Raw genomic sequence first — 114043 nt, 5'->3', positions numbered from 1 at the left:
GACCGGAAGCTGACCGAGTTGGCCAGCCCGCACGTCCTGCTCGCGGCCACCGCCGTGGTGGTTGCCGGGGCGGTGGCCGTGCTGGCCGTCGGTGACGACCGGTACCCACTCTTCTTCGCCGCGATCGGCCTGGGCGCGGCGACCGGCGTGGGCGCGCTGCTCTGCCTGCTCCTCGGCATCGACGCCGCGGCCGGTGCCGCGGTGGTGGCAGCCGTCGCCTTCGGCATGGTGCCGGCGCTGCCGATGGTGGCCTACCGGCTGGCCCGCCTGCCGGTGCCGTCGATCCCCACCGGTCCGGAAGATCTGAAGACCGACAGCGAGACGGTGGACGGGCGGCGGGTGCTCGAACGCAGCGACCGCGCCGACGCGTTCCTCGCGGCTCTGCTGTGGACGGTGTCGCTGCTCGTACTCGGCGCGGAGCTGGTGCTGGCCCTGGACGGCAGGCTGGCAGCCGTGCTGCTGTGCCTGGTGCTGGCCCTGTTGTCGCTGCTGCGGGCGCGGCCGCTGCTGGGCCGGGCGCAGCGTGTCCCGGTGCTGCTCACCGGCACCGTCGGGCTGGGCCTGGCGGCCGCCGCGACGTTCGCGGGCGGCGCGCTGGCGACCCGGCTCGGCCTGATCCTCGGCGGGCTGCTGCTGGCGGCCGTGGTCAGCCTGATCTACGGCCTGTCCGTCGCCGGCAAGCGGATCTCCCCGGTGTGGGGTCGACTGCTCGACATCGTCGAGATCCTGCTGATCATCGCGTTGGTGCCGCTCGCCGTCTGGGTCTGCGGCATGTACGACTGGATCGTCAACCTGCGTCCCTGACGGGACCGTCAGCGGGGCTGCCGGCGGCCGACCCCGCCGAGCGCCGAGGCGACCGGCGCACTCGCGTAGACACCCGGCCCGTGCTCGCCGTCCATCGGCCGGGCCGGCGTGCCGGCCCGTTGCGCCATGTCCCGGACGACCTTGACCAGCGCCTCGACGTGGTTGTCCATGGCCGCGACCCGCAGCAGCGGGGGCGCCACGCGTCCGTCGGGCGACACCGCCGCCGCCACCGTGTGCGAGGGCGCGGACGTGGCGGTGATCGCGTCCACCAGCGGGCCGAGGGGCGCGCCCGGTCGACCCCGCAGGGTCAGGCAGCGGTGCGTCCAGCCGCCGCCGCGCAACCCCGACCAGGTCTCCGTCGGTGGCTCCGGCACCAGGTCCAGTCCGGCGGCCGAGACCACCGCGGCACGCAGCTCGTCGCGGCCCAGCGGCCGGTGGGACAGGCCGGCCGCCGTCAACGCCTTGCCCAACCGGCCGATCCCGGCGGCCAGCGTGCGGTGGACACCCGGCAGGCCGCCGCCCCGGCTCACCGTCTCGACCCGTGCGTCGCGGACCGTGAGCCGCAGCGCCACCCAGACGCTACGGTGTGCCGCCGGTGGCGCGCCCGCAGCCGGGTACCAGACCAGGGTGTGCGCGACCACCTGGGCTCGGGAGACCGGCGCCGAGAAGTCGGCGAGCACCCGCAGCGCGCGGTCGACGGTCGACGCCTCCACCGAGCCGACCGCGGCGCCGCCGGCCGGCTGCAACGCGACCGCCGCGAACCAACCCTGGTCGTCCTGCCCGATGCCGAGCCGGGTGCCCCGGTCGGTCAGCTCGATCACGCCCAGCTCGGGCGCCAGCGCGGCCAGCCGCGGGTCCGGAGCCGTACCGCCGGCCAGGGCCGTGGCGGCCCGTTCGCCGCGCCGACGCATCCGGCGGCGCAGCAACACGTCCTCGAACCACCAGCGACCACCCCGCCGGGCGAACGCGGACAGCACGACCACCGCCGCCACGACGGCCACCGCCGCGAGCAGCCAGCCCGGACCGGCCGTCGCGGCCCAGACGGCGAGGGCGCAGACCTCGAGTACGACGAGCTGGCCGACCAGCACCGGACCGATGCGACCTCGACCCGGCCGGTCGGCCGCAGGAGTGACCCGCGCCGGAGCACCGGACGGCGTGGTGACGGCATCCGCGGGTGGCGCCTGAACCTGCGTCATCGCTGACTGTCCCTCCTGGACGATACGGCCCTGTGCCGAGGTGGTCCGGCGGTGGCCCCGAGGACCGGCCGTCGGCCCCTTATCGTAGGGAAGCCCGCGACGGCACCCCGAGGACATCGTCGCGGATCCACCCCGCCGGAGGTAAGTCATGCGGACCCGCCGCGATCAGGTGCAGGCGTACCGCTTCGTCACCCGCCGGATCGTCTCCGCGCTGCTGTCGGGTGACCCGGAGACCACCAACCTGCCGATGCGACGGCTGGGCATGGCGGTCTTCGGCAGCGTGATCGCCGCCGCCGTGGTCCTCGGTGGCGTGGGCGCGTACGGCCAGTTGACCGGGAACACCGCCCCGCTGGACGAGAACACGCTGGTCATCGAGCGCGAGACCGGCGCCACCTACGTGTTCGCCCAGGGGCAACTGCACCCGACCCTCAACTACGCCTCCGCCCGGCTGATCCTGAACGAGCCGGACCCCACGGTGCGCACCATGTCGCAGGCGTCGCTGCGGGACCGGCCACGGGGCCGTACCGTCGGCATCGTCGGCGCACCCGACGCGCTGCCGGACCGCAAGTCGTTGACGGGCCTGCCGTGGTCGGTCTGCGACGTGCCCGACCCGGTCGACCCGCGTCACTCCACCACGCGGGTCGTGATCGATCGGGCGCTGCCGGGCGGCACACCGCTCGGCGACCGCGCGGTGCTGGTCACGGTGGACGGTCAGCGGCATCTGCTCGCCGGCGACTCCCGGCTCGAGGTGCGCGGCGGCGACCAGGCCGTCGCGGCGCTGCGGATGACGGGTACGGCTCCGTTGCCGGTCGGGCAGCAACTCCTCAACGCCGTACCGGCCGGGCCGCCGCTGCGCAAGCCGTCGCTGCCCGACATGGGTGAGCGCAGCGGGTTGAGCGTGGCCGGCCGGCCCGCCACCATCGGCCAGGTCTTCCAGGCGGCCGGGCAACACTACGTGCTGGCGCGCGAGGGTCTCGTCTCGATCAGTGAGATCACCGCGCTGCTGCTCCTCAGTGGCGGCGGTCGGATCACCGACATCACACCCGATCAGGCCGGGCGTCTCCTGACCGAGCAGCGGCTGGACGCGGACGGGATGCCGCGGACACTGCCGTCCCTGTATCCGGCCCGGGCCGGACAGACGCTGCTCTGCGCGACGTACCGGGAGGGCAACGCCGGTGGCCCGCCGACCACCACGTTGGAGGTCTTCGACCGGGTGCCGGCAGAGCTGGCGGGCACCGAGCCGGGGTCGGTACCGGTACGCCAGGGCGCCCGGGACGCGGTGCGTACGGCCGAGTCGGTGTTGCTGCCCGGCGGCAAGGGCGTGCTGGCCCAGGCGGCACCGGGCGCCGGCAGCAGCGGATCCGGCGCCGCCGGCGCGACGGTCTACCTGATCAGCCCGCAGGGCGTCCGGTATCCCATCGGTTCGCCCGAGGCGCGGTCCGCCCTCGGCTACGACGGGGTCACCCCGCTGGCGGTGCCCGGCTCGCTGCTCGCGTTGATCCCGACCGGGCCGACCCTGGACCAGGAGTCCGCGCTCGCGCAGTTCGCGCCCGGTGACGCGGAGGCGGTCACGCCGTCCTCGCAGTCGACTCCGCAGTCGACCTCGCCGACACCCGGCACGAGCGCCCCGGCGAGTGACGGCACTGGTGGCGGAGCCCTCGAGGGATCGACCGGCGCCGACGACTGAGCCGTTCGGACGGGTCGCCCCGGCTCGCGGAGGTGGACTAACCTGGGTCCGCTGACGGTTGTCAACCAGAACGACGGGGATGTTGCCATGACCGGGCGTACGGAAGTCGACCTGCTGTCCCTTGAGGACTTCCACCAGCACCTCGCCTTGCGGCTCAGTCAGGCCGAGTCGGTGCTGCGCAAGCTCAACACCGAGATGCAGTGCAGTCCGCCGGCCCTGGGCTCGTTCGACGACGCGACACAGAATTCACGCCGCTACAGCGAGGTCCACCAGTCGTACGTGGAGCAGGCCGAGCGGCTCCGGCAGGCGGTGCAGGCGGCGCAGCAGGCGACCGGCACCATCCTCGCCAACTACCGCACCGCCGAGGCGCGGAACGCGGCCAACGCCACCGACATCACCGCGGCGCTGACCGGGGTCGACCGGGCGTTGCAGCCGAAGGGGGACGGGCGTGTCTGAGTACACCCAGCGTTACCAGGGTCGGAGCCACCAGGAGCTGTACGACGCGGTGATGGCCGGCAAGCCGGAGCAGATCGAAGGGATCGCCGCCCAGTGGGCCGCCCTCAAGGGCATCCTGGACGGTCTCGGGCGTGAGCTGAGCGGCGACCTCGACAAGCTCGGCAACACCTGGACGGGCCCGGCGGGGCGGGAGTTCCAGCGGCGGCTGGCGCTGATCGTCGACCACTCCGACGCCCTGGGCGAGGGCATGTCCGGCGTCAAGCAGGGGCTCACCATGATGGCCGGCCAACTGCGCGCCGCGCACAAGAAGGCGGAGAGCCCCGAGGAGACCGACGACAACGACCAGGCCATCTCGGGCGCGCTCAAGGGCGCGGCCTTCGGCCTGCCCGGAGCGGTGGTCGGCGGCATCATGGGCCACCAGCAGGACAAGGAGGAGCAGGAGAAGGCGCACCAGCGGATGGTGAACCTCGTGGCCGAGCTCTCCGCCGGTTACGACCTCTCCGCCTACGAGCGGGTGGTGGACCCGCCTCCGCCGGATGTGGAGACGCCGCGCACGGTCAACGACGACCGGCCGACGCCGCGCAGCGGTCCGGCCAGCACGACGCCGTCGGCCGCTCCGACCGCCACCGGTCTCGACGCGCACCGGGGCGACGCGACCATCGGGACGCCCGACGGCGTGGCTCCTCCGCCGACCGCCGGGGGCGACTCTGTTCCCGGCCACGACGGCGGCACGTCGGTCGTCGTCATCGGGGCGGAGGGCCCCGCCGGCGACGAGGAGGGCACCACGTCCCTCGCCGGCGCGGACCCGCTGGTCAGCGGTGCTCTGCTCGCCGGCGGGGCGGCCGGGCTGGCCGGCCTGTCCGGGCCGACCACCATGCCGGCGAGCGCCGGTGGTGGCCCGAGCCTGCTCTTCGGGGCACCGGGCGGCGCACCGGCCGGCGGGGTGCTGCGCACCTCCGCGCTCGCCGGCTCCAGCAGCACACCCACCACGTCGGCCCGGCCGACCGGCGGCGCCGCCGGGGCCGAGAGCCGTTCGGCCAGCGGCGTCGGGCGGAGCATCGACGGCCGGCGCGGTGAGCCCGCTCGGGCCGCCGCAGCCGGCCGGCAGGGCCTGACGGGCAACGGCCGGGCCGCCGGCCGTCCCGGCGTGCTCGGCGGTCAGGGCCGCCCCGAGGACGACGAGTCCGACGACCGGCTGACCTGGCTGACCGAGGACGAGATGGTGTGGCGGGACGGCGGGGATGCCGCGCCACCGGTGCTCGGCACCGGCGGCTGACCGCCGGCCACCGCACACGATCCCCGGGTGACCCCCGCCGGAACCACTCTGGCGGGGGTCACCGCGTTTCGGCGGTCGTGCCCCGTACGGCTCGACACCGTCCACTGTGTCGGCGGTGGTCGTGGTCACTCCCGTTGTGCCCACCGTCGTGCTGCGCCGCGCCCCGCCGGGCGATAGGTTGGTCGGGTGTCGTCCGTAGCTCTGATCCGCCCGGCCCGCTGGGCCGTGCTGCGGTCGCTACGGGAGCTGACCCGGCTGGCGGTCACCGCGCTGGTGCTCGCGGTCGGTCTCGGCGGCGCTCTCGCCGCCACCCCGCCGCCTGCGGAGGCGCACCTGCGCCCGACCGCCGTGAGCAGCCGGGTGGACACCGTCCGGCCCGAAGCCGCACCGACCGTCGAGCGTACGAGCCGGCCGGTCCCCGCCCCACCGGCCGACCGGGACGCCGTCGCACCGGCCGGCCCGATCCTCGTGGTTGCGGAGCAGGCGCCGGCCGGCGTGCCCGTCCACGGCACGCCGCCCCGACGCGGCCCGCCCGCCCGCTGACCCCGGCCCGCCGGGTCACCCACCGCTTCGTCCGACCCGCCTCCGGGTCGTCATCCGGGTGACCGACGCGCAGCCCACCCGCTCGGCGTCAGCCCAGCGACGGTTCTGCGCCGCGGCCCGCCATCGGAACAGAGCTCACCCCGACCACGCAGCCCGACGCGTCGAAGCGCCGGCCGGGCCCGGTCGGGACCCATCCCTCGACATCGTCTTCAGACCGCGAGGTACTGATCATGCAGACCGTCCTCTCCGCCGTCCTGCCCGACGTACCCCGGGCCGCCGCCATCTGGCTGAGCCTGCTCGGGGTGGTCGTGTTCGCCGTCGCCGCGCTCCTGGTACGGCCCGGCCGCCTCCGCCTCGACCCGACCGCCCGCATCCGCGACGCGGCCATGCCCAGCCACCTCGAACAGGTGCAGGAGCAGCGGGAGCAGAGCCGCTACGCGCAGGAGATCGCGGTGGCCGCCGAACGGGCCGCCGCCACCGCCCAGCGCCGACGGGCCGAGTGGGTGGCCGCGCAGGAGACCGTCGAGGCCGCCTGGCAGGCGTTGGAGGCGGCCGAGGCGGGCGTACGACGGCTCGGCGCGGCAGCCTCGATGCCGTTGCCGCAGACCGCCCGGACTCCCGCCGAGTACGCCGACCGCGAGCGCTACCTGCATCGGGCCGCGCTGGACGCGTACTGGCGGCGGGAACTGTCCGTGGAGCAGCTCAGTGACGTGTTCGCGCACCGGGACGGCTGGGATCCGCGGCTGCACCCCGTCGAGCAGGAGCTCGTGCTGCAACGGGCCGTTCGCGACAACCTGGCGGCCAGGCACGCCGCCGCCGTGGAGATCGAGCAGGCCGCCTGGCGGGCCGCGGAGCTGGCCGTGGCGGCGGCGCGCAGTCTGCGTACGGAGGTCCACGCGGCCACCGGACGGCGCCTGGCGGAGTCGGCCTCGGTGCTGCCGCTCAGCGAGGTTCTCCGCCCTGCCGTCGAGCAGACCCGGGAGAACGCGGTGGTCGCCCGCGGTCGGGCGGCGGTCCCGGCGTTCTGACCCGGCAGCGCGGCTCGCGCTGTTCACCCGGGACGGGCGTTCCGGGCCGGTTCGGCGTCGGTGGGTTAGCGTGACGGCATGTCCCGACAGTCGTGGGTCCTCGTGGTGGTCGCCGGCATCCTGGCGCTCGCCACCCTGGTCGGCGCGGTGGTGCTGGCGGTGCGTGTGGTGCGGACGAGGCGGCTGCTCAGCGGGCTCGGCGCGGGCGGCAAGGTGGCCTTCTACGGGGCGTTGATCTACACGATCTTCCCGGTGGACATCCTTCCGGACCCGATCTATCTGGACGACATGGGCGTCCTGGCCGGCGCGTTGATCTACCTCACGCGGCTCGTGCACAAGCGCCGGGCGGCGGCCGGTCGCCTGCCCGGGCAGCCGGATGGTCCGCCCACCTCGGACCGCACCCGCTCCGTACGATGATCAGGTTTGGCACTTAGGACGGGGACGCACGTGGCCGGTGATCATCGACTGGACATCCACGACGACCGGGTGGCTGCCTTCTGCGCCGAGCGGCACCTCGCGACGCTGACCACCCTGCGCGCCGACGGCACCCCGCACGTGGTGCCCGTCGGAGTCACCCTCGACCCGGCGGCCGGGCTGGCCCGCGTGATCACCTCCGGCACGTCCCGCAAGGCTCGACGGGTGGCCGCCGCCGGCGCGGAAGGCACTCCGGTGGCCGTCTGCCATGTGGACGGCCGGCGCTGGTTGACGATCGAGGGCCGGGCGGTGCTCCGATCGGACCGGGCCGCCGTGGCGGAGGCGGAGCGCCGGTACGCCGAGCGCTATCGAACCCCGCGCCCGAATCCGGAGCGGGTGGTCATCGAGATCACCGTGACGGGACTGCTCGGCAGTCTCTGACGTCCGTTAAGTCGCTTATGTCTGGTTGAGCGGGGCGCAGGCTGCACGCGGAATCTCCCACCGTCGGCGGTCGTTACGCCAGGTCACGCCGCCCGCAACGGCAGCCGGCGGCGGAATGCCGCCCGGAACAGGGCCGTTACGTCCCCGGTAACCACGGCCGAGACCGCCACGGAGGCGGCTGTACCCCCGAACGGAGACTCGACCATGAACCCGATCGTGCAGAAGAGCGGCCTGTCCGTCGTCGGCCTGCTGGTCGCCGGCGGTTGCGCGCTCGGCCCCGCCGTCGCCGCGCAGGCGGCTCCCGCCCCGGCGGCCCCGTCCTCGTCGAACCAGACCGGCCGCAGCGCCGAGCGGATCCTCGACGTCGACTACCAGGCGCAGCCGAACTTCTTCTACTGCGGCCCGGCCGCGACCCGCATCGCGCTGTCGGCCCAGGGCAAGGCCCTCTCCCAGGACGAGGTGGCCAAGCGGCTCGGCACCACCGAGGCGGGTACGCCATCGGCCCTGGACACCACCCGCGTGCTCAACGAGCTGACCGGCGGTCGCTACCGCACCACCGAGATCCGGGACTCGGTTGCCCGGCCCGACCAGGTGGAGCAGCTGCGCCGGGACGTGTTGGCGGCGATCGACGCCGGCCGACCGGTGGTGGCCAACATCAAGGGCACCACCGTGGACACCGACGGCAACCCGCACTCGTACGAGGGTGGCCACTACCTGACGCTGGTGGGCTACCGCGACGGTGGGGACCTCATCCGGGTCGCCGACCCGGCCGACCCGGCGTTGGGCGAGTACTGGATGAGCCTGCCGAAGGTCGCCAACTGGATCGCCGAGCGCGGCTACTCCTCCTGATCCGACAGCTCACCGGGCCGGCCTCTCCCACGCGGAGGGGCCGGCTCTGCTGTCGCGTCTGCGGTTGGCCAGAAGCGCCCGGCGACGCGCGCGGACGGCCCGTGTCGGCCGGGCGCGGTGCAGCTCGCGCCGGACCGGCGGAGCGATGGCCGACTCGCCGGCGCCGGCCGCCCGGCGCACGATCCGGTTGGCGTCGTCCGGTTCGTAGCCGGCGGCCCGGAGCAGGTCGCTCGACGCGGTACGCAGGCCGGTGATGATCGCGTCGCCGAACGACCTGACTCCACTCGCCGCGGCCCGGCCGGCCAACTCGGCGCACTCCTCGACCAGCTTCCGGGTGCATCGCGGATCGTCGCCGGTCCGGCACTCCACCCGCATCTTCGTCACCGCCTGCCCCAGCCGGTCGATGGCATCCGGCAGCTCCGCCGGGATCGGCTCGTCGTACTGGAGGGCGGTCGTCGACCAGCGGGCGAGGGCGTGGCTGTCCAGCAGTAACCGTTCGAGGTGCTCCGCGCTGCGCGCGTACCTGTGGAACTGCTGGCGGCGATGCCAGCGGACCGGCGCGATCGTCACCACCTCCTCCGCGCCGCTCAGCGCGTCGTGCAGTCGGCTCACGTCCCCCTCGGTGCCGCGCAGCGTATCCAGGACGTGTCTCGTCCCATCGCTGTCGCGCTGCCGGAGCGCCTGCCCCAGCTGGTCGAGTTGTTCAGACAGAATCTTGAAGATCGGCGTGGCGGCCCGGTCCAGCACCCGCATGGGGTTGACCGGCAGCAACAGCGCGACCACCACCAGACCGACGACCCCACCGACGAGCGCGTCGAAGATCCGGGGCACCTCCAGGCCCCGGTCCATCGGGGCGAGCGTGGCGATCAGTACGGCGGTACCGCCGGCCTGACCGACCAGCGGGCCACCCTTCCCGGCCACCAGCAGGGCACTGGCGATGGCCAGGCCGACGACCACCCCCGTCTGCCACGGTCCCGAACCGAGGAAGAAGCGCAGCGTGTCGCCGATGACGATGCCCAGCCCGACGCCGAACAGCAGCTCGAAGGTGCGCCGCGCGCGCTGCCCGATGGCGGTGGCGATCGTACCGACGGCGGCGGCGGGAGCGAAGACGTGCGACCCTGGCCCGAGGAAGTGCTTCGCGATCAGGGCCGCGAGCGCCGCCGCCAGCCCGGCCTGGGCGGCGATCACCAGGGTGACCTCCCACTGCCGGGCGCGGACCCGGCCGGCCTGGCCGCTGCGGTGCCGTACCCGTTCGACCGCCTGACCGCTGCGCTCGGCGGCCTCGTCGAGCCGCGACTGGTCGCGGCCGGCTGCTGGACGGTCGTCGGGCATGGCGGCGGTTACCCCCGGGAGGCGCGGTCATTCGTGCCGCCCCGCCCCACGCTTCTCAGGGGCACCGGCGGCACCAGCCGTCACCGGAGCACGAATCCATCCACGTTCGTAGGTTTGCCCGACCGCTGCGGGGTACCAGGGGCCGCACACCCACCGATCCGCAACCGGTAAGGGGCCCAGATGAGCAGTCCACAGAGCACCGGGGAGCAGGATGTCATCGACATCCTCGTCACCGACCACCGTGAGGTCGAAACCCTCTTCGTCGAGTTGGAGACGCGGCAGGGTACGCCCGAGTACCGTCGCCAGCTCGCCGACGTCGTGATCGCCGAGCTGGTCCGGCACGCCGTCGCCGAGGAGGCGTACGTCTATCCGACGGCCCGCAAGGCGCTGCCGGACGGCGACCAGATCGCCGACCACGAGATCACCGAGCACGCCGACGCCGAGCGCACGATGAAGGACCTGGAGGCGGTCGACCCGTCCGACCCCCGCTTCGACGAGTTGCTGGCCCACCTGACCAGCACCATCCGCCACCACGTGCAGGACGAGGAGAGCGACCTCTTCCCCCGGCTGCGCGCCGCCACCGCCCGCGAGGAGATGGTCGAGCTGGCCGGCAAGGTGACAGCGTTCAAGAAGATCGCGCCGACCCGCCCGCACCCGAGCGCGCCGGACCACCCGCCGGCGAACAAGCTGCTCGCTCCCGGCACGGGAATGATCGACCGGATGCGTGACGCGCTCAGTGACCGACCGACCTCGATGGACGAGCTACGCGAGCGGCAGCAACGCTGATCGACGTACGGTCCGGACACGACGGTCCCGGGCCGCCCGGTTTCGGCGGCCCGGGTCTCGTCCGGCAGGTCAGCGGACCTGGTCACCCTCACCGGTACGCGCCTGGGCCTGGTCGACGCCCTTGTCGATCTGGTCGTCGTACCTGCCGCCGGTGCGCTTGTCGGCCATGTCACCGGCCTTCTCCATGCCCTGATCGACCTGCTTGTCGTGCTTGTCGGCGAAGTCCTTGGCCTTGTCCATGAAGTCACCCACGGCGCTCCTCCTCCTCGGGTAGTTCCCCCTTCGCGTTCCCTGGTCCCGACAGCGCAAACGCCTGCCGTTCGGGTGTGGACCGCGAAGGCCCGACCAGCGGCCCCGTGGCGGCGTACGATCCGCGCGGTCGACCGGGTGTCGGCGCACCGCCGGCCGGGTACCGACCTCGCCGAGATCGAGGAGGGCCGACATGACGGCAGACGAGCCCGGCACGGACGCAGCGCCGACAACCGGCGGTACGCGGGAAAGCGGCAGCACGGCGGCTGGCGGCAGCACGGCGACGGGCGGTGACACCGGGCCGCGGCACGCGTGGGCCGCGCTGCCCTGGCTGGTACGGACCGCGGTGCTGTGGAGCGCCTGCCTGGTGGTGATCGTCGCCGGGCTCTACCTGCTGGGCCGGATCGCCGTCCTGCTCGCCCCGCTGGCCATCGCCCTGGCCGCCACCATCTTCCTCACCGCGCTGTTGGACCCGGTGCTGATCCGGCTACGTCGCCTGCGCCTACCCGCGGCGCTGGCCGCGCTGCTCACCGTCCTTCTGCTGCTCGGCATCCTCGTGGGCGTCGGAGCGCTGGTGTGGAACCTGACCGCCAGCCAGTTCGACCAGCTCAGTCAGCAACTCACCCAGGGGCTCGACCGAAGCCGGGACTTCGTCACGTCCACCCTGCCGGTCAGCGAGGCCCAACTCGACAAACTGATCGACCAGGCCCGGGAAGGGCTCAGCGGCAGCTCCCCCGACCCGGTTTCCGGCGCCCGCACGGCCAGCGAGGTCGTCGGTTCCGCGCTGCTCGCCCTGGTGCTGCTCTTCTTCCTGCTCAAGGACGGCCGGTCGATGTGGCAGTGGACGCTGTCCCGGATGGCCGGCCCGAACCGGCCCGTGGTGGCCGAGGCCGGCCGGAACGGCTGGCAGACCCTCGGCGCGTACAGCCGGGGGACCATGATCATCGCAGCCATCGACGCGATCGGCATCGGCCTGGCCCTGGTGGTGCTGCGGGTCCCGCTGGCACTGCCCCTGGCGCTGATCACGTTCCTCGGCGGCTTCGTGCCGATCATCGGGGCGACGGTCGCGGGCGCGGTCGCGGTGCTGGTGGCCCTGGCAGCCAACGGGCCGACGACCGCTCTGCTCACCCTGGCGGCCGTGGTCGCGGTGCAGCAGATCGAGGGCAACCTGCTGGAACCGCTGGTCATGAAGCGCCAGGTACGCCTGCACCCCGCCGTGATCCTGGTGGCGGTCACCGCCGGCACCCTGCTCGCCGGAATCGCCGGCGCGTTCGTCAGCGTCCCGATCACCGCCGTCCTGTGGCGCGTCGTCGACACCGTCCAACGCCGCCGCGCCGCCTCGGACGCCTCGGACGCCCCGGCGGCGCGGTAGAGCCGCGACCGGGCCGGCACGCTCACGTGCGGCGAGGCGCGCTCGCCGTCCGGACCAGGTGGGTGGTGAACCAGGCACCGGCGTGCTCGGCGACCTGGTCGAGCGTGCCCGGCTCCTCGAAGAGGTGGGTGGCGCCCGGCACCACCCACAGCTCGCCCACGTCCCCCAGCTCGGCGAGCGCCCGCTCGTTGAGCGTGAGCACCTCCTCGTCCAGACCACCGACCAGCAGCAACGTGGGAGACCGCACGTGGCCCAGCGCGGTGCCCGCCAGGTCGGGCCGGCCACCCCGGGAGACCACCGCGCTCACCCGTTCGGCGCGGGACGCGGCTGCCACCAGCGCGGCGGCGGCACCCGTGCTGGCACCGAAGAGACCGATCGGCACGTCACCCGCCGGTCGTTCGGTCGCCAACCAGTCGACGATCCCGGCCAGCCGGCTGGCCAGCATCCCGATGTCGAACCGGAGCTCGGCCGTCCGCGTGTCCAGCGCCTCCTCGCCCGGAGTGAGCAGGTCGACCAGGACGCACGCGAGGCCGCGAGAGTTCAGCGTCCGAGCCACCGCGACGTTGCGCGGACTGTGCCGCGAGCTGCCACTGCCGTGCGCGAACAGCACCACGCCCACCGGCTGTGCGGGTAGCAGCAGGTCGGCGGGGAGCTGGGCGTCCCGAACCGCGATGGTCACCGTGTCGCGCTGCTCGTCCATGCCCCACCTCCGTGCTCGCCTGGGGTCCGGTTACCCCGCCCGGCGCGCCGCACGCGGCCGGTGGGCGGCGTTTGCCGGGTGAGCCGTCGGGTACGCGGCGCGGAGACCGCAGACCGCGTAGGCGCAACCGCGCCCCGACGGATCGCGAGGATCACGATGGCCAAGCAGCAGATTTCCCAGCAGCAGCGGATGACCGAACGCGCCCAGCGTGAACAGGACGCCGAGCGCAACCAGGACTTCGGGGACCAGGACTTCGGTGACCAGGACTTCGGTGACCAGGCCGCTTCGGCCCGCCTCCCCGACGATCCCAAGGCGGCTGCGCCGCGGGACGCGATCGGACGCCCGTCGACCGGTGAGCCGGTCTGAGGTACGCGCGCGACGGCCGGGGCGGGGACATCCCCGCCCCGGCCGTCACTGCTGCTTGTCCTCGGGTAGCCGGAGCAGGGGCGACCGGCCCGGCGGCTGCTCCGGCGGCGGTCCCGAGGGCTCGGCCGGCGGCACCGGCACCGTCACCGGTTCGTCGCAGGTGACCCGCAGCATCTGGTCGTGATGGCGCAGCTCGATGACGTCGTCCGGACCACCGTGGCGCAGCGAGTACGTCGTCTGGTGCGGACGGACGTCGACCCGCAGCGCCAACCCACGCCACTGGAGGGAGAACTCCAGGCGGTTGAGCCGGCTGGAGAGGCGGGGCGCGAACGACAGTTCGCCGTCGTGGTCGCGCAGCCCACCCAGCCCGCTCACCAGGGCGAGCCACGCGCCGGCCAGCGAGGCCATGTGTACGCCGTCGCGGGTGTTCTCGTTGAGGTCGTGCAGGTCCATCAGCGCGGCCTCGCGCAGATAGATGTGCGCCAGGTCGGGATGGCCCACCTCGGCGGCGAGCACCGACTGGGTGCAGGCCGACAGCGACGAGTCCCGCACCGTCCGACGCTCGTAGTAGAGGAAGTTGCGGACCTTCTGCTCGGGGGTGAACGCGTCCCCCCGCCAGTGCATCGCCAGGACCAGGTCGGCCTGCTTGACGACCTGTTTGCGGTACAGGTCGAAGTACGGGTAGTGCAGCAGCAGCGGGTACTTCTCGGCGGGCGTGTGCGCGAAGTCCCACTCCTGCAACCGGGTGAATCCCTCCACCTGCTGGTGCACGTCCAGCTCGTCGTCGTACGGCACGTGCATCGACGTGGCGGCGTCCCGCCAGCTCGCCGCCTCCTCGTCGGTGACCCCGAGGTGGAACGCCTCGTCCCGGTAGCGCATGACGGCGTCGGCGGCGGTGAGCAGGTTCCGCTGGGCCATCAGGTTGGTGTAGATGTTGTCGTTCTTCACCGCCGTGTACTCGTCGGGGCCGGTCACCCCGTCGATGTGGAAACGGCCGTGCCGGTCGTGGTGCCCGATCGAGCGCCACAGCCGGGCGGTCTCCACCAGCAGCTCCAGCCCGATCTCCCGCTCGGTGGCGGTGTCCCCGGTGACCAGCACGTAGCGTCGTACCGCGTCGGCGATGTCGGCGGCGATGTGGAACGCCGCCGTACCCGCCGGCCAGTACCCGGACGACTCCGGCCCCTCGATGGTCCGCCACGGGAAGGCGGCGCCCTTGAAGTTGAGCGTCGCCGCCCGTTCCCGGGCCTGGTCCAGGGTGCTGTGCCGCCACTGCAGGGCGCTGCGCACCGCGCTGGGCTGGGTGTACGTGAGCACCGGCAGGACGAACATCTCGGTGTCCCAGAAGGCGTGCCCGTCGTAGCCGGGACCGGTCAGCCCCTTCGCCGAGATCGGCCGCTGCTCGGCACGGGCACCGGCCTGGAGCACGTGGAACAGTCCGAAGCGCACGGCCTGCTGGATCTCCGGATCACCCTCGACCAGCACGTCGGCCGCGTCCCAGAACTCGTCCAGGTACGCGCGCTGCTCCCGGTGCAGCCCGTCCCAGCCGTCCAGGCGGGCACCGGCCAGCGCCGCGCCGACCTGGTCGCGCAGCGCCGGCAACGAGCGCCGACTCGACCAGCCGTACGTCAGATACTTGATCACCCGCAGCTTCTCGCCCGGCCGCAGCACACAACCGATGGTGGTGCGCACCCAGTCCTCGTACCCCTCGGACTCGATGGTGGTGTGGTCCGGGCCGTGCACCTCGTGCTCCATGGCGGCGGCGACCCGCAGCCCGGACACCTTCGTACGGTGAATGAGCTGGCCGCCGTCCGGGGTGGTCAGCTCCTCCTCGGCCAGCAACGGCGATTCCAGCACCGCCGCGACCCGGGGGTCCTTGCTCTGCGCGGGCAGCGACTCGTTGGCCACCAGCTCGGACTGCACGATCAACCGCAGCGGACCGTCGACGGCCTCCACCTCGTAGCTGATCGCGGCGACCGACCGCTGGGTGAACGACACGAGCCGGGTGCTGCGGACCTTGACCTCGCGGCCGGCCGGTGAGCGCCAGTGCAGCTCCCGGTGCAGGGTGCCGGCCCGCAGGTCGAGGATCCGCTCGTGGGACAGCAGCTCGCCGTAGCGCACGTCGAGCGGTTCGTCGTCGACGAGCAGGCGGATCAGCTTGCCGTTGGTGACGTTGACGATGGTCTGCCCGGACTCGGGAAAGCCGTAGCCCGCCTCCGCGTACGGCAGCGGGCGCAGCTCGTAAAACGAGTTGAGGTAGGTGCCGGGCAGCCCGTGCGGCTCGCCCTCGTCGAGGTTGCCGCGCAGGCCGACGTGCCCGTTGGAGAGCGCGAAGACCGATTCCGACTGGGCCAGCACGTCCATGTCCAGGCGGGTCTCCCGGATGTGCCACGGCTCGACGGGGTAGGCCCGCTCCCGGATCATGTGAGACCCCGCTCGCCGGTGGCACGTGGTGGCGGCGGGGCGGCGTCGCCCGCGTCGAGCAGGTCCGCGAGGTCCTTCACCACGATGTCGGCGCCGTGCGCCAGCAGTTCGTCGGCCTGCCCCACCCGGTCGACACCGATCACGTACCCGAAGCCGCCGGCCCGGCCGGCGGCCACCCCGGAGAGCGCGTCCTCGAAGACGGCGGCCCGCGCCGGATCCACGCCCAGGATCCTGGCGCCGGCCAGGAAGGTGTCCGGGTGGGGTTTGCCACGCAGCTTCTGTTCCCGGGCCACGAGCCCGTCCACCCGCGCTTCCAGCAGTTCTTCCAGCCCGGCGGCGGCGACCACCTCGCGCCCGTTGGCGCTCGCGGTGACCACCGCCCGGCGCAGCCCGGCGTCGGTCGCCGCCCGCAGATACCGCACCGAGCCCGGATACACCTCGACGCCGGCGGTGCGCAGACGGTCCAGCAGGAGGACGTTCTTGCGGTTGCCGACGCCGTTGACCGTGTCGGCGTCCGGCGGGTCGTCCGGGGTGCCCTCGGGGAGCACGATGCCCCGGGACGCGAGGAACGACCGGACGCCGTCGGCACGGGGCCGGCCGTCGACGTAGCGGTTGTAGTCGGGGCCGGGGTCGAACGGTTGGAAGGGTTGCCCGGTCGCCGTGGCGCGCTGACGCAGGAACTCGTCGAACGTCTCGGTCCAGGCGGCGTTGTGCACCCGGGCGGTCTGCGTCAGCACACCGTCCAGGTCGAAGAGACAGGCGGTCACATGAGCAGGTAGGCCCAGCACGGTACGAATCTAACCACCCGGCCGGGTACGCAAACCCGTTTTGAACCGCCGCCGGGCCGGCTCAGTTCGACCGCAGGGTCCAGATCACCGTCATGGCCGACGTGGGCGTGCCGTCCTCCGTGGCGATCTCCACCTCGACTCCGAACTCGGGCCGCTGACCGGACTCCAGCTCCGCGATCACCTCCGACGCCGGACGCCCGAGCCGCGCGGTCGCCAGCACCGATCCCAGGGCCAGCTTGCGGTAGGCGATCTCGGCTCGGACGGCGAGCGGCACGGCCCGGTCGAGCAGCTGCCCGAACGCGGCGAACACGACCGCGCCGGAGGCCGTCTCGCCGAGCGTGAACATCGCCCCGGCGTGCGGGCCCCCGACGTGGTTGTGGGTGGCCGGCGTGTCGGGGAGCCGGACGACGGCCCGCACCCCGCCGTCCGCCTCGGGCGCCACCTCGACGAATTCGATGCCGAGCGTGCGGGCGAACGGCACCGCTTGCAGGATGCCGGCCGCCACCTGGCGGGAGTCGATGGTCATGAACCGACGTTACTTCTCGGTAACCAAGCCGGCAACCAGGGTTTTCCCGGACTACGACAGGGTCAGAGGTTGGCGATCGTGCGCAGGATCTCCGCGTAGAAGTTTCCGTCGATGCTGCGGAACAGGGAGAAATCCTGACCCGGGTCGCCGAAGAACGGGCGCAGCGTCCACGCCAACTGGGTGCCGACGAAGCCGAAGAGCAGGATCCAGATGTAGAGCAGCGTCATGCTGGCCGGGCGCTGCGTGGGCTCGCCGCGCCGCACCGGTGGGGTGGCCCACGGGCGCTGCTGCGCGGGGTAACCCGGCGGCAACATGCCGGGCGGCAACGCGACGCCGGGCTGCTGCCCACCCCACTGAGCCGGAACCGCCGCCGGGGTCGGCGCGGTGGTCGTGGCGGCCGCGCCGTCGGGCGCGGCACCGTTCGCCGCCGATGCGACAGCCGCGCCGGCCGGAACCGCGACCGGCTCGGCAGCACCCGCCGCCGCAGTGGTCGTAGTGCCGCCGGCGGGCACGGCGACCGGAGCGTTGACCTGAGCCGGAGCGGCGGCTGCCGCCGGGGTGGTGACCTGGGCCGGGGCGTTGGCCGGGGCCGTCGCCGGTGCGAGCAGGCCGTGGTCGTTGAGCACCTGCATACCGCCGGTCAGGAAACGTAGCCCGACCAGCGCCGACAGCGTCAGGATCGCGACGTTCAGCAGCTTGAAGAAGCCGTAGTCGGGCGCGGTGATCAGGAAGAAGAGACTGATCGGCGCGAACGCCACCGCGAGCATCGAGGTGACGGTGATCGCCACCATCACCAGCGCCAACGACTGACGCACCGAGAGCCGGGCGCCGAACACCAGGTTGAACAGGTAGAGCGTGGGCAGGCAGATGGCCAGCGTCACCAGGAACAGCAGGGGCAGCTTCAGCGCGGACGTCAACGCCATCAACGGGCTGTGGAAGGCGCCGAGCACCGCTCCGTAACAGGCCAGGGCGATGGCGGAGCTGGCCAGCATCCGCCCGGTCAGGGCGTTGAGGTCACCCTCGGCCACGATCTGCTGCCAGATGCCCTGGCGGTCCCGCAGGATGCGCTCGATGACGAGCGGACTGGGACGGTCACCCGACACGGGCGCACCCCTCTCGGTCAGGCACGAAAAGGACTAGGTGGGCAGACGGTAGGGCACCGGACGGACGGCCCGCCACCCCGCTCCGGCGTGGCGTCAGCGCCACCCGACGTCGATACGTGCGCCACGCTCGTCGAAGAAGTGCAGCGCGTCCATCCGGACCGACACGGCGAGCGGGTGCCCGGCCGTGACGGCCGGGTACGGCGCGAGTCGTACCGCCAGCTCCGCCGGGCGACGGTGGTGCCGCCCCGGGTCGGGCAGGACGCTCGTCGTCCGCGACGTGCCGTTCGGCGTCTCCTCGGGCTCCACCGGCTTGCCGGTGAGCCGCTGCATCACGGCGCCGAACCGGCGCAGGCCACGCTGGCCCACCGGCGGCGGGTCGAGCGGCGCGCCCATCTCGTCGACCATGATCGCGGTCGCCCCGATGTCGAGGAACGCCAGCGACTCGTGACCGTGGTGCTCCAGGTAACGGATCCGGCCGCGCAGTACGTCGCCAGGGCTGTCCGGGGCGACCGGGGTGAGCGCCTCGGCCCGCATGCCGACCACGATCCGCTCGCCGTGGTAGTGCGCCACGGCCCGGCTGCGGATGTCGTTCCACGGCAGGTAGAGCGACTGCTCGCCGAGGTTGAGCGCGATGTACCGGTCGAGGTGGACGTAGACCGACGCCTCCAGCAGGTTCATCCGGGGGCTGCCCAGGAAGGCGGCCACGTAGAGCGTCGCCGGCCGGCCGTACACCTGGGTCGGCGTGCCCACGTCCTGGAGCACGCCGCGACGCATGATGGCCACCCGGTCGGCCATGGTCAGCGCCTCGGCCTGGTCGTGGGTCACGTAGACCGTGGTGACGCCCAGCTCCCGGGTCAGCCCGGAGATCTCCGCCCGCAGCTCGGCGCGGAGGCCGCTGTCCAGGTTCGACAGCGGCTCGTCCATCAGGAACAGTCCGGGCCGCCGGACGATCGCGCGGCCCATGGCGACCCGCTGGCGTTGGCCGCCGGAGAGCTGGCCGGGCTTGCGGCCCAGCACGTCGCTGATGCCGAGCGCGCTCGCCACGTCGGTGACCCGCTCGCCGCGCGGCTCCGGCTCCACCCCCGCCAGCCGCAACGGAAAGGCGATGTTGTCGCCGACGGTCATGTGTGGATAAAGCGCGAAATCCTGGAATACCATGGCGATCTTGCGGTCGCGTGGCGGCAGGTCGTTCGCGAGCTCCCCGTCGAGCAGCACCGCCCCCTGCGTCGGGTCCTCCAGGCCGGCGATCATGCGCAGCACTGTGGACTTGCCGCAGCCCGACGGCCCGAGCAACACCATGAACTCGCCGTCGTTCACATCGAGATTTATGCTGTCGACGGCGAGTGTGCCGTCTTTGAAAACCTTTGTCACATCTTTGAGTGCGACGGTGCTCACCGTCTGTCCCCCACGTCTCTCGGCCGAACCCCTGATGACTGTGACCAGGATCATTCGTCGAGCACATCGGGTAAACGTCTCATGTTCAGCTTATGACGCCACCATTACGCGGCGTACAGGAGGCGGAGCTGTCAGCAGCGCGTCGGCTGGTCAGGCGGCTCGCCGAGGAAAACGTGGCGCACCACCCGCTCGGCCGCCCGCCCGTCGTCGAGCGCGCAGAACCGGCTGCGGAAGCGTTCGCGGGCCTTGGCGGCAGCGTCCGAACGCACCGCGTCGGTGCGGAAAAGGTCGAGCAGGTCGGCGAAGGTGGCGGCCACCGCGCCCGGCGGCTCCGCCGTGACATCGAAGTAGACACCCCGGGCCAGGCGGTACGCCTCCCAGTCCGGTGTGTAGAGCACGATGGGCCGGTCCAGCACCGCATAGTCGAACATCGCCGAGGAGTAGTCGGTGACCAACACGTCGGCGACCAGGTAGAGGTCCTCCACCCGCTGGTGGCCACTGACGTCGCGTACCCGGTGGAACTCCGCCGGACGACCGGGCCGGCGCTCCCGGTCGTGGAAGTAGTGGCTGCGCATCAGCAGCCGACCCGAGTCACCCAGCGCGTCGACGAACCGGTCCGGGTCGAACGGCGGCCGGTAACCGGGCAGGTGTTCGCGGTGCGTCGGGGCGTACAGCACCACCTGCTCGTCGGGGGCGAGGCCGAACTCGGCGCGCAGCCGGCGCACCTCGTCGGGACCGGCGGTGACCAGCCGATCGTTGCGTGGGTAACCCACCTCCAGCGTGGTGTACGTGGCCGGGTAGGCCCGATCCCACATCTGCGTGGAGAAGCTGTTGGAGCTGATGCTGTAGTCCCAGCGGTCCACCCGGCGCAGCAGGCCGGCGAAGTCCATCCGACCCGCGCCGATCGGATAGCGCTGCTGGTCCAACCCCATCACCTTGACCGGCGTGCCGTGATGCGTCTGCACGTGCACCTGCTCCGGCCGCTTACGGACGAAGTCCGGGTAGTTCACGTTGTTGACCAGCCAGCGGGCACGGGCCAGCACCCGGTGGTAGGCCGGCGTGCCGGCGACCACGTACTCCACCCCGTCCGGCACGGTGTCCACCCGGTCGCGGCGCACGATCCACACTCCGCGCACCTCGGGGGCCAGCCGGCGGGCGGCCTCGTAGATCGCCGCCGGGTTGCAGGAGTATCCCCGGAACCAGTAGGCGGCGTACACCGCGAGCGTCGGGTCCACCGGTCGGCGCAGCTCCGCGCGGTAGTACTCGCGGAGCAGGCCGTCGCGGGTCAGCCGGGCACCCCGCCGGGCCACGGGCACGACCCGACGCCGCGCGGTACGCGCCTGCCGGCGGGCCGTGTCGCGGGCCCGGCTGGCGGCCCGCAGGGCGCTGAACGTCCGCCACCGGCCACTCGCGACCAGCCGGTGCTTCAGCCCTTCGACGCCCTCCGGCACGGGATACCCCCCGACCGGCAGCCACCGCGCGTAGTCCGAGGTGATCTGCGCGAAGAACACCGGCCGCAGCTCGGGCGCGATGCGCTGACCGTTGCCGAGCACGGTGAGGTAGTGCCAGATCATCCGCTCGAAGACCGCCGGCCGCAGCGCGTCGACGGTCGGTGACCAGGCATCCATCAGGAGGAAGACCCGGTGCCACTGGGCGAAGACCTCGAAGTGCCGGTCCCCCCGGGTCTTGGTGATCGCGCCGGCGCGGCGCTGCCGGTAGTTCACGCACACCCGATCGAGTACGCCGATCCGATGCGCCGCCATCAGCACCGGGTAGCTGAACGAGACGTCCTCGTACCAACCGGCCGCGAAGCGCAGACCCAGGTTGACCAGGAACTCCCGGCGGACCAGCCGGTTCCAGGCGGTGTGCAGCAGCCGCATGGCCTCGGGCCGTTCCCGCAGCCCGAACGTCTCGGGGCCGGGCGACTCCGGGAACACCTCGGCCATCGCGCTGCGGGTGGCGGTGTTGTTCCAGTGTGTCCGGACGTGGTCCACCAGCAGCACGTCCGGTCGGGTCGCCCGCAGGCGTTCGGCCACCTCCGACAGGCAGTCCGGCGCCAGCCAGTCGTCCCCGTCGAGGAACCACACGTACTCGCCGACGGCCCGGTCCAGCCCGAGGTTGCGGGCTGGACCGAGACCGACGTTCTCCGACAGTCGAACCGCACGGACCCGGTGATCACGGGCCGCGTACTCGTCGATGATCTCGCCGCTCGCGTCGGGCGAGCAGTCGTCGACCGCGATCAGCTCGATGTCGGTCTCCGGCTGGCCCAGGATCGAGTCCAGGCACTCGCGCAGATAACCCTGCACTCGGAAGGCCGGCACCACGAAACTGATCAGGGTCATCCGGCCGTCCCTTTCGTCAGCGCGGCGCGACACCTCCCGCGCCCACCGGCGCGGCCGACGCCCGCGCCCCACGGGCCGGCCGGACGAACCAGGCCAGGACGACGCTCACCACGAAAACCACGAGAAGGTACGCACCGAGTGTAGCCATGCCGATACTCACGACGCCGGCAATCGCCAGGAGGGCGAGCAGCACCGATCGTCCGTCCCAGCCCAGCGTGGCGGCGTGCAGCGGAGGCGCCGCCTGCCGCTTCTCCAGCCGGGCGGTCAGGTCGTAGTGGTGCACGGTGAGCACGAAGACGTACCCGAAGATCAGCCATCCCGGCGCGCCACCGACCACACCGACCGCGATCGCGAACAGGTACTCGGCGGCCCGCAACGCGGCCGGTACCAGCCAGTCCAGCGGCCCGTTGTGCGCGGCCCCGGCACCGAGACCGCCGGCCAGCAGCACCAGCAACGCCACCGGCACCGCCCAGCGCAGCCCGTCCGGCGCATCGCCCAGTCCGGCGGCGACCAGCAGCGCCGCCGGGCCGAGCGCGGCGATCACCGCCAGGGTCAGCGGCCCCATCGGGCGGACCACCGGCAGCCGACGGGCCAACGGACCGTCGTCGCGGTGCAGCGTGGCGTCGACCGTGTCCAGCACCGGCACCCACATCCAACGGGCGCGCAGCGTCCGCAGGGCGCCGGTGTACGCGAACGCCAGCCCACCCCACACCAGCACCGCGATCAGGCTGACCAGCGGGTTGAACAGCGCCACGGTCAGCGCGATCAGCGCCCACCGCTCCCCGATCGGGAAGACGACGGTCCGCTTCAGCCAGTACGACACCGACCCGGTGTCCGCCTGCACCCGGGTGGACGCGGCGTTCAGCCGGTCACCGATCCCGCCGCTGACGCCCGTCGTCGTCCGCGGTCGGCGGGCCGCCTCGTCGTGCAGCACCCCGTACCAGGTGTCGGTCATGTGCCGGACGGTCTGCAACGTCATCGCGGCGATGGCGAGGGCCCAGCCGTTGCCGAGCCCCGCGTGGCTCACCCCGAAGCCCAGCCCGGCGTAGACCAGGTACTCCTTCGCCCGGTCGGCCATCGTGTCCAGCCAGCCGCCCCACGCGCTGAAGTGCCGGGTGTAGCGGGCCAACTGGCCGTCCACGCAGTCCAACACGAAGCCGAGGTAGAGCAGCACCGCGCCGCTGACGAGCGCGAGCCGCCCACCGACCCCGAACAGCACCGCGGCGGCCAGCGCGAAGAGCACCGAGATCACCGTCACCCCGGTCGGGGTGAGCCGCAGCCGGGCCGCCAACCGCACCACGTACGGCGACCAGGTGCTGACGAAGTACGTCGAGAAGAAGTCGTCCCTCTCCTTCACCGACAGCCGCAACTCGGCCCGGTCCTCGTCGACCGAGGTCACCGCCGCCTCGGCGGCGATGAGGCCGGCCTCGTCCTCGACCCGGTGCGCCACGAGCAGACGTACCCGCTGGGCGAAGATCAGGGTGCCGAGGGCCGCGAGACCCGCGACGACCCGGTCCACGGCGGACCCGGGGTCGTCGTGGCCGACGCCCGCGGTCGCCGGCAGCGGCGACACGTCGCCGACCGGGCCGACCGGGGCGGTGACCGGACGCGCGCCGACGGCGGCGGCCCGGGCGGCGGCGGCGAGGGTCGGCAGGTCGTCCACGCCGACCCGGAGCGCGCCACCGAACACGCCGGTGGCGTCGCCGTCGAGAGCGTCCAGCGGGCCGGCGTCGACGACCTGGCCGCGCTCCTCGCGCACGGCCGTCCGGCCCGGCAGCGGCGGGTCGCCCAGCACCAGCGCCACGGTCGGTCCCACCGGGCTGGTGGCGAGGTGCCGCAGCACGGCGGTGTGCGCCACCAGGTCGGTACCGGTGACGAGCAGCGGACCGTCGGCGGCGTCGGCCAGCGTGGCCAGCTCGTCCAGGGTGGCGGCGAAGCGCACCTCGGCCGCTCCGGCCCGACGGAGCTGGTCGGCGAGCCGGTCGGCCAGCGGCTCGCCGGTGGAGGTGGTGAGGCCCGCCGCGGACGTACCGGCGGCGAGCACGATCGCGAGCGTCACCGCGGAACCGCGGCGTGGTACGCGTCGAGCGCCTCGGCGATGGTGCCGTCGAGCGTCAACCGGCCCGCGTCGAGGTACAACCCCCGACGGCAGAACCGGGTCAGGTCCTTTTCGTTGTGTGACACCAGCACGAGCGTGCGCCCCTCCCCGAGCAGACGGTCAATCGTCGCGTAACACTTCTTGCGGAACTCCGCGTCCCCGACCGCGGTCACCTCGTCCATCAGCAGGATCGGGTGGGGCAGGTGCGAGATGATCGCGAAGCCCAGCCGCACCTTCATCCCCGACGAGTAGTGCCGCACCGACGTGTCGATGGCCCGGTCCACCTGCTCGCCGGCGAACTCGACGATCTCGTCGAAGTGCCGCTTCAGGTAGCTCGTCGACAGTCCGTGCAGCCCACCGACCAGGTGCAGGTTCTCCCGGCCGGTCAGGTCGTTGGAGAAACCGGCCGACAGCTCCAGCAGCGGCGCCACCGCGCCACGCACCCGGATGTCGCCCTCGTCCGGGATGAGCACCCCGGCGATCAGGCGCAGCAGGGTGCTCTTGCCGGTGCCGTTACGGCCGATCACGCCGACGGTCTCGCCCGGCTCGACGGTGAACGACACGTCGCGCAGCGGCCAGAACTGGCCGGGCAGGGCGCCGCGCCCACCTCGGTGGATGAACAGCTCCCGTAGGCGTAGCTGGCGGCGACGGTTGCGGACGAACCGGATGCCCAGACCGTCCGCCTCGATGATCGGCGCGGCCACGTCACAGCTCCTTGAGCACGGCGGGCTCCAACCGGCGGAACGACCACCAGCCGGCGGCCAGCACCAGCAGGCTGCCGACGATCGTCGTGGCGAGCAGCCGGGCGTCCGGGAACTCGTCCGGGTACCAGATCGCGTGGTGGAGCTGGAAGATCCCGACCAGCGGGTTCAGCTCGTACACCACCTTCAACCAGTGCGGCAGGCCGGACTCCCGGACCAGGCTGAGCGGATAGATGATCGGCGTGGCGTAGAAGAGCACCCGGATGATCAGCCGCATCAGCCGTTCCACGTCGCGCATCAGCACGTTCCAGGCCGACAGCAACAGGGCCAACCCGATCAACAGCACGGCCTGCACGGCCACCGCCAGCGGCAGGGCGAGCAGCGACCAGCCGGGGTGGATCCGCCCGTGCGCCGCGTAGATCACCGCAATGGCGGCCAGGATCGGCAGGCCGGCCGCGTACTCGGCGAACCGCCCGCTGACCCGGCCGATCGGGAAGACCTGCCGGGGCACGTTCATCGTGGTGATCAGCCGGGACTGGCCGGTCAACGCGTTGGTCGCCTCGCTCAGCGCCGAGCTGGTCCACATCCAGGCGAAGATGCCGGTGATCAGGAACAGCGGGTACGACCCGGCCGCCTCGCCGAGGTGCCGACCGGTGTCGCGGGAGTAGAGCACCCCGAAGACGAACCAGTAGATCGCGCCCATGCCGAGCGGCTCGATCAGCGACCAGAAGTAGCCCAGCACCGACTGCTGGTACTTCACCGCCAGGTCCCGCCGGACCAGGATGCGCAGCGAGTTGCGGTGCGACCACAGGGCCGCGACGCCAGAGGTCACCGCCGCCTCCCGCCTCCTGCAAACGGACGCCAGGTTAGCAGTCGGTGAACGAATGCCCCGAATCGACCGGCTTCAGCACTCGATCACGTTGACGGCCAGACCGCCACGCGCCGTCTCCTTGTACTTGACCTTCATGTCGGCGCCCGTCTCCCGCATGGTCTTGATGACCTTGTCCAGCGACACCTTGTGCACACCGTCGCCGCGCAGCGCCAGCCGGGCGGCCGTGATCGCCTTGATGCTAGCCACGGCGTTGCGCTCGATGCAGGGGATCTGCACCAGGCCACCCACCGGGTCACAGGTCAACCCGAGGTTGTGCTCCATTCCGATCTCGGCCGCGTTCTCCACCTGCTCCGGGGTGCCGCCGAGCGCCTCGGCCAGCCCCGCCGCCGCCATCGAACACGCCGAGCCGACCTCACCCTGGCAGCCGACCTCCGCGCCGGAGATCGACGCGTTCTCCTTGAACAGCACCCCGATCGCGCCCGCTGCCAGCAGGAACCGCACCACGCCGTCGTCGTCGGCGCCCTCGACGAACCGGCTGTAGTAGTGCAGCACCGCCGGGATGATCCCCGCCGCGCCGTTCGTCGGCGCGGTCACCACCCGACCCCCGGCCGCGTTCTCCTCGTTCACCGCCAGGGCGAACAGCGTCACCCAGTCCATGGCGTGCAACGGGTCGGTCGTCCCCGCGTCCGCCTCCAGGCCGCGCCGCAGCTCCGCCGCGCGCCGCCGGACCTTCAAACCCCCCGGGAGTACGCCGTCCCGCTCGCAACCCCGCTGCACGCACTCCCGCATCACCCGCCAGATCTCCAGCAGGCCCGCCCGGATCTCCGCCTCGCTGCGCCACGAGCGCTCGTTGGCCAGCATCACCTCGCTGATCGACAGTCCGGTGGCGGTGGTGACGTCGAGAAGCTGCGCACCGGTCAGGAACGGGTACCGCACGCGGGTGCTGTCCGGCTTGATCCGGTCCGCGCCCGCCGCCGCCTCGTCCACCACGAAACCGCCGCCCACCGAGTAGTAGGTGCGCGCCCTGACCTGCTCCCCGGCGGCGTCGAAGGCCGCGAACGTCATCCCGTTCGGGTGGTACGGCAACGACCGGCGGCGGTGCAGCGTCAGGTCCCGATCGGGGTCGAAGTCGACCTCGTGCGCGCCGAGCAGGCTGATCCGCCGCTCGGCACGGATGCGCTCGACGCGAGGACCGACGGTATCGGTGTCGACCGTCTCCGGGGACTCGCCGGCCAGCCCCAGCAGCACCGCCGGCCCGCTGCCGTGCCCGTGCCCGGTGGCGCCCAGCGACCCGAACAGCTCCGCCTGCACCCGCGCGGTGTCGGCGAGCAGCCCGTCGGCCTTGAGCCCGGCGACGAACGTACGCGCCGCCCGCATCGGCCCCACCGTGTGCGAGCTGGACGGCCCGATGCCGACGCTGAAGAGGTCGAAAACACTGATCATGGCTGCGCTTCCTCGGCGTCTCCCGCGGTACGGGGTGTCGCCCGGTCGTGGCCACCGGTCGGCGGCCCCGCTCGTGGCCGCCCGGTCGGATGGCCGCCGGTCACCCGGGGTGTGGGTGCCCGACCCGCGAGCCTACCCGCCCTGCTCACCCCTTACCCGAGCCCCGCCCAGGCCCGCGCGCCCCGAGCCCCGCCCAGGCCCGCGCGCCCCGAGGCTCGCGCCGATCTTGCAGTTTCTGTTGACGAGATGAGTGGGATGCACCTTATGTGACCACAGAAAGTGCAAGATCGCGGAGCGTGGTGGGCGGTGTGGGAGGAGTTGGGGAGGGTTGGCCCGGGTAATGCACCTACGGGTCCACGGGTCGCCGATCCTCCTCGGGACCGAGGGCAGGGCGGCCGCCCCTTTCTACCGTGGATTGCAGACGCGGCGTACCGCCGCAGAGTGGGAGTACGACGATGAGTCGCAAACTGGTTCGACCCCGCCAGGGGCGCATGCTCGCCGGTGTCTGCGCCGGCCTCGGTCAGCGGTTCGGCATGTCCGCCGGGATGGTCCGGCTGCTGTTCCTGCTGTCCCTGCTGCTGCCCGGCACCCAGGTGGTCGTCTACCTGATCCTCTGGATCCTGATGCCCAACGAGGACCGCTACCTGGCCTCCACCGGCCACTGACCCCACCCCCGCCGGCCCCGGCGCAGGCCGGCCGCAGCCGGTCACAACATCGGGGATACTGCTGCCTCCCGAGCGCCGGAGGCAGCAGGATCCCCGAAGTTGTGCAGATCTTGGCAGTCAACTCGTCCGGCATCGCCCACCCCTGCCGTTGATCCACTCCACATCGCCGATGCGGCGCTTTCCGGACGCGGTGATACCCCGACATCGCCGATGTGGAGTGGATCATCCCGTTCAGCCACGCGGCAGGCCAGTGGACGCGGCAGTGCTGCACACAAGGCAGCGTAGGCAGACGGGGCAGCCCAGGCAGACGCAGCCCAGGCAGACAGGGCAGCCCAGGCAGACGGGGCAGCGCCGGCAGACACGGCAGCCCGGCAGCCGGTCAGGCGCGGCAGACAGGGCCGTCGGCAACGCCGGCAGACAGGGCCGTCGGCCTACGGGGCAGCGCCCGTCCCGACGATGGTCGGGGCGGGCGCTGTCGCACGGTCAGAGCGCCGAGGCGCCGGGGTCAGGGGGCCGTGTAGGTGACGGTGACCTGCTGGTAGCCCAGCGAGCGCAGCAGCCCCTCCAGCATCTTGCGGGTGTTCGCCTCGGCACGGGCGGAGAGACCGCTGTCCCGGGCGGCGGCGGTGATCCGCTCCTCGGCCAGCTGGTAGATCTGCTGCTGCCGGTTGGGGTCGTTGCCGACCAGGTCACCGAGTCGGTTGAGCAGGCCACGCTGCTCGGCGAAGACGTAACTCTTCTCCATGTCGAGGTTGGTCTCGCCGAGCTGCGGGGCGGGCAACTTGATCTCGACGGACTTGCCGTCGGCGGACTGCACGATGGCGCCCTCACCGATCTTGGTGAAGTCGACGTACGCCTCGACGCTGCCGGCCCCGACGAACAGCGTGCGCTCGTTGAGCAGGAAGTCCGGGACGTTGCGCCGGTCGTTCTGGGTGTCGACCACGACCTGGAAGTTGCCCTCGGCCGCCACGTAGCGGCTCAGATCCTGGATCGACTTCAGCAGCGGCGGCTGGCTGCGGTCGGTCTGCTCCTTGGCGAACGGGTTACGGAAGTCCGGCAGGAAGCCGGTCGCCTGCACGCCGAGCAGCACCACCACGGCCAGGGCGGCGGCGCCGAGCAGCAGGAGCAGCCCGCGGGCCGCACCCCCACCCGCGCCTCCGCCAACTCCAGGACCATCGGTGCCACCCGACCCGTCCGGAGTCGCGTCGGGTGTCGCGGCCGAGCGCTCCCTGAGGTCGTCGCCGGTCGGGTAACCGGGGAACTCCCTCGTGGGCTCGTTGATGTCAGCGTCGCGAGCCATCACACTCACCGTCCTCGTCAGACACGTCGTCTGTCAATGACGGTACGGCCCCCGTACGACAGCCGCGCGGCGAGCGGCCGGAATGCGTAAACGGGCAGGTCAGGCGAAGGCGGAGAGCCCGGTGAGCCGCTGACCGATGATCAGTTGGTGGATCTCCGACGTGCCCTCGTACGTCAGCACGCTCTCCAGGTTGTTCGCGTGCCGCAGCACCGGGTACTCGCCGGAGACACCGTTGGCGCCGAGGATGGTGCGGCACTGCCGGGCGATGGCCAGGGCCTCCCGCACGTTGTTCAGCTTGCCCACGCTCACCTGCTCGGGGCGGAGCCGGCCCGCGTCGGCCAGCCGGCCGAGGTGCAGCGCGAGCAGTTGCGCCTTCACCAGCTCGACGGCCATGTCGGCGAGCTTGGCCTGGGTGAGCTGGAACCCGGCGAGCGGTCGACCGAACTGGGTGCGCGTCGTGGCGTACGCCAGGGTGGTTTCCAGGCAGTCGCGCGCCGCGCCGACGGCACCCCAGACGATGCCGTGGCGGGCCTCGGTCAGGCAGCTCAGCGGCGCCTTGAGCCCGACGGCCTCGGGCAGTTGGGCGTCGGCGGGAAGCCGGACGTCGTCGAGCACGATCTCGCCGGTCAGCGATGCGCGCAGCGACATCTTGCGGCGGATCTCGCGCGCCGTGACTCCGGGCGTGTCCATGGGTACGGCGAAACCGCGCACCCCGTCGTCGGTACGCGCCCAGATCACGGCCACGTCGGCGATCGGCGCGTTGGTGATCCACATCTTGCCGCCGGTGAGCACCCAGTCGTCGCCGTCGCGGCGGGCCCGGGTGGCCATGGACGCCGGGTCGGAGCCGTGGTCGGGCTCGGTGAGGCCGAAGCAGCCGATCGCCTCGCCGGTCGCCATCGGGGGCAGCCAGCGCTGCTTCTGCTCCTCGCTGCCGAAGCGCCAGATGGCGTACATCGCCAGCGAGCCCTGCACCGAGACCAGCGAGCGGACGCCGGAGTCGGCGGCCTCCAGCTCCTGGCAGGCCAGCCCGTACGCGACGGCGGACGCGCCCGCGCAGCCGTACCCGCTCAGGTGCATGCCGAGCAGCCCGAGCTTGCCGAATTCCCGGGCCAGCTCGCGGGCCGGCACGCGGCCCTCCTCGTACCAGTCGGCGACGTGCGGGCGGACCCGGTCGTCGACGAGTCGGCGGACGACATCGCGGATCTGCCGCTCCTCCTCGGTGAGCGACGGGTCCAGGTCGAGCAGATCGAGGGCAGTCATGCCGTCACCTTAATGAAGCCTCAGGCCGCGCCCCAGTCTCAGGCCACGCCCCAGTCTCAGGCCACGCCCCAGTCTCAGGCCGCGCCACAGCCTCAGGCCGCGCCGCTCACTCGATGCTCAGTCGATGGGCTCGGAGAGCACCAGCACCCGGGCGTGGATCTGGTTGCGCTGTTGCAGGGCGGCGCGCAGCGCGCGGTGCAACCCGTCCTCCAGGTAGAGGCCACCGCTCCACTGCACGACGTGCGGGAAGAGGTCGCCGTAGAAGGTCGAGTCCTCGGCGAGGAGCTTGTCGAGCGCCAACTCGCGCTTGGTGGTGATCAACTGATCCAGACGCAGCGGACGGGGCGGAATCTCCGCCCACTGCTTGAGCGTCAGGTTGTGCTCCGGGTAGGGACGCCCGTCCCGGACCGCTCTGAAGATCACGACGGCACGCTCCCCTCCCCGAGACCGGACGGACCGACGGCGCCGAGCCGGGCCGCGGCGGACACCGCGCGGCGCGGCACCGATGACCGTGCCAGCCTAGCGGCCCCGTGCACGCGGCGTTCTGCTCCCTGATGTCAGTTTCGCCATCGCTCGTCCGATCCTCAACCCGACGAACGGGACGCCGCACTCAGCTCCACCGGCCGCGCCGCACAACTTCATCCATCCCGCGACGACCACGACGCAACGATGGTGACCGATGGTCCGCTGCTCGGTAACCGATTGTGACGGCACCGATGGGCTGGTACTCCTCCGGCACGCCGAAGCTCTCCCGGTACGCGGCGAGCCGCTGGGGCGGGATTCCGAAGAAACACGCGCCCAGCCCCTCGTCCACGGCGGTCAGCAGCATGAGCAGCGCGGCGAAGCCGGTGTCGACGTACCAGTAGGGCACCGGCCAGCGGTCCTTCGACCGGTCGGTCCAGCCCTTGTCGGGCTCCGCGTACCGCGTCAGGTACGCCGACTCGTTGGCGTGCGGCACCACGATGAGCGGCGCGCGGCGCATCCCCGCGAGCCAGCGCTCCCGGCCCCCGCCCTCCGGCGTGGTGGCCGCCCAGAACCGCTCCCGGTCGGCCTCCTCCTCGAGCACCAGGAAGCCCCAGCCCTGGGCGAAGCCGGCCGACGGGGCGCGTACGGCGTGGTCGAGCAGCCGGTCCACCACGTCGGGCGGGACCGGACGGTCCGGGTCGTAGTTGCGGACCATCCGTCGGCGGCGGACGACCTCGGCGAACTCCATCAGGCCCCGGGACGGATGCCCCAGGCACCCCGCCAGGTCGTGCCGGGCTTGAGCGCGAGCACGTCCCTGCCCGACCGGAACGCGTCCGGCGGGCAGGTCATCGGCTCGATCGCCACCGACCGACGGTGTCGCTCGCCGGTGAGCGCGTCGCCGGTGAAGACCTGCCACCAGCCGAACTCCGCGTCCGCCCAGATGCTCACCCCGGACGAGGAGTCCGGGGCCGCCAGGCTCACCGAAGAGCCGCCGTCGGCGTCGCGGACGACCTCGCCGAAGCACAGGTCCAGCTCGGCGTCGCCGATCCGGCGCGGGCTGGTCCAGTCGTACTCGGTGCCGGCGACCGGCGTCGCGCCGACCGGGAGCAACCGGCCGTCCACCATGATCCGGGTACGCGCCGGCAGCCGCATGACCAGGTCGTCCACGGCGACGCCCGGCAGTTGCAGGTACGGGTGCACCGAGAAACCGAACGGAGCCACCTCGGTGCCGACGTTTGTCACCTCGTGCTCGGCCCGCAGGCCCTCCGCGCTCACGCTCCACCGGCTGACCAGCCGCAGCGGCCACTCGTAGCCGGGCTGCGGCGGCAGGTCGTAGCCGAGGGTCACCGCGTCCGTGGACTGCTCCAACAGCCGCCACGGCACCCAGTTGACCAGCCCGTGGATGGCGACGTGCCGCCCCGGCTCGGTCAGCGCGAGCTGGTGCGTCCGGTCGCCGTACGCGTAGCGCCCGTCCCGGATCCGGTTCGGCCAGGGAGCGAGCACCTGGCCGGCGCAGCCCGGGCAGACCTCGTCGACGCCGTACCCGTCGACCAGGTCGACGCCGTCGTGCCGGTACGTCCGCAGCCCGCCGCCCACCTCGACGATGACGGCCTCGTGGCCCGCGGCGGCGATGGTCCACTGTGCGCCGGAGAAGGGGCGCTGGTCGGGGCTTTCCATGCCGGCGACCCTAACCGGTCACGGCCGGTCGCCGCTCGACGCCGTCGTGGCCCGGTAGCGCAGCAGCGCCGGGAAGGCGACCGCGAGCACCACCACGAGCACGGCCGAGGCGAGTCCGCCGGCGACCCAGGCCACTCCGCCGCCGAACCCGGCCGCCATGGTGCCGGCCCGCAGGTCACCGAGGCGCGGCCCACCGGCCACCACCACCGTGTTGACGCCCTGGAGTCGGCCGCGCATGCGGTCCGGCGCGTACACCAGCAGCATGGACTGGCGGAGCACGGCACTGACCAGGTCGGCGGCGCCGGCCACGGCGAGCAGCAGGACCATCAGCCAGAGCTGGTGCGCCAACCCGGCCGCGGCGATCGCGAGGCCCCAGCCGACCACCGCGACGACCAGGCCGACGCCCTGCCGGCGCAGCCGACCGATCCAGCCGGAGGTCAGCCCGCCGATCATCGAACCGATCGCGATGGCGCTGTAGAGCAGGCCGACCGAGCCGCCCCCACCGAACCGCTCGTTGGCGATCTCCGGGAACAGGGCCCTCGGCATGGCCAGGATCATCGCGATCAGGTCCACGCCGAAGGAGAGCAGCAGGACGGGTGTGGTGGCCAGGTAGCGGAAGCCGTCGATCACGCTGGCCAGGCCGGCACGGCGGACCTGACCGTCGGCGCTCGGCTCGGGCGGCAGCGACGGCAGGCGCAGCGCCGCCCAGAGCATCGCCGTGAACAGCACCGCGTCCAGCCCGTACGCGATGGGCAGCGCCACCCGGGTGTCCGACGAGGTGGAGAGGATGAGGCCGGCGGCGAGCGGGCCGGCGACCGACGCGGCCGTGAAGGTCGTGTAGTTCAGGGTGGTGGCGGCCGGGACGAGGTCGTCGGGGACCAGCCGGGGCAGCATTGCGCTGCGGGCCGGCGAGGTGATCGCGAACGCCACCGACTGCACGGCCATCAACACCAGCAGCAGCACCGGGCTGCCCACGTTCAGCAGCGCCTGCACCAGCAGGCCGAGGGTGGATGCCCAGAGCAACAATGAGCCGCCGAGCAGCACGGCACGGCGGTCGCGAGCGTCGGCGACCGCGCCACCCCAGAGCCCGAAGATCAGCAGGGGTACGAAGGCGGCCACGCCCAGCAGGCCGACCCAGAACGAGTCCCGGGTGAGGGCGTACATCTCCACCGGCACCGCGACGGCGGTGAACTGGAAGCCGAACATCGCGACGGTGTTGCCGAGCCACAACCGCCGGTACGCCGGAACGCGCAGCGGGCGGACGTCGATCGCCCAGCGGCGCGCTCCGCGCGGCCGGGCCTCCTGCACACCGGTCACGGCGCCAGCCGCTCGACGATCCAGTCGCTCTCGTCGACGCGACGGAAGCGCAGGCGGTCGTGCAGCCGGCCGGCCCGGCCCTGCCAGAACTCCACCGAGTCCGGCCGGACGCGCAGCCCGCCCCAGTGCGGCGGCGGTGGGATGTCGCTGTCGTCGGCGTACCGCTCGGCCACCTCCCGGTAGCGCTCCTCGAGCGTGGCCCGGTCCGGCACCACGGACGACTGCGGGCTGGCCCACGCGCCCACCTGCGAACCGCGCGGCCGGCTGGCGAAGTACGACTCGGTCACCGCCGGCTCGACCGGGGCGATCGACCCGGAGACCACCACCTGCCGCTGCATCGGAAACCACGGAAAGACCAGGCTGGCGTACGGGTTGCCCGCCGCCTCGACGCCCTTGCGGGACAGGTGGTTGGTGAAGAAGACGAAGCCGTCCGGGTCGTACCCCTTGAGCAGCACCGTCCGCCCACTCGGCCGGCCGGCGGCGTCGGCCGTGCCCACCACCATGGCGTTGGGTTCGGGCAGCCCGTGAGCCACCGCGTCGGCGAACCACCTGTCGAACTGGGTGTACCAGTCGGCGGCCAGGTCAGCCTCGGTCAGGCCCAGGTCCGCGGCGTACTCGTTACGCATCGCGGCCGGGGTCGGTGTGTCGCCCGTCACGTCCCCACTCCTTCTCGGCGCGCCGACCGGCGCCCTCCCGCGCTGGCCAGACCGCTTCGCCCAGTCTCACCGACCGGCGCGGAGAATGCGCGCCCTGAGATGTCGCGTGCAGCACAGTCGCACTGGGTCGCGTATCCGGTTACACAGCAGGCAAGATGTTCCGAACACATCCCTGAGGGTCGCCTAAGGCGCTCGGCCGACCGGGCCGGATCAGCTGATCGGGCGTACCGACCAGATCCAGGAGAGCGACATGGCCGACTTCAAACCCGGTCTGGAGGGCGTCGTCGCCTTCGAGACCGAGATCGCCGAACCAGACCGCGAGGGTGGCGCGCTGCGCTATCGCGGGGTCGACATCGAGGATCTGATCGGCCAGGTCTCGTTCGGCAACGTCTGGGCGCTCCTGGTCGACGGTCGGTTCGGGCCGGGCCTGCCGCCGGCGGAGCCGTTCCCGGTGCCGGTGCACTCCGGCGACATCCGGGTCGACGTGCAGTCGGCGGTCGCCATGCTGGCTCCGTACTGGGGTCTCAGCCAACTGCTGGACATCTCCGACGAGCAGGCCCGCGAGGACCTGGCCCGCGTGTCGGTCACCGCGCTCTCCTTCGTCGCCCAGTCCGCTCGCGGTCTCGGCCTGCCGGCGGTGCCGCAGAAGGAGATCGACAAGGCGCAGACCATCGTCGAGCGGTTCATGAAGCGCTGGCGGGGCGAGCCGGACCCGCGGCACGTCAAGGCCGTCGACGCGTACTTCATCTCGGCCGCCGAGCACGGCCTGAACGCCTCGACCTTCACCGCGCGCATCGTCGCCTCCACCGGCGCCGACGCGGCGGCCTGCATCTCGTCGGGCATCGGCGCCCTCTCCGGCCCGCTGCACGGCGGCGCGCCGTCACGCGTGCTCACCATGCTGGAGGCGGTGGAGCGCAGCGGCGACGCCGAGGGGTATGTCAAGGGCGTCCTCGACCGCGGCGAGCGGCTGATGGGCTTCGGCCACCGCGTCTACCGTGCCGAGGACCCGCGCGCCCGGGTGCTCCGGCGCACGGCCAAGGAGCTGGGCGCGCCTCGGTTCGAGATCGCCGAGGCGCTGGAGAAGGCGGCGCTCGCCGAGCTTCAGGCCCGCCGTCCGGACCGGGTGCTCGCCACGAACGTCGAGTTCTGGTCGGCCGTGGTGCTGGACTTCGCCGAGGTGCCGGCGCACATGTTCACGTCGATGTTCACCTGCGCGCGGATGGGCGGCTGGAGCGCGCACATCCTGGAGCAGAAGCGCCTCCAACGGCTGGTCCGGCCGTCCGCCCGTTACGTGGGTCCGGAGACCCGCAAGCCGTCCGACGTCGAGGGCTGGGGCGCCGTCCCGCACGGCGTCTGAGCTGCTCACCGGGGCCCCGGTCCGACGTACGACGTCGGACCGGGGCCCTTGTGCGTGGTAGCCCTCCCCGGCGCGGCGGTGTGGCGAAGGACTCAGACCGCCCGTCGGGACCCCGGCCGTCGCCGCCGACCCAGGGTGCGAGGATGAGGGCCGGCAGTGTCGCCGGGCCCGCCCTCGCCCTTGCGGAAGGATCTTCAGAACCGTGGCTGACGCACCGATCATCCGGATTCCCGACGAGATCAAGCCCGCCGACGGCCGTTTCGGCTGCGGCCCGTCCAAGGTCCGTCCGGCGGCCGTGTCCGCGCTGGCCGAGGTGGCGACCAGCTACCTGGGTACGTCGCACCGGCAGAAGACGGTCCGCGACCAGGTGGCCCGGCTGCGCTCCGGCATCGCCGAGTTCTTCTCCCTGCCTGAGGGCTACGAGGTCGTGATCGGCAACGGCGGCACCACGGCATTCTGGGAGGTCGCCACCTTCGGCCTCGTGCGCGACCGGGCCCAGTTCGCCAGCTTCGGCGAGTTCGGCGCTAAGTTCGCCAAGTCGGTCGCCGACGCGCCGTTCCTGGGCGAGCCCACCGTCCGCAAGGCCGCCGCCGGCAGCGCGCCGAGCCTGGTCGCCGAGGCCGGCGTGGACGTGTACGCGACGCCGCAGAACGAGACCTCGACCGGCGTGGCCGTGCCGATCAGCCGGGTGGCCGACGCCGACGAGGGGTCGCTGCTGCTGGTCGACGCCACCTCCGGCGCGGGGGGCCTGGAGGTCAACGTCGGCGAGACCGACGTCTACTACTTCGCGCCGCAGAAGTGCTTCGGCTCCGACGGAGGCCTCTGGCTGGCCCTGATGTCGCCGGCCGCGCTGGACCGGGCTGCCGAGATCAAGGCGTCCGGCCGGTACATCCCGGCCTTCCTGGACCTGGTGACCGCGATCGACAACTCGCGGCTCGAGCAGACGTACAACACCCCGGCGCTGGCCACCATCTTCCTGGCCGCCGAGCAGACCGACTGGATGAACGCGCAGGGCGGCCTGGCCTGGGCGGCGAAGCGGACGGCGGAGAGCGCCGCCACGGTGTACGGCTGGGCCGAGCGGTCCACGGTGGCCACTCCGTTCGTCACCGACCCGTCCCTGCGGTCCAACGTGGTCGCGACCATCGACTTCGCCGACGGTGTGGACGCCACCGCGATCGCCAAGGCGCTGCGCGCCAACGGCATCGTCGACACCGAGCCGTACCGCAAGCTCGGCCGCAACCAGTTGCGGGTGGCGCTGTTCCCGGCCGTCGAGCCGGCCGATGTCGAGGCGCTGACCGCGTCCATCGACTACGTGGTCGAGCGCCTCTGAGCTTCGTCACGGTGGGTGTCCGTCGACGCCTCGATGGACACCCACCGTGATCATTGCCGCAGCTCAGTCACGACATGCGGGGTGTCGCTTCCCCCACCCTGAGACAGATGCGCGTACGGTGGTCCGAGACGCCTGGGTGGCCGACTCGTGGCGTGCGGCCAGCGAAGCGGGACGGAGGCAACGTTATGCGCCCAGTACGCTTCGTCGCCCTCTCCGAGGACGGCCATGCTCTGGTTCTCGCCGACGAGGTCGGGCGGCTGCTCGCCCTGCCCATCGACGAGCGGATCGCGGGTGCGCTGCACGCGGAGCCCGGCGCGCCGCCGCTCGCGGTGGCACCGGCCGCCGTCGACCCCGTTCCCTCCCTGTCCCCTCGGGACATCCAGGCCCGCATCCGTTCCGGTGAGTCGGCCGAGGACGTCGCCCGGATCGCCGGGGTGCCGGTCGACCGGGTTCTGCGCTACGCCGGGCCGGTGCTCCAGGAGCGGGCCATGCTCGCCCAGCACGCCCGTCGCACCCGGCTCAAGGGCGCGGAGAAGCCCACCCCGCTCGCCGAGGTGGTCAACGGTCGACTGAGCCAGCACGGCATCGACACCGAAAAGATCTCCTGGGACGCGTACCGGCGCGACGACGGCACCTGGCGGATCATCGCCACCTGGCCGTCGGGCAAGGCCACCGCCCAGGCCATCTGGGATCTCGACAAGACCCGGCAGGCGGTCACCCCGCACGACGACATGGCGCAATATTTGTGCGCCGAGCGGCCCACGCCGATCCTCGGCCAGGAGCCGGCGCCGGAGCGGAGCGGGCACGGCCTGCCCGGTCCGTCGCGTGGTGAGCCGAGTCGGGGTGGGCACGGGCTGCCGGCGGCGTCCGAGCACCCGCGCCCGGGCCGCGATCCGATCCGGGCCGGCCGGGACGCCCTGCTCGCCTCGCTGGACCGTCCACTCGGGGCCTCGTCGGGGCGTGGGCTCGAACCGCGTACCCCCGCTGCTCTTGGCGGATCGGACGCGCCCCGGCAGCGGCCGGTCGGTGGCGGCGCTGCCGCCCTGCTCGGCGGCGGCCAGGGGTCGGCCTTCGACGACGACTCGGACGCGCCCAAGGAGGTCCCGGCCGTGCCGTCGCTGGCGGTGCTGCGGCCCCGGCGGACCGGTACGGCCGCGGCGGCAGCCGGCGGCGAGACCGCCGAGGCCGGCGGCAAGCCGCGCAAGCGCCTGCCGAGCTGGGACGATGTGCTCTTCGGCAGCGGCCCGGCCGCCCGCGAGTCCTCCTGACGCTCCGCGTCCACCGCGGTCCAGTCCCGAGATCGCCGATGTCGCGCTATCCCCTGCGCTTGATACCCCGACATCGGCGATCCGGAGTGGATCACGCCTCCGGCTGGAGGCGGCTCGACGAATCAGAGCGGCCAGGCGGCAAGCCGCTCGTAACGCGGGCGTCCGGCCCCGAGGTGGCTACGCACCAGCAGCAGCTCGGTCGCCGGCCACTCCGGGCCCGCGTAGTCGTCCAGGGTCACCACGTCGGCCTCGACATCAGCCAGCTCCATCCGGTCGCCGGGGCGGGCGACGGTCAGGTGCGGACGGAACGGCTTCTCGTCGTACGGCAGTCCGGCCTCGTGTAGCCGCTCCCGGACGAGCCGGCCCAACTCGTGCAGCGCCTCGACGTCGCCGCGCACGTCCACCCAGAGCACCGTGCGCCGTCCCTGGCCGAACAGACCACCACCGCCGAGGCTCAGCCGGGGCGCGGCGGACCGACCGTCTCGGAAATGTTCAGCGGCGAGCCCGAGCGCACTCTCCACGTCGACCAGCCGGCCGGCCTCGACGTCACCGAGGAACGCCAGGGTGAGGTGCAGGTCCGCCGGGTCGGCGAGCCGCACCTGGGCACCAGCGGCCGCCGCCGCGCCGACGCGCAGCCGCACGATCTGCGCGCCGAGATGGCTGACCGCCTCGGCGGACGGACAGACCGCGACGAAGAGCCGCATTCAGGGCCGTTCAGCGGTGCCGTTGCCGGTGCCCGGCTCGGGCGGCCGGCAGGGCCAGGCCCGCGGCGTGCAGCACGCCCTCGACACGTACCCGCTCGATCTCCTGGTCGACGCCGGCCAGCTCGGCCAGGTGCTCGGTGATCCCGAGAGCGCGACAGGCCAGCCGGAGCCGGTCGTCGTACGCCTGCACCACCGCACCGTGCCAGACCATCGGCCGGCCGGTGCCGCCGAGCCGCTGACCGCCGAGTCGGCGCAGGTCGGCCGCGAGCTGTTCCAGGGGACGACGGTCGGTGCGGTCGAACTCGCTGAGGTCGATGTCCCGGGTCAGCGCGTCGGCTTCGATGGCTCGGTCGAGGCGGGCGATCGTGCGTTGCTCCCGCCGGCGCTCACGCCACTCGGACCAGCCGCAGACCACCCGGTCGACAATCTCGTCGTAGCAGAAGAGCAGGGCGAACACCGCCGGGATGCTGGCCACGGCGAGGAACGCCAGGGCCAGCATCAGCGCGCGTCCGACTCCCACATATCGACGCTAAGCCCCGTCGTGCCACCTCGCCAGCGATTTGGCCGCATCCGCGCTATCCGTCGATCGGGACTCGCGCCCGGCCCCCGACCCGGATCGGCGGGGGCCCGAGCGCGCGGGTCAGCAGTCGGTGGAGGTGACGTAGAAGCGGGGCATGGGCAGCACCCGGAAGCGCAGTCGCGCACCGGAGCGGCGCAGTTGCCAGGTGAGCGCGATCAGCGCGGTGGCCAGCGAGATCAGCCCGCCCATCCAGATGCTCGCGCCGGCGCCGAAGTGCTCGGCCACCCAGCCGATCAGCGGTGCGCCGACCGGGTTGGTACCCAGGAACACCAACACCCACAGGGCCATCACCCGTCCCCGGAACGCGGCGTCCACGCCGAGCTGGACACGCTGGTTGGCGGCCTGCGCGAAGAAGACCATGAAGAAGCCGGTGGGCACCAGCAGCGCCACGACCAGCCAGTACGTCGACGCGAAGCCGACCAGGGTGCCGAAGCTCGCACAGCCGATCGCGGCGCCGAGCACCAGCCACACCGACGGGCGGCTACGCCGGCCGGTGCCGCTGAGCGCGCCGCCCAGCGCGCCCACGGCGAGGGCGGTGCTGAACAGGCCGAACGAGGCGGCACCGGTGTTGAACACCGTCTTGGCCAGCGCGGCCAGGGTGAGCTGGAAGTTGAACAGCGACATGCCGATCACCGACATCACCGCCATCGGCAGCAGCAGGTCCGGCCGCCGCCACACGTACCGCAGCCCGTCGACGACCTTGGCGGACGCCCGCTCGTCGCGCGGTGGGAGCGCGTCGCGGTGCAGGTCGGCGGTCCGCATCCGGACGACGTTCACCAGGGGCGCGATCGAGCTGACGGCGGTGAACAGGAAGACCGGGCCCACGTCGAAGGCGGCGATCGCCAGACCGGCGACCGCCGGGCCGACGATCCGGGCGGAGTTGAACACGGCGGCGTTCAGCGACAGCGCGTTGGGCAGCAGCGGTGTGCCGACCAGTTCGGAGACGAACGCCTGGCGGACCGGGGTCTCCACGGCGTTGGCCACACCGAGCAGCGCCGCGAACGCGAAGACGTGCCAGAGTCGCACCAGGTCGGTGAGGACCAGCAGCGACATGCCGAGCGCCAGCACGGTCCAGAAGGCGTTGGCGGCGAACAGCAGGATCCGCTTGTCGTACCGGTCGGCGAGCCGGCCGGAGAACAGGGTGAGCAGCAGCACCGGCGTGAACTGACAGGCGGTGACCACGCCGAGCGCGGTGGCCGAGTTGTCGGAGAGCTCGAGGACGAGCCAGTCCTGGGCGATGAACATCATCCAGACGCCGATCAGTTTGATCAGCTGCCCGGATGCGAAAAGGCGGTAGTTACGGACCTGTAGGGACTGGAACATCGTGCTCAGCTTGGCCTGCACTCTCGGTGCGCCTCCTCAAGGACGTACGCGTCATCGTCAGGTGACGGCACGGGCCCGGTGGCGCGGGCACGAGCTCAGGCGCGAGCGAGCTGCTGGAGAATCTCGGCGGCCCTGTGCAGGGTCGCCCGTTCGTCCTCGTCGAGCGCGGCCAGCCGGTGGGCCAGCCATTCGTCGCGGGCCCGCTCGAACTGGTCGAGCACGGCCTGCCCTCCTTCGGTCGCCGCGAGGATGACCTGCCGGCCGTCGGTCGGGTGGGGGGTCCGCCGCACGAGGCCACGGTCCTCCAACTTCGCGACGATCTTGGTCATCGTCGGCGGCTGCACCCGTTCGATCTCGGCCAGTTCCCGGGGTGTCATCGCGCCCGCCAGCCGCAGGCTGGTGAGCGCGGAGACCTGGGTGACCGTGAGGTCGCCGACCGGCCGGGCCTGTCGGACCCGCCGGTTGAGTCGGGTGATCGCATCTCGCAACTGGGGAGCCAGCTGCGCCGGTGGCACGCGTTCCGCCGTCACCGTCCGCTCCGTCACGTTAGTTAGCTTAACTAATGAGCCTGGCTAACGACATCCGTTATGACCAGGCTCACGGGGATGTTTGGGCTGTTCCGGGCGGGGAATCACGCTCGACCCCCGCCCGGACGACGCCGATCAGAGCACCAACGACTCGATGGGCCCACGCAGGAAGTACAGCACGAAGAGGGCGGCCACCCCGTACAGCAGCGGGTGGACCTCCCGGGCCTTGCCCCGGGCCAGTTTGACCACCACGAAGGTGATCAGACCGGCGCCGATGCCGTTCGAGATCGAGTAGGTGAACGGCATCAGCACGATGGTGAGGAACGCGGGAATGGCGATTTCGTAGTCCGACCAGTCGATCGTCCGTACCGCGGTCATCATCAGGAAACCGACCACCACCAGCGCCGTGGAGGCCGCCTCGAACGGCACGATCACCACCAGCGGCGCGAGGAACATCGCCAGCAGGAAGAGGGCGCCGGTGACCAGGTTGGCCACGCCGGTCCGGGCACCCTCCGCGACACCTGCGGCGCTCTCGATGTACGACGTGTTGCTCGACGTGCTGGCCGCACCGCCGGCCGCCGCGGCGATCGAGTCGACCAGCAGGATCTCCTTGGCCCTCGGCGGGGTCCCCTTCTCGTCGAGAAGGCCACCCTCCTGGCCGACCGCGACCATCGTGCCCATCGTGTCGAAGAAGTCCGTGATGAGCAGCGTGAAGATGAACATCAGGACGACGACCCAGCCGGCCCGACCCCACGAGTCGAGCACGTTGAACTTGCCGAGCAGCGACAGGTCCGGCACGTCGACCACCGTCTTCGGCAGCTCCGGCACGTTCAGCGCCCAGCCCTTCGGGTTGGGCTTGCCGTCGACGAACGACGGGCCGATGTTGCCGATCGCCTCCACGATCACCGCCAACACGGTGGACGCGAGGATGCCGATCAGGATCGCGCCCCGGACCCGGCGCACCACCAGCACCAGCGTGAGCAGCAGGCCCACCACGAAGACCAGCAGCGGCCAGCTCACCAGCTTGCCACCGACACCCAGGCCGACCGGGACGGTGGTGTTGGCGGCGTCCGGGAGCCGCCGGACGAAGCCGGCGTCCACCAGGCCGATGATGGTCAGGAACAGGCCGATGCCGACGCCGATGGCCGTCTTCATCTGCGTGGGCACCGACCGGAACACCGCGGTACGCAGACCGGTCAGCACCAGTACCGCGATGATCACACCTTCGATCACCACGAGGCCCATCGCGTCGGCCCAGGTCATCTCTGGAGCGATCTCGTACGCCACCAGGGCGTTGACGCCCAGACCGGCGGCGAGCGCCAGCGGGAACCGGCCGACGACGCCCATCAGGATGGTCATCAGGCCCGCGACCAGCGCGGTCGCGGCGGCCAGTGCCGGAATCGGGAGAGTCTTGTTGTCACCGTCGACCGCGCCGCCGAGGATCAGCGGGTTGAGAACGACGATGTACGCCATCGTGAAGAAGGTCGCAAGACCGCCGCGTACCTCACGGCTCAACGTTGAGCCGCGGGCGGAGATCTCGAAGAACCGGTCGAAGCCGTTACGCGGTTGAGCGGGGTTGGGAGGTGTGTCGTTCTCGGGCGGCGCTACTGCCATGAGGACCTCACAGGTGATCTTCCGGTTGACGCGCGCATCGTCCCAGATCGTTGGCGGCCAGGGAAGGTGGATCGCGTACGCTTGCCCGATGCCGAACGACCAGCCACCGCGGCCCGCGCCGCTGGACCCGCCGATGGTGCCGTTCGCCGTCGCCGGCCTGATCGCGTGGGCGGTCGTCGGACTGGTGCTACTGGTGTTCTTTCGCGGCTGGCTGACCGAGCACCACCACGAGAACTGGCTCTGGACCTGCCTGGCCGGTTTCCTGTGGGGCTTTCCCGGCCTCGCCGTCATGCTGCGTCACGACGCCAACCGACGTCGTCGCCGGGCGAGCTGAGCGCACCGGCCCACGCCGGAGCCCGGCTCAGGGGTGCCCGTACGGCTCCGCCGGCTCCCCCGCCTCGACCGAACCCGGCGCACGGCTGACCGACATGGCCTCCACCGCGCTGTCGTCGTACACGGTCGGAAGATCCTCGACCGCGGTCTCGGCGGCCTCGATCAGCGTCTCGGAGTGCGCGCCGCAGCCATGGTCGGCGCTGACCACCCGGCCGTCGTCGGGTGCGTAGAAGTTGCCGCACGCGCCGAACGCCTGCCGCATCGCCCCGGCCAACGGCAGGTAGAAGCCGCACGTGCCGCAGCGGGCGGCGGCCGGGGCAGCGGTGGAGATGGCCGCGTCCGGGCCGTGGTCACCGTCGTACCAGCGCTGCGCCGCGTCGGTCCGACCCTCCCGGGAGAGCACCCGGGCCCGGCCGAGACCCAGCTCCCAGGCCGTCTCCTCGACCGCCGGGTCGTCGGAGAGCAGGTAGCCGGGGGCCAGCCGCTCGTCCTCCGGAGCGGTCGGCAGCAGGTCACCCGGGCCGAGGTCACCGGGCTTGAGCCGTTCCTGCCAGGGCAGCCAGCCGGGCGCGAGCAGCGCGTCCGGGCCGGGCAGCAGCACCGTCTCGCAGATGGTCACCGTACGGCTGCGCGGAACGCGGGTGACGGTGACCGCCCACCGCCAACCGCGGTAGCCGGCGAGGCGGCACTCGAAGTAGTGGGTGACGAGGCGTTCACCCTCGGACACGACCTGCAGGTGGTCGCCGACGTCGTCGGCGTCCACCTCGGTGATGCCGGCGCGGGCCACCTCGACGGCGGCGGCGCAGACCTGGTCGAGACGGGCGGCACGGGCGGAGGCGGGCCTGGTCACCTGACCATTGTTCCCCATGCTCCCCGCAGGGGTGACAGGGACTCCCGGGGAACCTTTCGCCGCGACTGATGCGGCACACCTGGGTCGGATGGGCGAGGATGGTGCACATGCCGCCGTACTCCCACTCCGGGCGATCCCTCCTCGGGCGGACCGTCGGCACCGGCATTCGGGCCATCCGTCTGCTCCTGCGTGGTTCGGTGGGCAGCGGCCGCTGGGTGACCCGCCGGGCCGGTCACGCCCGGGCGCGGGGCGCCGGCGGCGAGGTCGGCATGGTCCGGCTGTTCGATCTGCACGCCGTCTCCTGTGCCGGCGACACCCTGATCGCCATCGGCCTGGCCGGGACGATCTTCTTCAACGTGCCGCTGGGCGAGGCCCGCAGCAAGGTCGCGCTCTACCTGCTGGTGACCATGGTCCCGTTCGCGATGCTCGCACCCGTGGTGGGGCCGCTGCTGGACCACTTCCGGCACGGCCGGCGGTACGCGCTGGCCGCCACCATGCTCGGGCGGGCGTTCCTGGCCTGGCTGATCTCCGACTACATCCACGGCTTCGGGCTCTATCCGGCCGCGTTCGGTGTGCTCGCCCTGTCGCGCGCCTACGGCGTGGCCCGCTCGGCGGCGGTACCGCGCCTGTTGCCGGAAGGGCTGGGCCTCTCCCAGGTCGGTGCCCGGGCCAGCGTGTACGGCACGGTGGCGGGCGCGCTCGTGGCCCCGATCGGGCTGGCCGCCTTCTGGTTCGGGCCGCAGTGGCCGCTGCGCGTCGCGTCGGTGATCTTCCTGATCGGCATGGTGATCTCGCTGCGGCTGCCCCCGAAGGCGGACTCGGAGCCACCCGAGCGCGTCCCCCGCGCGCTGCGCGCCCTGAGCCGCCGGAAGGACCGGCCGCTGGGCCGGGGCCGGCCCGCCGGGCGGCTGGTGATCGCCACCCTGATCGGCGCCGCGACGCTGCGTGCCGTGTACGGCTTCCTGCTGCTCTTCCTCGCCTTCGCCATCAAGAAGGGCGATCTGACCACCGACGTGTTCGGGCGTGACCTGGGCGCGGAGTGGGCGCTGGGGTTGGTCGGCGGCGCCCTGGCCGTGGGCAGCTTCCTGGCGACCGCCGTCGGCACCCGGTTGCGCATCCATCGGCCGACCGCCATCCAGTCCAGCAGCATGATCATCGTGGCGGGGGTGGCGGTGCTCGCCGTCATCCAGTTCTCGCTGCTGATGGTGGCCCTGCTCTGCCTGGTCACCGCGTTGGTGAGCGGGGTGGCCAAACTCGCCGTGGACGCCTCGATCCAGGAGCGCATCCCGGAGCGGCTGCGTGCCAGCTCCTTCGCCCACTCAGAGACGGTGCTCATGCTCGCCTTCGTCGCCGGCGGCGGGCTCGGGCTGGTGCCGTTCGCCGGCCGGACCGGCATCGCGGTCGCCGCCGGGGTGGGCATCGTGGCGGCCGTCCGGGGAGTGCTGGTTGCCGCTCGGCTACGCGCCGAGAAGCTGGTCGGCCGGCCGCTGGGTGACGACGAGCTGACCGAGGACGAACCGACGGTCGAGCCCGCGAACGTCGAGCCCGAGAACGTCGCGCCCACCTCGCCGGCGCCACCTCAGGCCACCTCGCGGCGGCACGACGAGGCGGGGCTGGCCCCGCCGGGCTACCACATCTACCGGCCCTCGTCGTCGGTCGGCGGCCCGGGCGGGGGCGCGGACGACGACACCCGCCGCGAGTCCCCCGGCTCGCTCTCGTGACCGGTCTGCTGGTGGTGACCGCGGTTCCGGCCGAGGCGGACGCGGTCCGCGCCGGACTGACCGCCGAGGCTGTCGCGATCGCCCCGGTCGGGGTGGGCCCGGCCGTCGCAGGGGCCGCCACCGCACGCCTGCTGGCCCTGGCCGAGGCGGCCGGTCGCCCGTACCGTGCGGTGGTCAGCGCCGGCGTGGCCGGCGGCTTCACCGGGCGCGCAGCCGTGGGCGACACCGTGCTCGCCACCGCGAGCATCGCCGCCGACCTGGGCGCCGACTCACCGGACGGCTTTCTCGGCATCGAGGAGTTGGGCATGCCGCCCGCGCTGCTCGGCGGAGGCAGTGTCGTCCCAGCGGACCCAACCTTGCTGGCCACGCTGCGGGCCGCCCTGCCCACGGCCACGATCGGGCCGGTGCTCACGGTGAGCACCGTCACGGGCACCGCCGCCGGCACCGAGGAGCTACGCCGGCGGCATCCGGAGGCGGTGGCCGAGGCCATGGAGGGGTACGGGGTAGCCGTCGCCGCCGCACAGGCCGGAGTGCCCTTCGCCGAGCTGCGCACCATCTCCAACCCGATCGGCCCGCGCGACCGCGACGCCTGGCGGCTGCGCGAGGCCCTCACCGCCCTGACGAAGGCCGCTCCGGCGCTGGGCTGACCGGCCTTCCGGGCTGCGACGCTGCGCTCCTCCGGGCAAGGTCAGCGGGCAGGCCGCTGCGGGGGACTCAGACGGAGTGCGAACGGCCGGCGGGCCTCGATCTCGAAACCGCACGCCAGCAGCAGATCGATGCCGAAGCCCTCGGCCACCGCGACAGCGTCGTCGATCCCCACCGCCCGCATATCGGCCAGCAGCGTGGTAACCAGGCGACGCCCGAGCCCCAACCGCCGATGTCGCGCCTCGACGAGAACGCCGTCGAGCACCACCTCCCGCTCCGGCATGCCGGAGTGCCGCTCTCCGTACTCAAGCTGCGGGCTCCGTTCGTGCGCGCGCAGCTCGCCGACCAGGGTGTGATCGGGAAGCTCTGCCACGTAGCGCCAGCAGGTGGCTGGCACATCGCCGCCGACGATCCGCCGAACCTGGACCGTCCGTTGAACCTCGGCGCCCCGCCGACGGTTGTCGCGGTAACGACGGTTCAGCTCGTACGCGGCCGGCGGCAGCGGCAGTGGACACCGTTTGGGCGGCAACCGATACCACTCCGCCCACCACGCGCCGGGCCAGTCTCGGGGCTCGTGGACCGGCCACACGTCCAGATGCGCCGGGTACCGACGTCCCGCCTCGTCCCGCATGTCGTCGTGTGGCACCGACGCCGGCTCGATGAGCTCCGCCCCGGGTATGCCGAGGGCCACCTCTCCGCCCGCCGCTCGAACGAGGCGCTCCACCGTCCGGAACCGGGGGTCGAGCGCCCGCCCGGACTCGATCCGCGCCAGCGTCGGCTGGGGTACTCCCGACCTCTCGGCGAGCTGCCGCTGACTCAGGTCGGCCCGACGCCGCAGGGCACGAAGGGCGCGGCCCAGATTCGCCGCTCCGTCGATGCCGTCGACGTCGACCGCGGCTCCGGCAGGGTCACTTGCATCGGTCACCAGCCGATAGTCCCGAGTGCGTGGCGAGCTATCAACACCCTGCCGGCGGCTGTGGACAACCCTGTGGAAAACCCCCTCGGGCGGTGGACGACGAGCTGTGCGCGAGTCCTTTGGAGCTGAATCGTCTGCGACATCGACGCTGAATCAGCCACCCACTCGGCCGCCCGGCCAACCAGCGACCCCAGCCAGCCAGCGACCCCACCCAGCCAACCCAGCCCCGCCAGCGACCCCACCCAGCCAGCCACCCACCCCCGCCAGCGACCCCAGCCAGCCAACCCAGCCCCGCCAGCGACCCCACCCAGCCAGCCACCCACCCCCGCCAGCGACCCCAGCCAGCCAACCCAGCCCGCCAGCGACCCCACCCAGCCAGCCACCCACCCCGGGTCCGGTTGCGAGGTCAACTCAGGCGATTCGTTCACGACATCAGCTCCAAAGGATGTCCGGAGTAGGTGCCCGGTCGGCCCGCCGGCCTCCCCGGCCGCCGCCGAAGTGGACATCGGCCCCCAACGAGGACCGCGCGGACCCGGCCCGGGACGTCGGCCCTGCACGTCGGTCCGGGACTTCGGCCCGGGACGTCGCGGATCACAGTGGGCGGGGTGGGCACAGGCCACGGGGTGGAGACGGGGCTAACGTGAGGGGCGTGGCGCTCTCCCTGGCTATCTCGCCCTGCCCCAACGACACGTTCGTGTTCGACGCTCTGGTGCACGGGCGGGTGCCCGGCGCGCCGCCGGTCGAGGTGACGTACGCCGACGTGGACGTCACCAACACGGCGGCCGAGCGGGGTGCGTTCGACCTGGTGAAGGTGAGCTACGCGGCGCTGCCCTGGCTGCTCGACGACTACCACCTGCTGCCCTGCGGTGGCGCGCTCGGTCGCGGGTGCGGGCCGCTGGTGCTCACCCGGGGCGACCACGACGGCGACCCGGACCGCGCCGACCTGACCGGCGCCACGGTGGCGGTGCCGGGCGACCGGACCACGGCGTACCTGCTGTTCCGGCTCTGGTCGGCCGGACGGCCGCCGGCCCGGATCGAGGTGGTGCCGTTCCACGAAATCATGCCGGGCGTCGCGGCCGGCCGCTACGACGCCGGGCTGGTCATCCACGAGGCCCGGTTCACGTACCACCGGCACGGCCTGACCGCGCTCGTCGACCTCGGCGAGTGGTGGGAGGCCGACACGGGCCTGCCCATTCCCCTCGGCGCGATCCTGGCCCGTCGCGGCGCCGTCGACCCGGAGGCCGCGGCCGGCTGGATCCGCGAGTCGGTCCGGCAGGCCTGGGCGGACCCGACGGTCAGCCGGGAGTACGTCCTCGCACACGCGCAGGAGATGGAGCTCGACGTGGTGGACCGGCACATCGGTCTCTACGTCAACGATTTCACGGCCGACCTGGGCGAGGCCGGCTTCGCCGCGGTGACGGCGCTCCTCGACCGCGCCGCCACCGCCGGGCTGGTACCTCAGACCTCCAGCTCGCGCGCGACCGCGTGGACCAGCTGAGCGATCTTCTGCGCGGTCTTCTTGTCCGGGTACCGGCCCCGGCGCAGGTCCGGCTGGACCTTCGCCTCCAGCACCTTGATCATGTCTTCGACGAGGCCGTGCAACTCCTCGGCCGGCCGGCGACGCAGCTCGGCCATCGACGGCGGCGCGTCCAGCAGCTTGACGCCCATGGCCTGCGCGCCTCGACGGCTGTCCACCACGCTGAAGTCGACCCGCTGACCACCCTTGAGGTCGGTGACGCCCGCCGGCAACGCGCCCTTGGGCAGGAACACGTCACCGCCCTCGTCGCTGGTGACGAAGCCGTATCCCTTGGCCGTGTCGTACCACTTCACTCGACCCGTAGGCACCTGAAAACCCCTGCTTCACTTGAGCCGCTACTGCTCCAAGGCTAGCTGGATCATGCCGTCCAGCGCCGCTGGGAATCCGGTGAGATCGTCCAGCACGACGCTCGCCCCCGCCGCGCGCAGCTCATCCGGGGAGCACGGGCCGGTCGCCACGGCGATTCCGGGCACCCCGGCGACCCCCGCCGCCACCATGTCCGCCACATGATCACCGATGTAGTGGGTCGCGCCGTGCTCCCGCAGGGCGGTCGCCTTCTGCTCGGCGAACAGATCACCGGCCAGCTCGTCCACCACCAGGCCGAGATGGTCCAGGTGCAACCGGGCCAACCGGGCGATCTTGGAGGTGACGACCAACACCCTCCCGCCCCGGGCCCGGATCGCGTCGATGGCCTCCCGGGCGCCGGGCATCGGGACCGTCGGGGTGATCGCGTACGCCGGGTACAGCTCGCGGTAAATCAGGACGGCCGATTCGACCTGCTCCGGCGGGAACCAGTGGGCGATCTCGGTGCGCAGTGGCGGGCCGAGGCGGGACACCGCCAGGTCGGCGTCCACCGGAACGCCCGTCCGCGCGGTCAGCGCCCGGTAGGCCGCGGCGATGCCGGGGCGGGAGTCCACCAGGGTCATGTCGAGGTCGAATCCGACGGTCAGTGCGGGCATGTCGAGAAACGTACCCGGCGACCACGGACCGGCCGTACGTCCGAGGGGCGCGACCGGCCCACCCCGGGCTAGCGTGGAAAGACGATGACCACCTCACTCGCCGACCATCTGCGGTCGCTGCCCGACGAGTCACTGGCCGCACTCCTGCAACTGCGGCCGGACCTCGTCGTGCCCGTGCCGGCCGACATCTCCGCCCTGGCCATCCGCGCCCAGTCCCGGGTCTCGGTGGCCCGCGCCCTGGACGGGCTGGACCAGTTCACGCTGCTCATCCTGGACGCCGGCCGGCTCACGCGGCACCCGGACGAGGGCACGACCACCACCGACGCGATTCTCGCCATGGCGACCGCCGGGCCGCACCCGCCGGCGCCGACCGCGGTCCGGGCCGCCGTGGACCGGCTGAGGGCGCTTTTCCTGCTGTACGGCCCCGAGCACGCCATGCACGTGGCTGCCGCCGTCGACGAGGTTTCCCCGTACCCCGCTGGACTTGGTCGACCCGCCGCGGACCTGGACGTTCGCGCGGCCGCCCTCTGCGCGGACCCGGCGAAGCTGCGCCGGACGCTGCTCGCGGCACCCCCGTCGGCCCGGGCGATCCTGGACCGGCTGGCGGCCGGGCCGCCGGTCGGCAGCGTGCCCCCGGGCGCGTTGCAGGCGCCGGCGATCGGCGCGCAGGACGCCGTCCTCGCCGACCCGACGAACGGTGGCGCGCCCACCGGCTCACCGGTGCGCTGGCTGGTCGACAACCGGCTGCTGGTGACCGTCTCGGCCGGCTCGGCGACGGCCGGCGGCACCGTCGAGCTGCCCCGCGAGGTCGGCCTCCTGCTGCGGCGCGACAGCGGCCCGCTAGGGCCGTTGCAGACCAGCCCGCCGTCGGTGGCCGCCGCTCCCCGCGAGCCCAAGATGGTCGACTCGGCCGGCGCCGGGCAGACCATGGAGGTGGTCCGGCACACCGAAGGGCTGCTGGAACAGCTCGCCGACGAACCCGCCCCGGTGCTGCGCTCGGGTGGCATCGGCGTCCGCGACCTGCGCCGGCTGGCCCGCACCGCCGGCCTGGACGAGTCGACCGCCGCGCTGCTGCTGGAGGTGGCGTACGCGGCGGGGCTCGCTGGCGAGATGGAGTTGCCCGGTTCGACCACCGGTCGGTACGGGGCGGATCAGCAGGTGCTGCCGACCGGCGGGTACGAGGTGTGGCGGGCCGGATCCCTGGCCCAGCGGTGGGAGCACCTGGCCCGCGCCTGGATGACCATGACCCGGCAGGTCGGGTTGGTCGGGCGGCGTGACGACCGGGACCGGCCGATCACCGCACTCTCGGCGGAGGCTGAGCGGGCCGGCGCGCCGGCAACCCGCCGGGCGGTGCTCGGGGTGCTCGCCGACCTGGAACCGGCGACCGCACCCACCCCGGAGGAGTTGCAGGCCCTGCTCGACTGGCGGACGCCACGGCGCAGCCGGGGTCGGGAGGCCGCCCACCGGGAGGTGCTGGCCGAGGCGGCGCAGCTCGGCATGACCGGGCTGGGGGCGCTCACCTCGTACGGCCGGTTGTTGCTGGGCGAGCTGACGTCGACCGACGACTCCGGTGGCGACCCGCTGGGCTTGCACGCGGACACCGAGAGCGGCGATCCGTCCGGTGCGGCGCGGGCGTTGGACGCGTTGCTGCCCGCCCCGGTCGACCACTTCCTGGTGCAGGCCGACCTGACCGTGGTGGTGCCCGGGCCGCCGGAACCGGCGCTCGCCGCCGAGTTGGAGGCGACGACCGAACTCGAGTCGGCCGGCGGGGCGAGTGTGCACCGGTTGACCACGGCGAGCGTCCGACGGGCGTTGGACGCCGGTTACACGGCCGACGACCTGCACGAGTTGTTCCGTCGACGGTCGCGTACGCCCGTGCCGCAGGGGCTCAGCTACCTGGTGGACGACGTGGCCCGTAAGCACGGCGGGCTGCGGGCCGGCTCGGCCGGTGCGTACCTGCGCAGCGACGACGAGGCGCTGCTCACCGAGGTGCTGGCCGACCGGCGGCTGGAGTCGTTGACGCTGCGGCGGCTGGCGCCGACGGTGTTGACCACCCCGTACCAGGTCAGCCGGATGCTCGTCGCGCTGCGGGAGGCCGGGTACGCGCCGGTGCAGGAGGACGGCACGGGCAGCACGATGCTGATCCGGCCACGAGTCCGGCGCGCTCCGGCGCGGGTAACGGTGACCACCAGGACGCTGGACCCGCTGGCCGCCCCGAAGCTGCCGATGCCCCGGCTGCTCGGGGTGGTGGAGCACATCCGACGGGGTGAGGCGGCGGCGAGGGCCGCCCGTCGCGCCCCGGCGGTGGTACGGGGTGGGGCTGCGGGGCTGGGCGGTGGCCCGGTGCCCGCACACACGCACAGCGAGGCGCTCGCCGTGCTCCAACAGGCCGTCCGGGACCGGGCGCTGGTCTGGGTCGGGTACGTGGACGCCCACGGGGCGACCGCGTCGCGGCTGGTGAAGCCGGTCTCGATCGGGGCGGGCTACCTGCGTGCCGAGGACGAGCGGACGGAGATGCTGCACACCTTCGCGCTGCACCGGATCACCGCGGCGGTGCTGGCGGACTGAGACGGCGGTCGGCTCAGCGGCGGCTGCGCCGTACGGTGCCGACCACCGAGACGAGCAGCAGGAGGGCGAAGCCGGCCCCGGCCGACTCGCCGACCGAGTCGACGAAGCCCTGTTGGAGCACCAACCACCCGAAGAGGAACCACCCGAAGAGCAGCGCCGCCGCGAAGGCGTACGCGAACACGGTCGCGCGGGACACCTCGTCGGGCGGCGCCTGCTCGTACTGCGCGGCCACTTCACGGTCGACCGTCATACCCAGCCTCCCCGCCCGGTCCGGCCCTGGACTCCCAGCGTGACACTCCGGTGACCGGTGTGACAGGGGATAAAACCCGGAAATGGGGGCGTGTCGCTCAGGTGCCGGGGCGGCGGCCGACGAGCACGACCCGGGTGCCGACCTTCCCCAGCTCCCACATCCGGACGGCGTCGGCGTGCAGGAGGTTGACGCAGCCGTGCGAGCCGATCGACTTGTCGTGCAGGTAGGTGGTGGTCTCGTGGAAGCCCATGCCCTGGGTGAAGTGCTGCCAGTAGGGCAGCCACACCTCGTACGGGTCGGACCACTCCTTCGGGTTGCGGAAGTTGACGGTGTACGTGCCGGAGGGGGTGCGGTACCCGGACATCCCCGTACGGGTCACGGTCGGCGCCATGACCACCTTGCCGCCGCGCATCGCCCAGACGGTCTGCCGGGTCAGGTCCACGCAGAACGTGGTGCCGGCGCCGGCCTTGCAGCGGGTCGTGTCGGTGGTGGCGAGGCGCTGGGCCACGTCGAGGGTGGTCGGTCCGGCGCGACCCTCGACGGGGCGAATGCCGTACCTCTTCTGGAACTTCTTGATGGCGGCGCAGTCGGCGGCGGACTGCCGCCCGTCGACCGTGACGGCCCCGAACCCGCCGAGGCGGGCGAGGTACGTCTCCACCGCGCGCTGGTGCTGGCCCTGCGGGCAGCCGCTGGCGGTCGGCGACGTCGGCGCCGACGTCGAGGCGGTCGGCTTCGGCTTCGGCTTCGGCGTGGTCTTCTTCGGCGCTGCGGTGGTCGAGCGTGGGGCGGGCGACGCCGGTGTGGGCCGGCCGTGCTGGGCCGGCCCGGACGTGCCGCTCGCCCCCGATGCCTGCTCCGCCGCGCCGACCGGGGCGGCTCCCCCGCCACCACTCCCGCCGGACCGCGGATCGAACGTGCACGCGCCGGTACCGACCAGCACGACCACCACCAGGGCAAACAGCCGGAAAGTGTGCCGGACACGCCGCATGGCACCTCCCCTGGACAGTCGTCCCTTTCCTAGACGTTCGTAAGTGCCGTCCTGGTTGCATCCGGTGAGCATCTTTCTTGGGACGTTCTCCGCCGTGCAACACTGGATGGTCGGCCTGCGGCGGGTCACCGAGCCGCAGCCCGACGGCCAACCGAGGAGAGGACGCTGGCGTGAGTGGTGGACCCCTGATCGTGCAGTCGGACAAGACGCTGCTGCTGGAGATCGACCACCCCGACGCGCAGGCCTGCCGGATGGCGATCGCGCCCTTCGCCGAGTTGGAGCGGTCCCCGGAGCACGTGCACACGTACCGGCTGACCCCGCTGGGTCTGTGGAACGCCCGCGCGGCGGGGCACGACGCCGAGGGCGTGGTCGACTCCCTGATCAAGTACTCGCGCTACCCGGTGCCGCACGCGCTGCTGGTGGACGTGGCCGAGACGATGGACCGGTACGGTCGGCTCCAGCTCGCCAACGATCCTGCGCATGGCCTGGTGCTGCGGGCGCTCGATCGCCTGGTGCTGATCGAGGTGGCCAAGAGCAAGAAGCTCGCCGGCATGCTCGGCGACAAGATCGACGACGACACGATCCGGGTGCACCCGTCCGAGCGGGGCCGGCTCAAGCAGGCGCTGCTCAAGCTGGGTTGGCCGGCGGAGGACCTGGCCGGCTACGTGGACGGCGAGGCGCACCCGATCGAGCTGGCCGAGGCCGGCAAGGACGGACGCAAGCCGTGGACGCTGCGGTCGTACCAGCGGGAGGCCGTCGAGGCGTTCTGGGCCGGCGGGTCGGGTGTCGTGGTGCTGCCCTGCGGGGCCGGCAAGACCCTGGTCGGCGCGGCGGCGATGGCCGAGGCGAAGGCGACGACGCTGATCCTGGTCACCAACACGGTGGCCGGCCGGCAGTGGAAGCGCGAGTTGATCGCCCGCACGTCGCTGACCGAGGAGGAGATCGGCGAGTACTCGGGCGAGCGCAAGGAGATCCGCCCGGTCACCATCGCCACGTACCAGGTGCTCACCTCCCGAAAGGGTGGCGCGTTCACCCACCTGGACCTGTTCGGCGCCCGCGACTGGGGCCTGGTCGTCTACGACGAGGTGCACCTGCTGCCCGCGCCGATCTTCCGCTTCACGGCGGACCTCCAGGCCCGCCGCCGGCTGGGCCTGACGGCCACTCTGGTACGCGAGGACGGCCGCGAGGGCGACGTGTTCAGCCTGATCGGGCCGAAGCGGTACGACGCGCCGTGGAAGGACATCGAGTCGCAGGGCTGGATCGCCCCGGCCGAGTGTGTCGAGGTCCGGGTGACGCTCACCGACGCGGAGCGCATGTCGTACGCGACGGCGGAGGCCGAGGAGCGCTACCGGATGGCGGCGACCGCGCGCACCAAGCTGCCCGTGGTCAAGGCCCTGGTCGACCGGCACCCGAACGACCAGGTGCTGGTGATCGGCGCGTACATCGACCAGTTGCACCAGATCGGCGAGTACCTGGACGCGCCGATCGTGCAGGGCTCCACCACGAACAAGGAGCGCGAGCGGCTGTTCGACGCGTTCCGCACCGGCGAGCTGCGCACGTTGGTCATCTCCAAGGTGGGCAACTTCTCCATCGACCTGCCCGAGGCGGCGGTGGCGATCCAGGTGTCCGGCACCTTCGGGTCACGCCAGGAGGAGGCCCAGCGGCTGGGCCGCGTGCTGCGCCCCAAGGCCGACGGCCGGCAGGCGCACTTCTACACGGTGGTCTCCCGGGACACGATCGACACCGAGTACGCGGCGCACCGGCAACGCTTCCTCGCCGAGCAGGGGTACGCGTACACGATCGTCGACGCCGACGACGTCCTCGGCCCGAAGCTCCCGACGGTCGACTGACGCCCGCTCGGCGCTTGCGCCTCGGCGCTTGCGCCTCGGCGCTTGCGCCTTGATCGACTCGACATCGCCGATGTGGGGGCGTCCCCGCAGGTTGATGCCCCCACATCGCCGAAACGGAGTCGGTCAAGCGGCGTGATCCCTCACCGGGAGAAGCGGTCGACCAGCGCCGCGAGCCGCTGGTCGTGGCCTTCCCGACGAAGCCGGCCGCTGCGCATCAACGTGACCAGACCATGCAGGCCGCTCCAGAACGTCTCGGTGACGACCTCCAGGTCACCGTCCCCGACGAACGGGCGTACCGTCTCGGCCAGCTCGGCGAACCCCCGTGCCAGGTCGGTCGGTACGTCCGCGCTGGCGAACGGCAGGTCCACGGCGAGGGTGAACATCGCGTCGTAGAGCGCGGGCCGCTGCTCGGCGAACGTGACGTACGCCGCCGCGACGTCGGCGACCGCCTGCCGCGGGTCGGCTGCCGAGGCGCGGGCGGACACCAGCGCAGTCGCCAGCTCGGCGAAACCCTCGACGGCGACCGCCGCCATGATGGCGTCCTTACCCTTGAAGTGGCTGTAGAGCACAGGCTGGCTGTACTCGATCTCGGCGGCGAGCCGCCGGGTGGTCACCGCGTCCCACCCTTCCGCGAGGGCCAACTCTCGGGCAGCGGCGACGATGGCGCGTTCCCGTTCCGCCCGCTCACGCTCCCGGCGCGCCTGTGTCGACATGACAGCGATGCTAGCACCGCTAGCGATCCTGCCGACGTTCTGCTAGCGTCGCTCATATACCTAGCGGCGCTAGAAATTGGAGTGAACCATGTTGACCCCCCTCGCCTACGGGCTCGCCGTCGTCCTCAGCCTCTTCGTCGCCTTCATTGGTGCGCGGTTCCTGCTGGTGCCGCAGGCCGCAGCCGCCGGGTACGGCGTACCGGCCCGGCCGGGCGACACCGCCTACCTGACGGTCAAAGGGCTCAAGGACCTCACGTTCGGGCTGCTCGGCCTCGCCCTGATCGCCTTCACCAACGCCGACGCGGTGGCGTGGTTCATGCTGGTCGTCGCGCTCGTCCCGCTGGGCGACACCCTCATCGTGCTGCGCAACGGCGGCACGAAGGCCGTAGCGTTCGGCATCCACTTCGCGACAGCCCTGGTCGTCCTCCTGAACGCCGCCCTCCTGTTCGCCATGTAAAGCCCCCATGGCCCCACGCCCCCGGCCCCACGCCCCCCGGCCCCACGCTGCCCGGCCCCACGTCCTCACGCTGCCCCCGCCCCGGTGATCAAGAGGTTCGCGTCAAATTTCGCGCGATCGGTGACGCAAACCTCTTGATCACCGCGGCCCGGGCCGGGGACCCGGGCCGGGGGCCGGGCCGGGGGCCGGGGCGCGGGCGGGGGCGGAGGGCCCGGGCCGGGGGCCGGGGGCCGGGCCGGGGGCGCGGTTACGGCGTGGGGGGTGGGCAGCGGTCGGGGAGGGTGACCTCGCCGGGGTGGTGGTCGAAGGTGTCCAACGTGAACCACTCGTCCAGCTCGGGGTCGAAGAGGTTCTGCAGGCCGAACTGGAGCACCTGCACCCACCGGCTCGAGTCGCGCTGGTCGACGTAGATGTCGCCGAGCGCGAGCGGGAACCGGAAGAACTCCCCCGGCACGGTCGAGCCGCCGACCACGCCCACCCGCCAGTGGTCCACGTGCCGGTCCGTCTTGCCCTGGAGGATCTCCGGGCCGACGTAGCGGGACGTCTTCAGCTTGTCGTTGAAGATCTGCCGGTTGAAGAACCCCGGCACCTTGCTGCACGGGCGCGGCGGGAACAGCGGGATGTTCGGCCACTTGTAGGTGAGCGTGTAGAGCGTGTTCTCGTAGATCAGGTTCGTGAACCAGATCGGGTGCTCGGGGCCGCCGGCGATCATCTGGCTGTTGCCGTCCCGGCCCTGCCAGGTGAACGGCACGTCGATGCCGAGGTCGCGCACGATGTACCGGCCGGTGCCCCGAAAGTCGGCGGGCAGCAGCGGTGGGCGCGGCTCGCGCGGCACGGGGACCACGTCGCCGTCCGCCTGGGCCGCGCGAGGCAGCGGCGCGGCAGCCGGGCCGGGCGCGACCACCCCGAGGGCGAACAGCCCGCCGGCTACCGCCGCAACCACAACCCGAGGTGTACGCCTCAAAGCCATCGACCCTCCGCCAGTGTCGAAAGTGGCCGACGCCCAGGCCGCGCCCGCCTCCGGCGAAGCGTAGGAGCAGGGCAAACGTGAGAACGGGTGGAACGGATGCCCTCCACCGGACGGGTGACGCAGTCGCACGGCCCTGATCGCGGCGTTGGCGGAGGGCTTCTCCGATGAGCGGGGCCGCTTCGGGCCTTGGTCACCTCGCGCCACAGGAGGGCGGGGTGTCGGGGCGCTCGGGACACCCCGGCTTCCAGGAACCCGAGTCGATCAACGAACAAGCCGGCCCGGGACCAGCATCGGTCCCGGGCCGGCGTTCACGCGAAGCTGCCTACTTGATCAGCTTCCACGGGCCGTTCGTGTCGCCCGGCTCCTGGCCGCGCGTCCACCACTTCGCCTCGTAGACGTGCCCCTTGAACGACACCCGGTCGCCGGCGACGTACACCTTCGTCAGCGTCCAGACGGCCGGACTGTTGTCCGGCGGGGTCGGGGCGATCTCCTCCCAGGGGCCGTTGCGGTCACCCGGCTTCTGGTTGCGGGTGTACCACTGGGCCCGCCACTTCCTGCCGTCGTACATCGCGAAGTCGCCCGAGTTGAAGATCCGCGACGCGGTCCAGATCGCCGTACCGTCCTCGGTCATGGCGACTTCCTGCCACGCGCCGTTGGCGTCCGCGCCCGGCTTCTGGTTCTTCGTGTACCAGGAGGCCCGGAACACCCGGCCCTGGTAGGTCACCCGGTCACCGTCGTTGTAGACGGTCGACGAACTCCACTCCGCCGGCAGGTTCACCGTCAGGGTCGCGGTGGCCTCGACCGCGGTGAGGTGGTCGTCACCCGGGTACGACGCGGTCAGCGGGTGCTGGCCGCCGGCCAGGCCCACCGGCAGGGTGAACGTCGCCGTGCCGTTGGTCAGCGTGGCCGAGCCAAGAACGGTCGTACCCTCGCGCAACTCCACCGCGCCGGTGACCGGCGTGCTGCCGGCCGCGACCTTGACGGTCACCGTCGCCGCCGTACCCCAGGCGGTCGGGGTGGTGGTGACGGTCATCGTGGGGACCCTCTTGGCGGTCGTGAACACCGCCGGCTGGGCCACCGCCTCGCCGCCGTCGGCGCTCTTCGCCGACACGATCCAGCCGTACGAGGTGCCCGGCTGGAGGTTGCCCCACGTCGTGGTGGCCACGTCGTTCGAGGTCACCTCGTCGGTGCCGATCGTGCCGGCCGGCACGTACGCGGCGAGCGAGTCGGTGGTGAACGACGTCTTGCGGGTGGTGAGGTCCACCGGCAGGGTCAGGTTGTCCTCCGCGCCGTTGTAGCGCGGCTTGGGCTGGCTGCCGTCCTGGCGGATGTCGTACTCGGTCGCCCCGAAGTTCTTCAGGAACGGCGAGTACGTGTCGATGTGCATCTCGGCCCGGTCCACGTCGAACTGGAGCAGACGCAGGAAGCTCGCCCCGAACTGCAACCGGTCGGTGGCCTTGTGGTCCGGCGTACCGTCCCCGTTGACGTCGATGGTGCCGTCGGCGGCGACCTGGTTCGGCCACAGCTCCGCGGCGGCGACCGTGTAGAACTGGTAGTCCGCCAGCAGCTCGACGACGTCGTGGCTGACCGTCACGCCGATCTTCGACTTCAGGTTGGTGCCGACGCCGTGCTCGTGACCGGCGAGGACCAGGAAGACGTTCGGGTTGGTCTCGACGACCTGCTTGAACAGCGGCGAGCCGTCCGGAGCGGAGAAGTCCGCGCCACGTCCGTCGGGGTTGGCCGACGGCTTCAGGTAGTCGTGGGAGAGCAGGATCCCGTTGCGGTCCTTGTACCGCTTGAAGATCGAGTCGGCCCACTTGGCCTCGGCCGGCGTGACGCCGTACGACAGGCCGACCGCCACGAAGTCCAGGCCACCGGCGGAGAACAGCAGGTAGTTGTTCTGGTTGTCCCTGCCCGGCGTGACCGAGCCGTCGGCGTTCGTCCTCTCGTCCCAGGCGTGGTACTCGGTGCCCTTCGGCCAGGCCTTCGCCGTGCCGTAGTACCGGTCGGCGCTGAAGGTGCGACTGAACCGGGAGTCGGGGCCGGTCTCGGCACCCAACTGGTCGTCGTGGTTGCCCGCGATGACCTGGTTCACGACGCCGTTGTCGTCGAGGATCTTCTGGAAGCCCGAGGCGGTGGCGAGTTCCTTCTCCACCTGCTCGTGCAGGCCGGGCCGCTTCAGCGAGCCGTCCGGGTTCTTCGCCAGCGGGTCGTAGTAGTCGTTCTCGATGACGTCACCGGTGTGCGCGGCGTACGCGATCTTGCGGCTGTCCGCGTTGTCGGCGATCCACTGCATCTGGTCGCGGTACGCGGCCGACCAGATCGCCTGCTCCTCGGCGGTCTCGACGTCCGAGGGCTCGGCGTTGCCGTCGAAGTCGTCGTACGTGCCGCCGGCCGCTCCCTCGGTGATGTACTGGGTGTCGGTGAAGTGCGCCAACGAGAAGTCGTACGACGCGGGGTCCTCGAAGCGGTCCTTGTCGTTCTGCGCCGTCGAGTCGCGCGGCGACAGGTCGTCGGCGAACGGGTCCTCACCGGTGACCAGCACGTGCACGACACCGCCGTCGCGGTAGCCGGCCTCGACCGGCGCGGTCAGGACCGTGTCCTGCCCGGCCTTCCCCCGGGAACTGGTGAGCACGACCCACTTTCCGGTGGCCGGGTTCCAGGCCCGCAGCGCCACGATCCGCGCCGGGTCGATGCTGCCCGACCAGCGCAGCGTCGGCTCCTGCTTGGTGGTGCCCAGTGCCAGGTCGTACCGCTGGAAGATCACCCCGCGGCTGGACGGGCTGTCGATGGTCGCGCCGTCGAGCGGACGCAGGGAGGTGACGTCCACGCTCTTGTCGTGCTGGACGTCGAGCGTGGTCGGCACGTCGGCCGCCTCGCCCTGGTAACCCTTGGTGGGCAGGACGACGTCGGCCTTGGTGAAGGTCGCGGTCAGCCCGACACCCGCGGTGCCGGGGATCCGGGCGGACAACTCCGCCGAGAGCGGGTCGGTGTTCCGGACCGTGGCGTTCAGCTCGGTCGGGACGTCCGGGATGCTCGCGCTGCTGAACCGGACCTCGCGGGTGGCGGTGTTGCCGAGTGCGTCGGTCGCCGTCATCGCGATGGTGTGCTCGCCGGCCGGCAGGCCGTGACCGATCTGGTCGCCCTGCTTCACGGCCGCGCCGTCGAGCGTGATGACCGGCGTGCCGACCACGCCGCTGGCGTCCTTGACCGTGAGGTCGAGCGCCACGGTCGACGTCAGCCGCTGGCCGGCCGCCGGGACGCTGCTGGCGATCTCCGGGGCGGTGTTGTCGGTGGTGAAACGCCGGGTGGAGGTCTTGTCGCCGACGACCGCCTTGATGGTGTGGGCGCCGTCCGCGATCGTCGTGGTGTCCACGTCGGCGCGCTTGCCCAGCGCCGGCAGGGCCGAGCCGTCCTGGGCGGTGACGTCGAACAGGACCATCGTGGTGAGGACGCCGTTGAAGCTGCTGCCGCAGGTGCCGTCACCGACGTACGTGGTGACGGGCGAGCCGGCCGGGTAGGTGGCCGAGCCGATGGTGACGGTCGTCTGCGCGACCGAGCGGGTCAACCGCGTCGCCTTCGCGCCGCTGGGCAGCAGCTCGAAGTCCCGCAGCGTGAAGTCGTCGTAGTTGTCGCAGCCACCCGGCTTGGCGCTGCCGTGGTCGCTGCCCGCGACGAACTCCAGGGCGTTGACGCCCGGCACCAGCCACTCGTTCGGGAAGCCGAGGTCGGCGACCTCCTTCTCCCACATCCCGATCTCCAGCGGGATGCCGTTGATGAGCACCTTGTTGTCGTACCCGTTGTCGCTGCCGTTGCCACCGACGAACATCTTCAGGTGCGCGTCGCCGGCGGCGGCGAGGGTGTCGACGGTGCGCGTCGTCGGCGCGTCCGCGATGGTGAAGTGGAACTCGGCGTCCTTGTTCGGCCCGCAGGTGCCGTCGCCCAGCGCCAGCGACGCGGCGGTCGTCTCCGCCTTCGTCACGGTCGTGCCGCTGGTGGTGACCAGGTACGTGGTGCCGGGCGTCACCGTGCCCGCCGTGCTCAGGGTAAGGCTGGTGGCCTCCCGGGTGAGCTTGAAGTCGTCGTGGTTGGCGCAGGTAGCACTGTTGAGCGTGCCGTTGTAGTCGCCCGTCTTTACCTGTACGACGTTGTCGCCGAGGTGCAGGAACCGGTTCGGGAACGCCAGCTTGACGGCCTCCGCGCCGAGCGCGCCGTAGTCGCCGCCGAGGTCGACCCGGTGGCCGTTGACCAGCGCGTAGTTCTGGTAGCGGGCCTCGATCGAGTTGCCGGCCTCGACCGCGAGGCCGAGGGTGGCGGTGCCGGCAGCGAGGGTCTCCGCGTTCTCGGCCGGCTTGTCGTCGATGGCGAGCGACTCGACGCTGTCCTTGCCGGCGGTCGCGAGCGCGGCGATGACCGGCTGGGTTCCGCGTACGCGGGCGCCGTCACCGGGGGTAACGACCGCCGCGCCGGCCGGGGAGTTGTTGACGTCGACAGTCACGCTCGTCTTCGCGCCCGACAGGGCCGTCGCGCTGACGGTGTGCGTACCGTTGGTGAGCTTCGTGGTGTCGAGGTCGGTACGCAGGCCGGACGTGCTGCCCGGCGTGCCGGAGATGACGAAGGTCAGATCCTGGTTGAGCAGCTTCGCCGAGCTGCCGCAGGTGCCGTCGCCGAAGTTGTAGCTGAACAGGTTCTGCTCGCCGTCGGCGACCACGCCGAGGAGGCTGAGGCTGATGCTACTCAGCGCGTAGTCGTCGTAGTTGGGGCAGCGGCCGCCCTCACCGTTCGGCAGCTCCTGGTAGCCGACGGCGGTCTTGGTGGTGGTGTCGACCCAGTTCGCGCCGGCGTGCACCGAGACGGTGTTCGGGCCGGGCTTCAGCCAGTCACCCGGAAAGTCGAGGGTGCCGACGCGACCGCCCGGGACGTCCGGGAAGTAGACCCGGTCGGCCTCGGCCGTGTGCCCGTTGACGGTGAGGTAGTTGCGGTAGCGGGCCTCGGTGCCGTTGCCGCCCATCTCGAAGGCGAAGTGGGCGGTGCCGGCCGTCTTGTCGGCGCTGATCTTGTCGCCGTCGACCGCGAGCGTGGTCACGGAGTCGTTCTCGGTGACCGGCTCGACGACGACGGGGAGCGTGCCCTCGACGTTCTGCCCGGCGCTCAGGTTGATCAGCGGCGTGGTGGCGCTGGCCGGCACGGCCTCCGCTCCGGCCAGCGCCGGATGCAGGGTCGTCGCCGGTCCGGCGATGAGGACGAGCGCCATCGCGGACAGCAGTCCGCGTGTTCGCTTCCGGCGCGCACGTTTGTCGTGCGTCATGGCGGGGCATCTCCTTTGTTGGGGTGCGAAGAACCGCCGACGCCGTGATGCCGACTGCGGCGGGCAGAGGGGGCCGCCCTGATGGCGGCCGGTCTCAGGACGACGGTCGAACGCGGGTGATCCGTCGGCGACGTACCTGGCGTCGCAGCAACGACCCGACAGCCGCGACGAGCAGCAGGGGCCCGACGGCCATCGCAACCCGCCGGAGGGTGTTTTGGCCGTGGCCCGTCCCGCTGTCGGCAGCCGCTTGCGGTGGCGCGTCGCCGAGAAGCCAGTCGTGGGAGTACTCGTCGGTGCCGTACACCTGGCGTTTGCCCTTGGGTCCGGTCGCGACCGTGCGGTACGCGGGGTCGAGGTCGGTCAGCATCCGGATGTCGATGCGGGCGACGCCGAGCGGGCCTGGGCAGGTGTAGTCGACGTCCACACCGTCGGCGGCGAGGTCGCTCGCCTTCTTGACGGTGCCGGCGCACGCGTGACCGTCGCCATTGACCGTCATCTGCTTGAGCAGGTAGTTCGCGAACGGCGCGGAGTTCGCGAGGACGGCCGCGTCCTTGTCCCGGGTGTCGACAGCCCCGTCGAGCAGGACGCGGTCCTGCGGTAACAGGCCAAGGTGGACGCCGAGGAGGGTCAGCTCGTCGACGCTCCCCGCCTTCCACGTCAGGTGCACCACGTCGGGGCGAGCCGCGTCCGGCGCGACGGTCACCGTCTGCGGATAGCCGTACGGGTGGGCGTCGGCGGGGACCGCCGTGGCGAGCAGGGTGAGGGTGAACGCCGCCGAGATCACGACACGGCGGGGCCACCGAGCGGTTGCGGGCATGCCAGCGCTCCGGTCTACAGGTGCTGTGGCACGCCGGTGGGCGCGGCCGTTCAGTGACCCTGCCGGCCGTTGGCGAACTCGCCGCGCAGACCCGATGAGGATCGGGCGCAGCGAGGGTAAACAGTTAGTTGATCAACTGCGCTCTCCGGGGCGCGCCACGAGACGTGCGGCCGTACGTCTTCATGACCAACGTCCAGCCTGCGACTACGCTCAGTTGCTCCTGCGTGGAAGGAATCCAATCTCCTCGATACGGGCCATGATGGCCCCGACGAAGGCGGCGAAACCGATCTCCAGATCCGGCTGTCGAACGGGCGCGTCGACCTCCCGCGATGAGGCGACTAGGCAGGTGGCGTCATAGAAGCCGGCACTTCGTAAGCGCTTACAGAGGATCACGTAGCGGTCGAGGTATGACGTCTCAGCAAAAGCCGGATCGATCGGAAACGTGCCGCTCCGAGGTGCCCCCTTGCGGATCGAACCCGGCGCCTCCTCTACCAACAGCAGGTAGCCAAGCCATGGGCTCAGCCGACCCAATAGGCCGTGGTCGTATGCCTGCCGCAAGTCGGCAGCGCTGCCGATTGCCTCTTCGTTCCGGTTGTTGAAGTTGTTGCCGAACGACGGACCGACATGCGACTTGAGCTCGATCGCCGCCACCAGTTGGCCCTCGTGAATCACGACGAGGTCCCACTTCTTGGCGGGCCGAAAGTAGCCCGGCAGTTCGACCCCGGACTTGCAGCGCACGGCGCCGGGCGGGAAGCCGGCGTCCCGGAACACGTTCGCGAGGAACTCTGTCATTGCGTCGAGATGTGCTCCGCCGGTGACTGCGCCTCGCCCTCCGGTATCAGCCCTGCCAGACAGAAGCTTCTTGGCAGCCTGCGACTCTCGCACCGCCCATGAGCTACGAACCGCTTCTTCGAACGCGCGCTGATCCACCGATCACATCTCCAGAGCCTCAATCCCGTACACACGCAGCGCAACCTCCGTCGCCGCACGCGTGTCCCGCTCATCAAAGGCAGCGGCGAGCGCAGCACGGTCGGCGGCCGAGATCGTCTCGGGCCGTGGGACGCGAATCCGACGCAGGTACTGGGCTTGGAATCGAAGGGTGCCTCCCCGCATCCTAACGGCGTACGCCTCTACAAACGCCTGCGCGACACCCGACAACAGAAGTCCACCTAGGATTCTGAGGTCCCACGTGTCGGAGACGATGTAGTAAAGGTTGTGATGCGGATAGAAACCACCCTCGTCCAGGACAGGGTGGATGGTGGTCTTCATGTCCGGAAGCAAGAGTTTTGGGCGTCGGATCAGGGAATGATCTACCTTGTCGATGGTCCTGTACCAGTGTGCAGGGCGCTTGCTGGCAACGTGCCGGCGCTTGAGAGCCGCTGCGTGCCGCTGGTAATACGCCCGGAGGCGCGGATGCGCGGTCAGGTCCACGAGCTGACCGTCCGCGTCCCATGGGTTGACGAGATATTGGCGGGACCAGGAATGACTCCCCGAGGTCGTGTCCTTGACCATCGACAGCGGCAGTAGCCGCCCCGGTTCGACATCAGCGTCCGTGGTGATGAAAACGCTGTCAGCACCCGTGGCAACGCCGATACCGACCCGGGTCCCGGTGTTCACGTCCTCGAGCGGAGGAAAGCGGTCATTCAGCGCGTCGATCAAGGCCAGACGAGATGGAGACCCGGCTGGCCAGGAGTCGCCCCCGGTAAACCAGTGGGGTAGTCGCGCGACCTCGTACCGACCGCTTGCCCGGGGCGCCAACTCCGTGGCCGAGATCGACTCCACCAACTCTGGGGCGTCCTGGGGTCCGAAGCCCCGCCGAGTGTCCACCACTACAGCGCCGCCCTGTCGAGCACGGCGGACCACTGTGACGGCTGGATAGGCCGACACCTGTTCCTCGAACGCGTCGACATCGTGCATCGTCACCGTGACGTCAACGCTGTAGCCGGCGCTGATGAGCTCCCGCAACTGCCGGCCGTACTGGTTGCGCATCCAGCGGTCTGCACAGATGAACGCGAGGACTCCGCCCGGCCCGAGAGAACGCAGAGCCCGTTCATAGAAACCGACGTATAGGTCAGCGCGGCCGGTCATGGTCGGGCAAGCAGCGCGGTAGGCGAGCATACGATCCGCGGGCACATCTTCCAGCCGAACGTACGGAGGGTTACCTACGACGAAGTCGACGTCCTCCTGGACATACGGATCGAGCAAGTAGTCCCCCTGCCGCAGCCACGCCGTCGCCAGCTCGCGTGCTTCCGGAAGCGACCAACCCTCATCGACCAGCACCTCCCGCACCAGCCGCCTACTGGCCGTCACGTTTGAGGCCAACAGGTCGAAGGCACGAATTGCCCGCTTGGCGTCGAGCAACGGCCGGTCGTGCTTCCGGCAGGAGGCGCTGACTCGGGCAGCCATCGCGGCCAGGAAGGCACCGCCGCCACAGGCAGGTTCGACCGCTACGAGCGCGGCAAGATCACGGTCAGCCGTGTAGCCAGCTAGGTCGAGGATCAGGTCGACCACCCAGCGGCGGGTGAAGACCTCGCCATGCTCGACGGACTCTGCCGGGATGGCGGTCAGCGACGACAGCGCCTCGCCGAGCATATGTTGTCGCATCTCCGCTGCTACCGCCTTCACCCAACGAGCATAGGACAGCGGCCGCACCGCAGATCAGACCAGCACGCGGCTGATGACACTAGGGGGACACATACGCCAGGTCCGCTTCTTGGATTTGCGCAAACCATGGCCGTCGGCACGCCGGTCAGCGCCACCGGAAGCCAACTGGTCTCATCTCCGCCCGGTCGACTCCGAGACGAAGACGCCTCGGCCCGGGCGACCGACCAGCACACCCTGCTTCCGCAACCTCGCCACCGCCCGACTGATCGTCGACTGCGAAACGTCGTACGCATCCGCCAGCGCCCGCCCAGAGGGAAGCTGCGATCCAGGCGGGTACGTCCCGTCCTCGATCTTTCCCATCAGAGCGTCGAGCAGTTCGTCCATCGTGGGCGGAATAGGCACGTCAGGGCCCCTTGCAGTCGGTTGGCCCACCCAGTATTGATCAGCCGTTTCGACGCAGGCAACACACGTAGCACGAGTGACATAAGTGGGTAAGTGACTCGCAGACATGCTTGACATAGGTGACTCGGTGGCAATAGCGTCACTGTCGGTGATGCGGTGCTGCTGCGGTCGGTTGGCGCCTCTCGTACCGGTCTCGCATCGCCGCCGAGACCCCACCCTCCGCGCTCCCCCGGCGCGGCCCTGCTCCCGTACCGCCGATCAAGGCTGCGGTCGCAGGGTGGGGCGGTCTCCGCCGCCCGCAACCGGCGGAGAGCGCCCCCTCCACTTCGACGCGACCCAACGAAGGGCAGTCCCCATGCGCGACCTGATCCGTCGGCTACTGGGCCGACGCGTAAAGAGACCACCAATGGCAGCAGCCAGCCAGAAGAACCTGCCTCACCGATGACCGAGCGCTGGGTGATCCACCTGCCGGTTACCGCACCCGACCTGCTTCGGGCCCGAATCCTCGCCCGGACCGCCGCCCGTGTGCTGGCCCGGCTCACCGCCCGCATCGAGCCGGGCGGGGTGACCGTGTCGGCTGAGGACCAGCAGTGCGTACGCCACTGGGTTTTCTGTGATCAGCGACTACCCGGCGGCGGCCGTTGCGCCCTGCCGCCCGACCACACCGCGCCCTGCTCGCGGCGCGCGCCCCGGCGCTGCGCGCCCTCCCGGAAATGATCAAGAGGTTTGCGTCACCGATCAGCATTTCGGTGACGCAAACCTCTTGATCAACGCGCTCAGCTGCCAGGGGACAGCGTCAGCCTGCGCGGAACGCCACCCAGGCGTCGCTCATGCGGTCGGCCTGGCCGGCGGTGAACATGTCCATGCAGGAGTCCTGCGTGTAGTCCATGAAGTTGTGGATCGGGTCCAGCCCGGGTGCGGTGCAGGAGTCCGCGCCCACCGGGCAGTCGAACTGCGGGGCCGCCTCGCGCGGCGTGTCCGCCACGAAGTCGCCGGACGCGGAGCAGCCGTGCGCGAAGGTGTGCTCCAGCATCAGCCAGTGCCCGACCTCGTGCGTAAGCGTGTCACCGAGGGCGTACTTGCCGGCCGTGCCGCCGGGCATCGACTCGTCGAGCATCACCACGCCGTCGATGTAGTCGCGGCCGTTGTTGTAACCCTTCGGGAAGTACGCCCAGCCGAGGAGCCCGCCGCCGATGTTGGCCGCGTACACGTTCAGGGTGCGGGAGTCGCCCGTGTAGAGCGCCTTCTTCATGTCGCGCTCGTTCTTGCCCGGCTCGACCGTGTACCAGGCGCTGTTCACCGTCCACGTCGTGTCGACCAGCGAGAACCGGAACGGCGTGTCGGAGGCGTCCGCGGCGGTGCTGCCCGCGAACGAGTCGTTGAGGACCTTCATCTGCGCCGCGATCAGGGTGTTCCACCTGGTCGTCTCGGCGGCGGTGAGGGGGTGGTCGGAGACCATGTGGAAGACCGTCGGGATGGTGACGCTGCCGTTGGCCAGGCGCGGCGCGTCCTTGATCACGCCGTAGGCGTTGGCCTCGTTCTTCGAGTACAGCGCCGGCTCCTGGGCGGTCGCGCCCGCGGTGGCCCGGGCGGCACTCTGCTCGCCGGCGCAGGCCGTGACACCCGGGGAGGCGGTCACGGGGGCGGCGGTGGCCAGCGCCCCGGACGCGCCGCCGGACGCCAGGAACGTGGCGGCGGTGGCGGTGAGGACCGCCAGCCGGAAGGGGGATCTGCTCTGCATCGGTGCACCTTTCGGTGAGGGAGCGGTGCGATGTCGACGATGCCGTCGCTTCGGTATGAGAACACGTCGACGACATCCACAAAAGACCCTCTGAGCAGGGCAGATGTCGATGTAACGGAACCGGATCGGCCAGCGCTGTTTGGCCCGGCCGAGCGGTTTTCAGAGGATTCGGGTCACCCGTTCGGCGGCGACGACCGCGTCCCGGCGGGCCGGGTCGAGGTTGGCGCTGATGACCACTGACGCGCCCGCCGACAGCGGTGCGAGCAACCACTTCAACGGCTGCTCGTGCTCGGCCGCGTCGACCAGCAGTCGATCGCCGGCCCGCAGGTCGAGCATCCCGGCGACCTCCCGGGCGAGCGCGCCCCACTGCCCGTAGGTCGTGCCGTCCGCGCTCGCCGGGTCCGTCGGGCGGATGGCGGTGTGGTCGGGCGTGACGTCCGGGTGGCGGAGCACCTCGACGGACCAGTCCAACCAGCCCAGCGGCACGTCGGCGAGCCGGCCCGGCCCGGTGCCGACGAGGTAGCGGTGCGGCGCGTCCGGCACCTCCTCCAACCAGTCGTCCTGGCGTTCCGGAGTCACGAAGACCGCGTCGAACGGCCGGTCGCCGCCGGGCTCCAGCACCGGCAGGCCCGCCGTGGCGCGCGGCCGGAACGACACCGCCAGGCCGCACGCCCACGCGCCCAACAACACCGCTGCCGTACGCCAGTGCGGCGGCAGTAGCACCGCTACGCGGCTGCCGGGGCCGAGCCCGCAGCCGTCCCGCAGCAGGCTCGCGCTGCGCGCGGACCACGCGCCGACCTGCTGGGCGGTGAGGTCGACGCGCTCACCGGTCGCCTCGTCGCGGTAGCTGAGCAGCGGGCTCTCGGTGACCGTGGGCGGGACCGTCAGGTCGGCCGTGGCGTGTGGCTGCATCCGCGTGCTCCCGGTGGTGACGACGTCCGCACCACCCTACGCAACGACTTTGGTCACCGTCTCCATCGGCCGATGGCCGTAGCCGCTGGCCGGATGGCTCGCGCACCGTGACCGACGCCGACCGCCCCAGCCGCCGAGGAGCACCCGTGCCGCCCGAACCCGACCCCGCCGACCGTCCCGCCGCGCCGCAGGCTGTCAACGCCGCCCAGGCCGACCGCGTCGCCGCGCCGCAGGAAGCCCACGATCCCGCCGACGGGCCGCAGGCTGACCCTGATCTCGCCGACCGAGCCGGACGTCCGCCGCTGCGTCGCCGGCTCGTGCCCGTGGTGGCGTTGCTGCTGCTCGCGCCGTGGGCGGCCGAGTGCTCGTGGGGCGGCTTCGCCATCGACGACTTCCTCCCGGTGATCATCGGCCTGGGCCCGATGTACGGCGGGGCCGCGATCCTGATCCGGGAGACCGCCCGACGCCTCGGCGCGGGTTGGCCGACGATCGTGCTGCTCGCCGCCGCGTTCGGCGTCCTCCAGGCCGGTTTGGTGGACCAGTCGCTGTTCAACCCCGGCTACCTCGACGACACCCAGTACGCCGACACCCGCGCCGCCGCCGAGGCGTCGTTGGTGCCCGGGCTCGGGTTCAGCCTCCGGCAGGCGTACGACTACGTCGGCAACCACATTCTCCTGACGATCTGCGCGCCGATCGTGTTCGTCGAGTCGTTCCTCGGCGTGAAGCGGCGGCATCGGCCGTGGCTCGGGCGACCCGGGCTGGCCGTGGTCGGGGTGCTCTACCTCCTCGGCAGCCTGCTGGTCTTCACCTCGCCCGAGGGCCGCAAGAACTTCCTGGCCAGCCCGCTGCAACTGGTCTTCGCAACGGCGGTCGTCCTCGCGCTCGTCGCGGTGGCCCTGCTGCCCCGCTGGCGTCGTACCCACCCCCGCCGCGTACGGCGGGTGCCGCACCCGCTCTGGCTCGGCCTGCTTGTCGTCCTCGCGCACCTCTTCACCGACCCGGCGCCCGGCTGGGCGGGGGTGGCCGTCGCACTGGTGCTCACCGCCACCGTGGGAGCACTGGTCGCCTACTGGTCGGGCGGCGCAGGCTGGGGGCAGCGGCACGTGCTCGCCGCCGCCTCGGCGAACGTGGTCAGCGCCGCCGCGTTCGCGTACCTCGTGCCGCCGTACTCCCCGGCGAGCCCGGCGGCGGCCCTGGCCGGCGACGTCGCGGTCACCGTCGTCACCCTGGCCCTGGTCTGCGGCGCGTGGTGGCGGCTGCGCCCTGCCACGTCCGGCCCGGCGTCCACCAGCGTGGACACCGGGCCTCGCGGGTCTACTTCTTGATCATCACAACGTCGGTCGGGCGCGTGACCGTCACGTCGACGCCGTAGTCGAACAGTTCGAGGGTCGAGTTGATTGTCCCGGTGTCGAGCCGACCCTTCACGGTCGACTGCCAGCTGACCGTGAGCGCCACCTTCGCGATCCGACCGTCGCCGTTCAGCGTGACGTCGCCGGTCGTGCTGCTCGACCCGTCCCTGTCCGTGGTGGTGTACGTGAAGTGCAGGGTGCCGTCCGGGTTCTCGGTGACCATCGCGTTCACGCGCTTCAATGCAGCGAACAGGGCAGCCGGGTCGGGTTCGGCGGCACCCAGCACCTCGTTCCCGTCGCCGTAGAGGAAGAGCCGGTTGTACGTCCCCGGGTACTGCCCGTAACGGCCGTACGTCTCGCCCGGCCCCTTGTCGGCCGGCAGCGGGCTCAGGGGGCGCTCGCCCCCCTGGTACCGGGTGCCGTTGATCAGCAGCTCGGTCATCACCGAGTCGTCCTGCGGGGAGCGGACGTAGCCGGTCGCGGTCCTCGGGTCGAACGCGCCCTCGTACGTCAGCCCGCCCGGACCCGAGTTGGTCAGTCGCATCCGGTAGCTGATGTTCTCGCTGGCGGCGGCAGCCGAGACCAGGCGCAGCGCCGGCGAGACCTGCTCCGGCTGTTCGGCCCGGGCGGTAACGCCGGGACGCTCGGGTGGGGCGTTCGTCGTCACCGTGACGGCGGTGCCGACGCCCAACGCCAGCAACGCGCACGTCGAGCCGACCAGTGCGGTGGTCCGGCGTCGGCGGCCCCGCCGACCGCGCTCGATCAACGCACCCACCGGGGGTTCGGAGCCCGTTTCGCCGTCAACGATGTCGTGCAGCCGTCGAGCGAGACGGTCATCGATGCTGTTCATGACGTTCACCTGCTTACCGAGTCGAAGGAATCCTGAAGGACGTGGCGCAGTGCGCCCAGCGCCCGGGCGTTCTGGCTCTTGACGGTGCCCAGCGAGCAGCCCAGCACCTGGGCGACCTCGCGCTCGCTCAGGTCCTCGTAGTGGCGCAGCACCACGACCGCGCGTTGCTTCGCCGGCAGCGCCAGCAGCGCCCGGCGTAGGACGTCGGCGTCGGGGTCGCTGCCGCCACCCGGGGCAGCCCGGTCGGGGACGTTCGCGACGAGGCTCTCGCGCCGGCGTCGCCGCCAGATCGAGGTGTGGTTGTTGACCAGCGCCCGGCGCAGGTAGGCGTGCGGATCGTCGAGCCGGGACAGCCGCCGCCACCGCTCGTAGACCCGGACCAGGCTGTCCTGGAGCAACTCCTCGGCCCGCCACCGGTCGCCGCAGAGCAGCATGGCCAGCCGGATATGTCGCTCCCACGCCACCTCGACGAACGCGACGTAGGACCGGTCCGTCGCGGACAGGGGTTTCTGTTGGTCGGTCACGCCCCTACCACGCGGCAGCACCGCCGAAGGTTGTCACGGCGGGCCACCCTTCGCAGGCCGGACGGTGCTCAGAACTGGTCGCGCGCCCGCCCTACCTTCGCGCCCTTTGCTCTGCTTCAGCCGAGGAAACACACACGCTCAGTGCGGGCCACACCTGACCACTCGTTCTCCCCAAAGATGCAGAACAGCAGGTAGACGCCGGTGTTTCCTCGGCTGAAGCAGAGCAAAGGGGTCGAGCAGGGTGGGCGGGGGTAGCTGGGGGCAGCGGAGGCGGTCACACTGAGCTACAGGTGGCGACGGCACCGGCCACGCACCCACTGTTCCGTGGGCGACCCGATGACCGAACTGGGCTAGCGTCCGCCGGGCAGTTCCGGGCCGCCGTCGAGGAGCGCGGCCAGCAGGTCGCCGTACTCCTCGACCCGGTCGAGGACCTCGGCGGCGGTGAACTGGCGCACGGCCGGCTTCCGGCCGCGCGCGCCGGCCTCGACCTCGTCCCAGGTCAGCGGCGTCGATACCGAGGGCGTCCGCTGGGCGCGCAGCGAGTACGGCGCGACGGTGGTTTTCGCCGCGTTGTTCTGACTCCAGTCGATGAAGACCTTGCCCGGGCGCAGGTTCTTGGCCATCTTCGAGACGATCAGCTTCGGGTGCGCCTTCTCCAACTCCTGCGCGATCCGGCGCGCGTAGGCGGAGACGTCGTCGGCGGGCTGGGTGCCCGCGATCGGGCAGCAGAGCTGCATGCCCTTCTTGCCGGACGTCTTCGGGTACGAGTCGATGCCGTCGTCGGCGAGCCGGTCGCGCATCAGCACCGCCACCGGGCAGCACTCGGCGAGCCCGGCCGGCGGTCCCGGGTCCAGGTCGACCACCATCATGTCGGGATGTTCGCCGACCTTCCACTGCGGCGTGTGCAGTTCCAGCGCGGCGAGGTTGGCCAGCCAGACCAGGGTGGGCAGGTCGTCGGCGACCACATAGTCGATGGTCTCCCGGCCCTTCGTCGAACCGGGGGCGGGCAACGTCTCGACGCGTACCCAGTCCGGGGTCGCGGCCGGTTTGTTCTTCTCGAAGAAGGACTTGTCGTCCACCCCGTTCGGGAAGCGGATCCGGGTGACCGGCCGGTCGGCCAGGTGCGGCAGCAGCACCGGCGAGATCCGGGTGTAGTAGTCGATCACCTCGCCCTTGGTGAAGCCGACGGCCGGATAGAGGACATTGTCCAGGTTGGACAGCTCCAACGCGCGGCCCTCGACGTCCACCCGCAGCTTCTCAGCCGGCATCGTCGACCTCCTCCGGCGGCTTGTCCGGGCGCAACCGCAGCACCCGGGGGAAGCGCAGCCGGCCGTCGGGGGTGCGCTGGCCGTACTTCACCTCTACCACCACCCGGGGTTCTACCCAGATGGCCCCCCGGGCATCCTCGCGCGGCACGCCCGCCGCGAACGGTGACGCGCCGGTACGCAGCGGCTCCAGCTCGGCGAGGAGCTGCCGTTCGATGGCCGCCCCGATCCCGCCACCGACCCGACCCCGGTAGGTCAGCCGGCCGTCCGGGCCGGGCACCCCGACCAGCAGCCCACCGATGCGGCGCGCGCCCGGCCTCCAGCCCCCGACGACGAAGTCGCCGGTCACCTCCAGCTTGACCTTCACCCAGTCCGGCGAGCGCACGCCGGGGCGGTAGACGGCGCCGACCCGCTTGGCCATCACGCCCTCCAGGCCGTGCTCCCCCGCGGCCTCGTACGTGGCCGGGCCGTCGGCGAACACCGGCGGCACCGCCCACCGCGCGCCGCCGAGCGCGAGGGAGTCCAGGGCCTCCCGGCGGCGCTCGTACGACCAGCCGGTCAGATCGTCGCCGTTCAGGCGCAGCAGGTCGAAGATCATGTACGTCACCGGCATGACCGCCGCCAGCCGGGCGGCCTTGGTGCGGTCCCGGACGTGCATCCGCTCAGCGAGGGCGGTGAACGACGGCTGCCCACCCTCGCCCAGCAGCACCACCTCGCCGTCGAGCAGCGCATCGTCGACCTGCTCGCACAGGGTGGCCAGTTCGGGGTAGGCGGCGGTGATCTCCACGCCGGAGCGGGCGTACAGGTGTTGCGCGCCGCCGGAGATGTCGGCTAGCGCCCGGACCCCGTCCCACTTGAACTCGTACGCCCAGCCGTCACCCGCCGGGAGCGGCCCGGTCATCGCGAGCATCGGCTTGAGCGGCGCGCCGGGCACGACCCGACTGTAGTAGCAGGCCGAACACCTCGCGTGGAGTTCCTGCGGATGCGAGCATGGTCGATACCGGGGAAGGGAGCGCAGGATGCGTGCCATCTGGAAGGGAGCCGTGTCGTTCGGGCTCGTCTCGATCGGGGTGAAGCTCTACTCGGCGACCGAGGAGAAGGACATCCGGTTCCACCAGGTGCACCGCGAGGACGGCGGCCGCATCCGCTACAAGCGCACCTGCTCGGTCTGCGGCGAGGAGGTCACCTACGACGACATCGCCAAGGGCTACGACATCGGCGGCGGCGAGATGGTGATCCTCACCGACGAGGACTTCGCCGATCTGCCGCTGACCAGCTCCCGGGCGATCGACGTGCTGGAGTTCGTCCCCGCCGAACAGGTCGACCCCATCCTCTACAACAAGGCCTACTACCTGGAGCCCGAGGGCACGGCCACCAAGCCGTACGTGCTGCTGCGGGACGCGCTCCTCGACTCGGAGCGGGTGGCCATCGTCAAGGTGGCGCTGCGCCAACGTGAGCAGCTCGCCACGTTGCGAGTGCGCGAGGGTGTGCTGCTGCTCAACACCATGCTCTGGCCGGACGAGATCCGTACCCCCGACTTCGGCTTCCTCGACGAGGACCTGAAGGTGCGTCCGCCGGAGCTGGCGATGGCCAGCTCGCTGATCGACTCGATGACCGGCGAGTTCGAGCCGGACGTCTTCACCGACGACTACCGGGCCGCGTTGCAGGAGGTCATCGACGCCAAGGTGGAGGGTCGCGAGGTCGTCCAGCCGGAGGAGGTCGAGGAGGCCCCGGCCGCGGCGGTGGACCTGATGGCCGCGCTGAAGGCCTCGGTGGACCGGGCCCGGGCGGCGCGCGGCGAACAGCCGTCCCGAGGTGGCGGCGGCGAGCCGACGCCCATCTCGTCGGCCCGCTCGGCGCAGAAGGCGGCCGAGAAGAAGGCCGCCAAGGCGCCCGCGAAGAAGACCGCGGCGAAGAAGACCGCCGAGAAGAAGGCGGCCGAGCCGGCGAAGAAGACCGCCGCCAAGAAGACCCCCGCGAAGAAGGCCGAGCCCGCGAAGAAGACCGCCGTGCGCAAGACCGCACCCCGCAAGAGCGCCTGAGGTACGCGGCACCGCCGGTGTCCGCCGGACCGGGTACGCTCCGCCGGCCGTCGGCCACCGGAGGAGCCCTCATGCCGTACACCCCTGACCTGGACCGGTTGTTGACGCCCGGGGCGCGTTTCACCGACGAACACGGCGCGTACGTCGTCGAGGCCCACCCGCTGGGCGACGTCGTACTGCCGACGGGCCGGGTCGTCGGGTGCGATCCGCTGGTCGTGTCGGAGGCCGAGCCGTACACGGTGGCCGTCGCGCCGGGGCGGTATCCCGCCCGCGCCTGGGTGGCCGTGGTGTTGCGGGAGGACGCCGAGGTGGACCGGCGGGTGGCCGCGCTGGAGCTGGTGATCTGCGCCGAGCCGACGACCCGCTGGGAGCAGGCCGTCGTGGGCGACCAGGACGTCGCCGCGCTCGGCGACGACGACTACTTCGGGTACGGCGTGGACGCCGGCGCCGGCACGCTCGCCGACCCGACGGCGCTCGCCGCCATGGAGAGCTGGGACGAGGAACGGATCGAGGACGTCTTCATCCCGGCCGAGCTGCCCTCGTCGCCGGTTCCGGGGCTGATCGCGGCCGTTCTGGACGAGGCCACCGGCGCGAACATCGTCACGGTCTGCACGGGTTGGGGGGACGGCTGCTACGGCACCTGGATCGGGCGGACCGCCGACGGGAGGGTCACCTCGTTCGTGAGCGACTTCATGGTGGTCCCGGAGTAACGTCCTGCGGACGGCGTTTCTGGACGATTCGAGGCGTCCGGGGCGGGCACAGCGGGCCGCCGGGCGGGTACCGTGTGCGTCGGCTTTCCCCCCGGCACCGGGTGCCGGCCACACCTTCGCAGCAGGGAGTCGACGACGTGAGCGAGCGCACGCAGGAGAACCGGTCGGAGGGCCAGAGCCCGGCGACGAAGGCGGGTCGGCGGCTGGCCGCCCAGTTGGCGGCGCAGAAGGCGGCCGAGGCGAAGCGCCGCCGCCAGGCATGGGCCGGCGGGCTCGCCGGTGTCGCCGTGGTGGTGCTGCTGATCGGCGGTTTCGTCTGGATCGACAGCAACCGGGACGACAAGTCCAGCACCGCCTCCGGCGCCAGCCCGTCCGCCTCCGCCGCGGCGCCGGACGCCCCGGCACAGGACGCCCCCACCGCGCCGCCCGCGCCGCAGCTCCCCGAGGGCGCCGATCCGGCGTTGGGCAGCAAGCCGACGGTGAAGGCGGGCACGGGCGAGCTGAAGAAGCTCACGGTCACCCCGATGATCAAGGGCACCGGCCCGGCGGTGAAGAAGGGCCAGAACATCACCACCAACTACGTGGGCGTCTTCTACAAGGACGGCAAGGAGTTCGACTCGTCCTGGAACGCCGGTCAGCCGGCCACCTTCCCGATCGGCGTCGGCCAGGTCATCCCCGGCTGGGACCAGGGCCTGGTCGGCGTGACCGTGGGCAGCCGGGTGCAGCTCGACATCCCGGGCGAGCTGGCGTACGGCAACGACGAGGCCCAGGCCGGCGGCCGTCCGACCGGTCCGCTGCGGTTCGTGGTGGACGTCCTCGCCGCTCAGTGACCCGTCCGGATCGCCCCGGTTGTCGCCCCGGCGCGATGGACTTGTTCACATGGGGCTTCCTGCCCGTCACCCTCCGGCAGTAGGTTCGGCGTCACCCCGGGCGGCCCGCCGTCCGGGGTGACCATGCGGACGCGGGACGGCGGAGGTGCACGTGACGGCGCTGGACGAGCTCGGACGTACCACCCGGGTGATGTGGACGTACTTCGAGCCGCTGCACGCGGTCACCTACTTCCACCCTCGGGCCCGCGCCGCGTACGAGGCGGTCGGGCTGCGCGGCTACTGGCGTGGCTACTTCGCCGGCCGGGCCGCGCCGCTGGGCGCCGCCGAGGCCCCTCCGGTGGTCGCCGCCTTCTTCAGCTTCGCGCCGCCGATGGTGAGCCGGGCCCTGCCGGCGGTGTGGCGACTCGCCAACCCCTCGGAGGCGCTGCGCGCCCGGTTGACCGGCGCGGTGCAGGCACTGGCCGAGCTGACCTACGAGCTGCCCGAGGGGCACCTGTCCGAGGCCGCCGACCTGTTGGAGCGGGCCGCCGCGGCGGCGCAGACCGCCGGTCGGGTGCTCGGCGCGGCCAATGCGGCGCTGCCGGTCGGGGAGTACCCCCTGGCCCGGCTCTGGCAGGCCGCCACCACGCTGCGGGAGCTGCGCGGCGACGGACACATCGCCGCCCTGGTGGCTGCCGGCCTGGACCCGGTGGAGGCGTTGGCCTGGCGCGTCGCGGTGGACATGTCGGCTCAGAACCTGCTCGGCCGGGGCTGGTCCGAGGAGCAGTGGCGGGCCGCCCGCGAGCGGCTGACCCGGCGCGGCTGGTTGGCCGGGGACGGCACCCCCACCGACGTCGGCCACGCCGATTTCCAGGCGATCGAGGACGCCACCGACCGGGCCGCCGGGCACCCGTGGCAGGCGCTCGGCCCGGGCGACACCGATCGTCTTCGTGAGCTGCTGGAACCGATGGCCCGGGCCTGCCACACGGTGATCCCGCCGGACAGCCCGATCGGGCTGCCCGCGCTGCCCGCCTGACCACGGGTCCCTCCGTCGGGCAGGATGGGCCCGTGGTGGATGCGGTGGTCTTCGACCTGGACGGCGTGATCGTGGATTCCGAACCGGTGTGGGAGGAGGTCCGGCGGGCGTACGTGGCGACACACGGCGGCGTCTGGCAGCCCGACACCCAGCGCCGGCTGATGGGCATGAGCACGGGCGAGTGGGCCCACTACCTCAGCGGCGAGCTGGGGGTGCGGCGCACCGCCGCGCAGGTGGCCGACGAGGTGGTCCGGGAGATGGCGCAGCGCTACCGGGAGCACGTGCCGTTGATCGACGGCGCGGACGACGTGGTACGCCGGTTGGCCGCCCGCTGGCCGCTCGGATTGGCCAGCTCGTCGCCGACCCGGCTGATCGCGGCGGCGCTGGAGGCCACAGGCCTGACCGACGCCTTCGGCGCCACCCTCTCCACCGAGGAGACCGAGCGGGGCAAGCCGGCGCCGGACGTGTACCTGAACGTCGCGCAGCGCCTGGGCGTCGACCCGGTCCGCTGCGCGGCCGTGGAGGATTCGTCGAACGGCGTACGGTCGGCCGCTGCGGCGGGGATGCGGGTGGTGGCGGTGCCCCACGCGTCGTACCCCCTCGATCCGGACGCCGCCGGGCTCGCGGCCGTGACGTTGGGGTCGATCGGCGAGTTGACCCCGGAGCTGGTCGACGGTTTGGCATGACGGGATCGGTGCGGGGTACCGCAGCAGGCGGCACGTCGCCCGCGTGCCCCGCCGGGCAGCGAGGAGACCACTGATGAAGGCCATCGTGTACGAGCGCACCGGCGACCCGTCGGTGCTGGAACTGGTGGACCGGCCGGTGCCCGAGCCGGGCCCGGGCGAGGTGCTGGTCCGGATGGCCGTCTCCGGCGTCAACCCGACGGACTGGAAGTCGCGGCGGGCGTTCGCGCCGGACGGGTGGCAGATCCCGGGGCAGGACGGCGCGGGTGTCGTCGAGGCGGTCGGTGAGGGGGTCGGCGGCGAACTGATCGGCGAGCGGGTCTGGATCTGGGAGGCGGCCTGGCAGCGGCCGTGGGGCACCAGCGCGGAGTACACGCTGGTGCCGGTCCGGCAGGCGGTGCCCCTGGGCGACGCGTCGTTCGAGCTGGGGGCCAGCCTCGGCATTCCGTTCCTCACCGCGCACCGCTGCCTGACGGCCGGCGAGTTCATGCCGGACGCGCTGCGCGCCGGTGCGCTGGCCGACCACACCGTGCTGGTGCAGGGCGGCGCGGGCGCGGTGGGCAACGCGGCGATCCAGCTCGCCCGCTGGGCCGACGCCACGGTGATCGCCACGGTGAGCAGTGCCGAGAAGGCGCAGCTCGCCGCGTCGGCCGGCGCGTCGTACGTGATCAACTATCGCGAACAGGACGTGGTCGAGGAGGTCGGCAAGATCGCCCCCGACGGGGTCCACACGATCGTGGAGGTCGCCCCGGCGACGAACGCGGCCATGGACGCACAGATGATCCACAACGGTGGCGCGGTCTGCGTGTACGCCGACAACGGCGGCGCCGAGGTGACGCTCCCGGTCCGACCGCTGTACGTGGTGAACGCCCGGTGGCAGTTCGTGCTCGTCTACACGGAGCCGAAGGCGGCCAAGGCGCAGGGCGTGGTCGACGTGGCGGCGGCCGCCAACCAGGGCGGCATCCGGGTGGGCGCGGACGCCGGCCTGCCGCTGCACCGCTACCCGCTCGCCGACACGGCCGCGGCGCACCAGGCGGTCGAGGACTCGGCGATCGGCAAGGTGCTCATCACCACCAGCGACGCCTGAACAAGTCGTCGAAGCACCCGATTTCTCCGTCACCGGGACAGAGGCGAACAATTTTCGCAAGAATGACGGTGCGGGGTCACCCGCGTGGAGCGGGCGGCCCCGGCGCGGTGCGAACGCCGGGGCCGCCCTCTGGGGAGGAATGTCAGGAGTACTCCTCTGCCCATAGGCGACGGTGCCCGGTCAAACGTTACGGTGCTGTCAGCTGCCGGACAGTAAGGTCGCCTTCGGCGTACCGCGAACGGACGACTTTCTTGTCGAACTTGCCCACGCTGGTCTTCGGCACCGTGTCGATGAACGCCCACCGCTCGGGCAACTGCCAGCGGGCCACCGAACCGGCCAGGAAGTCCCGCAGCTCCTCGGCGGTCACCGAAGCGCCCTCGCGAACCACCACGGTCGCCAGTGGCCGCTCGTCCCACCGCTCGTCCGGGACACCCACCACGCACGCCTCCAGCACGGCGGGGTGGGCCATCAGCGCGTTCTCCAGCTCGACCGACGAGATCCACTCGCCGCCGGACTTGATCACGTCCTTCGCCCGGTCGGTCAGCGTGATGTACCCGTCGGTGGAGAGCGTGCCGACGTCACCCGTCCGCAGCCAGCCGTCGCGGAACTTCTCCGGATCAGGGGCGTCCTCACCGACGTACTGTGCGGTCACCCACGGCCCCCGGACCTCCAGCTCGCCCACGGCCGCGCCGTCGGCGGGCAGCGGCTCGCCCGACGGGCCGACGATCCGCGCCTGCACGCCCGCCGGCACACGGCCCTGGGTGTAGCGGTAGCGCCAGGCCTCGTCGCCCGACACCCCGGCGGGCGGACGCGAGACCGACCCCAGCGGCGACATCTCGGTCATCCCCCAGGCGTGGATGACGTCGATCCCGTGCCGCTCGTCGAACGCGTGCATCAGCGCCGGCGGGCAGGCCGAACCGCCGACGATCACCTCGGTCAGCGAGGAAGTGTCCACGTCGTGGTCGTCCAGGTAGGCCAGCAGGTCGGTCCAGATGGTCGGCACCGCGCCGGCCAGGGTGGGGTGCTCGGCGGCGATCATCTCGGCGATCGGCGCGGCCTGGAGGAAGCGGTCCGGCATGATCAGCGACGCGCCGGAGAGGAACGCCGCGTACGGCAGACCCCACGACATGGCGTGGAACATCGGCACGATGGCCAGCTCCCGGTCGGTCGGCCCCAGACCGAAGCCCTCCGGCATGCAGACCTGCAACGAGTGCAGGTAGATGGACCGGTGCGAGTACGCGACGCCCTTCGGATTGCCGGTGGTGCCGGACGTGTAGCAGAGCGCCGCCGCGTCGCGCTCGTCCACCTCCGGCCAGTCGTACACGTCCGGACGGTCGGCGAGCAGCGCGTCCCAGTGATGCACGGTGATCCGGTCACCGGCCGCCGCGGTGATGGGGGTCGGGTCGCCACCGCCGACCACCACCACGTGCCGCACCGTTTCCAGCTCGCCGATCACCCGGGCCAGCAGCGGGATGAGCGTGGTGTCGACCAGCACCACCCGGTCCTGCGCGTGGTTGGCGATGTAGACGACCTGGTCGGGAAAGAGCCGGATGTTGAGCGTGTGCAGCACCGCGCCCATGCTGGGCACCGCGAAATAGGCGACCAGATGCTCGTTGTTGTTCCACATGAAGGTGGCGACCCGCTCGTCGCCGGTCACCCCGCACTCGTCGCGCAGCGCGTGGGCCAGCCGGGCCGCCGTGCGGCCCACCTCGGCGTACGTCATCCGGCGGGGTTCGGCACCCGTCCAGGTGACCACCTCGGCCGTGCCGTGCACCCCCGCGCCGTGGTCGAGGATCCGGGAGACCTGCAGGGGAGCGTCCATCATCGTGCTACGCATGGGTAACAAGCTAGTGTCGGCGGTCACACGTTGGGAACCCCCGTAAATTGTCGCAGGTGAGCATCTCCTGGGCCGACTCGTACGTGGGGCAGTTGCGCGCGCTCGCCGGGGACCGGACGCTGATGTTCGTCGGCGCCCGTGCCGTGGTCAGCGACAACGCGGGGCGCATCCTGCTGATCCAACGCTCCGACAACGGCCAGTGGGCCATGCCGGCCGGGGCCATGGAGCTGGGCGAGTCGATCGCCGACTGCGCGGTACGCGAGGTGCGCGAGGAGACCGGGCTGCGGGCGCTACGGGTCTGCGCGTTCGCCCTCTACACCGGCCCGGACCGGACCAGCACCAACATGTACGGGCACACGTACCAGGTCTTCACGACGGCCTTCAAGGTGGAGGAGTGGGACGGGCAACTGACCCGACTCACCGACGAGACCACCGACGCGGGCTTCTTCGCCCGGGACCGCTTCCCCGCCCCACTCTCCGCCTCGGTCATGGAGACCCTGGCCGACCTGGACGTCTTCGAGCAGACGAACCGGCTCATTCTCAAGTAGCGCGGCGGCTGGGGTGCGGACGCCGCCCGGGCCCGGAGCGCGGCGGGTCGCGGATGTGCCAACGAGCGTGATGACTGTGAGGCATATTGATGACGCACAGTCATCACGCTTGTTCGGATGCTCGCCGTCGCGGACAGCTCCGGGCAAGCGGCCGGAGGCGGTCAGATCATCGTCTGGGACTTGGCCTCCATGTCGGCGGCGGCCTCGTCCTTGGACTCACGCGTCAGCGGCTTGCCGCCCGGCGCGGGAGCCTCACCGCCGAGCGGGTCGGCCCCACCCTTCGCACCCTGCGGGCCGGTGCCCCGCAGCTCGTTGTTCGGCATCGCCAGGGTCACCAGCACCGCCAGGATGGCCACCAGCCCGGCGGTCAGGAAGACCATGTCCAACGCGTCGACGAAGGCGTTCTGGATCGCCGTCCGCACCGGTCCGGGCAACGCCATGATCGTCGCTGGGTCGTTGATGGAGATGTTCGTGCCACCGCTCGCCGCGACCGCGGACCGCTGCTCCGGCGGAAGCTGGGCGATCGCGCCCGGCAGCCGGTCGGACAGGCCCCCGGCGAGCCGCGAGGAGAGCACCGCGCCGAGGATCGCCACGCCGAAGGACCCGCCCAGCGACCGGAAGAAGGTCGCCGACGAGGTGCCCGCGCCCAGGTCGCGCACGGAGACGGCGTTCTGCACCGCGAGGACCAGCGACTGCATGCACAGGCCCAGGCCGACGCCGATCACGACCATGAAGGCGAACGCGACCCAGAGCGAGGTGTCCACCTTGAGCTGGGTGAACAGCAACATGCCGACCAGCAGGGTCACCGACCCGGCGACGGGGAACCACTTGTAGCGGCCGATCCGGCTCATCGCGCGCCCGGTGATGATGGAGGTGGCGATGATGCCCGTCATCATCGGCAGCATCAGCAGACCGCTGCGGGTCGGCGAGGCGCCCTTGACGATCTGCAGGTACAGCGGGATGAAGATGATCGACCCGAACATCACCAGACCGAGCACGAAGCCGGCCGAGTTGGCCAGCGCGAACGTGGCGCTGCGGAACAGCCGCAGGGGCAGGATCGGCTCGGCGACCCGTGCCTCCTGGAGCACGAACAGCACCGCGAGCACGGCGCCGGCGACGAAGAGACCGATGATCACGCCGGAGCCCCAGGCGTACTCGTTGCCACCCCAGCTCAGCGCGAGCAGCAGGCTGCTCACCCCGGCGACCAGCAGACCCGCCCCGAGCCAGTCGATCGCGTGGTTCCGCCGCTCGAACGGGATCAGCCGCATCACGTGGTAGCAGACCACGATGGCCAGGATCGCCAGCGGCACGTTGATGTAGAAGATCCACCGCCAGTCGGTCTCGGCGAAATAGCCACCGACGAGCGGGCCGGCCACCGAGGCGATGCCGAACACCGCGCCGAAGAGCCCCTGGTAGCGGCCCCTCTCCCGGGGTGAGACCACGTCCGAGATGATCGTGAACGCCAGCGTCAGCAGACCACCGGCGCCGAGCCCCTGGATGCCCCGCGTGATGATCAGCTGGGTCATGTTCTGGGACAGCCCGGCCAGCAGCGACCCGAGCAGGAACGTGCCGATCGAGAAGAGGAAGACCGGGCGACGCCCGTACAGGTCGGCCATCTTGCCGTACAGGGGCGTCGACGCGGTCGAGGCGAGCAGGTACGCCGTGACCACCCACGAGTAGTGGTTGATCCCGCCCAGCTCACCGACGATCGTCGGCAGGGCCGTACCGACGATGGTCTGGTCGAGGGCGGCCAGCAGCATGCCGGTCATCAGGCCCAGCATGAGAAGTCTGATCTGCTGGCGGTTCAACACCGGGGCAGCGGAGGCGTCGGCAGTCATACGCCCTTCTATCCACCCCACCTCAGAACATGCGCGCAGCCCGCACCCATATCGCCGTTGATCATGAAGTTATTGCCATGACACGCCGAACCCGGCGGCAATAACTTCATGATCAACGGGGTGGGTGGGGGGTTAGGAGGCGGCGAAGGACTTGGTGATTTGGGCGCAGAAGGCGGGGAGGTCGTCGGGGTTTCTGCTGCTGGTCAGGTTGCCGTCGGTTACGCACTCCTCGTTCACCCAGGTTGCGCCGGCGTTGGTCAGGTCGGTGCGCAGGCTGGGCCAGGAGGTGATCTTCCGGCCGCGCACCACGTCCGCCTCGATCAGCGTCCACGGGCCGTGGCAGATCACCCCGACCGGCTTGCCGGCCTCGAAGAACGCCTTCACGAACCGCACGGCGTCCGGGTCGGACCGCAGGAAGTCCGGGTTCGCCACCCCACCGGGCAGCACCAGCGCGTCGTACCCGGCGGCGTCCGCCTTGGCCGCGGTGACGTCCACGTCGTACGTCTTGGACTGGTCGAGGTGGTTGAAGGACTGAATGGAACCGGGCTTGAGCGAGACCAGCTCCGCGGTCGCGCCGGCGTTCTCGACCGCCTCGCGCGGTTGGACGTACTCGACCTCCTCGACACCGTCGGCGGCCAGGAAGGCGATACTCTTACCCTGCAATGTCGCTGCCATCTCGGTACATCTCCTCTCCGGGGTACCTCAATTCCCTTCCCGCGACCTACCGCCCGAAACACCCCACGGAGGGCGTCACATCCGGCCCAGGTTTGGCCGGGGGGCCGCTGGGGACCCGGGGAGGCATGGCAGGAGCAGCAGCGGAACAGCGCAGGCTCGCCACCGTCGTGGAGAGCTGGCTCGGGCGTCCGGTCCTGATCATCGGTGACGCCATGCTGGACGAGTGGCGGTTCGCCGAGTCCGACCGGCTCTGCCGGGAGGCGCCCGCCCCGGTCCTGACCCTGCGTCGGCGGATCTCCGCCGCCGGTGGGGCCGCGAACACCGCCGTCAACGTCGCCACCCTCGGCGGTCGTGCCGTGCTGGTGGCGCCGGTCGGGGCCGACGTCGCGGGCGACGAACTGCACGACTGTCTGGACCGGGCCGGCGTCTGGGACCGTACCGTGAATCAACCCGGCCGACCCACGCCCGTGAAGCGGCGGATGCTGGCCGGCAACCAGATCCTGCTCCGGGAGGATTCCGGCGACCCGGACGACGCGCTCGACCCGGACGGGGTGACCCGGCTGCTCACGGCGCTGGACTGCGCCACCGAGGAACTGCGCGCCGCCGCCGACGGCGAGGCGCCGACCCTGGTGGTCTGCGACTACGGCCTGGGGGCGCTGCCCGCACCGGTCCGCGCATGGTTGGTCGAGAACCGCGAGCGGTACGCCACGGTCGCGCTGGACGCCCACGACCTCGCCGACTGGCGGGGGCTCGCGCCGACCGTGGTCACCCCGAGCTTCGCCGAGGCGACCCGGCTGCTGGCCCGCGCCGGTGGCGCGACCCGTACGACGGCCGGCGCCGATCTGCACCTGGAGCACCCCGAGAACGATCCGGCCGACGGGCCGTCCGAGCTGAGCGTCGGGGCCGCACCCGGCGGGGCCCGTGCCGACGACCGCCCCGGCCCGGTCGGCGAGCCCACGCCGGGCGAGAGTCGGGTAGCCCTCACCGGCGACGGTCTCAGCGTCACCGGGACGGGCGTCACGGTGAACACCGAGGCCGGAGCGGGTGTGGACCGCGCCGTGCTGGCCGAGTCGCGCCTCCCCGAGCTGCACGCGCACACGGGGGCGGACGTGGTCGCGGTGACCCTGGACACCGACGGCGCGGTCGTCGGCGGCGCGGACGGCGAGCGGCGGCGCAGCCACAGCACCCCGGTCCCGGCGAGCCACGCCGTGGGAGCGGGCGACGCGTACCTGGCCGCCATGACCCTCGCCCTGGCCGCCGCCGCGCCACTGCCCACCGCCGCGCAACTCGCCCAGCTCGCGGCCACCATCACGGTCTCCGACACCGGCACCTGCGTGTGCCTGCGCGACGACCTGCTCGCCGCGCTCGACATGCCGCCGGAGGCCACCGGACACCCGGCGGTGGTCGGCACCGACGAGTTGGACGCGATCGTCGCCGAACACCGCGAGGCGGGACGGTCGGTGGTGTTCACCAACGGCTGCTTCGATGTGCTGCACCCCGGGCACGTGCGCTACCTGGAGCAGGCCCGCGCCCTGGGCGACCTGCTCATCGTGGCGGTCAACTCGGACGGCAGCGTACGGCGGCTCAAGGGCCCGGACCGGCCGGTCAACCCCGTCGAGGACCGTGGCGCCCTGCTGGCCGCGCTGTCCTGCGTGGACCACGTGGTGGTCTTCGAGGAGGACTCGCCCGCCGCGCTGATCGAGGCGGTCCGGCCGGACGTCTACGTCAAGGGCGGGGACTACCCGCCCGAGCTGGTGCCGGAGGCGCCGCTGGTGCGGCGGCTCGGCGGTCAGGTACGGACCCTCGGGTACGTGCCGGACCGGTCCACCTCCGCGATCATCGAACGGATCCGGTCACACGGTCAGGACCCGTCGTCGTACGTCTCCGACCCGTCGTTGAGCACCCGTACCCAGTCGTCGTGAACCGGCCCCTCGCCCTCGGCGCACCGGCGGAGTTCCGCGTCGACCGGCTCGTCGACGTGCTGATCCCGACCCGTAACCGGCCCACCGAGCTGGCCGTCACGCTGGCCGGGCTCGCCGCGCAGGAGGGGGTGCCCGGCTTCGGCGTGGTGGTCAGCGACCAGTCCGACTCCGAGCCGGCGTACGCCCACCCGGCCGCGGCCACCATGGTCCGGGCGCTACGGCACGCCGGCCACCCGGTGCTGCTGACCCGCCGGCTGCCGCGCCGGGGTCTGGCCGAGCACCGCGCGTACCTGCTCGCCGCGTCGGCCGCCCGGTACGTGCTCAACCTCGACGACGACGTCTGGCTGGAGCCGGGGGCGCTGCGCCGGCTGGTCACCGCGATCGAGGAGCTGGGCTGCGGGTTCGTGGGCAACGGCGTGCACGGCCTGTCGTACGTCGACGACGTCCGTCCGGACACGCACGGGCACTACGAGGAGTGGGCGGGACCGCCCGTGCCGGAGCGGATCCGCCCGGGGACCGGCGAGTGGGATCGCGCGCGGATCCACTCGGCGGCCAACCTGCTGCACGTCACCGCCCGGGTGGACCTGCCGCCGGGCGCGTGGCGGGCGTACAAGGTGTCCTGGATCGGCGGCTGCGTGCTCTACGACCGGGCCAAGCTCCTCGACTCCGGCGGGTTCGACTTCTGGCGTCGGGTGCAGGAGAGACACCAGGGTGAGGACGTGGCCGCCCAGCTCGCGGTGCTGGCCCGCCACGGCGGGGCGGGCATCCTGCCCAGCGGCGCCTACCACCTGGAGACGCCCACCACGGTCACCGAGCGGGACGTGGAGGCGTGGGAGGTCGTCCTCGCCGACGAGAGCGCCCCTACGGGTTGAGCAGTTCGCGGGCGGCCTCGCGCACCTCGGCCACCGGCACGTCGGTGACGAACGAGTCGCGGTGCGGGCACTCGCCGTCGCCCGGCCGGTGCGGGTAGATGCCGGGCGTGCAGTCCACCCCGCAGACCGGGCAGTGCACCATCCACGAGGTGATCGGGCGGTGCCGGCCCCGCAGCGGGGTCGCCGTGTTGATCAGGTTGCCGACCCAGAAGATGCCCACCGTCGGCGTACCCACCGCGGCGGCCAGGTGCAACGGGCCGGTGTCGTTCGAGACGACGAGCGCACATCCGGCGTAGCAGCCGGCCAACCCGCCGAGGCTGAGCGTGCCGACCTGCGGCCGGACCGGGGCCCCGGCCGCCTCGACCACCCGGTCCACCACCTCCCGCTCAGCCGGCGTACCGGTCACCAGCACCTCGTAGCCGTCGTCGTGCAAGGCGTCCGCCACCTCGGCGAACCGCTCGGCCGGCCAGCGACGTCGGGTGTCGCTGGCACCGGGATGCAACGCCACCCGGGGTCGGTCCGGCGGGCCGAGCACCCGCTCCGCCTCGGCCCGGTCCGCGTCGGTGACCGCCAACGTCGGCACGATCGTGGTGGCCGGAGCCCCCACCAGGGCCACTGTCTCCAGGTAGCGGATCACCTCGTGCTGGTAGTACACGTAGCGGACCCACCGGTCCAGCGGCGGCGCGTCCTCGGCGCGCAGCCCGACGGTCACCCGCGCACCCAGGCGACTGATGAACGGATTGGAGTTGGCGCCGCCGCCGTGTACCTGCACCGCCAGGTCGAAGCCCTCGTTCCGGGCCGCCGCCACGAAGTCGTCGATCGTCGACGCCGACTCGTCGGCCTCCGGCTCGCGGATGCCCGGGCCCGGCGGCACCACCAGCACCCGGTCCACCGGGCCGGGCCGGTCGCGCCAGAGCTTCGCGTGCCACGGCGCTCCGAGCAGCACGATCTCCGCCGAGGGGTACGCGGCGCGCAGCGCCTCCAACGCCGGTAGGACGAAGATGAAGTCGCCGAGGGCGTTGGCGCGCAGCACCGCGATCCGCCGCACGTCTTCGACTCGCCCGGCCGTCGGGCCGAGCAGGGACGGGGTGACCACCTGGGCCGCTACGGCCGGTCGATCTCGCCGGCGGCGTCCGGGTGGTGCAGCTCCCGGTCCGCCGCGGGGTCGGCCGGAACCGGCGTACCCCCGGACAGGCCGCCGGAGCGCGGCCCGGTGCGGCCGACGGTGATGGTGCGCGGCGCGGGCCGTGCCGCCCGGGGAAGGTGGACCCGCAGCAGCCCGTGGTCCATCACCGCGTCGATGCCCTCCGGGTCGACCCGCGACGGCAGGTCGACGCGGTACTCGAAACCCCGTGTCTCGAAGCCACCGGGAATGCCCTGGTCGGCGTTGACCTCCGCCTCGGAGCGGGCCCGTACGCACAACTCGCGGTCGTCGAGCTCGACGGCGACCTCCTCCGGCGCGACGCCGGGCAGCCGCACGACGACCTGCCAGCCGTCCGCGGTCTCGGTCAACTCGACGTCGGACGCCCCGGCCCGACCGCCGACCAGCCGGCTCAGCTCGGCGCGCAACGACTGCAACTCGCCCATCGGGTCCCAGCCCTGCTGCCGGCCACGCCATCCCCGGCCGAAACCGCCGGACTGCTGCTCGCTCATCGCGCGTCTCCGATCCGCTGGGCGGTGGGTCGCAGTGAGCTGGGCGCGTTCAGGTCGGCGTCGCGGTCGACGCCCACACCGAGCCGGTCGACAAGCTCGCCACCGAGCCAGGCGCTGATGCCGAGGATCGCCACCGCGACCACCTCGATCGCGATCAGCGCGCCACCGGCGGCCCGCGACTCGGCGTTGAGCCGGACCGCCCACACGGCGGCGAAGAGCAGGATCACCGCGAGGTTCGCGCCCGCGTGCAGCAGACCCACCCGCTTGGCGCGGGTACCGGTCGGGATGGCCAGCAGGTCGAACGAGCCGGCCGCCGCGGCCAGCAGGCCGCCGATCAGACCGACGGTGATGTTCCAGTACGCGACCTCGCCGAGGAAGTCGGGGCCGCCGACCGTGTCGATGATGTCGAACAGCACCGCGGTGACCAGCAGCGCGACCGGGAACATGACCAGCATCGGGTGGACCGGGTGACCCAGCACCTTGAGTCGGCTCTCCATCTCCCGGCCTCCACTGGTCGGCGCTCCTGCGGACGGTACGTGCGGCGGGCGTGTCGGGTGAGGCCGTACCCCCGGCGGTCGGGGGCAAACCTCGATGGCCACGCGGGCCTAGGCTGGCGACGGTGGCGCACTCGCCACCCTGGTCAACGGCTCAGGGAGGATCACGTGACGGTGGAGATCACCACGCACGAGGAGCTACGCGAGCTGCTCGGGACACCGCACCCCCGGGCCGCCAACAAGGATCGCCCGCGCCTGCACGAGCGGGACCGGCAGTGGCTCGCCGCCGCGCCGTTCTGCCTGGTGGCGACCGCCGGTGCGGACGGCACCTGCGACGTCTCGCCCAAGGGCGACCCGGCCGGGTTCGCGCTGGTGCTCGACGACACGACCATCGCGTTGCCGGAACGGCCGGGCAACAAGCGCGCGGACGGCTACCAGAACATCCTGGACAACCCGCACGTCGGGCTGCTCTTCCTGATCCCGGGCCGCACCGACACGCTGCGCATCAACGGGCGGGCCCGCCTGGTGCGCGACGCGCCCTGGTTCGACGACATGGTGGTCAAGGGGCACCGACCGGTACTGGCCGTGGTCGTGGAGATCGAGCAGATCTTCTACCACTGCGCGAAGGCGTTCCTGCGGTCCGCGCTGTGGCAGCCGGAGACCTGGGAGCCCGACGTGCTGCCGTCCCGCGCCCGCCTGATCAAGGAGGTCGAGGCGCCCGTCGAGAGCCTGGAGGAACTGGAGAGGCACTACGGCCCGGAGTACGCCAAGAAGATCTACGTCTGACCGGTCAGCTCGACCAGCCCGCCGGATTGCCGAACGACTCGCGGGAGATGCCGGAGCCGGTCTCCGGCCACGACCCGAACCGGTCGTTGTGCAGGTGGGCGAAGAAGTAGCACATGCTCTCGCACTCGGCGTCGAGCACGGCGAGGGCGGGCGTGGCCCGGACAGCCTCGTAGTAGTCGCGGCCGAGAGCGACGATGAAGCCCCGGCAGTAGAGGAAACCGTCGTCCGAGCCGTCGGTCACCTCGTGGATGTCCTCCCGGTCGATGTCGTGCAGCTTGCGCTCCACCACCCGGTCGAGGTCGGTCAACTCCTGCGTGGACAGTCCGGCCGATAGGTGCACGAGGCGGTCCAGGAAGGGGGACAGCCACCGGTCGATCGCGGACGACGCCTCATGCTCGTCGGACTCGTCGTCATCGTCGGCCGGATCGCGCTCGACGAGGGCTCGCCGCAGCGCCTGCGGCTCCGCGCCCAGCTCCGCCCAGGCCGACTCGATGAGCGCCCACAGTCGGGCCTCGTCGGCGGAGGTCGGCAACGTCCCGGTGGTATCGGTGGTCACAGTCACGGCCGGACCGTACTCCGCACGACCGACACTCCCGCTCAACGCGGAGCGGTCGACACCATCCACAGATGACCGTCCGGATCGGCGAAGACGCCGGCGTACCCCCAGGGTTGTGTTTCCGGCTCGGTGACCACCTCACCACCGGCGGCGCGCGCCCGCCCGATGATCGCGTCCGCCTCCTCCGTGCTGTCGGCCCTGAGGCTGAGCAGGCACTCGCTCTGCCCCCGCGGGGCGACCTCGCGCGGGCCGATCACCCAACCGAAGCCGCCGGTCGGGATGAGCATCAGGCGCAGCCCGTCGTTCACCACGAACTGCAGCGGCTCGGGCAGGCCGTCGTCGGCCAGCTCGCCCACCGCGTCGAGGCCGAGGCCGTCGCGGTAGAAGCGGTACGACACCGAGCGGTCGGCGATGGGCAGGCTGAGGGTCAGTGGCGCGGCGGGCATGGGCGAAGGCCTCCGTGGGGTGTGGTGACGACACGACGTGCGTCTAGCCTTCCCTGGTGGACGCGGACGACTGGCTGGCTGACACACGCACCTCGTACGACACGGTAGCGGTCAGTTACGCGGACCTCGTCCGCGACTTCCTGGCGAGCGCACCCTACGAGCGGGCGGTGCTGGCGCTGTTCGCCGAGCTCGTCCGCGCCGCGGGCGGCGGTCCGGTCGCGGACGTGGGCTGCGGCACGGGCCGCATCGCCGCCCACCTGCACGAGCTGGGTCTTGACGTGTTCGGCATCGACCTCTCCCCCGGAATGCTGGCGGTGGCCCGTCGCGACTACCCCGGCCTGCGGTTCGAGGTCGGCTCGATGACCGACCTCGACCTGGCCGACGGCTCGGTGGCCGGCCTGATCGCCTGGTATTCGCTCATCCACATCCCGGACCGGCAACTCGGTCAGGTCCTCGCGCACTTCCACCGGGTGGTACGGCCCGGCGGCCCACTGCTGGTCGGCTTCCACGTGGGTGACGAGACGACGCTCAAGACCGAGGGGTACGGCGGCCACCCGATGCGGGTCCACGTGCACCGTCGCCGACCGGCCCAGGTGGCGGCCTGGCTCCGCGACAACGGCTTCGCGGTCGAGGCGGAGATGACGGTCACCTCACCGGAGAGCAAGCTCGGCGGGATCATCTTCGGCCGACGGGAGCCCTGAGCCGCCCCACCCGTTGTCAGCGCTGCGCGGTGCCTGCTACCGTCGAACTGCGAACGGCGTTAGCAGTATCGCGGCGGAGGGTGGAGGGGCGATGGCGGACGACACGCGACCGGTCTGGGTCCTCGGTGGCGGTGGAGTCGCCGGCATCGCCTGGGAGGTGGGCGTCCTCGCCGGTCTCGCCGAGGAAGGGCTGTCCGTGTCTCCGGACGCGGTGCTCATCGGCACGAGCGCCGGCGCCGTGGTGGGCGCCCAGATCGCCAGCGGCACACCCCTGCCCGAGCTGTACGAGCGCCAGCGTCAGGGCGTACCCCACGAGACCGCGCCCGCGCTGGGCCTGCTCAGCCTCCTACGGCTCGCCCGGGCACAGATGTTCGCCCGCAGCCCCGAGCAGGCCGCCCGTCGCCTCGGCAAGCTCGCGCTCTCGGCGCGCGTCGACGACCCGTCGCGGCAGCGCCGGATCGCGGAGGCCCGCCTTCCGGACCACGACTGGAAGGACCTCGACCTCCGCATCGTCGCCGTCGACGTCGAGTCCGGCGACCTGCGCCTCTTCACGCGGCACGACGGCGTGTCCCTCGTGGACGCGGTCGCCGCGAGCTGTGCCATGCCGCAGTCCGCCGTTCCGGTGACGATCGCCGGTCGCCGGTACATGGACGGCGGCATGCGGTCCAGCCTCAACCTGGACCTCGCGCCCGGAAGCGGCCCGGTGATCGCCCTCGCGCCCAGCACCGCCGCCATCGGTCCGTGGGCCCGCATCGAGAAGCAGCGGGCCAGCCTGGACGCGGGCCGCCCGGTCGAGCTGTTGCTGCGCGACACGGCGTCCAAGCGCGCGCAGGGGACGAGCGTGATGGACCGTTCCGTCGTACCCGCCCTCGTGGCCGCCGGACGGGACCAGGGTCGACGCGAGGCGGCCCGAGTGGCGGCCGCTCTCGCAGCGATCAGCCATTCGTAGGGGTTGATCGCCACCGACGCGTCGCCATGGTCAGCCAACCCGGCACCGCGTGATCGCCTGCCCCGTTCGAATTAGCCATCGTGGATAGAATCGAACCGTGGCGCGGGAATTCGACACTCAGCTCATCGAGTCGGTCGCGGTTCGCCGCGCCCGCATGCGTGAGCTGCTGCTCTGGGGCCGCCAGCGTCGGGTCCGCGCCACCGGTGACGGGTTCCGGTGGCTGCGCCTGGGCCTCGTGCTGGCGGCGGTGGGCTGCGCCGTGTGTGTGGGCTGGTCCTTCCTCCAGAACGTCGTCGCCGAGCAGCAGCGGGCACGCAACCCGGCAGCGGTCCAGCCGACGGGCCAGCGATGACCGGTCCGCAGACCCTCGCGTCCGCCGGTCACCTCAGTCGGGTGACCCTCGCCGGGCCACACCGCCGCATCGACCTCGTGTTGCCCGCCGACGAGCCGCTCGGCCTGTTGCTGCCCGAGGTCGTCGCCCTCGTGGGTCACGCGGCGACGGACGACTCGCGGGGCTACCAGATCAGCACCCTCGACGGCACGGTGCTCGACCCCGCCGGCAGTCTGCGCCAGGCCGCCGTTCCCGACGGCGCCCTGCTACGGATCGACCCGATCTCGGAGGCACCACCGGCGGCGATCGTCCACGACGTCTCCGACGAGGTCGGCGACGATCTCACGCGCCGACGTGGCCGATGGGGTGACGTCCCTCGGACGTGGACCGCCACCACCGCCTGCCTGGTCGCCGCCACCACGGCGGCACTGTTCTCCGGCCCACGGCTCGGTCCCGCCCTGATCAGCGTCGTCGGCGGCGCGGTCGCCCTGACCGGCCTCCTCCTCGCGATCGCGGGCAGACGGGCCGTCGGGGTGGCGGTGTTGCTGAGCGGCGCCGCGATCGTGATGACCACCGTGCCCGGTTGGACCGACGCCGGCACCGCACAGCTGGCGCTGTGGGCCGTGGTGATCGGCTGCACCGTCCTGGCCGTGGGCGCGGCGACGGGCAACGGCCGCGCCGGCCTCCTCGGCGGCGGGACGGCACTTGTCCTGGTCACGGGTTGGGGCATCCAACTGCTGTTCGGCGTCTCCGACACGCGGACCGCGGCGGTGATGGCGATCGCGTCGGTGGGCGTACTGGGTCTGCTACCCCGCTTCGCGTTGATCGCCTCGGGCCTCACCCGTCTCGACGACCGACGCAGCAACGACGAGCCGGTGAGCCGCGTATCCGTACAGGCCGCCGTCGACTCCGCGCATCGAGGGCTGGCGGTCGCGGCGATCGCGGCTGCGACATCGGCGACCCTCGCCGGGCTCGTCCTGGCGGCGACGCCCGGCCCGTGGCCGCTGACGCTGGCGGTCCTGGTGGCCGCCGCCCTGCTGCTGCGGATGCGCGCCTTTCCGCTGGCCGCCCAAGTGGTGGCGTTGGTGGCCGGCACGCTGACCGTTGTGGGGGGCCTGCTGCTGTGCTGGATTCGCCAACGACCCGACACGTGGTGGGCCACCGCCGTGGCGGCCCTCGGTGTCAGCGCGGTGGCCCTGGCGATCCTGGCGTACCGGCCGCCGCCACACATCCTGGCGCGAGGGCGGCAGCTCGCCGACCGCGTCGAGGCCCTGACCGTGATGGCGCTGGTGCCCGTCGCCGTAGGGGTGTTCGGGCTCTACTCACGACTACTCGACACCTTCTGACGGAGGCGGTGGCATGAGCGCTCCACCGGTGCCGCGCACCGCGCCGTCGGAAGCTGCCTCGGTGACGGAAGCGAACGCCCCACCGATCGCGCGCCGTCCCCCCTCCGGCGACTCCGCGCTACGGCGTACGTGGCGCAGCGCCAGCCAGATGTTCGCCAGCGGCCGGCAGAACCGCGAACTCGCCGACCTCGCCGCCGAGGTGCAGGCGCCCGTACACACCGGTCGGCGCATCGCGGTGGCCTCCGTGCAGGGTGGCGCGGGAAAGTCCATCGTCGCCGCGCTGCTGGCGTCGGTGTTCGCGGCCCGTCGCGCCGATCCGGTGCTCGCCGCGGACGCCGACCCGTACGAGGGATCGCTGACCTGGCGGCTCGGAGTGCCGGGCGACCCGTCGCTGCACAAGCTGGCACCCGGCCTGCTCGCGGCACGAGGCGGCGACCTTCGCGAGCTGGGACCACTCCTTCCGCGCACCGGTACGGGCCTCTGGGTGCTGCCGGGCGGCACCACCAACCCGAACCTGTGCACCGCGGTCACCCGCGCGCTGTCGCGCCTCTTCGCCGTGACGGTCACCGACTGCCCACCCGGCCTGGAGGCCCGTACCCCGGCGGGGGTGATGGCCGACGCGCACGCGGTGGTGCTCGTCGCGGCGGCCACACCCGATGGGGTACGCGGCACCTACCAGGCACTACGCCGGATCGTCGACGACGGGTACGGGGCGTGGCTGGAACGGGTGGTCGTCGTGCTGAGCGCGGGCAACCCGCACGGCCGCTCGACGCTGGACCAGCGCGCGGCACGGGAGCTGATCGGGCAGACCGGCGTACCGGTGGTGGCGCTGCCCTACGACCGTCACCTGGCCGCCGGCGCGCTCATCACGCCGTCGCGGATCGGCGAGGCGACGCTCGTGGAGGTGACCCGCGCCGCCGCGTTGGCCCTGACCCGCGCCCGGCAGACGTGACCGGAGGACCGTATGTCGACGCGCATGGTGCACCGCCCCGCCCGGATGGCCCGCCCGATGTCCGCGATGGACCCCCTCGTGCTGGACCCGCCACCGCAACTGCCCGACGGCAGGTCCGCGATGGGGCTTCAGGCGCTGCTGCCGATGGCCGGCGCGGGGGTGGCCATGAGCATGATGATGTTCCTGCGTGGCTCCGGATTCGCGGCCCTCGGCGCGGTGGTGATGGTGGCGGCGCTGGGTGCCGCCGGGGCGATGTATCTGACCCAGTTGGGTAAGGCCGGCCGACAACGCCGCGCGCAGCGCGAGCGCTACCAGGACTATCTGGAGGAACTGCGCGACCAGTTGCGCGAGACCGAGCAGCGCCTGCGCGAGGAGGCGAACCTCCTCGACCCGCCGGTGAGCCGGCTGCTCGACGTCATCCGCAGCCCGGCCCGGTTGTGGGAGCGCCGACGCGCCGACATCGACTTCCTGCACGTACGACTGGGTGTGGGCGCGCTGCCGGTGCGGCCCATCGAGCTACGCGAGCAGAGCACGCCCACCAACCCACTCGATCCGTTCATGCGTCATGAGGCGCGCTCTCTGATCCGCCGCTTCGCGCTGACACCGGGGCTACCGCTGCGGGCGAACCTCGACTGCGCCGGCGACGTCAGCGTGATCGCGCCGAACCACGCGGAGGCGGTGGCCGTCGCCAGGGCGATTCTCGTTCAGGTCGCGACGTTCCACGCGCCGGACGACGTGGCGCTGGCGATCATCACCACCGCGGAGCGAGCCCGGGACTGGCGCTGGGCGCGGTGGCTGCCACACCTGCTCGACCGGGCCTCGATCGGTCCGTCGGGCCCGACCCCGCTGCTGGTCACCACGGCACAGGCGCTCGTCGAGCTGCTCCGCGACGACCTCGAGGAGCGGACCACCGGTGCGCTCAAATCGTTGCGGCACGGTGTCGGGCGCTCCGAGGCGAAGGCCCGCAAGCGCCTGCTGGTCATCGACGACGCGCACGGCGAACTGGCCCGCGTACTGACCAGCCCTGACCCGACGGTCGGTCTGGCCAGCCTCGGTGTCACCGTGGTGCACCTGCTCGCCGACCGGCTGCACGAGCCCGGCGACGTCTCGCGCCGGATCACCATCGACGGCGACTCCGTCACCCTGGACGACCTCACCGCGTCCCCGGTGGTGACCGTACGAGGCACGCTCGACGAGGCGCCGGGCCCGCTCGTGGAGGGCCTGGCCCGCAGCATCGCGCCACTGCGGCTGTCCGCCGACTCCTACGACGACGGCACCGGCACCCCACCGGCCGACTTCCGGGAGCTGTTGGGCCTGTCCGACCCCGCCGACCTGGATCTGGCCGGCCTCTGGCGGCCACGCGGAGAGCGGGACTTCCTCCGCGTGCCCATCGGGGTCGACCCCGCAGGGCGTCCGGTGCTGCTCGACCTCAAGGAACCCGCGCAGCTCGGCATGGGGCCACACGGCCTGTGCGTCGGCGCAACCGGTTCGGGCAAGAGCGAACTGCTGCGCACGCTGGTGCTCGCCCTGGCGGCGAGTCACCCGCCGGAGCGGATGGCGATGGTCCTCGTGGACTACAAGGGCGGGGCGACCTTCGCGCCGTTCGGCGAGTTGCCGCACGTGGCCGGGCTGATCACCAACCTGGCCGCCGACGCGGCGCTGGTGGAGCGGATGTACACGAGCCTGGACGGCGAGGTGCAGCGCCGTCAACAGGTGCTCGCCGACGCCGGCAAACTCACCGACATCACCGAGTACCACATGCTCCGCGCTCAGGGCGAGCACAGCGACCTGCCCCCGCTGCCCCACCTCCTCGTGCTCATCGACGAGTTCGGTGAGCTGCTCGCCGCCAAGGCGGAGTTCATCGACCTGTTCCTGCGGATCGGTCGGATCGGCCGGTCCATCGGCGTGCACCTGCTGCTGTCCAGCCAGCGCATCGAGCAGGGCAAGATGCGCGGCCTGGAGAACTATCTCGCCTACCGGATCGGCCTCCGTACGCTCACCGAGATCGAGTCGCGCACGGTGCTCGACACGGTCGACGCGTTCCACCTGCCACCGCTGCCGGGGAACGGGTACCTGAAGGTGGACGTGTCGATCTACCAGCGGTTCAAGGCGGCCTACGTGTCCGGCCCGCTCGACGACGGCGCGGACGCCGAACTCGCCCCGATCGTCGGGCCGCTGGCGAAGCCGATGCCGGTGTTCGGCACCGCGCGAACCGACGCCGACCCGATCGTGACGGACGAGCCGAGGGCGACCCGGCGCACCACCGGGCCGACGCTGCTGTCCACCGTGGTCGGTCAGTTGGCGGCGGGCGGCGAACGCGTCCCGGCGATCTGGCTGCCACCCTTGCCGTCCCTGCTCACCCTCGACGAGGTGGGCGGCGGGGTGAACACCACACCGGAAGGCGTACGTCTGGGGATGAGCCCGCTGCCCGCCGGTGGCTTACCGGTTCCGCTGGGCCGACTCGACGACCCGGCCCGCCAGTGGCAGGGCCCCTGGGTGCTCAACCTCGCGGGGAGCGGCGGCAACCTGCTCGTCCTGGGCGGGCCCGGCAGCGGCAAGACGACGGCGCTGCGCACCCTCGCGCTCGGCCTGGCCACCACCTACCGTCCCACCGACGTCGGGATCTACGGCATCGACCTGCTCGGGAACGGCCTGTCGGGGCTCGCCGAGTTGCCCCACGTCGGCGGCGTCGCCGGCCGTGAGGACCGTGAGCGCGTCCGCCGCGTCGTCGACGAGGTCCACGCGATGCTCACCCGGCGGCAGCGCCTCTTCAGCCGGCACCAGTTCGACGCGGTCGACGACCTGCGCAATGCCGACGAGGACGTACGCGCCGAGGTCGGCTGCGTCGACGTGGTGTTGCTGATCGACGGGTACGGCCAGCTCAACGCGGAGTTCGAAGGTCTCGAAGCCAAGGTGCACGGCCTGCTCGCCAGGGGTGGTCGCTACGGCATCCACGTGATCGGCACGGCACGGCGCTGGAACGAGGTCCGCGCCGCGCAGCAGGTCGCCTTCGCCAACCGCGTCGAGCTGCGGCTGACCGAGCCCGCCGAATCCAGCATCGACGGCAGGCAGGCCCGGGCCGTACCGGCGGACCAGCCTGGTCGGGCGCTGACCAGTGAGAAGCTGTTCGCCCAGGTGGCGCTTCCCCGCCTGGACGGGGTCGCCGACGCGGCGGTCGGCGGTCTGGTCGCGGCCGCCCGATCGGTGCGGGTAGCCTGGAGTGGCGCGCTGCCGCCGCCGGTGCGGGTCCTGCCCGCCGTGCTTCCCGTGGCCGACCTGGCCGGCACCCCCTCCGGTCACGGGGTCGTTCCCCTCGGCCGCTACGAGCACGACTTCTCCCCCGCCGTTCTCGACCTCTTCGGCCGCGACCAGCACCTCCTCGTTCTCGGGGATCCCCGGACGGGCAAGACGAACCTGCTACGGCTGGTCGCCGAGGAGCTGATGAGCCAGTACGACTCCGAGGAACTGGTCTTCGCGGTGTTCGACCCGCGCCGCGCCCTCGCCGACGTGGTACCCGACTCCTACTGCGGCGGGTACGCCCCGAACCCCGCCCTCGCCCAGCAACTGTCCAGGGCCGTCACCGACGAGTTGGCGAAACGGCAGTCGCCCGAGGCGGCGCGTACCCGGATCGTGCTGCTCATCGACGACTACGACATCCTGGCCGCGTCGGCCACACAGCCCCTCGGCGCGCTGGTGCCGCACGTCGCGGCCGGCCGCGACACCGGGCTGCACGTCGTGATGGCGCGGCGAGTGGCCGGTGCCTCACGCGGCCTGTTCGAGCCGTTCCCGCTGGCCGTACGGGAGGCCGGCTGCCTCAGCCTGCTCATGTCCGGTGACCGGACGGAGGGCCAACTCTTCTCGGGCGTGCGGCCCATGGTCCTGCCGACCGGCCGGGCGCAACTGATCCGCCCCGGCGACGGTCCCCGGATGGTGCAGACCGCGTTCACCGGTGAGACGAAGGAGCACTGATGACGTTCGACACGGTGGCGTTGTGCCGCGCCGAGCCCGATGCCGCCGCGATGCTCGGCGCCCTGCTCGCGGCCGGCTCCGAGCTGAAGATGGACACCGTCGAGGCGGCCGGACTGGTGCAGTTGTTCGACCCCGGCGACGGACGACTCCTGCTGAGCGTCGAGGCCGCACGCCTGGTCCGCGTACCCGGTGAGGCGCAGCGGCTGCTGGGCCTCACCGACGACGTACCCGAGCCGGTGTGGTGGGTGGAGAGCCGGGCACCGGGCGCGGACCCGCAGGCCGCGGACGTGGCCCGCCGCTTCACCGCCGCGCTCGTCGAGATCACCGGAGGGCTGACATGGGAAAGCCGATGAACGGCGCGACCGACACGATCACCGACCGGGCCGTCGTCCTGCACCAGGACCGCGCGGTGGTCGGCCTGGCACCGTGGCTCGCGCAGGCCGCCGTCGACGCGGTACGCGACAATCTGCTGCTCCAGGTCGTCACGCCGGCCGACGGCGTCATCACGTACCCGTTCGAGACGATGCTCGCCCAGGCGCAGGGCCAGTGGGTGGTCCGGGCGGGCGAGGAGTACCGCGACGGGCTCACCGGGTTGCCGCTGCGCTGGGACGGTCAGCGCTTCGCCACCTCCGACGCCACGCGGACCTCCGGATCCCTGCCCACCGACACGCCGTGGACCGGCGGACTGGAGATCCAGATCGTCACCGTTCACCCCGCCACCGAGGCCCTACGGCTGGGTGCCAGCACCGAAGCCGCCGTCCGCGCCCTCACCGGTGGCGAGCCGACCGGATGGGGCGTCGCGGAGCCGGCCACCGAGCCGTGGTCACGCCACGAACTCACGGCACTCTGTCGAACGCGCGCGCCCGCACCCACCAGCCTCACCATCGTCGGCGGCGAAGACGAGTCGGCGACGCTCGGGGTCCTGACAGTCGAGCGGGTCGACCTCGGCGTCCGCGAACAACTCCGGTTGGCCGGCCCGCCCCTGTCGGTCGTCGACGCGGCGACGCTCGAAGGGCTCGCCGAGAAGCTGGCGGGTACCGTCCGCAGCATGATCGTGACCGTCCATCCGGGCCGGTCCGGCGGACTGCGGTCGAGCACGCCGAGCATGCCGGCGCTGCCGTGGGGCATCCTCGTCGGCCACCACGAGAACCCCGTCGAGTCCGAGCACGAGGTCGTCGTGGGTCGCGCCTTCGGGCGGGGCGCCCGACGGGCGTGGTGGTACCGACTGGACGGCGGTCCGGGTGCGCCGTACGAGGCGCTGGGGGCGGTGGTTCGCCGCTACGGCCTGAACGTCCCCCGCTAGATCGGCTCCGGTTGACGGTCGATGAACGAGCTCACGCTCTCCGCCTCGGCGCGAGTCCTCTCGTGAAGGCCCGGATCGTTCGCCAGACTACCGATGGAGAACCCGGTGACCGCGCCACTCTCGTCTCTAAGCCGCTTACCGAGCCCGATTATCACCTTGCGGGACGGACACACCAGATAGCTCGAGATGCTCACGTCGTTCCTAACGCGACTCAGTCGAGGGACTCGAGGATCTCCTGAGGTCCTCTGACGAGGTCCATGGCTCGCCCCCCTTGCTAGATCGGTTCGTGTTGCCGGTCGATGAATGAGCTCACACTCTCCGCCTCGGCTCGGGTCTTCTCGTGCAGATCCGGATCATTCGCCAACTGGTCGAAATAGGCACGCTCATTCGAGCCCCCGAGACTCAGAATCACCGGAATGGTCTCGATCGTGTGACGCCACGGCAGGCGCCGGGTGGCCGCCTTGAGGAGGTCGAGCGCCCTCGCGCGCTCTTCGACATCCAAATGATCTCGTGCGACCCACCCCAGCCAACGGAGCAGATCCACCGTCAGACCATTGACAATGAAGGTCGCCCACATCTGCCCGACCGCCTCGACGAGCTCATCCGAGGGCTCGGTCCACGTGGCGTCGAGGATCTCCGCCACATCGTCCCCCTGCAGCCAGTCACGCACGTTCGTCCGCGTCACGTCGGCGAGCGTCGGCAGCCGCCGCTTGAGCCTCACCTGCAGCAGGAACCAGTCGTCGTCGAAGAACGTTTCAGGCAGCCCCCACGTCGGGTCCTCGCCATAACGAGCGGCCGAGTTCACCTGAAAAGCCAGACACGCTTCCAGAGCCGAGAGCGCAAGCGCCCGCTGCTCAGGATCGGCCGGCAAGTCCCTGATCGCGGGATGACGTCGACCTGACTCCGCCGCCTGCCACGAGGGCGGCAGGCTCGCCAACAGGTCGGGCTCTACCAGAAGGTCGCTCACAGGAACTCAACTCCAAAAGGTCTGAGGAAGTCGCGTGCCGCAGCGAGGTTCGGCATGTGCTCGTCGAACCAGGCCCCCGCCTGGCCCGGCTTCATGGGGTGCGCTGGATTCACTGAGGCCTCCAGCGCCGCCTCACGCAGTTGGCGCAGCTGATCCGGAGTCAACGTACGCCCGCCAATCTGGACCGGCACGTCTGCATCGGCGATCCGGTCGAGCGCATACTGCTTCGGCTTAGGGTTGGTCATGCTGAAAAGGCCCTTCAACCCCTCGTCGGTCCCGACCCGATAGCTCACTGCCCGCCCTGCGGGATCTGCCGCCCGCCATTCAAGCATCCGGCTCAACTGCTCGGGCTTCTCATTGATCTTATTCGCCACCGTCTGCGCGGTCGCCTTGACCTCGTCCAAATGCACCTTGCCGTCCCTGGTCTGATAAACGAGATCACTTTCGGGGACGCGTCCGGTGTCGACGACCGTGCCGGTGCCAAGATCGACAGACTCATTCTTGACGCTGATACCGATCTTCGAGCCAGGCATCAGGTCGGGGCTGTTGAGAACGTCATTCGCGGCACGCAATTCAGCGGCCGCTCCCGCTGCGGCGGAACGGTCTCCACCCAACTGTTCCATCATGTCGCGCAGGACCTGGGCCTGCCGATCTGCGCTGCCTGCCAATCGCCCGGAATCCTGTAGGTCGACGAAGTCCCGGACGGCGCGGTTGGCCACACCGTCTGGCAGGTCGCTTCGGGCGAGCAACTCCAAAGCCTGGGCCCTCGCTGCCGGATTGAGCCGCTCGGCCTGATCAACGAAGCGCTGCTGCTCATCCGGCGTGAGATCCCGCCCGCGATCGGGGATTCCCCCGGCCGGCGGGTTCCCGTCGGGGGTGTTGCCGTCCGGGAGGTTGCCATCAGGCCCGTTGCCATCAGGCAGATTGCTACCAGGCCCGTTGCCCTCGGGGAGGTTGCCGCCGGGAGTGTTGCCCTCCGGGAGGTTCCCGCCCGGGGTGTTGCCATCCGGGATGTGCCCACCGGGGGCGTTGCCATCCGGGATATGCCCACCGGGCGTCAGGTCGCCTGGGACGTGACCGCCCGGCGTGTTCCCGCCAGGCACGTGGCCGCCCGGGCCGTTGCCGCCGTCCATGTGCATCGCGTCGCCACCGCGAACGGTCGGCATCTCGACGTCGAAGCCACGCCCGATCGGCACGTCGCCGGCGATCGCCGGCACCAACCCCAACTGCGGAATCTTGATGTCGAACTTCTTGGCGAAGTTGATCGCCACCTCACCGACGGTGGGCAGCTTGTCGAGCCAGTTTCCGGTACGCACGAGCGCGGCGCTGACCCGGGCGGCGGTCGCGCTGCCTCGGATGGTGTTGACGGCCGCGCCCGCACCGCGCAGCCCGGAGGCGGCACCCTTGGTGCCCACGACCGCCGAGACGATGTTGAAGGTGGCCATGCCGGCCGCCTTCGACTTGTCCTCGCCCCAGGTGTCGTACGCGATGATGGTCTTACCCGCGTTGAGCAGTAGGTTTCCGGCCTCGCGTTTCTCCATGAACGGCATGCCGACCGTCTGGTCGATGACGATCGTCACCGGGTTGATGTAGATCGAGACCGCCCAGACGAACTTGCCGAGCCCAAGCCATGACTGGCCGGCGGTGCCCCAGCTCCACTCACCGGTGGTGGGATCCCGGCCGATCAACGAACCCAGATCCCCGAGCATGGTGACGAAGCTTTCGCCGACGCCGACGAAGAACGCCCCCACGTCGCCGAGGAAGCCGCGGTCGTGCTCCTCGTTGCTGCCCCACGGCAGAGCGTCGTCCTCACCGGCTGCGGCATTCAGCGTGTCTGCGGTGAAGCCGTACTCGCCGTCCTCGGCCTGGCCGTCGGCGTTGTCGGCCCGATACTGACGGCCGCCGTACAGGGCGTTGATGGTGTTGGCGCACTTGCGCTGCGCCTCGAAGAACGCGGCCACCTGCGTGTTCACGGCGGTGATCAGGCCGTTGTGCTTGTCGACCTTGCCCTGGTCCTCCCGCCAGTCCTCGTCGTCCTTGATCGAGCCGACGAACTCCTCCGCCTGGCTCTTCAGCGCGGCGAGTTGAGCCTTGATCTCCTTGACCTCGGTGGCGTACGTCGCCAGAGCGGCCCCGACGGCCTGGATGTCCTCGCCCACCGAGGCCGACACCGTACGCACCGGGCCGGTGGCGGCGAACAGCTGTGCCGCCTCCGGCGCCTCGTACACCGCCGCCAACCCCTGCCACGTGCTGTCGACCGCCTGGCCCGTGTTGGCGAAGTCCACACCGGCGGTCCGGACCGTCTGGGCGTGGGTAGCCAGCATGTCCATGTTGCCGGGGATCTGCGGAATCTCCCCCGGGTTGATCATCGGGGCACCGCCCCACGACCCGGCCCCGGCATCGTGGCCGACGGGTCGGGTGCCGCCGCGGCGCTGCGCTGCGCATTCGCCGCCATTTCCAGATCACCTTCGACGTAGGCGTTCGTCGCCTGCGCCGCCGCCTGCATGCACGCCCCCGTGCGAGTGAACACGAACTCGAGATCCGTCCGAATCGACTCCACGAAGCCCTGAAGCGCCTGGCCCACGATCTCCGAACTGGACTCGGTGGCAGATCCCTCCAACCCCGAGTTCAAGCTCTTCATCTGCCCCTCGAAAGGGGTGGCCGCGGCATGTGTACGAGTCAGGACGTCGCGCACTCCACCGGGGGAGATATTCCACGCGCTCACGCTCGTGCTCCCTCGTCAACAACTCGTCGGATAACGACTCAACCGATCGACTGCACCGCAGAACGGGCCCGGGACAGCGTGGTGTTCGCCGTCTCGTCGTTCTTCGTCATGGTGGTCTTGACCAGGTCGATGATCGTGCGGACCTCGCCCGCTGCCCGGTTCCACCGGTCCTCGACGGTCCGGTAATCCTCGGACACACCGTCGGCCTGGAAGTCGGCCATCGCCGCCGCGACGTCGGAACTGCGCTGCGAGATCACCGCCTCGAGTCGGGCGACGATGCCGGCAAGATCGCCCTGTACCTGCTGGGAGGTGCCGGTGTCGAAACTACGTCGGTCTGTCATGACTGTCACTCCCCGTGTCAGCGGCTGCTGGAGAACCTGGCGGCGTCGAAGTTCGCGGTGCCCTCGGACGACCTGGCATTGTCCGACATCTCGGTGTCGCCCTGGCCGAATGCGGAGTCCATCCCACCCTGGCCGCCCAGAATCGCGCCCAGGGAGGAGTTCAGTTCGGCGGTGATCGAATCGGCATTGGCCTTGAACGAGTCGAATGCCACCCGCCCGGCCCCGTTGAAGTTCCCCTGCAACGGCTCGGCTGCCGCGATCAACTGCTTGATGAGAGAACCGAGATCATCGGAGGAACCCTGCGTCTGCTTGGTCAGACTGCCGAGCGTCTGCGCCCCCATGTCGAACTTCATGCCACCACTCCCCGCTCCTCAACCGAACGTCCGCCATCAATGCTACGAGATCCACGCCACATCATCCTGAGTGGATCTCGCGTAAAACGGCGGAGGCGGAAAGAAGACGGTGACAGCCTGACCGGAAATCCTTGTGTGGCCACCGCCGGAGGCTGCCGTCGTGAGGCGGTACCTCCGTGACGCACCGTCCAGCCTGACTGCCAGGGCTCGCCACCGCCGGCGGGGTCGACACCTGGTGGCACGGGGCGGACTGGCTCGTTGCGATCTACGACGGCGAGGCGGATCTGTTCCGCCGTCCCGACTATCGGGTCGCGCGCGTCTACTCCGGCAACATCGACCTGGAGTGGCTGTAGTCGCACGCGCGGAACCGTGACAGTCAGGGGGCAGGGATTCCGGAGGCAGCTACCACGGGCCTGCTACCAAAGTTGACCCTGCCCGTTGGCGGCACCGTGCTCGGTGGGAAGCGGCGCCGGCCAACAGTCAAGCGGTGAGACTGCGGGCACCCTGAGGTGGTCGACGTACCGACGAACGACAGGACTGAGGTCCGGCAGATCTCGTTTCTACGAGACCAGATCGAACCAGGCGACATTCTCTATCCAGTACCGGTAGACGAAGTGCTCGAAACTCGGTGCCAACCGCTGGACGTCCGCCAAAAAGCTCGCCGAGGCGATCCTGGGCGCTTCGTCATCGTCCGCTGGCTCGTAGCTGGAAGCGCTAGCCACCACCGGGCTGGAGCCGTCTAAGCCCAGGTACAGATACCAGTAGCCGCAACCCTGCTGATCCTTCATGAACCGCACGAAGAACGCGTGATCCCCGATGGGGCTGGCCACCAGCCGAGGCGAGATCTCCCACTCGCCAGCCGTGCTCGACGGCACGGACTTCTGCAGACAACTGCTCGCCATGAACAGCGCGAACGCCGCCGGCAGAGCAAGGCCGTGCCGCGCGAGACGTCGGTTGAACGCGTCAGGACCGTCCACGCGTACCGGATTGGGTGCCATGTAGTACGGCCCCGGTCCCGCCGCCTCGGGAGTCAGCCAGTCGAACGTCCCGGTGAACAACCTTTCGGGCAGCGGCGGTAGCTTGCCGTACGCCTCGTCGTCGTAGACCTCACCGAGCCCGTACGGCCCCTGCCCTGTCGCTTCCCACGAGCGCGAGAACCGCACCACCAACCTCCGTCGTGAGTCAGTTGGCATCCCGATCGACCCAGCCAAGCGACTCGGCAGACCGGCTTCCTGTTCGGGCCGAGACCAAGCCGACCAGAGGCGGCGTTTCTCTCGATCCACCAGCATGTGTAGCCGGCGCGCCGCCCGCGGTGGGCAGCGCGCCGTCCAGGCATTACGCGAGCACTTACGGTTAGACGAACCCCCACTGTTGGAACGTCGTGCCGTCGCACGTGCGCAGCCGGACACCGTTGGACACGCTGCCGTCCAAGCACGTCGTTCCGGAGTAGCGGTTGATGAGGCGCATCTCGTATCCGCTGCCGCCCCACTGCTGGAAGGTGCTGCCGTCGCAGGTGCGCAGCCGGACACCGTTGGACGTGCTTGCGTCGAGGCACATCGTGCCGCTGTAACGGTTGAGCCTCAGCTCATTGTTGCTGGTCAGATACCACTGCTGGAACGTCGTTCCGTCGCAGGTGCGCAGCCGGACACCGTTGGTCGTGCTGCCGTCGAGGCAGTAGTCCAGCACCGGGTAGTGGAGGTTGGTGACGTAGTAAACCACGCCTTGGGCTGCGGCGGACTTGGCCGACGGCGCAGCGGCCGCTGGTGTCGCCGCGACGGTGACCACCGCGACGACGGCGAGGATCAATGAGCCGAGAACCCTCACGGATCGCTTCATGAGACCTCCTTGAAGAACATCACTGTCTTGTCATGCTCGGACCCTTTTGCAGGGCGAAAGCTTGTCGCTCTGTTGTCGATCAACAAATGGGGGAATGCGATGGAGTCATCTGGTCCGGCGAGGCGGCCCGGCGATCCCCGTCAGGAGCCGCAGGTGCGTTCGACGTCGACCTTGATCGTCCGGGTGGTGGAGATGTAGTGCTGGCCTGGTAGCACGTTGTCGTTGATCAGGAGCCAGCTGCCACCGCTGAGTTCCCAGACGTACGCGCAGTAGCCGGGCCCGATGTAGTAACCGGCGGCGTTCGCCCAGTAGATGGTGGTCTTCTGCCCCTTGGGCAGCACTACGTCGTAGTTGCCGTGCGTGTAGTTGCCGTCCTGGACGTGGATGACGCCCAAGCCGAGGTTGCTGGCGTTGTAGATGTAGTTGGACGCGGCGGCGGCCGGGGCGGAGACGACCAGCGTGGCGGCCATCCCCAGGGCCGCGCCGACGGCGGCGGCCTTCTTCGGCAGTGACATGGTTCGGTCCTCTCGCGTTTCGCGGCACCAGTGCTACGGCCGCGTCTTCGTGCCGCCACCGCTGCGGCGGCCGCACCTGACAGAGGCGAGTGTGTGGGACCGATGTTGGATTCTCGTTAGATTGCGCGCTCCAGCTCGACGAGGATGGCTCGCATCTCGGGCAGGCGTGGGTTGCCGAGCGGTTCGAGCAGGCTGATCGCCTCCCGCATGGCGGCGACCGCGCCGGGGCGGTCGCCGGTGGCGGCCAGCACATCGGAGACGCCGTGCAGCGCCATCCCCTCGCGCATCCGGTCACCCGTGGTGCGGGCCAGGTCGACGGCGAGCAGGTAGTGCTCAGCGGCCCGGTCGTGCTCGCCGCGGACGAAGCGGAGCCGGCCGAGGTTGATGTGCGCGATGGCGGCGAGCCAGTCCCGGTCGGCGGAGCGCTCGGCCTCGGCCAGCGCAGTTTCGTACGCCTGCAAGGCGAGGTGCAGACGGCCGGCACGCCGATGCAGGAACCCCAGGTTCAGCTCGACCTTGAACGTGAGGTCCGGGTCGTCCAGGCGGGAGGCCATCACCTGGGCGAGTTCGAGTGGTTCCAGAGCCTCGTCGAGCGCGCCGCTCTCGGTGAGTAACGCGCCGAGGCTGGCATAAGTGTCCACCGTCCCGGCGATGTCGTCCGCCCTCGAGTAGAGGTCGATCGCGCGTTCGTACGCGGCCTGCGCGGACACCCGGTCGAGAAGGAGACTATGGGCGACGCCGACGCTGACCCGCAGGCTTGCCTCGCCGGCGATCGCCCCCACGGCCGCGGCTGCGGCAGCGCCCTGCTCGGCGATCGCGAGCCAGGTGCTGCGGGAAGCGCGCCGTTGCAGCCAGCCACGTAGGTCGGCGCTGATCCGCCAGGCGAGGTCGGGGTGGTCCGCGCCGGTCCGGCCGAGGAGGGCGGTGAGCGTGTCGGCCTCGACGTCGAGGAACTCGACGGCGGAGGCCACGTCGGGCAGGGTCGGGAGACCCTCGATCCGAGGCACACCGTCCGGGCGACGCGGGCCGTCGAGTGCGGCGTCCGGGTCGTCGGACCGTCGCACGGTCGGACGGATCCGCCGGTCGGCGCGGACGACGGCGTGGGCGTACCAGGTCAGCAGGCGCCGTTCGCCGGCCCGGTGGGTCGCGGCGTCGTCCTCACGTTGGCCCTGGCCGCTGGCGAACATGCGGATCAGCTGATGGACGGTGACCCGGCCGTCGTCGGTCGATCCGACCAGGTTGGCCCGGGCCAGCGTCTCGACGGCGCCGCTGGCCGTCGTGAGGTCGACGCCGGCGAGGGCGGCCAGGGCGGCCACCGGGATCGGTCCGCCGGTCACGCGGCCCAGCCAGCGCAGCAGGCGCCGCGCGGGTTCGTCGAGCCGGCGGTACGAGACGGCCATCATCGGGTGGACGGCGGCGTCCCCGTCGGCCGTGCGCAGGCGTTCCAGGCGGGTCGTCTCGTCGCGCAGTTCGGCGAGCAGACCGGCTGTGGACGCACCGAGCCGCAGGTGGGCGCCGACGATCCGCAGGGCGAGCGGGAGACCGCCGCACAGCTGAGCGAGGTCTCGCAGATCGCCGGAGTCTGAGTGCGCCGGTGGCAGTCCGCCGACCGCGCGTAGGAGGGCAAGCGAGTCCTCCGGCCGCAGCGGGCCGATCGAGACAAGGGCGGCGCCATCGCGGGCGACCAGCCCGTCGAGACGCTCGCGGCTGCCGACCACGAGCGCACTGGTATAGGAGCCGGGCAGGAACGGGCGGGCCTGCGTGGCGCTGACGACGTTGTCGAGCACGATCAGGAGACTGCGGGTCGCCATGATCGAGCGGAGTCGGGCCGACCGGTCGGCGGCGGTGCCGGGCACGTCCTCCGGCGGCACGCCAAGATCGAGCAGCGCCCGGCCGAGGGCGGTGTCGGGCTCCGGATGCGCGTCGAAGTCCAGATACAGCCGGCCATCGCTGAACCGGGCCGCGCGCAGGTGCGACCAGTGGGCGACCAGGGCGGTCTTGCCCATGCCGCCGGCGCCGCTGACGACCACAACCGCAGTGGGTCGGTTCCCGTGAAGGGTGTCGTCGCAGACCGCGTCGAGTGCGGCCAACTCTGCCGCGCGAGCGTGGAAATGGCTCGGGGCGGGTGGGAGTTGCGAGGGTCTCTCGATCACCGCAGTCGGTGTCGCGCCTCCGCGGATCAGGTCGGTGTAGACCTTGCGGAGCAGGTCGCCTGGATCGACGCCGAGCTCGTCGGCCAACTGCCGGCGAGTGCGTTCGTAGACCGCCAGCGCCTCGGCGCGGCGACCGGCAAGGGCCAGTGACCGCATCAGTGACGCCTGCAGCCGTTCGCGTAGCGGGTGCGCGGCGGCGAGGGCGGCCAGCCCGCCGGCGACGTCGGGGACCGCGCCCAAGTCGAGGTCGACTTCCAGGACCCGCTCGTGAACGGTCAATCGAAGGTCGTCGAGCCGGTCGGCCTCGGCGCGCACGACGTCGCCAGCCGCCGTGCCGGCGAACGCGGGCCCCCGCCACAGCGCGAGCGCGGCCCGGAAGACATCGCGGGCCTCCGCCGCCGCCCCGGCGTGGGCGAGGGCTTCAGCCCGCTGGGCGAGCGACTCGAACTCGTCAGCGTCCACCTCGCCGATCAACCTGTAGAGGCGGTTGGTACGCCCGATCGCCGTCGCCCCCAACGCCCGCCGCAGCCCGTGCACCAGCACCCGCAGCCCGACCTGGCTGGATGCCTCGGTCCGCCGACCCCACACAGCTTCGGCCAGCACATCGTCGCTGACGCTGCGGCCCCTCGACGCGACAAGCGCAGCCAGGAGGAGCTGATGCTGTCGTCCGCCGACGGAAACCTCAGTACTATCGCCGACGGTCACCCGCAGTGGCCCAAGAACTTCGAAGCGCACAGAACTTCCCCGCTCTTTCGCCCGAACGCGTACCCGAGGACCCCGCATCGCGCATCCCTAAGTACTTCGATATTCGATGATGTCAAGTAGGGCCTGAACCCCCCGGGCGGCAGAGCAGCAGCCCAGGACGGCGATCGCGAAGCCCACGGCGGGCGGACGAGTCGGCGTGCCGATGAGGCCGGTGAACGAGTCACGGAGCGCGCGGACCGGCGTGACGAGCTCGATCAACAGCTCATCGACGCCCGCGGTCTGACCAGTGGGCAGGCGGCGACCGCCGGGTCAACGCCGATCGGGCCCGTGACTCGGCGGAACTGGTCGCGCAAGCCTGCGAACGCGCCGCGAACGCCCCCGACAGGGCCGCAGATCGCATCGACGAGTTCGACGGGCCCGAGTCTGCGGGCCAGCGATCGACCGGCGAGCACCGTGACGCAGCCGGCGCGGACCGCGACCGGGCTGCGGTTTCTAAGGGCAGCTCAGGACTACATGGATAAACATGAGGCCCTGGCCAGCATTCCTGCTGACCAGGGCCTCACCCCTGGAGCCGCCTGACGGAATCGAACCGTCGACCTACGCATTACGAGTGCGTCGCTCTAGCCGACTGAGCTAAGGCGGCAACGATCAGCAAGTGTACGGCACCCCTCCGCCCAGGGCCGAGCGGGATACCCCCGACGCTCCCGTCATCACCAAACGGACAAGCGCCGCCATCCGGCCAATTACCGGACAGCGCTGGACGCAGACCGGTACTACGCTGCGGCGGGTGACTGACGAACGCGACGATCACCAGGCACCGGCGGACGAGCAACCCGACGGAGAGCCGGCTCCTCGCCGCCCACGCTCCACCGACCCACTGGAACTGGGCTTCACCCCTCGCAAGCCGGTGCCGTGGCTCGCGCCGTTCCTTTTGATCAGCACCGGCATCCGGACGCTGCTGGCGATCCTCTTCGGCGCGTACCTCGACAAGCGCGAGTTGCAGAACGCCTTCGGTGACGACATCTTCCGCCAGGCCGGGCCGGACGGTGGGCTCTGGCTCGACTACGTGGCCGACCTCGGCGACGGCTTCCACGCCACCTACTCCGTCGCGTACCTGCTGGCTCAGTCGGAGCTGACCGTGGACGGGCACCGGCTGCCCCGCGCGCAGACTCTCGTGATGGGTGGCGACCAGGTCTACCCGTCGGCGGCCTACGCCGAGTACGAGAACCGCTGCAAGGGCCCCTACCAGGCCGCGTTGCCGGCGACGCCGCCCGACCGTCCCACGCTGTTCGCGGTGCCGGGCAACCATGACTGGTACGACGGCCTGACCGCTTTCCTACGCCTGTTCGTCCGCTCCCGGGACCGTAACTTCGCCGGCTGGCGTACCGGGCAGTCGCGGTCGTACTTCGCCGTGGAGTTGCCGGCCGGTTGGTGGCTGCTGGGCGTGGACGACCAGTCCGGCTCGTACCTGGACGACCCGCAGTTGGCCTACTTCGACGAGGTGGCCCGGCGGCTCACCCCGGAGTCGAAGGTGATCATCGCGACGCCGTCGCCGACGTGGGTCAAGGCCGCCGACGACCCCACGGCGTACGACTCGATCGACTACTTCGTGCGTACGATCATCGACCCGTCCGGGGCACGGGTGCGACTGCTGCTCTCCGGGGACCTGCACCACTACGCCCGCTACGCCGGCCCCGACCGGGAGTTGATCACCTGCGGCGGCGGTGGGGCGTACCTGTACCCCACGCACAAGCTGCCCGAGCGCATCGAGGTGCCACCGCGCGACACGCTGGCCCGGCGGGCCAGCCGCACTCAGCCGTACGACCTGGTGGCCCGCTACCCGGATGCGGCCCGCTCGCGCCGCTACGGCTGGGGCATCTTCGGACGCCTACCGTTCCGCAACCCGGGCTTCGCCACCCTGCTCGGCATCCTGCACACCCTGCTGATGCTGGCCATGGCGGGTGCGACGGCGAACTGGGCCGACAAGAGCGATCAGCGGCTGTTCAGCGTCCCGCTGGTGTTGATGGTGCTGGTGACGGTGATCGCGGCGATCCTGTTCGCCAAGCCGCCCAGCGCCAGCGGCAAGCGACACGCGCGGCACTGGCTCCTCGGCGTCGGCCACGGTGTGGCCCATGTGGCGTTGGCGGCCGGCGGCACCTGGATCTGGTTGGCACTGCCGTTCTACGACTGGCCGTGGCCGCTGCCGGCCGTCGCCGCAGTGGTGGTGTACGGCCCGGTCATCGGCCTGGTGGCGAGCCAGCTGGTCGCGGCGTATCTGCTGGTGGCGGGTGCCTTCGGGGTCAACGTCAACGAACTGTTCGCCGGCCAGGGCATCGAGGACTCCAAGTCGTTCCTGCGGCTGCGCATCGACCCCGACGGCACGCTGACCGTGTACGCGATCGGCGTCGACCGGGTGTCCCGAGACTGGCAGGTCAACCCCGACCAGACCCCCACCGCAAGCTGGCTGCTCCCCAAGACTCCCCTAACCCCTCACCTGACAGAACCCCCGGTAGTCCTGTCCTGACGGACTGCCCACAGCCCCGTTGATCATGAAGTTATTGCTCCGACACGCCGACAGCGGTGGCAATAACTTCATGATCAACGGGGCCGGGCGGGGCCGGCGGGGCCGGCGGGGCCGGGCGGGGCCGGGCGGACGGGGTTAGGAGGTGTAGTGCTGGTCGTGGGCCTGGCGGGGGGCGCAGACGGAGGCTCGGGAGCAGGAGCAGCGGGAGCCGTCCGCGTCGAGGCGTACGGTGACCGCGTCGCGGGGCACGCTGTGGCCGACCACCCGACCGCTGCCCTCGGGCGTCGTCACCCGACTGCCGACAGCGGGCGCGGTCTCCTGGAAGCGCTGGTACAGCGGGTGTTCGTACTTGAGGCAGCACATCAGCCGACCGCACGCCCCCGAGATGCGCAGCGGGTTGAGGGGCAGGTCCTGGTCCTTGGCCATCCGGATGGTCACCGGCTCGAAGTCGGTGAGGAACGTCGCGCAACACAGGTCACGACCACACGAGCCGATGCCGCCCTGGACCCGAGCCGAGTCGCGCGCCGAGAGTTGGCGCAGCTCGACCCGGCAGTGCAGGGTGGCGCCCAGGTCGCGGACAAGTGACCGGAAGTCCACCCGGTGCGGGGCGGTGAAGTAGACCGTGCTGCGCTCGCCACCGCCGTCGGCGGAGCCGAGCA

General features: G+C 71.6%; 107 protein-coding genes and 1 tRNA gene (2 of these 108 cut by a window edge). 44 read left to right on the top strand and 64 right to left on the bottom strand.

From position 1 onward, the window contains the following. Nucleotides 1–804: the 3' portion of a type VII secretion integral membrane protein EccD gene (eccD, locus tag ACQPZK_RS02705; RefSeq protein WP_433536771.1), read on the top strand. 597 nt of this gene lie to the left of the window's left edge; 804 of the gene's 1401 nt are visible here — the last part of the coding sequence; its start codon lies off the left edge, out of view; its stop codon occupies nucleotides 802–804. An 8-nt stretch (nucleotides 805–812) separates the two neighbouring features. Here the strand turns inward: eccD (ACQPZK_RS02705) and ACQPZK_RS02700 are convergent, their stop codons facing one another. After that, entirely contained in the window at nucleotides 813–2000 is a 1188-nt protein-coding gene (locus tag ACQPZK_RS02700; RefSeq protein ID WP_433536770.1) for a type VII secretion protein EccE, read from the bottom strand. Nucleotides 2001–2148: 148 nt separating this feature from the next. Here ACQPZK_RS02700 and eccB point away from each other — a divergent pair, with 148 nt between their 5' ends. The 8 genes from eccB (at nucleotide 2149) to ACQPZK_RS02660 (ending at nucleotide 8694) form a co-directional block, all read left to right on the top strand. After that, entirely contained in the window at nucleotides 2149–3687 is a 1539-nt protein-coding gene (eccB, locus tag ACQPZK_RS02695; RefSeq protein WP_433536769.1) for a type VII secretion protein EccB, read from the top strand. Between the two features lie 87 nt (nucleotides 3688–3774). Further along, a complete protein-coding gene (locus ACQPZK_RS02690; protein WP_433536768.1) occupies nucleotides 3775–4143 on the top strand; it encodes a hypothetical protein in 369 nt (122 codons plus the stop codon). Beyond that, nucleotides 4136–5419 carry a WXG100 family type VII secretion target gene (locus ACQPZK_RS02685; RefSeq protein ID WP_433536767.1) on the top strand — a complete coding sequence of 428 codons (1284 nt, stop codon included), beginning with the start codon at nucleotides 4136–4138 and terminating at the stop codon, nucleotides 5417–5419. The genes ACQPZK_RS02690 and ACQPZK_RS02685 overlap by 8 nt, the downstream gene beginning before the upstream one ends. A gap of 186 nt (nucleotides 5420–5605) precedes the next feature. Continuing rightward, entirely contained in the window at nucleotides 5606–5962 is a 357-nt protein-coding gene (locus ACQPZK_RS02680) for a hypothetical protein (RefSeq protein WP_433536766.1), read from the top strand. Nucleotides 5963–6192: 230 nt separating this feature from the next. Beyond that, the gene (locus ACQPZK_RS02675; protein WP_433536765.1) at nucleotides 6193–6990 is read left to right on the top strand and encodes a hypothetical protein; all 798 of its coding nucleotides are present in this window, start codon (nucleotides 6193–6195) and stop codon (nucleotides 6988–6990) included. 78 nt (nucleotides 6991–7068) lie between these two features. Further along, nucleotides 7069–7407, top strand: a complete 339-nt coding sequence (locus ACQPZK_RS02670; protein ID WP_433536764.1) for a hypothetical protein — start codon at nucleotides 7069–7071, stop codon at nucleotides 7405–7407. Nucleotides 7408–7437: 30 nt separating this feature from the next. After that, on the top strand, nucleotides 7438–7845 hold the full coding sequence (locus tag ACQPZK_RS02665) for a pyridoxamine 5'-phosphate oxidase family protein (protein WP_433536763.1): 408 nt from the start codon (nucleotides 7438–7440) through the stop codon (nucleotides 7843–7845). 204 nt (nucleotides 7846–8049) lie between these two features. After that, nucleotides 8050–8694 carry a C39 family peptidase gene (locus ACQPZK_RS02660; protein WP_433536762.1) on the top strand — a complete coding sequence of 215 codons (645 nt, stop codon included), beginning with the start codon at nucleotides 8050–8052 and terminating at the stop codon, nucleotides 8692–8694. 9 nt (nucleotides 8695–8703) lie between these two features. Here ACQPZK_RS02660 and ACQPZK_RS02655 read toward each other — a convergent pair whose 3' ends face one another. Further along, nucleotides 8704–10026 carry an FUSC family protein gene (locus ACQPZK_RS02655; RefSeq protein WP_433536761.1) on the bottom strand — a complete coding sequence of 441 codons (1323 nt, stop codon included), beginning with the start codon at nucleotides 10024–10026 and terminating at the stop codon, nucleotides 8704–8706. A gap of 180 nt (nucleotides 10027–10206) precedes the next feature. On the opposite strand from ACQPZK_RS02655, the gene ACQPZK_RS02650 reads away from it, so the two are divergent. Beyond that, complete coding sequence (locus tag ACQPZK_RS02650; RefSeq protein WP_433536760.1) at nucleotides 10207–10812, top strand: hemerythrin domain-containing protein; 606 nt, start codon at nucleotides 10207–10209, stop codon at nucleotides 10810–10812. A 69-nt stretch (nucleotides 10813–10881) separates the two neighbouring features. Here the strand turns inward: ACQPZK_RS02650 and ACQPZK_RS02645 are convergent, their stop codons facing one another. Next, on the bottom strand, nucleotides 10882–11052 hold the full coding sequence (locus ACQPZK_RS02645) for an antitoxin (protein WP_393219972.1): 171 nt from the start codon (nucleotides 11050–11052) through the stop codon (nucleotides 10882–10884). A gap of 202 nt (nucleotides 11053–11254) precedes the next feature. Between ACQPZK_RS02645 and ACQPZK_RS02640 the strand changes: the two genes are divergently transcribed. Then, nucleotides 11255–12433 carry an AI-2E family transporter gene (locus tag ACQPZK_RS02640; protein ID WP_433536759.1) on the top strand — a complete coding sequence of 393 codons (1179 nt, stop codon included), beginning with the start codon at nucleotides 11255–11257 and terminating at the stop codon, nucleotides 12431–12433. Between the two features lie 22 nt (nucleotides 12434–12455). Here the strand turns inward: ACQPZK_RS02640 and ACQPZK_RS02635 are convergent, their stop codons facing one another. Then, complete coding sequence (locus ACQPZK_RS02635; RefSeq protein WP_433536758.1) at nucleotides 12456–13133, bottom strand: dienelactone hydrolase family protein; 678 nt, start codon at nucleotides 13131–13133, stop codon at nucleotides 12456–12458. Between the two features lie 156 nt (nucleotides 13134–13289). Here ACQPZK_RS02635 and ACQPZK_RS02630 point away from each other — a divergent pair, with 156 nt between their 5' ends. Further along, nucleotides 13290–13499 (top strand): hypothetical protein, encoded by a 210-nt coding sequence (locus ACQPZK_RS02630; RefSeq protein WP_433536757.1) that lies wholly within the window; start codon nucleotides 13290–13292, stop codon nucleotides 13497–13499. Between the two features lie 45 nt (nucleotides 13500–13544). Here ACQPZK_RS02630 and ACQPZK_RS02625 read toward each other — a convergent pair whose 3' ends face one another. The 10 genes from ACQPZK_RS02625 to ACQPZK_RS02580 all read right to left on the bottom strand — a co-directional run bounded on the left by ACQPZK_RS02625 (nucleotide 13545) and on the right by ACQPZK_RS02580 (nucleotide 27148). Continuing rightward, nucleotides 13545–15920: a glycoside hydrolase family 65 protein gene (locus tag ACQPZK_RS02625; RefSeq protein WP_433536756.1), complete on the bottom strand. Its 2376-nt coding sequence runs from the start codon at nucleotides 15918–15920 to the stop codon at nucleotides 13545–13547. Continuing rightward, nucleotides 15917–16708, bottom strand: a complete 792-nt coding sequence (locus ACQPZK_RS02620; protein WP_433536755.1) for an HAD family hydrolase — start codon at nucleotides 16706–16708, stop codon at nucleotides 15917–15919. Before ACQPZK_RS02620 ends, ACQPZK_RS02625 begins: the two co-directional genes overlap by 4 nt. Nucleotides 16709–16769: 61 nt before the next feature. Next, a complete protein-coding gene (locus tag ACQPZK_RS02615; protein ID WP_433536754.1) occupies nucleotides 16770–17234 on the bottom strand; it encodes a DUF4442 domain-containing protein in 465 nt (154 codons plus the stop codon). Between the two features lie 62 nt (nucleotides 17235–17296). After that, a complete protein-coding gene (locus ACQPZK_RS02610; protein WP_433536753.1) occupies nucleotides 17297–18337 on the bottom strand; it encodes a hypothetical protein in 1041 nt (346 codons plus the stop codon). A 93-nt stretch (nucleotides 18338–18430) separates the two neighbouring features. After that, nucleotides 18431–19732, bottom strand: a complete 1302-nt coding sequence (locus ACQPZK_RS02605; protein WP_433536752.1) for an ABC transporter ATP-binding protein — start codon at nucleotides 19730–19732, stop codon at nucleotides 18431–18433. A 131-nt stretch (nucleotides 19733–19863) separates the two neighbouring features. Then, nucleotides 19864–22074 carry a bifunctional glycosyltransferase/CDP-glycerol:glycerophosphate glycerophosphotransferase gene (locus ACQPZK_RS02600; RefSeq protein ID WP_433536751.1) on the bottom strand — a complete coding sequence of 737 codons (2211 nt, stop codon included), beginning with the start codon at nucleotides 22072–22074 and terminating at the stop codon, nucleotides 19864–19866. Nucleotides 22075–22090: 16 nt separating this feature from the next. Continuing rightward, on the bottom strand, nucleotides 22091–24133 hold the full coding sequence (locus ACQPZK_RS02595; protein WP_433536750.1) for a DUF5941 domain-containing protein: 2043 nt from the start codon (nucleotides 24131–24133) through the stop codon (nucleotides 22091–22093). Then, nucleotides 24130–24876, bottom strand: coding sequence for an ABC transporter ATP-binding protein (locus ACQPZK_RS02590; RefSeq protein ID WP_433536749.1), 747 nt, complete (start codon nucleotides 24874–24876; stop codon nucleotides 24130–24132). Before ACQPZK_RS02590 ends, ACQPZK_RS02595 begins: the two co-directional genes overlap by 4 nt. A 1-nt stretch (nucleotide 24877) precedes the next feature. Further along, nucleotides 24878–25705 (bottom strand): ABC transporter permease, encoded by an 828-nt coding sequence (locus ACQPZK_RS02585; RefSeq protein ID WP_355049176.1) that lies wholly within the window; start codon nucleotides 25703–25705, stop codon nucleotides 24878–24880. Nucleotides 25706–25777: 72 nt separating this feature from the next. Next, nucleotides 25778–27148: an L-serine ammonia-lyase gene (locus ACQPZK_RS02580; RefSeq protein WP_433536748.1), complete on the bottom strand. Its 1371-nt coding sequence runs from the start codon at nucleotides 27146–27148 to the stop codon at nucleotides 25778–25780. Between the two features lie 455 nt (nucleotides 27149–27603). On the opposite strand from ACQPZK_RS02580, the gene ACQPZK_RS02575 reads away from it, so the two are divergent. After that, a complete protein-coding gene (locus tag ACQPZK_RS02575; protein ID WP_355049178.1) occupies nucleotides 27604–27813 on the top strand; it encodes a PspC domain-containing protein in 210 nt (69 codons plus the stop codon). A 505-nt stretch (nucleotides 27814–28318) separates the two neighbouring features. Here ACQPZK_RS02575 and ACQPZK_RS02570 read toward each other — a convergent pair. From ACQPZK_RS02570 to pdxH, 7 genes are all read right to left on the bottom strand, one after another. After that, the gene (locus tag ACQPZK_RS02570; protein ID WP_433536747.1) at nucleotides 28319–29113 is read right to left on the bottom strand and encodes a DUF4230 domain-containing protein; all 795 of its coding nucleotides are present in this window, start codon (nucleotides 29111–29113) and stop codon (nucleotides 28319–28321) included. 99 nt (nucleotides 29114–29212) lie between these two features. Next, nucleotides 29213–30373 carry an acyl-CoA dehydrogenase family protein gene (locus tag ACQPZK_RS02565; protein WP_433536746.1) on the bottom strand — a complete coding sequence of 387 codons (1161 nt, stop codon included), beginning with the start codon at nucleotides 30371–30373 and terminating at the stop codon, nucleotides 29213–29215. Between the two features lie 117 nt (nucleotides 30374–30490). After that, complete coding sequence (locus ACQPZK_RS02560; protein WP_433536745.1) at nucleotides 30491–30796, bottom strand: type II toxin-antitoxin system VapB family antitoxin; 306 nt, start codon at nucleotides 30794–30796, stop codon at nucleotides 30491–30493. 187 nt (nucleotides 30797–30983) lie between these two features. Then, nucleotides 30984–31586 carry a nitroreductase family protein gene (locus tag ACQPZK_RS02555; protein ID WP_433536744.1) on the bottom strand — a complete coding sequence of 201 codons (603 nt, stop codon included), beginning with the start codon at nucleotides 31584–31586 and terminating at the stop codon, nucleotides 30984–30986. After that, a complete protein-coding gene (locus ACQPZK_RS02550; protein ID WP_433536743.1) occupies nucleotides 31586–32515 on the bottom strand; it encodes an aldose 1-epimerase family protein in 930 nt (309 codons plus the stop codon). Before ACQPZK_RS02550 ends, ACQPZK_RS02555 begins: the two co-directional genes overlap by 1 nt. 18 nt (nucleotides 32516–32533) lie before the next feature. Then, a complete protein-coding gene (locus ACQPZK_RS02545; protein ID WP_433536742.1) occupies nucleotides 32534–33832 on the bottom strand; it encodes an MFS transporter in 1299 nt (432 codons plus the stop codon). Then, nucleotides 33829–34458: a pyridoxamine 5'-phosphate oxidase gene (gene pdxH / locus ACQPZK_RS02540; RefSeq protein WP_433539089.1), complete on the bottom strand. Its 630-nt coding sequence runs from the start codon at nucleotides 34456–34458 to the stop codon at nucleotides 33829–33831. Before pdxH ends, ACQPZK_RS02545 begins: the two co-directional genes overlap by 4 nt. A gap of 280 nt (nucleotides 34459–34738) precedes the next feature. Here pdxH and ACQPZK_RS02535 point away from each other — a divergent pair, with 280 nt between their 5' ends. From ACQPZK_RS02535 to sepH, 3 genes are all read left to right on the top strand, one after another. Next, the gene (locus ACQPZK_RS02535; RefSeq protein ID WP_357123927.1) at nucleotides 34739–35845 is read left to right on the top strand and encodes a citrate synthase 2; all 1107 of its coding nucleotides are present in this window, start codon (nucleotides 34739–34741) and stop codon (nucleotides 35843–35845) included. 202 nt (nucleotides 35846–36047) lie between these two features. Further along, nucleotides 36048–37175 (top strand): phosphoserine transaminase, encoded by a 1128-nt coding sequence (gene serC, locus ACQPZK_RS02530; RefSeq protein WP_433536741.1) that lies wholly within the window; start codon nucleotides 36048–36050, stop codon nucleotides 37173–37175. A gap of 185 nt (nucleotides 37176–37360) precedes the next feature. Next, nucleotides 37361–38443 (top strand): septation protein SepH, encoded by a 1083-nt coding sequence (gene sepH / locus ACQPZK_RS02525; RefSeq protein WP_433536740.1) that lies wholly within the window; start codon nucleotides 37361–37363, stop codon nucleotides 38441–38443. A gap of 122 nt (nucleotides 38444–38565) precedes the next feature. Here sepH and thpR read toward each other — a convergent pair whose 3' ends face one another. The 5 genes from thpR to ACQPZK_RS02500 form a co-directional block, all read right to left on the bottom strand. Beyond that, a complete protein-coding gene (thpR, locus tag ACQPZK_RS02520; protein WP_433536739.1) occupies nucleotides 38566–39147 on the bottom strand; it encodes an RNA 2',3'-cyclic phosphodiesterase in 582 nt (193 codons plus the stop codon). Between the two features lie 10 nt (nucleotides 39148–39157). After that, nucleotides 39158–39667: a hypothetical protein gene (locus ACQPZK_RS02515; RefSeq protein WP_433536738.1), complete on the bottom strand. Its 510-nt coding sequence runs from the start codon at nucleotides 39665–39667 to the stop codon at nucleotides 39158–39160. Between the two features lie 120 nt (nucleotides 39668–39787). Next, nucleotides 39788–41071: an MFS transporter gene (locus ACQPZK_RS02510; RefSeq protein WP_433536737.1), complete on the bottom strand. Its 1284-nt coding sequence runs from the start codon at nucleotides 41069–41071 to the stop codon at nucleotides 39788–39790. A 74-nt stretch (nucleotides 41072–41145) separates the two neighbouring features. After that, nucleotides 41146–41595, bottom strand: a complete 450-nt coding sequence (locus tag ACQPZK_RS02505) for a MarR family winged helix-turn-helix transcriptional regulator (protein ID WP_433536736.1) — start codon at nucleotides 41593–41595, stop codon at nucleotides 41146–41148. A gap of 117 nt (nucleotides 41596–41712) precedes the next feature. After that, the gene (locus tag ACQPZK_RS02500; protein WP_433536735.1) at nucleotides 41713–43191 is read right to left on the bottom strand and encodes an NCS2 family permease; all 1479 of its coding nucleotides are present in this window, start codon (nucleotides 43189–43191) and stop codon (nucleotides 41713–41715) included. Between the two features lie 88 nt (nucleotides 43192–43279). Between ACQPZK_RS02500 and ACQPZK_RS02495 the strand changes: the two genes are divergently transcribed. Beyond that, entirely contained in the window at nucleotides 43280–43525 is a 246-nt protein-coding gene (locus ACQPZK_RS02495; RefSeq protein ID WP_433536734.1) for a DUF2530 domain-containing protein, read from the top strand. 27 nt (nucleotides 43526–43552) lie between these two features. Here ACQPZK_RS02495 and ACQPZK_RS02490 read toward each other — a convergent pair whose 3' ends face one another. Beyond that, a complete protein-coding gene (locus tag ACQPZK_RS02490) occupies nucleotides 43553–44392 on the bottom strand; it encodes a DUF3027 domain-containing protein (protein ID WP_433536733.1) in 840 nt (279 codons plus the stop codon). Between the two features lie 89 nt (nucleotides 44393–44481). On the opposite strand from ACQPZK_RS02490, the gene ACQPZK_RS02485 reads away from it, so the two are divergent. Beyond that, nucleotides 44482–46095, top strand: coding sequence for an MFS transporter (locus tag ACQPZK_RS02485; RefSeq protein WP_433536732.1), 1614 nt, complete (start codon nucleotides 44482–44484; stop codon nucleotides 46093–46095). Continuing rightward, nucleotides 46092–46742, top strand: a complete 651-nt coding sequence (locus tag ACQPZK_RS02480; RefSeq protein ID WP_433536731.1) for a futalosine hydrolase — start codon at nucleotides 46092–46094, stop codon at nucleotides 46740–46742. The genes ACQPZK_RS02485 and ACQPZK_RS02480 overlap by 4 nt, the downstream gene beginning before the upstream one ends. Before the next feature lie 41 nt (nucleotides 46743–46783). Here ACQPZK_RS02480 and ACQPZK_RS02475 read toward each other — a convergent pair whose 3' ends face one another. Further along, on the bottom strand, nucleotides 46784–47665 hold the full coding sequence (locus tag ACQPZK_RS02475) for a helix-turn-helix domain-containing protein (RefSeq protein WP_433536730.1): 882 nt from the start codon (nucleotides 47663–47665) through the stop codon (nucleotides 46784–46786). 640 nt (nucleotides 47666–48305) lie between these two features. Here ACQPZK_RS02475 and ACQPZK_RS02470 point away from each other — a divergent pair. Then, nucleotides 48306–49154 (top strand): 1,4-dihydroxy-6-naphthoate synthase, encoded by an 849-nt coding sequence (locus tag ACQPZK_RS02470; protein WP_433536729.1) that lies wholly within the window; start codon nucleotides 48306–48308, stop codon nucleotides 49152–49154. Here the strand turns inward: ACQPZK_RS02470 and ACQPZK_RS02465 are convergent. Continuing rightward, on the bottom strand, nucleotides 49115–49501 hold the full coding sequence (locus tag ACQPZK_RS02465) for a cold-shock protein (RefSeq protein WP_088986676.1): 387 nt from the start codon (nucleotides 49499–49501) through the stop codon (nucleotides 49115–49117). The genes ACQPZK_RS02470 and ACQPZK_RS02465 overlap by 40 nt on opposite strands. A gap of 27 nt (nucleotides 49502–49528) precedes the next feature. Next, on the bottom strand, nucleotides 49529–50152 hold the full coding sequence (locus tag ACQPZK_RS02460; protein ID WP_433536728.1) for an HAD family hydrolase: 624 nt from the start codon (nucleotides 50150–50152) through the stop codon (nucleotides 49529–49531). A gap of 84 nt (nucleotides 50153–50236) precedes the next feature. Between ACQPZK_RS02460 and ACQPZK_RS02455 the strand changes: the two genes are divergently transcribed. Further along, entirely contained in the window at nucleotides 50237–52720 is a 2484-nt protein-coding gene (locus tag ACQPZK_RS02455; protein ID WP_433536727.1) for a helicase-associated domain-containing protein, read from the top strand. 13 nt (nucleotides 52721–52733) lie between these two features. On the opposite strand, the gene ACQPZK_RS02450 is transcribed toward ACQPZK_RS02455, so the two are convergent. After that, nucleotides 52734–52970 carry a hypothetical protein gene (locus ACQPZK_RS02450; RefSeq protein WP_433536726.1) on the bottom strand — a complete coding sequence of 79 codons (237 nt, stop codon included), beginning with the start codon at nucleotides 52968–52970 and terminating at the stop codon, nucleotides 52734–52736. Between the two features lie 97 nt (nucleotides 52971–53067). Then, entirely contained in the window at nucleotides 53068–53958 is an 891-nt protein-coding gene (locus ACQPZK_RS02445) for a L,D-transpeptidase family protein (protein ID WP_433536725.1), read from the bottom strand. Between the two features lie 170 nt (nucleotides 53959–54128). On the opposite strand from ACQPZK_RS02445, the gene ACQPZK_RS02440 reads away from it, so the two are divergent. Beyond that, entirely contained in the window at nucleotides 54129–55808 is a 1680-nt protein-coding gene (locus tag ACQPZK_RS02440) for a DNA repair helicase XPB (protein WP_433536724.1), read from the top strand. A 140-nt stretch (nucleotides 55809–55948) separates the two neighbouring features. On the opposite strand, the gene ACQPZK_RS02435 is transcribed toward ACQPZK_RS02440, so the two are convergent. Next, a complete protein-coding gene (locus ACQPZK_RS02435) occupies nucleotides 55949–56521 on the bottom strand; it encodes a TetR/AcrR family transcriptional regulator (protein ID WP_433536723.1) in 573 nt (190 codons plus the stop codon). An 88-nt stretch (nucleotides 56522–56609) separates the two neighbouring features. On the opposite strand from ACQPZK_RS02435, the gene ACQPZK_RS02430 reads away from it, so the two are divergent. After that, entirely contained in the window at nucleotides 56610–56978 is a 369-nt protein-coding gene (locus ACQPZK_RS02430) for a DUF4267 domain-containing protein (RefSeq protein ID WP_433536722.1), read from the top strand. A 247-nt stretch (nucleotides 56979–57225) separates the two neighbouring features. On the opposite strand, the gene ACQPZK_RS02425 is transcribed toward ACQPZK_RS02430, so the two are convergent. From ACQPZK_RS02425 to ACQPZK_RS02400, 6 genes are all read right to left on the bottom strand, one after another. After that, on the bottom strand, nucleotides 57226–57921 hold the full coding sequence (locus ACQPZK_RS02425) for a hypothetical protein (RefSeq protein ID WP_433536721.1): 696 nt from the start codon (nucleotides 57919–57921) through the stop codon (nucleotides 57226–57228). A gap of 349 nt (nucleotides 57922–58270) precedes the next feature. Further along, the gene (locus ACQPZK_RS02420) at nucleotides 58271–63256 is read right to left on the bottom strand and encodes a carbohydrate-binding protein (RefSeq protein WP_433536720.1); all 4986 of its coding nucleotides are present in this window, start codon (nucleotides 63254–63256) and stop codon (nucleotides 58271–58273) included. A gap of 94 nt (nucleotides 63257–63350) precedes the next feature. Further along, nucleotides 63351–64073, bottom strand: a complete 723-nt coding sequence (locus tag ACQPZK_RS02415) for a hypothetical protein (RefSeq protein WP_433536719.1) — start codon at nucleotides 64071–64073, stop codon at nucleotides 63351–63353. Nucleotides 64074–64283: 210 nt separating this feature from the next. Next, complete coding sequence (locus ACQPZK_RS02410; protein ID WP_433536718.1) at nucleotides 64284–65003, bottom strand: PaeR7I family type II restriction endonuclease; 720 nt, start codon at nucleotides 65001–65003, stop codon at nucleotides 64284–64286. A 3-nt stretch (nucleotides 65004–65006) separates the two neighbouring features. Continuing rightward, nucleotides 65007–66698 (bottom strand): Eco57I restriction-modification methylase domain-containing protein, encoded by a 1692-nt coding sequence (locus ACQPZK_RS02405; protein ID WP_433536717.1) that lies wholly within the window; start codon nucleotides 66696–66698, stop codon nucleotides 65007–65009. 150 nt (nucleotides 66699–66848) lie between these two features. Further along, complete coding sequence (locus tag ACQPZK_RS02400) at nucleotides 66849–67061, bottom strand: winged helix-turn-helix domain-containing protein (RefSeq protein WP_433539088.1); 213 nt, start codon at nucleotides 67059–67061, stop codon at nucleotides 66849–66851. A gap of 459 nt (nucleotides 67062–67520) precedes the next feature. Between ACQPZK_RS02400 and ACQPZK_RS02395 the strand changes: the two genes are divergently transcribed. Then, the gene (locus tag ACQPZK_RS02395; RefSeq protein WP_433536716.1) at nucleotides 67521–67796 is read left to right on the top strand and encodes a hypothetical protein; all 276 of its coding nucleotides are present in this window, start codon (nucleotides 67521–67523) and stop codon (nucleotides 67794–67796) included. A 79-nt stretch (nucleotides 67797–67875) separates the two neighbouring features. Here ACQPZK_RS02395 and ACQPZK_RS02390 read toward each other — a convergent pair whose 3' ends face one another. Together ACQPZK_RS02390 and ACQPZK_RS02385 are read right to left on the bottom strand one after the other, a co-directional pair. Beyond that, nucleotides 67876–68820, bottom strand: coding sequence for a zinc metalloprotease (locus tag ACQPZK_RS02390; protein ID WP_433536715.1), 945 nt, complete (start codon nucleotides 68818–68820; stop codon nucleotides 67876–67878). Nucleotides 68821–68979: 159 nt separating this feature from the next. After that, entirely contained in the window at nucleotides 68980–69732 is a 753-nt protein-coding gene (locus ACQPZK_RS02385; RefSeq protein WP_433536714.1) for a TIGR03089 family protein, read from the bottom strand. A gap of 146 nt (nucleotides 69733–69878) precedes the next feature. Between ACQPZK_RS02385 and ACQPZK_RS02380 the strand changes: the two genes are divergently transcribed. Further along, on the top strand, nucleotides 69879–71057 hold the full coding sequence (locus ACQPZK_RS02380) for a hypothetical protein (RefSeq protein WP_433536713.1): 1179 nt from the start codon (nucleotides 69879–69881) through the stop codon (nucleotides 71055–71057). Here ACQPZK_RS02380 and ACQPZK_RS02375 read toward each other — a convergent pair. The 4 genes from ACQPZK_RS02375 to ligD (ACQPZK_RS02360) form a co-directional block, all read right to left on the bottom strand. Further along, nucleotides 71047–71931, bottom strand: coding sequence for a hypothetical protein (locus ACQPZK_RS02375; RefSeq protein WP_433536712.1), 885 nt, complete (start codon nucleotides 71929–71931; stop codon nucleotides 71047–71049). The genes ACQPZK_RS02380 and ACQPZK_RS02375 overlap by 11 nt on opposite strands. A gap of 5 nt (nucleotides 71932–71936) precedes the next feature. Beyond that, entirely contained in the window at nucleotides 71937–72455 is a 519-nt protein-coding gene (locus tag ACQPZK_RS02370) for a SigE family RNA polymerase sigma factor (RefSeq protein WP_433536711.1), read from the bottom strand. A 350-nt stretch (nucleotides 72456–72805) separates the two neighbouring features. After that, nucleotides 72806–73723, bottom strand: a complete 918-nt coding sequence (gene ligD, locus ACQPZK_RS02365; protein ID WP_433536710.1) for a non-homologous end-joining DNA ligase — start codon at nucleotides 73721–73723, stop codon at nucleotides 72806–72808. Further along, nucleotides 73713–74654, bottom strand: a complete 942-nt coding sequence (gene ligD, locus ACQPZK_RS02360) for a non-homologous end-joining DNA ligase (RefSeq protein WP_433536709.1) — start codon at nucleotides 74652–74654, stop codon at nucleotides 73713–73715. Before ligD (ACQPZK_RS02360) ends, ligD (ACQPZK_RS02365) begins: the two co-directional genes overlap by 11 nt. Before the next feature lie 85 nt (nucleotides 74655–74739). Between ligD (ACQPZK_RS02360) and ACQPZK_RS02355 the strand changes: the two genes are divergently transcribed. From ACQPZK_RS02355 to ACQPZK_RS02330, 6 genes are all read left to right on the top strand, one after another. Further along, nucleotides 74740–75762, top strand: coding sequence for a Ku protein (locus tag ACQPZK_RS02355; protein ID WP_433536708.1), 1023 nt, complete (start codon nucleotides 74740–74742; stop codon nucleotides 75760–75762). A gap of 71 nt (nucleotides 75763–75833) precedes the next feature. Beyond that, nucleotides 75834–76472 carry a DUF4241 domain-containing protein gene (locus ACQPZK_RS02350; protein ID WP_433536707.1) on the top strand — a complete coding sequence of 213 codons (639 nt, stop codon included), beginning with the start codon at nucleotides 75834–75836 and terminating at the stop codon, nucleotides 76470–76472. A gap of 101 nt (nucleotides 76473–76573) precedes the next feature. After that, entirely contained in the window at nucleotides 76574–77302 is a 729-nt protein-coding gene (locus ACQPZK_RS02345; protein ID WP_433536706.1) for an FKBP-type peptidyl-prolyl cis-trans isomerase, read from the top strand. A gap of 190 nt (nucleotides 77303–77492) precedes the next feature. Further along, the gene (locus ACQPZK_RS02340; protein ID WP_433539087.1) at nucleotides 77493–78317 is read left to right on the top strand and encodes an SCO6745 family protein; all 825 of its coding nucleotides are present in this window, start codon (nucleotides 77493–77495) and stop codon (nucleotides 78315–78317) included. Between the two features lie 32 nt (nucleotides 78318–78349). After that, nucleotides 78350–79003, top strand: a complete 654-nt coding sequence (locus ACQPZK_RS02335) for an HAD family hydrolase (protein ID WP_433536705.1) — start codon at nucleotides 78350–78352, stop codon at nucleotides 79001–79003. Nucleotides 79004–79076: 73 nt separating this feature from the next. Continuing rightward, on the top strand, nucleotides 79077–80087 hold the full coding sequence (locus ACQPZK_RS02330) for an NADPH:quinone reductase (RefSeq protein ID WP_433536704.1): 1011 nt from the start codon (nucleotides 79077–79079) through the stop codon (nucleotides 80085–80087). Nucleotides 80088–80274: 187 nt separating this feature from the next. On the opposite strand, the gene ACQPZK_RS02325 is transcribed toward ACQPZK_RS02330, so the two are convergent. Next, nucleotides 80275–81909 carry a fatty acid--CoA ligase gene (locus tag ACQPZK_RS02325; protein WP_433539086.1) on the bottom strand — a complete coding sequence of 545 codons (1635 nt, stop codon included), beginning with the start codon at nucleotides 81907–81909 and terminating at the stop codon, nucleotides 80275–80277. A 71-nt stretch (nucleotides 81910–81980) separates the two neighbouring features. Here ACQPZK_RS02325 and ACQPZK_RS02320 point away from each other — a divergent pair, with 71 nt between their 5' ends. Next, nucleotides 81981–82472 (top strand): NUDIX domain-containing protein, encoded by a 492-nt coding sequence (locus ACQPZK_RS02320; protein ID WP_433536703.1) that lies wholly within the window; start codon nucleotides 81981–81983, stop codon nucleotides 82470–82472. Nucleotides 82473–82633: 161 nt separating this feature from the next. Here ACQPZK_RS02320 and ACQPZK_RS02315 read toward each other — a convergent pair whose 3' ends face one another. Together ACQPZK_RS02315 and ACQPZK_RS02310 are read right to left on the bottom strand one after the other, a co-directional pair. Beyond that, nucleotides 82634–84310: an MDR family MFS transporter gene (locus ACQPZK_RS02315; RefSeq protein ID WP_433536702.1), complete on the bottom strand. Its 1677-nt coding sequence runs from the start codon at nucleotides 84308–84310 to the stop codon at nucleotides 82634–82636. Between the two features lie 132 nt (nucleotides 84311–84442). Beyond that, nucleotides 84443–84985 carry a type 1 glutamine amidotransferase domain-containing protein gene (locus ACQPZK_RS02310; RefSeq protein WP_433536701.1) on the bottom strand — a complete coding sequence of 181 codons (543 nt, stop codon included), beginning with the start codon at nucleotides 84983–84985 and terminating at the stop codon, nucleotides 84443–84445. Between the two features lie 125 nt (nucleotides 84986–85110). Between ACQPZK_RS02310 and rfaE2 the strand changes: the two genes are divergently transcribed. Together rfaE2 and ACQPZK_RS02300 are read left to right on the top strand one after the other, a co-directional pair. After that, on the top strand, nucleotides 85111–86907 hold the full coding sequence (gene rfaE2, locus ACQPZK_RS02305) for a D-glycero-beta-D-manno-heptose 1-phosphate adenylyltransferase (RefSeq protein WP_433536700.1): 1797 nt from the start codon (nucleotides 85111–85113) through the stop codon (nucleotides 86905–86907). Beyond that, the gene (locus ACQPZK_RS02300; RefSeq protein ID WP_433536699.1) at nucleotides 86904–87779 is read left to right on the top strand and encodes a glycosyltransferase; all 876 of its coding nucleotides are present in this window, start codon (nucleotides 86904–86906) and stop codon (nucleotides 87777–87779) included. The genes rfaE2 and ACQPZK_RS02300 overlap by 4 nt, the downstream gene beginning before the upstream one ends. On the opposite strand, the gene ACQPZK_RS02295 is transcribed toward ACQPZK_RS02300, so the two are convergent. From ACQPZK_RS02295 to ACQPZK_RS02285, 3 genes are read right to left on the bottom strand one after another with little or no spacing between them, the layout of a single operon-like run. Then, nucleotides 87769–88875, bottom strand: coding sequence for a glycosyltransferase family 9 protein (locus ACQPZK_RS02295; RefSeq protein WP_433536698.1), 1107 nt, complete (start codon nucleotides 88873–88875; stop codon nucleotides 87769–87771). The genes ACQPZK_RS02300 and ACQPZK_RS02295 overlap by 11 nt on opposite strands. An 8-nt stretch (nucleotides 88876–88883) precedes the next feature. Then, nucleotides 88884–89432, bottom strand: coding sequence for an Hsp20/alpha crystallin family protein (locus ACQPZK_RS02290; protein ID WP_433536697.1), 549 nt, complete (start codon nucleotides 89430–89432; stop codon nucleotides 88884–88886). Then, nucleotides 89429–89929: a DUF2231 domain-containing protein gene (locus tag ACQPZK_RS02285; RefSeq protein ID WP_433536696.1), complete on the bottom strand. Its 501-nt coding sequence runs from the start codon at nucleotides 89927–89929 to the stop codon at nucleotides 89429–89431. The genes ACQPZK_RS02290 and ACQPZK_RS02285 overlap by 4 nt, the downstream gene beginning before the upstream one ends. Before the next feature lie 165 nt (nucleotides 89930–90094). Here ACQPZK_RS02285 and ACQPZK_RS02280 point away from each other — a divergent pair, with 165 nt between their 5' ends. Then, nucleotides 90095–90712 carry a pyridoxamine 5'-phosphate oxidase family protein gene (locus ACQPZK_RS02280; protein WP_433536695.1) on the top strand — a complete coding sequence of 206 codons (618 nt, stop codon included), beginning with the start codon at nucleotides 90095–90097 and terminating at the stop codon, nucleotides 90710–90712. Nucleotides 90713–90716: 4 nt separating this feature from the next. On the opposite strand, the gene ACQPZK_RS02275 is transcribed toward ACQPZK_RS02280, so the two are convergent. After that, entirely contained in the window at nucleotides 90717–91274 is a 558-nt protein-coding gene (locus ACQPZK_RS02275; protein WP_433536694.1) for a DUF4240 domain-containing protein, read from the bottom strand. 35 nt (nucleotides 91275–91309) lie between these two features. After that, the gene (locus ACQPZK_RS02270; protein WP_433536693.1) at nucleotides 91310–91714 is read right to left on the bottom strand and encodes a VOC family protein; all 405 of its coding nucleotides are present in this window, start codon (nucleotides 91712–91714) and stop codon (nucleotides 91310–91312) included. A gap of 56 nt (nucleotides 91715–91770) precedes the next feature. Here ACQPZK_RS02270 and ACQPZK_RS02265 point away from each other — a divergent pair, with 56 nt between their 5' ends. The 8 genes from ACQPZK_RS02265 to ACQPZK_RS02230 all read left to right on the top strand — a co-directional run bounded on the left by ACQPZK_RS02265 (nucleotide 91771) and on the right by ACQPZK_RS02230 (nucleotide 101265). Then, entirely contained in the window at nucleotides 91771–92415 is a 645-nt protein-coding gene (locus ACQPZK_RS02265; protein WP_433536692.1) for a class I SAM-dependent methyltransferase, read from the top strand. A gap of 91 nt (nucleotides 92416–92506) precedes the next feature. Next, nucleotides 92507–93364, top strand: a complete 858-nt coding sequence (locus ACQPZK_RS02260) for a patatin-like phospholipase family protein (protein ID WP_433536691.1) — start codon at nucleotides 92507–92509, stop codon at nucleotides 93362–93364. Between the two features lie 97 nt (nucleotides 93365–93461). After that, on the top strand, nucleotides 93462–93716 hold the full coding sequence (locus tag ACQPZK_RS02255; protein WP_433536690.1) for a hypothetical protein: 255 nt from the start codon (nucleotides 93462–93464) through the stop codon (nucleotides 93714–93716). After that, entirely contained in the window at nucleotides 93713–95041 is a 1329-nt protein-coding gene (gene eccD, locus ACQPZK_RS02250) for a type VII secretion integral membrane protein EccD (protein ID WP_433536689.1), read from the top strand. Before ACQPZK_RS02255 ends, eccD (ACQPZK_RS02250) begins: the two co-directional genes overlap by 4 nt. A 13-nt stretch (nucleotides 95042–95054) precedes the next feature. Then, nucleotides 95055–95993 (top strand): MinD/ParA family ATP-binding protein, encoded by a 939-nt coding sequence (locus ACQPZK_RS02245; RefSeq protein WP_433536688.1) that lies wholly within the window; start codon nucleotides 95055–95057, stop codon nucleotides 95991–95993. Between the two features lie 12 nt (nucleotides 95994–96005). Next, entirely contained in the window at nucleotides 96006–99962 is a 3957-nt protein-coding gene (gene eccCa / locus ACQPZK_RS02240; protein ID WP_433536687.1) for a type VII secretion protein EccCa, read from the top strand. After that, complete coding sequence (locus ACQPZK_RS02235; protein WP_433536686.1) at nucleotides 99962–100315, top strand: hypothetical protein; 354 nt, start codon at nucleotides 99962–99964, stop codon at nucleotides 100313–100315. The genes eccCa and ACQPZK_RS02235 overlap by 1 nt, the downstream gene beginning before the upstream one ends. Beyond that, nucleotides 100300–101265 carry a DUF6177 family protein gene (locus tag ACQPZK_RS02230; RefSeq protein WP_433536685.1) on the top strand — a complete coding sequence of 322 codons (966 nt, stop codon included), beginning with the start codon at nucleotides 100300–100302 and terminating at the stop codon, nucleotides 101263–101265. Before ACQPZK_RS02235 ends, ACQPZK_RS02230 begins: the two co-directional genes overlap by 16 nt. Before the next feature lie 274 nt (nucleotides 101266–101539). Here the strand turns inward: ACQPZK_RS02230 and ACQPZK_RS02225 are convergent, their stop codons facing one another. The 10 genes from ACQPZK_RS02225 to ACQPZK_RS02180 form a co-directional block, all read right to left on the bottom strand. After that, a complete protein-coding gene (locus ACQPZK_RS02225; protein WP_433536684.1) occupies nucleotides 101540–102232 on the bottom strand; it encodes a hypothetical protein in 693 nt (230 codons plus the stop codon). Beyond that, nucleotides 102229–104601, bottom strand: a complete 2373-nt coding sequence (locus ACQPZK_RS02220; protein WP_433536683.1) for a hypothetical protein — start codon at nucleotides 104599–104601, stop codon at nucleotides 102229–102231. The genes ACQPZK_RS02225 and ACQPZK_RS02220 overlap by 4 nt, the downstream gene beginning before the upstream one ends. Further along, nucleotides 104598–104957: a DUF6507 family protein gene (locus ACQPZK_RS02215; RefSeq protein ID WP_433536682.1), complete on the bottom strand. Its 360-nt coding sequence runs from the start codon at nucleotides 104955–104957 to the stop codon at nucleotides 104598–104600. The genes ACQPZK_RS02220 and ACQPZK_RS02215 overlap by 4 nt, the downstream gene beginning before the upstream one ends. A 38-nt stretch (nucleotides 104958–104995) precedes the next feature. Then, nucleotides 104996–105298 carry a pore-forming ESAT-6 family protein gene (locus tag ACQPZK_RS02210; RefSeq protein ID WP_433536681.1) on the bottom strand — a complete coding sequence of 101 codons (303 nt, stop codon included), beginning with the start codon at nucleotides 105296–105298 and terminating at the stop codon, nucleotides 104996–104998. A gap of 17 nt (nucleotides 105299–105315) precedes the next feature. Beyond that, nucleotides 105316–105651: a hypothetical protein gene (locus tag ACQPZK_RS02205; protein WP_421474165.1), complete on the bottom strand. Its 336-nt coding sequence runs from the start codon at nucleotides 105649–105651 to the stop codon at nucleotides 105316–105318. Between the two features lie 560 nt (nucleotides 105652–106211). Beyond that, nucleotides 106212–106817: a hypothetical protein gene (locus tag ACQPZK_RS02200; protein WP_433536680.1), complete on the bottom strand. Its 606-nt coding sequence runs from the start codon at nucleotides 106815–106817 to the stop codon at nucleotides 106212–106214. Between the two features lie 187 nt (nucleotides 106818–107004). Then, on the bottom strand, nucleotides 107005–107487 hold the full coding sequence (locus tag ACQPZK_RS02195) for an RICIN domain-containing protein (protein ID WP_433536679.1): 483 nt from the start codon (nucleotides 107485–107487) through the stop codon (nucleotides 107005–107007). A gap of 140 nt (nucleotides 107488–107627) precedes the next feature. Beyond that, a complete protein-coding gene (locus ACQPZK_RS02190; protein ID WP_433536678.1) occupies nucleotides 107628–108002 on the bottom strand; it encodes a hypothetical protein in 375 nt (124 codons plus the stop codon). Nucleotides 108003–108118: 116 nt separating this feature from the next. Then, on the bottom strand, nucleotides 108119–110758 hold the full coding sequence (locus ACQPZK_RS02185) for a BTAD domain-containing putative transcriptional regulator (RefSeq protein WP_433536677.1): 2640 nt from the start codon (nucleotides 110756–110758) through the stop codon (nucleotides 108119–108121). A gap of 668 nt (nucleotides 110759–111426) precedes the next feature. Next, nucleotides 111427–111503: transfer RNA gene (locus ACQPZK_RS02180), tRNA-Thr, on the bottom strand. A 135-nt stretch (nucleotides 111504–111638) separates the two neighbouring features. On the opposite strand from ACQPZK_RS02180, the gene ACQPZK_RS02175 reads away from it, so the two are divergent. Continuing rightward, nucleotides 111639–113384: a metallophosphoesterase family protein gene (locus tag ACQPZK_RS02175; protein WP_433539085.1), complete on the top strand. Its 1746-nt coding sequence runs from the start codon at nucleotides 111639–111641 to the stop codon at nucleotides 113382–113384. 135 nt (nucleotides 113385–113519) lie between these two features. On the opposite strand, the gene ACQPZK_RS02170 is transcribed toward ACQPZK_RS02175, so the two are convergent. Continuing rightward, a protein-coding gene (locus ACQPZK_RS02170) for a PSP1 domain-containing protein (protein WP_433536676.1) crosses the window boundary here: on the bottom strand, nucleotides 113520–114043 show its 3' portion. 316 nt of this gene lie beyond the right edge of the window; 524 of the gene's 840 nt are visible here — the last part of the coding sequence; its start codon lies beyond the right edge, outside the window — the gene reads right to left on this strand; its stop codon occupies nucleotides 113520–113522.

It is taken from the genome of Micromonospora sp. CA-249363, assembly GCF_050950185.1.
Taxonomy (GTDB): Bacteria; Actinomycetota; Actinomycetes; order Mycobacteriales; family Micromonosporaceae; genus Micromonospora.
This window is presented reverse-complemented; position numbering and strand designations above follow the sequence as displayed.

Bases quoted from the DNA above. Each gene is read 5' to 3' on its own strand.
- ACQPZK_RS02700 (WP_433536770.1), bottom strand. From the start codon at position 2,000: ATGACGCAGGTTCAGGCGCCACCCGCGGATGCCGTCACCACGCCGTCC.
- eccB (WP_433536769.1), top strand. From the start codon at position 2,149: ATGCGGACCCGCCGCGATCAGGTGCAGGCGTACCGCTTCGTCACCCGC.
- ACQPZK_RS02690 (WP_433536768.1), top strand. From the start codon at position 3,775: ATGACCGGGCGTACGGAAGTCGACCTGCTGTCCCTTGAGGACTTCCAC.
- ACQPZK_RS02675 (WP_433536765.1), top strand. From the start codon at position 6,193: ATGCAGACCGTCCTCTCCGCCGTCCTGCCCGACGTACCCCGGGCCGCC.
- ACQPZK_RS02670 (WP_433536764.1), top strand. From the start codon at position 7,069: ATGTCCCGACAGTCGTGGGTCCTCGTGGTGGTCGCCGGCATCCTGGCG.
- ACQPZK_RS02660 (WP_433536762.1), top strand. From the start codon at position 8,050: ATGAACCCGATCGTGCAGAAGAGCGGCCTGTCCGTCGTCGGCCTGCTG.
- ACQPZK_RS02655 (WP_433536761.1), bottom strand. From the start codon at position 10,026: ATGCCCGACGACCGTCCAGCAGCCGGCCGCGACCAGTCGCGGCTCGAC.
- ACQPZK_RS02650 (WP_433536760.1), top strand. From the start codon at position 10,207: ATGAGCAGTCCACAGAGCACCGGGGAGCAGGATGTCATCGACATCCTC.
- ACQPZK_RS02645 (WP_393219972.1), bottom strand. From the start codon at position 11,052: ATGGACAAGGCCAAGGACTTCGCCGACAAGCACGACAAGCAGGTCGAT.
- ACQPZK_RS02640 (WP_433536759.1), top strand. From the start codon at position 11,255: ATGACGGCAGACGAGCCCGGCACGGACGCAGCGCCGACAACCGGCGGT.
- ACQPZK_RS02635 (WP_433536758.1), bottom strand. From the start codon at position 13,133: ATGGACGAGCAGCGCGACACGGTGACCATCGCGGTTCGGGACGCCCAG.
- ACQPZK_RS02630 (WP_433536757.1), top strand. From the start codon at position 13,290: ATGGCCAAGCAGCAGATTTCCCAGCAGCAGCGGATGACCGAACGCGCC.
- ACQPZK_RS02625 (WP_433536756.1), bottom strand. From the start codon at position 15,920: ATGATCCGGGAGCGGGCCTACCCCGTCGAGCCGTGGCACATCCGGGAG.
- ACQPZK_RS02615 (WP_433536754.1), bottom strand. From the start codon at position 17,234: ATGACCATCGACTCCCGCCAGGTGGCGGCCGGCATCCTGCAAGCGGTG.
- ACQPZK_RS02600 (WP_433536751.1), bottom strand. From the start codon at position 22,074: ATGACCCTGATCAGTTTCGTGGTGCCGGCCTTCCGAGTGCAGGGTTAT.
- ACQPZK_RS02580 (WP_433536748.1), bottom strand. From the start codon at position 27,148: ATGATCAGTGTTTTCGACCTCTTCAGCGTCGGCATCGGGCCGTCCAGC.
- ACQPZK_RS02575 (WP_355049178.1), top strand. From the start codon at position 27,604: ATGAGTCGCAAACTGGTTCGACCCCGCCAGGGGCGCATGCTCGCCGGT.
- ACQPZK_RS02570 (WP_433536747.1), bottom strand. From the start codon at position 29,113: ATGGCTCGCGACGCTGACATCAACGAGCCCACGAGGGAGTTCCCCGGT.
- ACQPZK_RS02565 (WP_433536746.1), bottom strand. From the start codon at position 30,373: ATGACTGCCCTCGATCTGCTCGACCTGGACCCGTCGCTCACCGAGGAG.
- ACQPZK_RS02555 (WP_433536744.1), bottom strand. From the start codon at position 31,586: ATGGAGTTCGCCGAGGTCGTCCGCCGCCGACGGATGGTCCGCAACTAC.
- ACQPZK_RS02550 (WP_433536743.1), bottom strand. From the start codon at position 32,515: ATGGAAAGCCCCGACCAGCGCCCCTTCTCCGGCGCACAGTGGACCATC.
- pdxH (WP_433539089.1), bottom strand. From the start codon at position 34,458: ATGCGTAACGAGTACGCCGCGGACCTGGGCCTGACCGAGGCTGACCTG.
- ACQPZK_RS02535 (WP_357123927.1), top strand. From the start codon at position 34,739: ATGGCCGACTTCAAACCCGGTCTGGAGGGCGTCGTCGCCTTCGAGACC.
- sepH (WP_433536740.1), top strand. From the start codon at position 37,361: ATGCGCCCAGTACGCTTCGTCGCCCTCTCCGAGGACGGCCATGCTCTG.
- thpR (WP_433536739.1), bottom strand. From the start codon at position 39,147: ATGCGGCTCTTCGTCGCGGTCTGTCCGTCCGCCGAGGCGGTCAGCCAT.
- ACQPZK_RS02500 (WP_433536735.1), bottom strand. From the start codon at position 43,191: ATGGCAGTAGCGCCGCCCGAGAACGACACACCTCCCAACCCCGCTCAA.
- ACQPZK_RS02495 (WP_433536734.1), top strand. From the start codon at position 43,280: ATGCCGAACGACCAGCCACCGCGGCCCGCGCCGCTGGACCCGCCGATG.
- ACQPZK_RS02490 (WP_433536733.1), bottom strand. From the start codon at position 44,392: ATGGGGAACAATGGTCAGGTGACCAGGCCCGCCTCCGCCCGTGCCGCC.
- ACQPZK_RS02485 (WP_433536732.1), top strand. From the start codon at position 44,482: ATGCCGCCGTACTCCCACTCCGGGCGATCCCTCCTCGGGCGGACCGTC.
- ACQPZK_RS02460 (WP_433536728.1), bottom strand. From the start codon at position 50,152: ATGCCCGCACTGACCGTCGGATTCGACCTCGACATGACCCTGGTGGAC.
- ACQPZK_RS02455 (WP_433536727.1), top strand. From the start codon at position 50,237: ATGACCACCTCACTCGCCGACCATCTGCGGTCGCTGCCCGACGAGTCA.
- ACQPZK_RS02450 (WP_433536726.1), bottom strand. From the start codon at position 52,970: ATGACGGTCGACCGTGAAGTGGCCGCGCAGTACGAGCAGGCGCCGCCC.
- ACQPZK_RS02445 (WP_433536725.1), bottom strand. From the start codon at position 53,958: ATGCGGCGTGTCCGGCACACTTTCCGGCTGTTTGCCCTGGTGGTGGTC.
- ACQPZK_RS02435 (WP_433536723.1), bottom strand. From the start codon at position 56,521: ATGTCGACACAGGCGCGCCGGGAGCGTGAGCGGGCGGAACGGGAACGC.
- ACQPZK_RS02430 (WP_433536722.1), top strand. From the start codon at position 56,610: ATGTTGACCCCCCTCGCCTACGGGCTCGCCGTCGTCCTCAGCCTCTTC.
- ACQPZK_RS02420 (WP_433536720.1), bottom strand. From the start codon at position 63,256: ATGACGCACGACAAACGTGCGCGCCGGAAGCGAACACGCGGACTGCTG.
- ACQPZK_RS02415 (WP_433536719.1), bottom strand. From the start codon at position 64,073: ATGCCCGCAACCGCTCGGTGGCCCCGCCGTGTCGTGATCTCGGCGGCG.
- ACQPZK_RS02400 (WP_433539088.1), bottom strand. From the start codon at position 67,061: ATGGACGAACTGCTCGACGCTCTGATGGGAAAGATCGAGGACGGGACG.
- ACQPZK_RS02395 (WP_433536716.1), top strand. From the start codon at position 67,521: ATGACCGAGCGCTGGGTGATCCACCTGCCGGTTACCGCACCCGACCTG.
- ACQPZK_RS02390 (WP_433536715.1), bottom strand. From the start codon at position 68,820: ATGCAGAGCAGATCCCCCTTCCGGCTGGCGGTCCTCACCGCCACCGCC.
- ACQPZK_RS02385 (WP_433536714.1), bottom strand. From the start codon at position 69,732: ATGCAGCCACACGCCACGGCCGACCTGACGGTCCCGCCCACGGTCACC.
- ACQPZK_RS02375 (WP_433536712.1), bottom strand. From the start codon at position 71,931: ATGAACAGCATCGATGACCGTCTCGCTCGACGGCTGCACGACATCGTT.
- ligD (WP_433536710.1), bottom strand. From the start codon at position 73,723: ATGCCGGCTGAGAAGCTGCGGGTGGACGTCGAGGGCCGCGCGTTGGAG.
- ACQPZK_RS02355 (WP_433536708.1), top strand. From the start codon at position 74,740: ATGCGTGCCATCTGGAAGGGAGCCGTGTCGTTCGGGCTCGTCTCGATC.
- ACQPZK_RS02350 (WP_433536707.1), top strand. From the start codon at position 75,834: ATGCCGTACACCCCTGACCTGGACCGGTTGTTGACGCCCGGGGCGCGT.
- ACQPZK_RS02340 (WP_433539087.1), top strand. From the start codon at position 77,493: ATGTGGACGTACTTCGAGCCGCTGCACGCGGTCACCTACTTCCACCCT.
- ACQPZK_RS02330 (WP_433536704.1), top strand. From the start codon at position 79,077: ATGAAGGCCATCGTGTACGAGCGCACCGGCGACCCGTCGGTGCTGGAA.
- ACQPZK_RS02325 (WP_433539086.1), bottom strand. From the start codon at position 81,909: ATGGACGCTCCCCTGCAGGTCTCCCGGATCCTCGACCACGGCGCGGGG.
- ACQPZK_RS02315 (WP_433536702.1), bottom strand. From the start codon at position 84,310: ATGACTGCCGACGCCTCCGCTGCCCCGGTGTTGAACCGCCAGCAGATC.
- ACQPZK_RS02310 (WP_433536701.1), bottom strand. From the start codon at position 84,985: ATGGCAGCGACATTGCAGGGTAAGAGTATCGCCTTCCTGGCCGCCGAC.
- rfaE2 (WP_433536700.1), top strand. From the start codon at position 85,111: ATGGCAGGAGCAGCAGCGGAACAGCGCAGGCTCGCCACCGTCGTGGAG.
- ACQPZK_RS02290 (WP_433536697.1), bottom strand. From the start codon at position 89,432: ATGAGCGAGCAGCAGTCCGGCGGTTTCGGCCGGGGATGGCGTGGCCGG.
- ACQPZK_RS02285 (WP_433536696.1), bottom strand. From the start codon at position 89,929: ATGGAGAGCCGACTCAAGGTGCTGGGTCACCCGGTCCACCCGATGCTG.
- ACQPZK_RS02270 (WP_433536693.1), bottom strand. From the start codon at position 91,714: ATGCCCGCCGCGCCACTGACCCTCAGCCTGCCCATCGCCGACCGCTCG.
- ACQPZK_RS02260 (WP_433536691.1), top strand. From the start codon at position 92,507: ATGGCGGACGACACGCGACCGGTCTGGGTCCTCGGTGGCGGTGGAGTC.
- eccD (WP_433536689.1), top strand. From the start codon at position 93,713: ATGACCGGTCCGCAGACCCTCGCGTCCGCCGGTCACCTCAGTCGGGTG.
- ACQPZK_RS02245 (WP_433536688.1), top strand. From the start codon at position 95,055: ATGAGCGCTCCACCGGTGCCGCGCACCGCGCCGTCGGAAGCTGCCTCG.
- eccCa (WP_433536687.1), top strand. From the start codon at position 96,006: ATGTCGACGCGCATGGTGCACCGCCCCGCCCGGATGGCCCGCCCGATG.
- ACQPZK_RS02235 (WP_433536686.1), top strand. From the start codon at position 99,962: ATGACGTTCGACACGGTGGCGTTGTGCCGCGCCGAGCCCGATGCCGCC.
- ACQPZK_RS02230 (WP_433536685.1), top strand. From the start codon at position 100,300: ATGGGAAAGCCGATGAACGGCGCGACCGACACGATCACCGACCGGGCC.
- ACQPZK_RS02220 (WP_433536683.1), bottom strand. From the start codon at position 104,601: ATGATCAACCCGGGGGAGATTCCGCAGATCCCCGGCAACATGGACATG.
- ACQPZK_RS02210 (WP_433536681.1), bottom strand. From the start codon at position 105,298: ATGACAGACCGACGTAGTTTCGACACCGGCACCTCCCAGCAGGTACAG.
- ACQPZK_RS02205 (WP_421474165.1), bottom strand. From the start codon at position 105,651: ATGAAGTTCGACATGGGGGCGCAGACGCTCGGCAGTCTGACCAAGCAG.
- ACQPZK_RS02195 (WP_433536679.1), bottom strand. From the start codon at position 107,487: ATGAAGCGATCCGTGAGGGTTCTCGGCTCATTGATCCTCGCCGTCGTC.
- ACQPZK_RS02190 (WP_433536678.1), bottom strand. From the start codon at position 108,002: ATGTCACTGCCGAAGAAGGCCGCCGCCGTCGGCGCGGCCCTGGGGATG.